Origin of the sequence: Faecalibacterium faecis (assembly GCF_040096475.1) — a bacterium.
GTDB lineage: Bacteria > Bacillota > Clostridia > Oscillospirales > Ruminococcaceae > Faecalibacterium > Faecalibacterium taiwanense.
The window spans coordinates 1-111,619 of sequence record NZ_JBBMEP010000009.1 but is presented as its reverse complement, the minus strand read 5'-3'; the positions used below and the strand labels follow the sequence as shown (position 1 = coordinate 111,619).

General features: G+C 57.8%; 113 protein-coding genes, 3 tRNA genes, 2 other RNA genes, 1 pseudogene and 1 riboswitch. Of the genes and pseudogenes, 63 read left to right on the top strand and 56 right to left on the bottom strand.

From position 1 onward, the window contains the following. Together WMO17_RS06550 and WMO17_RS06545 are read left to right on the top strand one after the other, a co-directional pair. Positions 1-246 (top strand): annotated as a pseudogene (locus tag WMO17_RS06550) (plasmid recombination protein); the annotation flags it as partial. A 17-nt stretch (positions 247-263) separates the two neighbouring features. Continuing rightward, positions 264-440, top strand: coding sequence for a hypothetical protein (locus WMO17_RS06545; protein WP_223387700.1), 177 nt, complete (start codon positions 264-266; stop codon positions 438-440). 98 nt (positions 441-538) lie between these two features. Here WMO17_RS06545 and WMO17_RS06540 read toward each other — a convergent pair whose 3' ends face one another. The 5 genes from WMO17_RS06540 to WMO17_RS06520 all read right to left on the bottom strand — a co-directional run bounded on the left by WMO17_RS06540 (position 539) and on the right by WMO17_RS06520 (position 3,488). After that, positions 539-790, bottom strand: coding sequence for a DUF6061 family protein (locus WMO17_RS06540; protein ID WP_156069843.1), 252 nt, complete (start codon positions 788-790; stop codon positions 539-541). A 313-nt stretch (positions 791-1,103) separates the two neighbouring features. Beyond that, positions 1,104-2,177 (bottom strand): site-specific integrase, encoded by a 1,074-nt coding sequence (locus WMO17_RS06535; RefSeq protein ID WP_349137718.1) that lies wholly within the window; start codon positions 2,175-2,177, stop codon positions 1,104-1,106. Beyond that, positions 2,174-2,404: a type II toxin-antitoxin system MqsA family antitoxin gene (locus WMO17_RS06530; RefSeq protein ID WP_154259704.1), complete on the bottom strand. Its 231-nt coding sequence runs from the start codon at positions 2,402-2,404 to the stop codon at positions 2,174-2,176. Before WMO17_RS06530 ends, WMO17_RS06535 begins: the two co-directional genes overlap by 4 nt. Positions 2,405-2,407: 3 nt before the next feature. Next, positions 2,408-2,731, bottom strand: a complete 324-nt coding sequence (locus WMO17_RS06525) for a DUF4258 domain-containing protein (protein WP_156069998.1) — start codon at positions 2,729-2,731, stop codon at positions 2,408-2,410. A 91-nt stretch (positions 2,732-2,822) separates the two neighbouring features. Then, entirely contained in the window at positions 2,823-3,488 is a 666-nt protein-coding gene (locus tag WMO17_RS06520) for a helix-turn-helix domain-containing protein (RefSeq protein ID WP_349137717.1), read from the bottom strand. Between the two features lie 181 nt (positions 3,489-3,669). Here WMO17_RS06520 and WMO17_RS06515 point away from each other — a divergent pair, with 181 nt between their 5' ends. The 13 genes from WMO17_RS06515 to WMO17_RS06455 all read left to right on the top strand — a co-directional run bounded on the left by WMO17_RS06515 (position 3,670) and on the right by WMO17_RS06455 (position 10,928). Further along, positions 3,670-3,867 carry a helix-turn-helix domain-containing protein gene (locus WMO17_RS06515; protein ID WP_349137716.1) on the top strand — a complete coding sequence of 66 codons (198 nt, stop codon included), beginning with the start codon at positions 3,670-3,672 and terminating at the stop codon, positions 3,865-3,867. Further along, on the top strand, positions 3,868-4,101 hold the full coding sequence (locus WMO17_RS06510; RefSeq protein WP_349137715.1) for a DUF739 family protein: 234 nt from the start codon (positions 3,868-3,870) through the stop codon (positions 4,099-4,101). Continuing rightward, entirely contained in the window at positions 4,098-4,904 is an 807-nt protein-coding gene (locus WMO17_RS06505) for a phage replication initiator YdaU family protein (RefSeq protein WP_349137714.1), read from the top strand. The genes WMO17_RS06510 and WMO17_RS06505 overlap by 4 nt, the downstream gene beginning before the upstream one ends. Before the next feature lie 6 nt (positions 4,905-4,910). Further along, positions 4,911-5,519 (top strand): hypothetical protein, encoded by a 609-nt coding sequence (locus WMO17_RS06500; RefSeq protein ID WP_349137713.1) that lies wholly within the window; start codon positions 4,911-4,913, stop codon positions 5,517-5,519. A gap of 12 nt (positions 5,520-5,531) precedes the next feature. Further along, the gene (locus WMO17_RS06495; protein WP_349137712.1) at positions 5,532-5,657 is read left to right on the top strand and encodes a hypothetical protein; all 126 of its coding nucleotides are present in this window, start codon (positions 5,532-5,534) and stop codon (positions 5,655-5,657) included. Positions 5,658-5,728: 71 nt separating this feature from the next. After that, positions 5,729-6,457, top strand: a complete 729-nt coding sequence (locus tag WMO17_RS06490) for a hypothetical protein (RefSeq protein WP_349137711.1) — start codon at positions 5,729-5,731, stop codon at positions 6,455-6,457. A gap of 240 nt (positions 6,458-6,697) precedes the next feature. After that, entirely contained in the window at positions 6,698-6,958 is a 261-nt protein-coding gene (locus tag WMO17_RS06485; RefSeq protein WP_349137710.1) for a hypothetical protein, read from the top strand. Between the two features lie 202 nt (positions 6,959-7,160). After that, complete coding sequence (locus WMO17_RS06480) at positions 7,161-7,436, top strand: hypothetical protein (protein ID WP_349137709.1); 276 nt, start codon at positions 7,161-7,163, stop codon at positions 7,434-7,436. Positions 7,437-7,705: 269 nt separating this feature from the next. Next, entirely contained in the window at positions 7,706-8,176 is a 471-nt protein-coding gene (locus tag WMO17_RS06475) for a capsid assembly scaffolding protein Gp46 family protein (protein WP_349137708.1), read from the top strand. A gap of 14 nt (positions 8,177-8,190) precedes the next feature. Beyond that, positions 8,191-9,030 carry a phage major capsid protein gene (locus WMO17_RS06470; protein WP_349137707.1) on the top strand — a complete coding sequence of 280 codons (840 nt, stop codon included), beginning with the start codon at positions 8,191-8,193 and terminating at the stop codon, positions 9,028-9,030. A 63-nt stretch (positions 9,031-9,093) separates the two neighbouring features. Next, positions 9,094-9,306, top strand: coding sequence for a hypothetical protein (locus WMO17_RS06465; protein WP_349137706.1), 213 nt, complete (start codon positions 9,094-9,096; stop codon positions 9,304-9,306). Continuing rightward, the gene (locus tag WMO17_RS06460) at positions 9,296-10,666 is read left to right on the top strand and encodes a PBSX family phage terminase large subunit (RefSeq protein ID WP_349137705.1); all 1,371 of its coding nucleotides are present in this window, start codon (positions 9,296-9,298) and stop codon (positions 10,664-10,666) included. Before WMO17_RS06465 ends, WMO17_RS06460 begins: the two co-directional genes overlap by 11 nt. A gap of 4 nt (positions 10,667-10,670) precedes the next feature. Continuing rightward, complete coding sequence (locus WMO17_RS06455; RefSeq protein WP_349137704.1) at positions 10,671-10,928, top strand: CpXC domain-containing protein; 258 nt, start codon at positions 10,671-10,673, stop codon at positions 10,926-10,928. 88 nt (positions 10,929-11,016) lie between these two features. On the opposite strand, the gene ssrA is transcribed toward WMO17_RS06455, so the two are convergent. The 8 genes from ssrA to WMO17_RS06415 all read right to left on the bottom strand — a co-directional run bounded on the left by ssrA (position 11,017) and on the right by WMO17_RS06415 (position 16,546). Next, positions 11,017-11,367: a transfer-messenger RNA gene (gene ssrA, locus WMO17_RS06450) on the bottom strand. 70 nt (positions 11,368-11,437) lie between these two features. Continuing rightward, on the bottom strand, positions 11,438-11,920 hold the full coding sequence (gene smpB / locus WMO17_RS06445) for an SsrA-binding protein SmpB (RefSeq protein ID WP_005941729.1): 483 nt from the start codon (positions 11,918-11,920) through the stop codon (positions 11,438-11,440). Between the two features lie 102 nt (positions 11,921-12,022). After that, positions 12,023-12,622, bottom strand: a complete 600-nt coding sequence (gene recR, locus WMO17_RS06440) for a recombination mediator RecR (RefSeq protein WP_005941730.1) — start codon at positions 12,620-12,622, stop codon at positions 12,023-12,025. Positions 12,623-12,641: 19 nt separating this feature from the next. After that, positions 12,642-12,980 (bottom strand): YbaB/EbfC family nucleoid-associated protein, encoded by a 339-nt coding sequence (locus WMO17_RS06435; RefSeq protein WP_097774953.1) that lies wholly within the window; start codon positions 12,978-12,980, stop codon positions 12,642-12,644. Positions 12,981-13,011: 31 nt separating this feature from the next. Next, entirely contained in the window at positions 13,012-14,877 is a 1,866-nt protein-coding gene (gene dnaX / locus WMO17_RS06430; RefSeq protein WP_120079213.1) for a DNA polymerase III subunit gamma/tau, read from the bottom strand. Between the two features lie 77 nt (positions 14,878-14,954). After that, an RNA gene (gene ffs, locus WMO17_RS06425) (signal recognition particle sRNA small type) lies at positions 14,955-15,053 on the bottom strand. Positions 15,054-15,326: 273 nt separating this feature from the next. Next, positions 15,327-16,079, bottom strand: coding sequence for a ZIP family metal transporter (locus tag WMO17_RS06420; RefSeq protein WP_165852537.1), 753 nt, complete (start codon positions 16,077-16,079; stop codon positions 15,327-15,329). Positions 16,080-16,171: 92 nt separating this feature from the next. After that, positions 16,172-16,546 carry an HIRAN domain-containing protein gene (locus tag WMO17_RS06415; RefSeq protein ID WP_349137703.1) on the bottom strand — a complete coding sequence of 125 codons (375 nt, stop codon included), beginning with the start codon at positions 16,544-16,546 and terminating at the stop codon, positions 16,172-16,174. A 558-nt stretch (positions 16,547-17,104) separates the two neighbouring features. Here WMO17_RS06415 and WMO17_RS06410 point away from each other — a divergent pair. Beyond that, a complete protein-coding gene (locus tag WMO17_RS06410; RefSeq protein ID WP_044953661.1) occupies positions 17,105-17,380 on the top strand; it encodes a hypothetical protein in 276 nt (91 codons plus the stop codon). A 180-nt stretch (positions 17,381-17,560) separates the two neighbouring features. Here the strand turns inward: WMO17_RS06410 and WMO17_RS06405 are convergent, their stop codons facing one another. Together WMO17_RS06405 and WMO17_RS06400 are read right to left on the bottom strand one after the other, a co-directional pair. Further along, positions 17,561-18,133: a chromate transporter gene (locus tag WMO17_RS06405; protein ID WP_349137702.1), complete on the bottom strand. Its 573-nt coding sequence runs from the start codon at positions 18,131-18,133 to the stop codon at positions 17,561-17,563. After that, positions 18,130-18,702 carry a chromate transporter gene (locus WMO17_RS06400; protein WP_097777853.1) on the bottom strand — a complete coding sequence of 191 codons (573 nt, stop codon included), beginning with the start codon at positions 18,700-18,702 and terminating at the stop codon, positions 18,130-18,132. The genes WMO17_RS06405 and WMO17_RS06400 overlap by 4 nt, the downstream gene beginning before the upstream one ends. A 108-nt stretch (positions 18,703-18,810) precedes the next feature. On the opposite strand from WMO17_RS06400, the gene WMO17_RS06395 reads away from it, so the two are divergent. Together WMO17_RS06395 and WMO17_RS06390 are read left to right on the top strand one after the other, a co-directional pair. Further along, positions 18,811-19,611 carry an aspartate dehydrogenase domain-containing protein gene (locus WMO17_RS06395; RefSeq protein ID WP_349137701.1) on the top strand — a complete coding sequence of 267 codons (801 nt, stop codon included), beginning with the start codon at positions 18,811-18,813 and terminating at the stop codon, positions 19,609-19,611. Positions 19,612-19,626: 15 nt separating this feature from the next. Beyond that, positions 19,627-20,523 (top strand): NAD(P)-dependent oxidoreductase, encoded by an 897-nt coding sequence (locus tag WMO17_RS06390; protein ID WP_349137700.1) that lies wholly within the window; start codon positions 19,627-19,629, stop codon positions 20,521-20,523. 40 nt (positions 20,524-20,563) lie between these two features. On the opposite strand, the gene WMO17_RS06385 is transcribed toward WMO17_RS06390, so the two are convergent. Then, complete coding sequence (locus WMO17_RS06385; RefSeq protein ID WP_097774947.1) at positions 20,564-21,100, bottom strand: LOG family protein; 537 nt, start codon at positions 21,098-21,100, stop codon at positions 20,564-20,566. Positions 21,101-21,195: 95 nt separating this feature from the next. Next, positions 21,196-21,303: riboswitch (TPP riboswitch) on the top strand. Between the two features lie 56 nt (positions 21,304-21,359). Here WMO17_RS06385 and thiD point away from each other — a divergent pair. Further along, positions 21,360-22,160 carry a bifunctional hydroxymethylpyrimidine kinase/phosphomethylpyrimidine kinase gene (gene thiD, locus WMO17_RS06380; RefSeq protein WP_154259667.1) on the top strand — a complete coding sequence of 267 codons (801 nt, stop codon included), beginning with the start codon at positions 21,360-21,362 and terminating at the stop codon, positions 22,158-22,160. After that, the gene (locus WMO17_RS06375; RefSeq protein WP_349137699.1) at positions 22,153-22,830 is read left to right on the top strand and encodes a thiaminase II/PqqC family protein; all 678 of its coding nucleotides are present in this window, start codon (positions 22,153-22,155) and stop codon (positions 22,828-22,830) included. The genes thiD and WMO17_RS06375 overlap by 8 nt, the downstream gene beginning before the upstream one ends. 591 nt (positions 22,831-23,421) lie before the next feature. Here the strand turns inward: WMO17_RS06375 and WMO17_RS06370 are convergent. After that, entirely contained in the window at positions 23,422-24,054 is a 633-nt protein-coding gene (locus tag WMO17_RS06370) for a rhomboid family intramembrane serine protease (RefSeq protein ID WP_005941761.1), read from the bottom strand. Further along, a complete protein-coding gene (locus tag WMO17_RS06365; protein ID WP_044953662.1) occupies positions 24,051-24,539 on the bottom strand; it encodes a CYTH domain-containing protein in 489 nt (162 codons plus the stop codon). Before WMO17_RS06365 ends, WMO17_RS06370 begins: the two co-directional genes overlap by 4 nt. 196 nt (positions 24,540-24,735) lie before the next feature. Between WMO17_RS06365 and WMO17_RS06360 the strand changes: the two genes are divergently transcribed. The 5 genes from WMO17_RS06360 to pyrG all read left to right on the top strand — a co-directional run bounded on the left by WMO17_RS06360 (position 24,736) and on the right by pyrG (position 32,499). Further along, the gene (locus WMO17_RS06360) at positions 24,736-25,962 is read left to right on the top strand and encodes a class I SAM-dependent rRNA methyltransferase (protein WP_294647471.1); all 1,227 of its coding nucleotides are present in this window, start codon (positions 24,736-24,738) and stop codon (positions 25,960-25,962) included. A gap of 578 nt (positions 25,963-26,540) precedes the next feature. Then, on the top strand, positions 26,541-28,628 hold the full coding sequence (locus WMO17_RS06355) for a glutamine synthetase III family protein (protein ID WP_097774943.1): 2,088 nt from the start codon (positions 26,541-26,543) through the stop codon (positions 28,626-28,628). Between the two features lie 149 nt (positions 28,629-28,777). Beyond that, positions 28,778-30,097 (top strand): glutamine synthetase family protein, encoded by a 1,320-nt coding sequence (locus WMO17_RS06350; protein WP_349137698.1) that lies wholly within the window; start codon positions 28,778-28,780, stop codon positions 30,095-30,097. Positions 30,098-30,138: 41 nt separating this feature from the next. Then, entirely contained in the window at positions 30,139-30,717 is a 579-nt protein-coding gene (locus WMO17_RS06345) for an ANTAR domain-containing response regulator (protein WP_005937320.1), read from the top strand. A 138-nt stretch (positions 30,718-30,855) separates the two neighbouring features. Beyond that, positions 30,856-32,499 carry a CTP synthase gene (gene pyrG, locus WMO17_RS06340; protein ID WP_005937315.1) on the top strand — a complete coding sequence of 548 codons (1,644 nt, stop codon included), beginning with the start codon at positions 30,856-30,858 and terminating at the stop codon, positions 32,497-32,499. 228 nt (positions 32,500-32,727) lie between these two features. On the opposite strand, the gene WMO17_RS06335 is transcribed toward pyrG, so the two are convergent. The 14 genes from WMO17_RS06335 to WMO17_RS06270 all read right to left on the bottom strand — a co-directional run bounded on the left by WMO17_RS06335 (position 32,728) and on the right by WMO17_RS06270 (position 53,077). Continuing rightward, the gene (locus tag WMO17_RS06335) at positions 32,728-33,972 is read right to left on the bottom strand and encodes a glycerate kinase type-2 family protein (RefSeq protein ID WP_291014764.1); all 1,245 of its coding nucleotides are present in this window, start codon (positions 33,970-33,972) and stop codon (positions 32,728-32,730) included. A gap of 104 nt (positions 33,973-34,076) precedes the next feature. Then, positions 34,077-36,197: a ribonuclease R gene (rnr, locus tag WMO17_RS06330; RefSeq protein WP_120079192.1), complete on the bottom strand. Its 2,121-nt coding sequence runs from the start codon at positions 36,195-36,197 to the stop codon at positions 34,077-34,079. A gap of 166 nt (positions 36,198-36,363) precedes the next feature. Continuing rightward, positions 36,364-36,615, bottom strand: a complete 252-nt coding sequence (secG, locus tag WMO17_RS06325) for a preprotein translocase subunit SecG (RefSeq protein WP_005937305.1) — start codon at positions 36,613-36,615, stop codon at positions 36,364-36,366. A gap of 102 nt (positions 36,616-36,717) precedes the next feature. Beyond that, entirely contained in the window at positions 36,718-38,313 is a 1,596-nt protein-coding gene (locus WMO17_RS06320; RefSeq protein ID WP_349137697.1) for a peptidoglycan D,D-transpeptidase FtsI family protein, read from the bottom strand. 129 nt (positions 38,314-38,442) lie between these two features. Beyond that, positions 38,443-38,676: a tyrosine-type recombinase/integrase gene (locus WMO17_RS06315; protein WP_349137696.1), complete on the bottom strand. Its 234-nt coding sequence runs from the start codon at positions 38,674-38,676 to the stop codon at positions 38,443-38,445. 75 nt (positions 38,677-38,751) lie between these two features. Then, on the bottom strand, positions 38,752-40,908 hold the full coding sequence (locus tag WMO17_RS06310; RefSeq protein WP_349137695.1) for a hypothetical protein: 2,157 nt from the start codon (positions 40,906-40,908) through the stop codon (positions 38,752-38,754). A 91-nt stretch (positions 40,909-40,999) separates the two neighbouring features. Then, positions 41,000-43,519, bottom strand: coding sequence for a winged helix-turn-helix domain-containing protein (locus tag WMO17_RS06305; RefSeq protein WP_349137694.1), 2,520 nt, complete (start codon positions 43,517-43,519; stop codon positions 41,000-41,002). 162 nt (positions 43,520-43,681) lie between these two features. Beyond that, positions 43,682-45,316, bottom strand: coding sequence for a chaperonin GroEL (gene groL / locus WMO17_RS06300; RefSeq protein ID WP_154258854.1), 1,635 nt, complete (start codon positions 45,314-45,316; stop codon positions 43,682-43,684). Between the two features lie 52 nt (positions 45,317-45,368). Continuing rightward, positions 45,369-45,656, bottom strand: coding sequence for a co-chaperone GroES (locus WMO17_RS06295; protein ID WP_005937287.1), 288 nt, complete (start codon positions 45,654-45,656; stop codon positions 45,369-45,371). 252 nt (positions 45,657-45,908) lie between these two features. Beyond that, complete coding sequence (locus tag WMO17_RS06290; protein ID WP_154255447.1) at positions 45,909-46,904, bottom strand: diacylglycerol/lipid kinase family protein; 996 nt, start codon at positions 46,902-46,904, stop codon at positions 45,909-45,911. 187 nt (positions 46,905-47,091) lie between these two features. Next, the gene (locus tag WMO17_RS06285) at positions 47,092-49,392 is read right to left on the bottom strand and encodes an ATP-dependent Clp protease ATP-binding subunit (RefSeq protein ID WP_349137693.1); all 2,301 of its coding nucleotides are present in this window, start codon (positions 49,390-49,392) and stop codon (positions 47,092-47,094) included. A gap of 140 nt (positions 49,393-49,532) precedes the next feature. Next, positions 49,533-49,796 (bottom strand): TIGR03905 family TSCPD domain-containing protein, encoded by a 264-nt coding sequence (locus WMO17_RS06280; protein WP_005937268.1) that lies wholly within the window; start codon positions 49,794-49,796, stop codon positions 49,533-49,535. 91 nt (positions 49,797-49,887) lie between these two features. Continuing rightward, positions 49,888-50,745 carry a PHP domain-containing protein gene (locus tag WMO17_RS06275; protein WP_349137692.1) on the bottom strand — a complete coding sequence of 286 codons (858 nt, stop codon included), beginning with the start codon at positions 50,743-50,745 and terminating at the stop codon, positions 49,888-49,890. A gap of 64 nt (positions 50,746-50,809) precedes the next feature. Beyond that, the gene (locus WMO17_RS06270) at positions 50,810-53,077 is read right to left on the bottom strand and encodes a hydratase (protein WP_412289996.1); all 2,268 of its coding nucleotides are present in this window, start codon (positions 53,075-53,077) and stop codon (positions 50,810-50,812) included. Between the two features lie 283 nt (positions 53,078-53,360). Here WMO17_RS06270 and WMO17_RS06265 point away from each other — a divergent pair. Next, positions 53,361-53,444 (top strand) — tRNA-Leu (locus tag WMO17_RS06265). Positions 53,445-53,494: 50 nt separating this feature from the next. On the opposite strand, the gene WMO17_RS06260 is transcribed toward WMO17_RS06265, so the two are convergent. From WMO17_RS06260 to WMO17_RS06175, 18 genes are all read right to left on the bottom strand, one after another. Then, positions 53,495-55,012: a nicotinate phosphoribosyltransferase gene (locus tag WMO17_RS06260; RefSeq protein ID WP_097781858.1), complete on the bottom strand. Its 1,518-nt coding sequence runs from the start codon at positions 55,010-55,012 to the stop codon at positions 53,495-53,497. 224 nt (positions 55,013-55,236) lie between these two features. After that, positions 55,237-56,751, bottom strand: coding sequence for an IMP dehydrogenase (locus tag WMO17_RS06255; protein ID WP_154258848.1), 1,515 nt, complete (start codon positions 56,749-56,751; stop codon positions 55,237-55,239). 1,013 nt (positions 56,752-57,764) lie between these two features. Next, entirely contained in the window at positions 57,765-58,502 is a 738-nt protein-coding gene (locus WMO17_RS06250) for an acyl-[acyl-carrier-protein] thioesterase (protein ID WP_349137691.1), read from the bottom strand. Positions 58,503-58,565: 63 nt separating this feature from the next. Further along, positions 58,566-59,798, bottom strand: coding sequence for an ABC transporter substrate-binding protein (locus WMO17_RS06245; RefSeq protein ID WP_349137690.1), 1,233 nt, complete (start codon positions 59,796-59,798; stop codon positions 58,566-58,568). Next, a complete protein-coding gene (locus tag WMO17_RS06240) occupies positions 59,798-60,643 on the bottom strand; it encodes an ABC transporter permease (protein WP_005937234.1) in 846 nt (281 codons plus the stop codon). The genes WMO17_RS06245 and WMO17_RS06240 overlap by 1 nt, the downstream gene beginning before the upstream one ends. Next, positions 60,643-61,458 (bottom strand): ABC transporter permease, encoded by an 816-nt coding sequence (locus tag WMO17_RS06235; protein ID WP_154255474.1) that lies wholly within the window; start codon positions 61,456-61,458, stop codon positions 60,643-60,645. Before WMO17_RS06235 ends, WMO17_RS06240 begins: the two co-directional genes overlap by 1 nt. Positions 61,459-61,467: 9 nt before the next feature. Then, on the bottom strand, positions 61,468-62,514 hold the full coding sequence (gene potA / locus WMO17_RS06230; RefSeq protein WP_349137689.1) for a spermidine/putrescine ABC transporter ATP-binding protein: 1,047 nt from the start codon (positions 62,512-62,514) through the stop codon (positions 61,468-61,470). A 279-nt stretch (positions 62,515-62,793) separates the two neighbouring features. Beyond that, the gene (locus WMO17_RS06225) at positions 62,794-63,777 is read right to left on the bottom strand and encodes a DUF4340 domain-containing protein (RefSeq protein WP_349137688.1); all 984 of its coding nucleotides are present in this window, start codon (positions 63,775-63,777) and stop codon (positions 62,794-62,796) included. Between the two features lie 12 nt (positions 63,778-63,789). After that, positions 63,790-65,220 carry a DUF7088 domain-containing protein gene (locus tag WMO17_RS06220; RefSeq protein ID WP_349137687.1) on the bottom strand — a complete coding sequence of 477 codons (1,431 nt, stop codon included), beginning with the start codon at positions 65,218-65,220 and terminating at the stop codon, positions 63,790-63,792. Positions 65,221-65,235: 15 nt separating this feature from the next. Beyond that, positions 65,236-66,108 carry an ABC transporter permease gene (locus WMO17_RS06215; protein ID WP_207698208.1) on the bottom strand — a complete coding sequence of 291 codons (873 nt, stop codon included), beginning with the start codon at positions 66,106-66,108 and terminating at the stop codon, positions 65,236-65,238. Further along, on the bottom strand, positions 66,105-67,079 hold the full coding sequence (locus WMO17_RS06210; RefSeq protein WP_207698209.1) for an ATP-binding cassette domain-containing protein: 975 nt from the start codon (positions 67,077-67,079) through the stop codon (positions 66,105-66,107). The genes WMO17_RS06215 and WMO17_RS06210 overlap by 4 nt, the downstream gene beginning before the upstream one ends. 190 nt (positions 67,080-67,269) lie before the next feature. Further along, complete coding sequence (gene rpmE / locus WMO17_RS06205; RefSeq protein WP_005926533.1) at positions 67,270-67,470, bottom strand: 50S ribosomal protein L31; 201 nt, start codon at positions 67,468-67,470, stop codon at positions 67,270-67,272. A gap of 233 nt (positions 67,471-67,703) precedes the next feature. Then, a complete protein-coding gene (locus WMO17_RS06200) occupies positions 67,704-69,044 on the bottom strand; it encodes a TRAP transporter large permease (protein ID WP_005937207.1) in 1,341 nt (446 codons plus the stop codon). Between the two features lies 1 nt (position 69,045). Beyond that, complete coding sequence (locus WMO17_RS06195; protein WP_005937205.1) at positions 69,046-69,567, bottom strand: TRAP transporter small permease; 522 nt, start codon at positions 69,565-69,567, stop codon at positions 69,046-69,048. Between the two features lie 99 nt (positions 69,568-69,666). After that, entirely contained in the window at positions 69,667-70,755 is a 1,089-nt protein-coding gene (locus WMO17_RS06190) for a TRAP transporter substrate-binding protein (protein WP_349137686.1), read from the bottom strand. 347 nt (positions 70,756-71,102) lie between these two features. Continuing rightward, positions 71,103-72,113: a TRAP transporter substrate-binding protein gene (locus WMO17_RS06185; protein ID WP_347563409.1), complete on the bottom strand. Its 1,011-nt coding sequence runs from the start codon at positions 72,111-72,113 to the stop codon at positions 71,103-71,105. Then, entirely contained in the window at positions 72,110-72,919 is an 810-nt protein-coding gene (locus WMO17_RS06180; RefSeq protein WP_005937194.1) for a response regulator transcription factor, read from the bottom strand. Before WMO17_RS06180 ends, WMO17_RS06185 begins: the two co-directional genes overlap by 4 nt. Continuing rightward, positions 72,916-74,439 carry a sensor histidine kinase gene (locus tag WMO17_RS06175; protein ID WP_349137685.1) on the bottom strand — a complete coding sequence of 508 codons (1,524 nt, stop codon included), beginning with the start codon at positions 74,437-74,439 and terminating at the stop codon, positions 72,916-72,918. Before WMO17_RS06175 ends, WMO17_RS06180 begins: the two co-directional genes overlap by 4 nt. Before the next feature lie 137 nt (positions 74,440-74,576). On the opposite strand from WMO17_RS06175, the gene WMO17_RS06170 reads away from it, so the two are divergent. Further along, entirely contained in the window at positions 74,577-75,110 is a 534-nt protein-coding gene (locus WMO17_RS06170; protein ID WP_294647860.1) for a YcxB family protein, read from the top strand. A 138-nt stretch (positions 75,111-75,248) separates the two neighbouring features. Here the strand turns inward: WMO17_RS06170 and WMO17_RS06165 are convergent, their stop codons facing one another. The 3 genes from WMO17_RS06165 to WMO17_RS06155 all read right to left on the bottom strand — a co-directional run bounded on the left by WMO17_RS06165 (position 75,249) and on the right by WMO17_RS06155 (position 79,611). Then, positions 75,249-76,835, bottom strand: a complete 1,587-nt coding sequence (locus WMO17_RS06165) for a mannitol dehydrogenase family protein (protein WP_005937186.1) — start codon at positions 76,833-76,835, stop codon at positions 75,249-75,251. 5 nt (positions 76,836-76,840) lie between these two features. Beyond that, positions 76,841-77,941 (bottom strand): mannonate dehydratase, encoded by a 1,101-nt coding sequence (gene uxuA, locus WMO17_RS06160; RefSeq protein ID WP_005937183.1) that lies wholly within the window; start codon positions 77,939-77,941, stop codon positions 76,841-76,843. A 215-nt stretch (positions 77,942-78,156) separates the two neighbouring features. Next, positions 78,157-79,611, bottom strand: a complete 1,455-nt coding sequence (locus tag WMO17_RS06155; RefSeq protein ID WP_349137684.1) for a lipopolysaccharide biosynthesis protein — start codon at positions 79,609-79,611, stop codon at positions 78,157-78,159. A gap of 310 nt (positions 79,612-79,921) precedes the next feature. On the opposite strand from WMO17_RS06155, the gene WMO17_RS06150 reads away from it, so the two are divergent. Further along, positions 79,922-80,005: transfer RNA gene (locus WMO17_RS06150), tRNA-Leu, on the top strand. A gap of 536 nt (positions 80,006-80,541) precedes the next feature. Here the strand turns inward: WMO17_RS06150 and WMO17_RS06145 are convergent. The 3 genes from WMO17_RS06145 to WMO17_RS06135 form a co-directional block, all read right to left on the bottom strand. Next, positions 80,542-81,678 (bottom strand): site-specific integrase, encoded by a 1,137-nt coding sequence (locus tag WMO17_RS06145; protein ID WP_349137683.1) that lies wholly within the window; start codon positions 81,676-81,678, stop codon positions 80,542-80,544. 177 nt (positions 81,679-81,855) lie between these two features. Next, positions 81,856-82,764 carry a hypothetical protein gene (locus WMO17_RS06140; protein ID WP_349137682.1) on the bottom strand — a complete coding sequence of 303 codons (909 nt, stop codon included), beginning with the start codon at positions 82,762-82,764 and terminating at the stop codon, positions 81,856-81,858. A 19-nt stretch (positions 82,765-82,783) separates the two neighbouring features. Further along, the gene (locus WMO17_RS06135) at positions 82,784-83,407 is read right to left on the bottom strand and encodes a LexA family protein (RefSeq protein ID WP_349137680.1); all 624 of its coding nucleotides are present in this window, start codon (positions 83,405-83,407) and stop codon (positions 82,784-82,786) included. A gap of 144 nt (positions 83,408-83,551) precedes the next feature. Here WMO17_RS06135 and WMO17_RS06130 point away from each other — a divergent pair, with 144 nt between their 5' ends. The 35 genes from WMO17_RS06130 to WMO17_RS05960 form a co-directional block, all read left to right on the top strand. Beyond that, positions 83,552-83,752: a helix-turn-helix transcriptional regulator gene (locus WMO17_RS06130; protein ID WP_349137679.1), complete on the top strand. Its 201-nt coding sequence runs from the start codon at positions 83,552-83,554 to the stop codon at positions 83,750-83,752. Between the two features lie 127 nt (positions 83,753-83,879). Further along, positions 83,880-84,143, top strand: coding sequence for a DUF739 family protein (locus WMO17_RS06125; protein WP_291011711.1), 264 nt, complete (start codon positions 83,880-83,882; stop codon positions 84,141-84,143). Further along, positions 84,140-84,397 carry a hypothetical protein gene (locus WMO17_RS06120; protein ID WP_349137678.1) on the top strand — a complete coding sequence of 86 codons (258 nt, stop codon included), beginning with the start codon at positions 84,140-84,142 and terminating at the stop codon, positions 84,395-84,397. Before WMO17_RS06125 ends, WMO17_RS06120 begins: the two co-directional genes overlap by 4 nt. After that, a complete protein-coding gene (locus WMO17_RS06115) occupies positions 84,394-84,609 on the top strand; it encodes a hypothetical protein (protein ID WP_291011706.1) in 216 nt (71 codons plus the stop codon). Before WMO17_RS06120 ends, WMO17_RS06115 begins: the two co-directional genes overlap by 4 nt. Then, positions 84,606-84,869: a hypothetical protein gene (locus tag WMO17_RS06110; protein WP_291011703.1), complete on the top strand. Its 264-nt coding sequence runs from the start codon at positions 84,606-84,608 to the stop codon at positions 84,867-84,869. Before WMO17_RS06115 ends, WMO17_RS06110 begins: the two co-directional genes overlap by 4 nt. Before the next feature lie 8 nt (positions 84,870-84,877). After that, on the top strand, positions 84,878-85,300 hold the full coding sequence (locus WMO17_RS06105; protein ID WP_349137677.1) for a hypothetical protein: 423 nt from the start codon (positions 84,878-84,880) through the stop codon (positions 85,298-85,300). 54 nt (positions 85,301-85,354) lie between these two features. Then, positions 85,355-85,651: a DUF3846 domain-containing protein gene (locus WMO17_RS06100; RefSeq protein ID WP_349137676.1), complete on the top strand. Its 297-nt coding sequence runs from the start codon at positions 85,355-85,357 to the stop codon at positions 85,649-85,651. Further along, positions 85,648-87,069: a hypothetical protein gene (locus tag WMO17_RS06095; RefSeq protein ID WP_349137675.1), complete on the top strand. Its 1,422-nt coding sequence runs from the start codon at positions 85,648-85,650 to the stop codon at positions 87,067-87,069. The genes WMO17_RS06100 and WMO17_RS06095 overlap by 4 nt, the downstream gene beginning before the upstream one ends. Beyond that, positions 87,060-88,388, top strand: a complete 1,329-nt coding sequence (locus tag WMO17_RS06090; RefSeq protein ID WP_349137674.1) for an AAA family ATPase — start codon at positions 87,060-87,062, stop codon at positions 88,386-88,388. Before WMO17_RS06095 ends, WMO17_RS06090 begins: the two co-directional genes overlap by 10 nt. Further along, the gene (locus WMO17_RS06085; RefSeq protein WP_349137673.1) at positions 88,389-89,474 is read left to right on the top strand and encodes an ATP-binding protein; all 1,086 of its coding nucleotides are present in this window, start codon (positions 88,389-88,391) and stop codon (positions 89,472-89,474) included. Between the two features lie 74 nt (positions 89,475-89,548). Then, complete coding sequence (locus WMO17_RS06080; protein WP_349137672.1) at positions 89,549-90,037, top strand: DUF669 domain-containing protein; 489 nt, start codon at positions 89,549-89,551, stop codon at positions 90,035-90,037. Then, positions 90,037-91,662, top strand: coding sequence for a DEAD/DEAH box helicase (locus WMO17_RS06075; RefSeq protein ID WP_349137671.1), 1,626 nt, complete (start codon positions 90,037-90,039; stop codon positions 91,660-91,662). The genes WMO17_RS06080 and WMO17_RS06075 overlap by 1 nt, the downstream gene beginning before the upstream one ends. 5 nt (positions 91,663-91,667) lie before the next feature. Beyond that, positions 91,668-93,902, top strand: a complete 2,235-nt coding sequence (locus WMO17_RS06070) for an AAA family ATPase (RefSeq protein WP_349137670.1) — start codon at positions 91,668-91,670, stop codon at positions 93,900-93,902. A 272-nt stretch (positions 93,903-94,174) separates the two neighbouring features. Then, positions 94,175-94,585, top strand: coding sequence for a RusA family crossover junction endodeoxyribonuclease (locus WMO17_RS06065; RefSeq protein ID WP_349137669.1), 411 nt, complete (start codon positions 94,175-94,177; stop codon positions 94,583-94,585). Next, positions 94,585-95,004 carry a hypothetical protein gene (locus WMO17_RS06060; protein WP_337678810.1) on the top strand — a complete coding sequence of 140 codons (420 nt, stop codon included), beginning with the start codon at positions 94,585-94,587 and terminating at the stop codon, positions 95,002-95,004. Before WMO17_RS06065 ends, WMO17_RS06060 begins: the two co-directional genes overlap by 1 nt. A gap of 234 nt (positions 95,005-95,238) precedes the next feature. Continuing rightward, entirely contained in the window at positions 95,239-95,625 is a 387-nt protein-coding gene (locus WMO17_RS06055) for a hypothetical protein (RefSeq protein ID WP_349137668.1), read from the top strand. Continuing rightward, positions 95,612-96,868 (top strand): phage terminase large subunit, encoded by a 1,257-nt coding sequence (locus WMO17_RS06050; protein WP_349137667.1) that lies wholly within the window; start codon positions 95,612-95,614, stop codon positions 96,866-96,868. The genes WMO17_RS06055 and WMO17_RS06050 overlap by 14 nt, the downstream gene beginning before the upstream one ends. Then, positions 96,865-98,370, top strand: a complete 1,506-nt coding sequence (locus tag WMO17_RS06045; RefSeq protein WP_349137666.1) for a phage portal protein — start codon at positions 96,865-96,867, stop codon at positions 98,368-98,370. The genes WMO17_RS06050 and WMO17_RS06045 overlap by 4 nt, the downstream gene beginning before the upstream one ends. Then, positions 98,370-100,118 (top strand): phage minor capsid protein, encoded by a 1,749-nt coding sequence (locus tag WMO17_RS06040; protein ID WP_349137665.1) that lies wholly within the window; start codon positions 98,370-98,372, stop codon positions 100,116-100,118. The genes WMO17_RS06045 and WMO17_RS06040 overlap by 1 nt, the downstream gene beginning before the upstream one ends. A 31-nt stretch (positions 100,119-100,149) precedes the next feature. Next, positions 100,150-100,311, top strand: coding sequence for a hypothetical protein (locus WMO17_RS06035; protein WP_165852862.1), 162 nt, complete (start codon positions 100,150-100,152; stop codon positions 100,309-100,311). 64 nt (positions 100,312-100,375) lie between these two features. Next, positions 100,376-100,756, top strand: a complete 381-nt coding sequence (locus WMO17_RS06030) for a beta-sandwich lipoprotein (protein ID WP_349137664.1) — start codon at positions 100,376-100,378, stop codon at positions 100,754-100,756. Between the two features lie 70 nt (positions 100,757-100,826). After that, positions 100,827-100,903: transfer RNA gene (locus WMO17_RS06025), tRNA-Trp, on the top strand. A 92-nt stretch (positions 100,904-100,995) separates the two neighbouring features. After that, complete coding sequence (locus tag WMO17_RS06020; protein WP_349137663.1) at positions 100,996-101,544, top strand: phage scaffolding protein; 549 nt, start codon at positions 100,996-100,998, stop codon at positions 101,542-101,544. 18 nt (positions 101,545-101,562) lie between these two features. Next, positions 101,563-102,423, top strand: a complete 861-nt coding sequence (locus WMO17_RS06015; protein WP_294647796.1) for a phage major capsid protein — start codon at positions 101,563-101,565, stop codon at positions 102,421-102,423. 4 nt (positions 102,424-102,427) lie between these two features. Continuing rightward, positions 102,428-102,802, top strand: coding sequence for a head-tail connector protein (locus tag WMO17_RS06010; protein WP_349137662.1), 375 nt, complete (start codon positions 102,428-102,430; stop codon positions 102,800-102,802). Continuing rightward, positions 102,802-103,203 (top strand): DUF6751 family protein, encoded by a 402-nt coding sequence (locus tag WMO17_RS06005; protein WP_349137661.1) that lies wholly within the window; start codon positions 102,802-102,804, stop codon positions 103,201-103,203. Before WMO17_RS06010 ends, WMO17_RS06005 begins: the two co-directional genes overlap by 1 nt. A gap of 4 nt (positions 103,204-103,207) precedes the next feature. Then, positions 103,208-103,594 (top strand): minor capsid protein, encoded by a 387-nt coding sequence (locus tag WMO17_RS06000; RefSeq protein WP_349137660.1) that lies wholly within the window; start codon positions 103,208-103,210, stop codon positions 103,592-103,594. Then, positions 103,591-104,049, top strand: a complete 459-nt coding sequence (locus WMO17_RS05995; protein ID WP_349137659.1) for a hypothetical protein — start codon at positions 103,591-103,593, stop codon at positions 104,047-104,049. Before WMO17_RS06000 ends, WMO17_RS05995 begins: the two co-directional genes overlap by 4 nt. Positions 104,050-104,062: 13 nt before the next feature. Then, on the top strand, positions 104,063-104,599 hold the full coding sequence (locus tag WMO17_RS05990) for a phage tail tube protein (protein WP_349137658.1): 537 nt from the start codon (positions 104,063-104,065) through the stop codon (positions 104,597-104,599). A gap of 110 nt (positions 104,600-104,709) precedes the next feature. Next, entirely contained in the window at positions 104,710-105,192 is a 483-nt protein-coding gene (locus WMO17_RS05985) for a DUF6673 family protein (protein ID WP_349137657.1), read from the top strand. Continuing rightward, the gene (locus WMO17_RS05980; protein WP_349137656.1) at positions 105,185-105,784 is read left to right on the top strand and encodes a Gp15 family bacteriophage protein; all 600 of its coding nucleotides are present in this window, start codon (positions 105,185-105,187) and stop codon (positions 105,782-105,784) included. Before WMO17_RS05985 ends, WMO17_RS05980 begins: the two co-directional genes overlap by 8 nt. Positions 105,785-105,962: 178 nt before the next feature. Then, positions 105,963-108,899: a tape measure protein gene (locus WMO17_RS05975; protein WP_349137655.1), complete on the top strand. Its 2,937-nt coding sequence runs from the start codon at positions 105,963-105,965 to the stop codon at positions 108,897-108,899. A gap of 12 nt (positions 108,900-108,911) precedes the next feature. Then, a complete protein-coding gene (locus tag WMO17_RS05970) occupies positions 108,912-109,775 on the top strand; it encodes a phage distal tail protein (RefSeq protein ID WP_349137654.1) in 864 nt (287 codons plus the stop codon). Positions 109,776-109,786: 11 nt separating this feature from the next. After that, positions 109,787-110,779 (top strand): siphovirus ReqiPepy6 Gp37-like family protein, encoded by a 993-nt coding sequence (locus tag WMO17_RS05965; RefSeq protein ID WP_349137653.1) that lies wholly within the window; start codon positions 109,787-109,789, stop codon positions 110,777-110,779. 9 nt (positions 110,780-110,788) lie between these two features. Then, positions 110,789-111,619: phage baseplate protein (locus WMO17_RS05960; RefSeq protein ID WP_349137652.1), on the top strand; the 831-nt coding region annotated here is incomplete at its 3' end.

The following is a 111,619-nucleotide window of genomic DNA, read 5'->3' as shown; positions in this document are numbered from 1 at the left end:
GGCTATATGATGGACGTGGAGAACCGCCGCTTGAAAGAAGAACTTTCCACCGCCAAGAAGGAGGCCGTTCGTTGGAGCAACAAGTACCACGACCTTTGGTATGATGTGAAGCCTTATCTGGATGCTCTCCACCGTGCGCCTGAACTGGTGCGCGGCTTTCTGGAAAAGATTCTTGCCCCCAAGCAGGAGCTCACCATGAATGTGCAGCAGCGAAACCGCAGGCGCGGGCAGGATATGGAACTTTGATTTTCGGAGGATACCATTTGAATAAAAAGAAGAAGTCAAACAAATCCGGCTACCCGGATGAAGCAATCAAGACCCTTGCACGTTGCTTTTATCCCTCCATGGTTGAGTTTTTCAACAGCGAGGAAGGCCAGCGTGAATATGAGGAATGGCTGAAAGAGCAGGAAGCTCTACAAGCCTTGCCTGTTGCAGCATAAAAACAGCAGGACGCTCCCAGTAAAGGGAACGCCCTGCCTTATATAGATGTATCTCACCGAGGTGTGTCCAGTTGGGCACACCTCTTATTTTTTTGCCCTCAATCTTCTAGCCCATGGCTCCCGGCTGCATTTTTCAAATATTCCTCCGGGTCACCGTTCAGAATCAAATCCGCATAGCCAAGCGGGTCATTATAGACGAGATAGTCTAACTCCGACCTCTGCGCCATGGTCACGTCCAGTGCATCCTCAACCCCGGTGCAGTCAATGGAAATTTTTCTCCCATCTTGGAGAGTCAACTCCACACACCCGGTATCCATATTGAACAAACAGGCTCTTGCATCGTACTTCATAATCGCATCCTCCAAATTTTGTTAGTGGCTTACGGTCTATGACAAGGTATCGGAGTTTTGCGCCGTCCACGGGAGCCTTCATTGTTATACCCGAAGAAAACGAAAAATCCGAACCCTTCTCCAATCGGAAACAGGTTCGGATTTTTCTTGTTTGGTGGAGGCGATGGGAGTCGAACCAATTCCCGCCGTTCTATCGTGAAAAAATCGCAATTTTCAGTCTGAAAATGTGGCGTTGCTATGGGCTTAAATTCTGCACATAGAACCGCACCCAGTTCCCTAAAATCTGAAAGTGTGGTAAAAACTGTGGTATTTTTCAGCCGTGCAACAGCTTCATAAATACCGCATTGACGGCCTGCGCGGTCTGCACATCCTCACCCGTCAGAGCGTGGCTGTACTGGCCGAATGTGTCCATGTCCTGGCTGTGGCCTACAAGCGCCTTGACCTCCCCGGCGGGAAGCGTCTTGATTGCGGAGACAAAGCTGTGCCGCAATTCGTACAGACTGACCGGCTGCAGATCGTTGGCAGCGCAGAACACTTTCCAGCGCTTATAAAACCGGCGCTCTGTTTCCAGACAGAACACGCTTTCACAATGGCCGGTGATAGCCCTCTGAGCTTCTAGGACAGCTTTTGCAACGTCCGGCAGGACGAATGACCGGCAAGCATTTTCGTTCTTTCCGCGCGTCTCCTGCCCTTTTACGTTGATGGCACGGGAGATGTTGACGGTGCTGCCTTTGATATCTGCCCAGCGCAGGCCCAGCAGTTCCCCGGGCCGCAAGCCGGTAAGCACCGCAAATCTGTATGCGTTGATATAATCATCGTGCACGCGCTTGTTGCGATACAATGTCGTGTCGATGCTGAACAGCTTTATTAAATCATCTGGCTGCAAGACCTTCTTGCCCTTCAGGCGTGCGCTGGCTGGTATTTGCACATCCTCCGGCAGATAGGTGGAGAGCTTTGCTTTGCGGCAGAATTTGCAAAAGGCCCGGAGATCACCGGCAATGGACTGCAGCGTTTTCCGGCTCTTGCCAGCGGCAGCGGCCTTGTTTACGATGGCTTGCAAATCGGCATCCGTCAGGGCATTGACCCGCTTTTTGCCGATGATCGGCAGCACCCAGGTACGCCACCGGCTTTCGATCGGTTCATAATTGCTTGCGCTGGTGGTCTGCTTTAAGCCCTCGAGCCAGAGTTTATACACGTCCTCAACGCGGCCTACTTTCGCGCCTATGCCGTCCTCAAGCCACGCATCAGCCTTGCGGTTCGCTTCCCGCTGGCCTGTGCGGCCTGGGGTGCTGCTGTAAAAATACCGGCGCTGGCCGTCTTTCTGCACCGCCACCCGCCACCGGCTGTAAGCTTCCTGCCAAACGGCGCTGTTCGTTCGCCTGCTCATGCTGCACAATCCGGGAAGTTGACCACGGTAATTTCAGCAACAGCCTTTTCGACCGTCTGCAAAATGCGCTCTATCTTCTCCACTGTATCGGCAGACAGCACGACTTCACCGCACTGTTCGCACTCCATGCAGGGAACATTTTTGATAACCACAACGCAGTTCTTCAGCTGCACCGTGTGAATGGTCGTGCTGGGCTTCATTTCGCCCTTGCAGAAAAAGCAAGTCATAATTTATTCCCCTTTCTTCTTTCGTTCAGTATACGTTGCGTTCCAGTGGTCGAGATCTGGCCAGTAGGCTGTGAGGATCCACAATGCACCCTCATGGATACCGCACACAACGTGCAGCCAGCGGCCTGCCAGATTGACCCCCAGCACCAAACAGGACGGACAGCGGTAATCATCCGGACGGTATTCGATGATCTTCCCGCTCTGGATGGCCTGCCGAATGTCTGCCAGCAGGATACCGCGCTCATAAAGCCGGGCCTGTGAATGGGCTGTTAGAAAGATTTGCCCGCCCTGAGCCAGTGTGCGCAGGTTCTCTATGGTCAATTCCATTGGTTCACCTTCTTTCTATGTCAATGATTGCCCGTCAGTGGGTGTCGTGAAACGCGACACCCCCCGCCTGCTGTGCTCTGCGCAGTGGGCTTTATTTTTTATCGGGAGCATATACGAGCGCTTCCAAATCTTCAACCAGCTTCAGCGTGTGAGCATCATTTTCTTCGTAGCACTTTGATAGGATTGCTTCAAATACGGGCAGCGGCTTTTCTCCGTAACGGTTCCACAGATCATCTATTGCAATCTGCACGGCGGCTTTCTTTTGGACATCGGATTGCAGCGAGTTGAACAAGTTCCGGGCTTTACTTTTGGCGCTTCCCTCATGGGTGGAGTCAATATATATCGCACCTTTGCTATATTCATCATCTGTACGCTGTGGGATAAAGGCAAAAAGAATCTCAGGAGCAACAGAATAACGCCGCGACATATCTAGAATGACACGCTCTCGCTCTTGATTATAAGTCGGAACGTCCCACGGCTTCCCGTTGTCCCTTGCAAGTGTTTCAGCTGCCCAAAGTTCGCTTTTAGCTTCCCTTTTGGCTGTTTCTATCTGTTCGTCAATCGGATAAAAGAACGCTTCCGGTACATTTAACGCCTTTGCAATTTTCTGTACAGTTTCAAATTTCGGGTTTAATTTTCCGAGTTCATAACGGCGTATCGTTGGTTCGGCAATTCCAGCCCTTTCTCCGAGTTCCTTTTGCGTCAAGCCTCGCGCTTTTCGGAGTTCTCTAATTTTTGCGCCGATGGTTTGCTCCATCCCCAATGCCCCCCCTTTTTATATAGTGTACCACGATTCGGTTTGAACAGCAATAAAAATTTCTGCAATCATCTTGACAGTAACTTTTAGCTCTGCTATAATACAGACAGAAACAAAAGTTTCTCAGCAACTTAGAACCTAGTCCGAACAGTAAGCGATAGTACGAAAGGAGTCTTTTACAATGCGATTGAATCGTGTGAAAGTGATTGCCCGTATGGCGCAGCTTGATTTGCGTATTGCTGATGTGTGCGAGCGCGGAACCATTTCTCGCTCTATCGTCAATAAAGCACGCAGCGGCGGCTCCATGAATCCGTTGAACGCGAAGCGGCTCGCTGCCGCACTGGGCGTGCCGCTGGACGAATTAAAAGAGGTGGACTAAATGTATCAACCATTTCACAAGTTGCGTGTGCGCTTTGCTGAATGCGAGATGCGGCAGGGCGATGTTGCACAGGCCGCAGGCATGGCAAAAAGCACCATGACCGCCCGGATGAAGGGCTATCAACCGTGGACAAGTGCAGAGATCACCCGCGTGGCCGCTGTCTTGAACATTCCCCGGGAGCAGATCGGAGAGTTTTTCTTTGAACCGTCTCCCAAGAGCAAGAAGGGCGCATGATGGCAAATAAAAGAATGTTTTCGGTGGACGTGGTGGAAACCGACGCTTTTCTTGACCTACCGTCCAAAACGCAGGCGCTCTACTTTCATTTGGGTATGCGTGCCGATGATGACGGGTTTGTTTCAAGCCCCCGCACCATCGTGCGCACCATCGGATGCACTACTGGTGATTTGAAGCAGTTGGAAGCCGCTGGTTATGTGATTTCGTTCAGTTCTGGTGTGCTTGTTGTGACTGACTGGAAGGTAAACAACACGCTCAAGAGTGACCGTTACCGCAAGACTATGTTTCAAAACGAGCTTGCACTGCTGAAAGAATCAGCATCAAAGCGTTACATCCTTTCTGGCAATGGAACCATTTCGGAACCAATCAGGAACCAAAACGGAAACCAGCAGGAACCGCAGTATAGTACAGTGAAGGATAGTGTAGAGAAGTGTAGGTTAGAACAGGAGAGCAACGCCGCTGCCGCGGCTGGTGAGCCTGATACTCCCCCTGTGGATATTTTCACATCTTTTGCCGATGGTGACGGTGAACTGCTGCAAGCTCTTCAGGATTACGACCGAATGCGCAAGGAAAAGCGCAAGAGCCTAACAGATACCATGCGCCGCAGCCTGTGCCAGCAGCTGGATGAAGAATTTCACCGCTGTGAATGGGTGCAGATCATCAAGCAGGCCACGCGGCAGGGATGGTTAAAGTTTTATCCGCTGGACAAGGACAAGCCCGCCAGCACCGTGCCAGAGTTTGAGAGCGCTGGCGACCAGATCAGCCGAATAATCGAAAACCTCAAGCGAAAGAATGGAGCGTGATACAAAATGACCCTTGAAAAGGTAAAAGAACTGATGCAGACCCGCATGGACTACTTCGAGCAGCACCTTTCTGATGAAACCATAACCGCTCAGCTGAAAGCCTACACGGCCAATCTGGGCACTGTGCCGGATGATATTGCCGAAGCAGCTTTCTATGCTGCACTGGGTAATTGCCGCTATCCGAAACAGTTCCTTGCTGACTGGCAGGAAGCTGTGCGGGACATCCAGCTTGACGCGCTGCCGTCCCCGGAACAGATGTGGGTAAGCACTCTGGCAGCGGCCAAACGGATTGACAGCGAGCTAGAGTGCGCCCGGAACGGTGGAAATCTGGACGAAGAAAACAGCCGGGAAAAGTGCCTTGCGCGGGCATGGGATGTATTTAACGCTCTGCCGGAAGCTGTGCGCAAGCTCTACGGCAATCCGTCCGCAATGCGCAGCTTGCTTGCATCCCGTGATACCAGCGTGAGCGAGATGAACCGCATCTATCGCCCGGCATTCATGCAGGCAATTAAAAAAGCCCCGGCAAAAGCCCTGCAGACCCCAAAGACAGCGCCCCAGCTGACGCAGGGCACCCAGCCTGCTGCTCAGATCAGCGACAGCAGCAAGAGCGCGTGAGGGGGTGATTTTGTGAACGACACACAGGTAAACCGTGACCGCTATGTTGAGGCAATCACCAAGTTGCTGGAAAAGGCAAACCTGCGCAAACTGCGCCTGATCTGGATCTATGTGGAGCGCATGACCCGCACCAACTAAGCCGACCCGCTCAAAAAAGAGCGCGTTGATATTTTGATCGTGCCCAGTACGGGCACAGGAAGGATTTTACCATGAACGAAATGAAGCATTTTTTCAACACCACCAGCGTTGACACCATCGGCGAGTGCCTGAACGGCGAGAAGCTGCTGAATGCATCCCGCAATGAGAAGGGCAACACCCTGTTGACCTTTGAAAGTGCCTACGAGGGCTACTCCGACCTGCTGACCATTACCCCGGACGGCTCTGTGATCGGCACGTTCATCTGTGACGAAGAACAGCAGCCCCAGACCGTCAACGATACCCAGTGCGCTGCCAATGAGATCGTTAAGATGGACGATCTTATCCGCTATGAGAACAGTGCAGAGTTTCACCGTGCATACGCCGACTTCTTGGACGCAGCGGAACTGCTGGCAGTTGATGGGCAGGCGGTGGTTACTCTGGCAGAGCTGGCACGGAAGTGTGCAGACGCGGCGCAGCTGAATGCCTATCGTTTGGCTACGCGTTACCCTGTGATGGTGCGTGCAGCACTGGGACTGCCCGACATCAACTATACGCCTGGCTTTAACCCGGACGTTGATCTTGACACCGATTCTATTTCTTCGATGCTGCCCAACTACTTCGGCCTGCTGAAGCCGCTGCATGAAGAAGATGGGTGCGACCCTAGCGAGGGCGTTGTTCTGCTGTTCCATGACAAGTCTAACGCCAAAGAACCCAGCGCAGAGCTGAAGATTGTTCCGATGGTGAACGCTGAAGGCGTGCCGGTTCTGTCTGTCAGGGTGAGCGACCTGCCCCAGCAGTAAGCCCAAGACCGCCGACAAACAGAAAGCCGCCTTTCCCTGCGCCAACAGGGACGGGCGGCAAATGGCGGGACAACGCATTGCAGTAATGTTTCCCGCCCTCATTTTAGCAGAAAGAAGAGGGATTTTCAATGTTTGGTTACACCGCTTATCAATTTTCTTGTGTCGCCCCTGTGGCGCTGATGTTCTTCGTGGGTGCCGCTGTGATGTGGTTCAGCGGCATCCGGTAAGGGGGTGTGCAACATGACGAGAGAAGAATCTTTAGAAGCCCTGTGCGTGGCTTTTGAGAAGCTGGACGAGGACGAACAGCGAGGGATGATCCGGCTTATTGAGCAGATGAAGCGTGCCCATACTTTTGGTCTGGACGTTCGTTTTGACGAGCACACTTTCACTTTCTTTATCGCAGATGCAGCGACCAACACCGTTGTTGCCCCGCCGCCGATGAATATTCCTACTGTGGAAGCATGGCTGGACGACTACGAGAAAGAAGCAGCCGAAGAATGACATTGCAAGGTGATATTCTTGCAGTTGCGTCCGTTTTATGGTACAATATGAGCGTAGTACAGACGCTCTTTCAGACCATTACAACGCGTAAAATTTAACGGTGGTGCGTTGAGTACATAGCGCCACCCCCACCCCTGAGAGCGTATGACGGCCCAGCAGGCCGCTGTGCGCTCTTTTTATTTGCCGGAGGTCATTCTATACCATGACGAAAACGAAGCTCAAGAAGTGCCCTGTATGCGGCGCTGTGATGTGGCATTTTGCCAATGAAAGCCGCTGCCTTGAATGTGCAGTATGGAAAGCCCAGGACGAAAAGGAACGGGCCCGCGTCCGTACTCTGGCATGGGCTGCATACCATGCGGAACACGGCGAACGGCTGTCACTGGGCGAAGCTGCTGTGATGGCTGATGCTATGGGCATGAGCTACGGCGCATACAGTTTACAGTTGTCTCAGCAGAAACGCAATGTAGCAATAAATTGACATTGAATAGCATTATATTTGCATTTTACAACAGAATGTGGTATACTGACCATAGCAGGCGGATTATAGCGCCGTCCGGCTCCTGACTGCTCTTTGCTGCACGGTCTGGCTGTGGGTGTGCCATGACCCACGATCAGAGCGCCCAGCATTGCAGGAGCGGACATACCCCTTGCACCGGACTTTTCCTTTCCCCGGTGCACCATGCGCGGCATAAGGTTTGCCACCTGCTGCTTTTTACGTCTACTCATACGGAAAATGAGGTGCTATCAATGGAAAATCCCAACCCTACCCCCAGCGCCGCCCAGCAGCCCGAAAATAACGGCTCTGAGCGGATGTTTTCACAATCCGAAGTAAACACCATCGTTGCAGACCGGCTTGCCCGTGAGCGCTCCAAGAGTGCCGAGCGCGTGGGCGACCTTGACGCACGAGAAAAAGATCTGAAAGCCCGCGAGGAAGCGTTGGAAGCCAAAAGCCAGCGTTTCAGCCAGTGGGAAGCCCGGGAAGCCTGCAAGCAGTATCTGACTGATAACCATATCAGCGCGGCACTGCTGGATAAGCTGGACACCAGCGACCCGGAAGCGTTCAAGACCGCTGTAAAGGCGGTGCAGAGCGTCACCGGCAATGGGTACAGCGTCACTAAGACGACCACCGGCGCAAAGGTGGACACCCCGCCGATGTGGCTTTCTCAGGGCAAAGATAAAGACGCTGAGTTGAAGCGGGCTTTCGGTCTGAACAACTGAAAGAGGATCTATAAATGGCTATTGAGTTAGCAACCCAGTTCCAGGCATATACAGACGAACAGTTTTACTCCGAAAGCAAAACCAGCCTTGTGACGAACAAGGATTTCAGCTTTGACGGCGCAAAGACCATCAAGCTGTATAAGATGCAGTCCACCGAGATGGAGGACTTCAACCGCAACGGCCCCATTCTCGAGGGGAATAAGTCTCAGTATGGCACGATCAGCACCCTGCAGGCCACCACCGAGACATTCACGATCAACAAAGATCGTTCGTTCACTTTCGAGGTGGACAAGATGGACACGGACGAAACCAAGATGCAGGTTGCCGCCGCCAGCGCTCTGGCACGCCAGCAGCGTGAGAAGGTGTTCCCGGAGATTGACTCCTATGTTTACAGCGTGATGGCAGCAAATGCAGGCATTAAGCCGGAAGCCGCAGCCCTGACCGCTGAAAACATCTATACGCAGATCATCACGGCAAATGCCCAGATGGATGATGCAGAGGTGCCCGCATCTGATCGCGTGCTCATTCTGACCCCGACCACCTACACGCTCCTGAAGCAGTCCAAGGCCACCTTTGACAATCAGGACATTGGTGCAGAACTGCGCAAGAAGGGCGTTATTGCCCAGCTGGACGGCCTGAATGTGGTCAAGATCGCGTCTAACCGCCTGCCCGCGAAGTTTGGCTTCATGATCGCGCATCCCGTGGCTACCGTGGCCCCGGTCAAACTGGCAGAGTACAAGATTCACCTTGACCCGCCTTTCCTGTCCGGCAGTCTGGTGGAGGGCCGTATTTACTACGACGCGTTTGTTCTGGAAAACAAAGCAAAGGGCATCTATTATCAGGCAATCGCCTGATATGGCATCATCTGGGCGCACGGGGCTGACCTGTGCGCCCTTTTTGTATCGAGGTGAGTATATTTGAAGATCAAACTTTCAACTCCCGCAGAGGTACGCCGCACGCTGTCCAAGATCGCAAATATGCTGCTGAATAACGAGATCGACCCGCAGCGGGCAACAGCTATCACAAATTGCTGCAACAGCGTTCTAAACTGCATCCGCATTGACGAACAGCAGAAGAAGCTGGCAGAGCTGGAAAAGCTGCTGGACGAGGTGGAAGCGAATGGAGCTTGACCGACTGGAAAAGCGCATCCGGGCACTACAGGCCCGGAAAGCGGCCAGAGCTGCCACGTTTAAGCGCGTGCAGGGCATCGACCCCACCGAGCACGAAGCGGCTGTATATCACGCCCTGCATGAGGATATAGCAGCCGATGCACACACCTACTACAATTTGCCCGGTGGGCGTGGCTCCTGCAAATCCTCTTTTGTGTCGTTGGAGATCGTGGACGGCATTCAGAAAGACCCCACCGGCACCGGCTCTGCTGTGGTGTTCAGGCGGTGGGGCAGCACCTTGCGGGAATCCGTGTTTGCACAAATCCAGTGGGCTATTGACGCGCTGGGCGTGTCTGACCTGTGGAGCTGCACCGTGTCACCCATGCGCTGCACCTACATTCCCACCGGCGCACAGATCATCTTCCGAGGGCTGGACGATAACAGCAAAATCAAGTCCATCAAGCCTGCAAAGGGCTTTTTCCGATGGGTGTGGTTTGAGGAATTTTCAGAGCTGCCCGGTGAAAATTTCGTCCGCAGCGTAATGCAGTCTGTAGGCCGTGGCGGGAAGCCTGTGGTGTTCCGCAGCTTCAACCCGCCTGTGTCCCTGAATAACTGGGCAAATAAGTTCATCCAGCAGCCCAACGAGGAAGCATTGACCCTGCACACGGATTACACCCAGGTGCCCCCGGAATGGCTGGGAGAGGTGTTTCTGAACGAAGCCCAGCGCATCCAGAGCCTAAACCCGAAAGTGTACGATCATGAGTATCTGGGCATTCCCACCGGCAGCGGCGGCGAGATATTCACCACGCTGGAAGTGCGCGAGATCGCGGACGAAGAGCTTGAAATGCAGTGTTACCGCTATGTCGGTGTTGATTTCGGCTTTGCGTCTGACCCTGCTGCCGTTGTGGTGCTGTACTACGACCGCAGCACCGAAACTATCTATTTTGCAGATGAAATTTACAAGCGCGGCCTGTCAAATGAAGCCCTTGCCGCCGAGATCAGGGCGCACGGCCTTGACCATGTGGGCGAAACCAGAAAGAACCCCATCACAGGCGCAGAAACAGCCCCGGAACAGGTTATTTATTGCGACTGCGCCGAACCCAAGAGCATCATGGACTTGCGTACATACGGCTTGCAGGCGCGGCCCTGTACCAAGCACCCCGGCTGTGTGAACTACCGCATCAAGTGGTTACAAAAACGGACGCTTGTGGTTGACCCCCGGCGCACGCCGAACATCTACCGCGAGTTTTCACAATATGAATACGACACGGATAAAGACGGGAACTTCCTGCCCAGTGTGCCAGATCGGGACAATCATACTTGTGACGCAACCGCATATAGCCTTGACCGTCTTATCTTCAACAAGAACGAAGGAGCGTAAAACCATGCTGGAAATGCACCTGACCTGCCCCCATTGCAAAAAGACCTTTGTTGTTTATCCGCTTGTGGCAGCCGTGGAGCTTGACGGCTTTGTTGACTGCTGCCCCCGCTGTCATACATCCGTTGGCTATCACTGGCTTGAAGAAATCCAACCGGCCTTTTTGCAGCTGGCAGATATTGACCAGCGCATGAATAGCGATAAGGAAGGGCAGCCGCTGCCGCCTGAAAAACAGGGCTGGAAGATCGAGATCAGACAGGGATAAAAACACACTAAAATCCGAAAATGTGGTAAATAGTGTGGTATAAACAAAGAAAAGCACCTAGATTTTAACGAATCTAGGTGCTTTTTGCTGGTGGAGGCGATGGGAGTCGAACCCATGTCCGAAAAGAGTTCAGTGTAGGTATCTCCGGGTGCAGGCGATCTACAACATTCCCGCCGCGCCACGCCGATCGTCAGGCTAGCGCATTGGTAGCTTCATGAGTTCCTGCCGGTCCGCAAAGCTTAAGTCCGTTCAGGTGCTGTGTCTAAAGGACGCCCCGGCCCCACACGACACAAGAGTGGGCGGAACGCGCAGCACTCAGGCTGCGAGCAACTGAGAATTGTTATTGTCAGTTAATTTTTTTGGAGGAGTTATAGAGCAGTTCCCCCACTGCTACCCGCTGCCCAGACCTCACTCTCCCCGTCGAAACCTTTACGCCCCCTTATAAAGCACACCTTGCGGTGTGCAGAAAGCTTTGAAAAAGTTCCGCTTCAGGAAGCGGTCTGAAAAAATCAATAGTATTTGCCGTTGGACTTCATGGCACGGTCAATGGAACGCTTTGCATCGCGCTGGGCGGCATCGGCACGCTTATCGTAGAGCTTTTTGCCTTTGCAAAGGCCCACTTCCATTTTCACGCGGCCATGTTTGAAATAGAGCGAAAGCGGCACAAGGGTATATCCCTGCAGCTTGCACTGCTGATGCAGCCGCCGGATCTCACTTTTGTGTGCCAGCAGGCGCCGGACGCGCATCGGATCCTGATTGAACATGTTTCCGTGGTCGTAGGGACTGATATGCATTCCCTTTACCAGCAGTTCGCCATCCTCAATATCGACCCAGCTGTCTTTCAGGTTGACCCCTCCGGCACGCAGGCTCTTGACCTCCGTACCTTTCAGTTCAACGCCGGTTTCCAGCGCTTCCAGAACGAAGTATTCATGGCGCGCTTCACGGTTTGTGGCAATGGTTTTTGTTGCCGGACGCTCCTTAGTGGGTGCCATTCCGCGCGCCTCCTTTCTCCATTGTGGTTTGTTGTATCAGTATACCATTTTTTTATGGTTTTGCAAGGGCTGTTTTTGAAGAAATTGTAAATTTTTCCCAATTCACAGCTCACCACGGCCAGAAAGTGCACGGTACAAAGTGGTTTCGTCAGTGTATTCCAGGCTTGCGCCCACCGGCAGGCCATAGGCCAGACGTGTGGTCTTGATGCCCAGAGGCTTGATAAGCTTTGCCAGATACATGGCGGTGGCTTCACCCTCCACCGTGGGGTTCATGGCCATGATGACCTCTTTCACCTTGCCGTCGCCCAGGCGGGCCAGAAGTTCCTTGACGCACAGCTGTTCGGCAGTAATGCCGTCCATCGGGCTGAGCAGGCCGTGCAGTACATGGTACAAGCCGTGATACTCCCTTGTGCGTTCAAACGCCTGCACATCGCGGGGCGTTTCCACCACGCAGATCACAGAAGGGTCGCGTTTTGCACTGGCACAGATGGGGCAGATATCCGCTTCTGTATAATTCTGGCAGATACGGCAGCGATGGAGCTTGGTGTGGGCACCCTGAATGGCTCCCGCCAGTGCGGCGGCATCTTCGTCCGACATGCTCAGCACCTGATACGCCATGCGGGTAGCGCCCTTGCGTCCGATCCCCGGAAACTTGCTGAATTCTTCGATCAGCTTTTCCAGCGGGGCAGCAGTATAGCCCATGTTCTTCCCTCCTGCCGGATCAGAGACCGGGGATGTTCATGCCGCCGGTCAGCTTGCCCATTTCAGCTTCGGCAGTTTCGTCCACCTGCTTGACGGTTGCGTTGATGGCAGCAGCCACCATATCTTCCAGCATTTCAACATCATCCGGGTCCACAGCCTCGGGCTTGATGGTGATGGACAGCACTTCGTGCTTGCCGTTCATCTTAACAGTGACCATCTCACCGGCAGCGCTGCCGGTGTACTCGGCAGCTTCCAGCTCGGCCTGTTTGGCTTTCATATCTTCCTGCATCTTCTGTGCCTGACGCATGAGGGCGTTCATATCGGGGCGGCCAAAGCCTGCGGGCATTCTTGCTTTCATAATCGTTTCTCCTTATTGATGCAATGTATTTTTATGATCTCGTTTTCCTTGCGGAATCCTCAATGGACACATCCAACCCCAGCTTTTCCAGTGCACGAAGCGACTGCTCTGCGTTGGAGACCGTTTTGCCAGCGCTCTTTGGTTCATAGGGACCAATGGGCACCGCCGTACCGGACACATCCTTGATCAGCTTTTTGATCAGGCGCTGGCTGTCCTTGTTGGCGCGGATAAAATCGCGGAAGGTCTTGCCGCCGTCGATCAGCACGCGGGTGCCATCAAAGTAAGCCTTGGACTTGCGCAGATAGGTGTAGAGCATGGGATCTTTTTCCTGCAGCTGCTGTACCACCTGCGGCCAGTACGGATACAGCGCAGTCCCTTCCTGCCCGGCATCCTGCGGCTTTTCCGGCACAGGCTTTGCAGCGGGCGTGGGTGCAGGTTTGGGCGGTTCTGGCTGCGGAACAGGTTCCAACTCTGCCGGCATGGGTGCAGCTGGCTGTGCGGCCTGCGCGGCAGGCTCGTCCCAAGGTAGCATTCCGGCCTGCTGCACGGGCGGTTCCTCCGGCAGCGGCGGCAGCTCTTCGGTCTGGACGGGTGAAGTCTGCTCTACAGATATTTCCGACGGCACGGAAGGTTCTGCCTTTACAGGTTTCGGTTCCGCTGCAGGCTGCACCACAGGAACGGACGGTATTGGCGGCTGGGTAGTCGGAGCGCTTGCAAAGGGCTGCACAGCAGTTGCCGAGGCAAACGGCTGCGGCGCTGCGGGTTGAGCTGCAGCACGGACAGGCGCGGCCTGCACAGGAACTGCCTGCGGCTGCTGGGGCGGTTCGGATAAGCCAAATAGTGCAAGTTCCAGCTCGATCCGCTGGTCGCTGCCGCGGGTCATATGTTCCAGCGCACTGCCCAGCGCACGGATGGCACGAATGGCCTCCCGCTGGCCAAGCTGCGGGCCTTTTTCCAGATACAAAGCCTCCTCCTCCGGCGAAACGCCGGACAGAAGGCTCTGCCCGCCCGGCAATGCTGCCAGCATCAAAGCACGATAATGCGCGATCAATTCCTCTGTCAGACGCTTGACATCCACAGACTGCTGGCGAAGCTGTGCCAGCTGGGCCAGTGCTGTGGCACCGTCCTGCGCTTCCAGTGCGTCCGAAATGCGGAACAGATAACTGCGGTCGGTCACACCTGCCATGCGGCGCACCACATCGGCATCGATTTTCGCCGTAACGCCTGCGCAGGTATCCAGAATGGACAACGCATCGCGCAGTGCACCGTCGGCCAGACGGGCGATCAGTTCCGCACCGTCCGGCGAAAGCTCCAGCTTTTCCTCACCTGCAATGTATTCCACCCGGCGGGCGATATCCTCCGGCCCGATGCGGGTAAAATCGTACCGCTGGCAGCGGGAAAGAATGGTGGCGGGCACCTTCTGGATCTCAGTGGTTGCCAGAATAAAGATGACGTGGGCAGGCGGTTCTTCCAGCGTTTTGAGCAGCGCATTGAATGCTGCTGTGGACAGCATGTGCACCTCATCGATGATGTATACCTTATATTTACAGGCGCTGGGAGTGTAAGCTGTTTCGTCGCGCAGGTCGCGGATATCGTCCACACCGTTGTTGGACGCCGCATCCATCTCCACCACGTCCAGAATGCTGCCGTTATCGATGCCCTTGCAGATCTCACACTCGCCGCAGGGGTCTCCATTGACCGGATGCAGGCAGTTGACTGCCTTTGCAAAGATCTTGGCGCAGGTGGTTTTGCCGGTGCCGCGCACGCCGGTAAACAGGTAGGCATGGCCCACACGGTTTGCCGTGATCTGGTTTTTCAGCGCAGTAACAATGGCCCGCTGGCCTACCACATCCTCAAAACGCTGCGGTCTCCATTTGCGGTACAAGGCACGGTACATGGTTCTCTCCCCTTTCCTGCAAAATAAAAAGGACAGCGCTGACGGGGTTTTGTCCCCGCCTTGCGTAACTCGGCATACGGATGCAGGCTTACTGAAACGCACGAACGCACTGCTTAAGGCTGCTTGGTTCCCCACCTGACCTGGTTCACAGCGAATCCATCGTACAGGACCCGCATCCGTATGCCGAACCACGCAGCAGGCGCTGTCCGACACATCCTTCTGAATGCCAGAATATTGTACCATAAACGCAGGCAGATTGCAAGGGGTGGGAGGTATCATTTCACGGCCCACGCATGAAACGACCAAATAGGATAGCCCAAAGTCAGAAAATGTGATGTTCTCTAAAATCCAAAAAGCGCAGTACATTCTCTGCGCTTTCGCGTTTTGTACTGCGCTTTGCTTTTATCCTGTTATTTTAACGGCATTGATTTTGCAACAGCCTTTTTTTCTTACAATGCCACATCCAGTGCCATCATCAGCGCAAATCCCAGCACGATGCTTACAACACCGGCAGGCTCGTCGCCCTCCACGGCCTGCGGGATCATCTCCTGTGCGGTCACGCACACCATGCAGCCCGCCGCTGCGCTGAGCAGCCACGGCAGCGCAGTACTGACCCATTCGGCCAGGGCAAAGGCAAGCAATGCCCCCAACGGCTCTACCAGCCCGGAAGCCGCTCCCGCAAAAAACGCCTGACTGCGGGTGCGGCCGTTATGGGCCAGCGGCAGGCTGACTGCTGCACCTTCCGGGATATTCTGCAGGCCGATGCCAAGGCTCAGCGCCAGTGCACCGCTGATGGCATCCGGCTCTCCGGTCAATGCCAGTGCAGCGGCAAGGCCCGCCACCATACCCTCGGGCAGGTTGTGCAATGTTACTGCCAGCACCATACGTCCGCCGTGCCCGGCCCCGCCTGCCAGCAGCTGCCCGGCAAACTGTTCCACCTGCAAAAGGCCCACTGCGCCCAGCACAAGCCCCACTGCCGATGGGATCCATGCCGGAAGCGGCAAAGTCTGTCCGCGCTGGATAGCAGGCAGCAGCAGGCTCCACACACTGGCCGCCAGCATGATGCCCGCTGCCATGCCGCACAGGATGCGCTGCGTGCAGGGCCGCGACTGCCGCCGCAGCAAAAACACGCCTGCTGCCCCCAGTGTAGTGCACGCCGCCGGGAACAGCAGCACCCACGCAGTGAAAACAATCTGGTTCACGATACATTCCCCCTTTGCCCGGTGTATGTGCGCCGAAGCAAAAAGGTGCAGAAAAGCCCGTCACACAAAATACAGTGTGATGGGCTTTTCTGTCAGAATGCGATGGCATCTTCTTTGCTGCCAAAGGGCAGACCCGTAGCCGGATCGACCGGCGGCAGGCCAGCCTGCCCCATATCCGCCGCCTTTACGCTGCATACCACCGCATTGGCAAGCACATACTTCACCTTTGCGGTGGCAGCAGCGCCGATCTTATCATAGATGCGGCCTGCGCTGTAACAGTCGCCCAGCACGGTGTGAGTGCTGTTGGCCACATAGCCCACCTTGCCCAGACCCGGCAGTTCTGCGCGGATGGCTTCGCGGTCAAAGTCATTCTCCGGCTCCTTGACCAGCTTTACCTTCTGGCCCACTGCAAACGGCTGAGTGCCGAAGCGGTAGTTGAGTCCGGTCAATGTAACATAGTACTTCATCTTTATTTCCTCCAAAACACATGTTTTATTTTCAGGGGACCCGTTCATCCCCTGCTTTGTCTGTATTATCCGCTTTTTATGTCCAATAAAAACCACTTTCAAATAACACTTGTCATTTTTTGATATTTTTGTTCAGGTTCGCTGCACAAAGTTTACCCTCTTTTCTTTCTCCGCAGGTCAACTGTCAGGTGACAAATGGCTCTTTTCCGTTTCCGGAGCCGCATCATCCTCACTTTTGCATTTCTTTATTTCTCTTTAGGGAACATGCATTCCCGTCTTGATTCAAGTGAACAAACAATGAAAGAAATTACAAAGTGATTACAACGCGGTAAAAAATTCTTTCCTGAGTCTCCCTGTGCTTCGATCAGTTTAACAAAAACTCTTTGACTTTTAGCGATAAATTATAACAAAATCGTAGATTATCATTGAAACCTCACTTCTTAGCCAAAAAAGCTCTTGATTTTTTCGCAAAAAAGACTAGAATATCCACTTGCAGAAAGGCACTTCCTGTAGGGCCTTCTGCAAAATACATTTGCGTATGGCAAGGAGATTTTAGATATGAAACTCAAGAATGTTTGTGTTGCTGTTGTTGCTCTGGCTCTGGCTGTTGGCATGACCGCTTGCGGCGGTTCTGCTTCCTCCACTGCTGCATCCTCTTCCGAGGCTGCTTCTACCAGCACTTCTGTTGCTGCTGAGGCCGAGGAGAGCGCTTCTTCCGCTGTTGCAGAGGAGAACGGTTCTTCTTCTGAGGCTGCTTCCAGCGAGGCCGCTTCTTCTGAGGCCGCTTCTTCTGAGGCTGCTTCCAGCGAAGCTGCTTCTTCCGTTGCAGCTTGATCGCATAGCGCCTAAATTCCAATAAAAGCTGAAGCCGGGCACAGGGAGCCATGAGTTTTCCTGTGCCCGGCTTTTTGTAGCAAAATGCGCCGGAAAGGTTTATTGGGAACCTCCCGGCGCATTTTTCAGAAGCTGTCATCAGAAGCAGGATGTCCCTCAGGCAGCGTGCAATGCTTATTCTTATATTCCCCAGAACAGGATCCCCAGTCCTGCAGAGAGCAGGATCATCCCAATGGGCGATGGTGCTTTGCCCTTTTTCCGGCGGCAAAGGGCATGCAGCCCCCACAGCAGCAGGAACACCACAATGGAACGGAGATCCGGTGCAATGCCTGCCTTGTCCGCTGCAAACCCGGCCAGCGTAGAAAGCGCCATGTTGACTGCAGTTGCCAGGATCATCGCCACCACACAGGGACGAACGCCGCCAAGAACTGCGTTGATTCCCGCATACTTCATCAGGTTCTGCAGCACCGATGCAATGAGCAGAATGATCACAAAAGACGGCAGCACCACCCCCAGCGTCGCACACAGCGCACCCCAGAAGCCGCCCTGTGAAGCGCCGATGAAGGTAGCCATATTGATGGCCAGCGGGCCGGGTGTGGACTCCGACACGGCAATGAAGCTGAGAAATTCGCCTTCCGTCAGCCAGCCGTGTCCTAAGACCGTTTCCCGCACCAGCGAGATCATGCCGTAGCCGCCGCCAAAGGACAGCGCACCGATCATGAGGAAATTCCAGAAAAGTTCTACATAGATCACGGCTTCTTCTCCCCCTTCCGCAGCTGCTGTACTGCATACACCAGCAGCCCGGCCGCACCGCTGAACAGGATGTAAAAAATGGAAGAGAAGGACACTGCTGCAATGGAACAGCCCACCATCGCTGCCGCAACCGTGGTCAGGATGACAATATTGAAGACGCTGTGTTCCAGCTGCTTCAGCATTTTCAGTCCGGCGGAAAGGATCAGATAGATCACACACACCTGAATGCCGTGGAACGCACTTGCCACCACCGAAAGGCGGAGGAACTGGTCAAAGAACAGCGAGATCAGATAAATGACCGCGAAGGACGGAAGACATACCGCCACCGTGGACGCTGCCGCACCTGCCGCACCCTCGATTTTGTAGCCGATATAGGTGGCACTGTTCACCGCCACCGGGCCGGGCGTAGACTCCGCAATTGCCACCATGTCCAGAAATTCTTCTTTTGTCACCCACTTTTTCTCTTCCACAAATTCATTCTGCAGCAAAGCCACCATGGCATAACCGCCGCCAAACGTGAACGCTCCAATTTTGAAAAACGTCCAGAAAAGCTCCTTTGTTTTCGACATAGCCTTCTCCTTTCTTGCGCCTTATTATATCATTTTTTGTTTTGATATGATATACTTTAATGGAATATGCTGCTTTCTTTGGAAAAAGCAGAAAAAGGAGTTTAGGATATGAAAACAAAATTTGGCATTGTAGGCTGCGGCTTTCTGGGCGGCATTGTGGCCAGCGCATGGAAGAACGGTCTGCTGCCGGACTATGAGCTGGTGGGCGTGACCAGCCGCACCCGTGCTTCGGCAGAAAAACTTGCCGCCGAGGTAGGCTGTCCCGTCTGCGATGATGTGGATGCTCTGCTGACACTGCAGCCGGAATACATTGTGGAGACCGCTTCGGTGGAGGCTGTGCGCGCCATGGCTGTGCCTGTACTGAAAAAAGGCGTGAATCTGGTCATTATTTCCATTGGTGCCTTTGCGGACCTTGATTTTTACGAGCAGGTCAAGGCCGCTGCCGTGGAGGGCGGTGCCAAGGTGCATCTGGCAAGCGGTGCCATTGGCGGCTTTGATGTGCTGCAGACCGTCACCCTGATGGCCGAGGCGCAGAAGCTGGCCGAGACGGCAGGCATTGAGACCCACACCGGAGCCAAGGGCTTCCGCAACACGCCGGTATGGGCCGACCATCTGCTGACCGATACCGAAAAGACCACCGTGTTCACCGGCAATGCCAAGCAGGCCATTGCCACCTTCCCCCGCCGCGTGAATGTGGCTGTTGCCACCTCGCTGGCCACCACCGGCCCGGAGATCACCGGCGTGACCATGCACTCGGTACCCGGCTGGGCGGGCGACGACCACTGCATCACCGCCGAGATCGAGGGCGTGAAGGCCGTGGTGGATATCTGCTCTTCCACCAGCGCCATTGCCGGTTGGAGCGTAGTTGCCCTGCTGCGCAACCTTTCCTCCCCCGTATGCTTCTATTAAAGGAGGGCTTTGCAGATGTTCAACAAACTGGTGGCCATTGAGCCGGTAAGCCTGATCCCTTCCGCCGAGGAAGCGCTGCATCAGTACGCAAAAGAAGTGGTGCTGTACCGCGATATCCCGGCCAGCGATGACCAGATCGTGCAGCGCATCGGAGATGCCGATGCTGTACTTCTGAGCTACACCTCCCGCATGGGCAAAAATGTGATCGAGCGCTGCCCGAATATCCGTTACATCGGCATGTGCTGCAGCCTGTATTCTGAGGAAAGCGCTAATGTGGATATCGCCTACGCCCGCACCCGCGGCATCAAAGTGCTGGGCATCCGGGACTACGGCGACCGCGGCGTTGTGGAGTACGTCCTGCATGAGCTCACCGGCATCCTGCACGGTTTTGGGATGCCCATGCTGCGGGACGAGCCGGTGGAGATCACCGGGCTGAAGGCAGGCATCATCGGGCTGGGTGTGTCCGGCAAAATGATCGCCGACGCGCTGCAGTTCATGGGCGCCGACATTGCCTATTACAGCCGCACCCGCAAGCCGGATGCCGAAGCTGTGGGCATGGCCTATAAGCCGCTGGCACAGCTGCTGACCGAGAGCGAGGTGGTGTTCACCTGCCTGAACAAAAATGTCCTTCTGCTGGGCAAGGACGAATTTGCACAGCTGGGCGCAGGCAAGGTACTGTTCAACACCTCCATCGGCCCGGGCTTTGACTCTGCTGCTCTGGAACAGTGGCTTGCTCTGCCGGGCACCCACTTCTTCTGTGACACCCGTGCCGCTGCCGGCCCGGTGGGTGAAGGCTTCTTTGCCCGTGAGAATGTGCATTGCGCGAATGTTTCTGCCGGACGCACCAAGCAGGCTTTTGTGCTGCTGAGCCAGAAGGTGCTGGCAAATATCCGCACTGCACTGGGAGAATGATATAAAAAGGAAACGCTTCCCGGCCGGGAAGCGTTTCCTTTTAGGCTTTATTCAAAATTGTTGTGATCTCTTCCAGATTCGCCGCAAATCGGATGCCCTGCTGGCGCTGCGGCGTGGAAAGGCCTTTCTCGATCATTTTGGCAAGCAGTGCTTTCAGGCTGTCGTAGTAGCCGTTCAGATCATACAGGATGCAGGGCGCGTCCAACTGGCCCAGCGAGACCTTGGACATTACCTCTGCGATCTCTTCCAGCGTGCCGGTACCGCCGGGGAATGCGATGAAGGCATCGCCCAGCTCGATCATCTTCGTCTTGCGCTCGGTCATGTCCTTGGTGACGATCAGCTCGGTCAGGCCATCGTGCTGCAGCTCCTGCTGCACAAAGAACTGCGGTTCCACACCGGTCACCGTGCCGCCTGCGTCCAGCGCGCTCTGGGCAAGCTGACCCATCAGGCCGCTGCGGGAGCCGCCGTACACAAGGCGGTGCCCGTTTGCACCGATCCAGCTGCCCAGTTCCCGGACAGCTTCCGCCAGCGCAGGATCATTGCCCGCATTTGCTCCAAGATAGACCGTGATGTTCATGGTATTTCCCCCTTTGTTTTTTCCATTTTACCACGCAGCGGGCCGATTGAAAAGGGCCATCCCCTTGCAAATGCAGCGGCACTGTGGTATTCTTGAACGCAGAAAAAGGGAGCCTGCAAAAGCAGGCTGAGAGTGGGCTGTTTGCCCAGACCTGTGACCTGATTTGGACAATGCCAACGTAGGGAGATACTGCTGCTTCAAAGTGCGGAGATGCCTCCTTGCGGGCATTTCCGCATTTTTTGCAAAGGAAGTTGTAACCATGAAAACTGCATTGACGATTGCCGGCAGCGATTCCAGCGGCGGTGCTGGCATCCAGGCCGATATCAAAACCATGACTGCAAACGGCGTGTACGCCATGAGCGCCATTACCGCACTGACTGCCCAGAACACCACAGGTGTGACCGGCATTTTTGAAGCCACGCCCGAATTTCTGGCACAGGAGATCGACGCCATTTTTACCGACATCTACCCGGATGCCGTCAAGATCGGCATGGTATCCTCGGCAGAGCTGATCAGTGTGATCGCCGAAAAGCTGCACACCTACGGCGCAAAGCATATCGTGGTGGACCCGGTGATGGTTGCCACCTCCGGCTCCAAGCTGCTGCGGGACGATGCCGTGCAGGCACTGACCGAAAAGCTGCTGCCCATGGCAGAGGTGGTCACCCCCAACATTCCGGAGACTGAGATCCTTTCCGGCATGAAGATCACCGATGCGGCCGGAATGGAGGCCGCTGCAAAGCTGATCAGCGAGAAATACCACTGTGCCGTGCTGTGCAAGGGTGGCCACCAGATCAACGATGCCGACGACCTTCTGTGGCGGGACGGCTGCGGCAAATGGTTCCGCGGCAAGCGCATTGCAAACCCCAATACCCACGGCACCGGCTGCACCCTATCCAGCGCCATTGCGTCCAATCTGGCAAAGGGCTATGATCTGGATGCATCTGTGGAGCGCGCAAAGGCCTACATTTCCGGCTGTCTTTCTGCCATGCTGGATCTGGGCCATGGCTCCGGCCCCATGAACCACATGTTTGCACTGAAGGGAGAGTTTGTGGGTGAGTGAGCAGACCTTTGTGCAGCAGCTGGTGCAGGAAAGTCTGCCTGTGTGGGAGAAATGTCTGCACTCAGAATTTCTGACCCACCTTGCGGATGGCACACTGGATGAAGCCTGCTTCAAGGGCTACATCGTGGAGGACAGTCTTTACCTGCGGGAATATGCCAAGGTGTTTGCCTGGGGCATGACCAAGGCAAAGGATATGCAGACCATCCGCACCTACTATTCCCTGCTTTCCTTCGTGAATGAGAGCGAGGATGCAGCCCGCCTGCACTATCTCAAGCACTTTGGACTGACCGATGAAGGCATCCAGAGCCTGCCGCTGCGGCCGGAGAACCGTGCCTATGTGGACTCTATGATCGAAGCCGCCAAAAACGGCGAGGGCGCAGCCGAGTGCATGATGGCCTGCCTGCCCTGTATGCTGAGCTATGGCTGGATCTTCCAGAAACTGCTGGAAGAAAAACCTTCCGTGCAGGATACCCTTTATGGTGCACTGGTGGTGGACTATGCTGACAAGGGCTATGAGGCGGCCTGCCGCGACTGGGCCGCGTTTGCAGAAAAAGTCTGCGAAGGCCTGAGCGACGAGCGCCTTGCCCGCTGCCGCGAGATTTTCCATGCCTGTTCGGCGCACGAGCTGAACTTCTGGGCCATGGCAGCTTCCCCGCGCAGTGACCTGTAATTTTTCCTAAAATATAAAATGCACCCGGCCTGTGGGCAGAACCGCAGCAACCGGGTGCATTTGTTTTGTTCAGGGTTTCGTGGCCGCAGCCGCAGGCATGAGCCTTAGTGCCGGAAACAAGGGAGCCCTAAAACAAAAACTTCCCCGGCTCTTCTGCCGAGGGAGTGGAAAAGAAAAACGCCCCTAACAGAAGAACTCTCTTCTGTCAAGGACGAATAAAATTTGGCCTTTTATCCGCGGTGCCACCATGACTTCATGGACATGACCCCATGCACTTGGCGGGATGCCAACACATCCCCGGCAACTGACGTATGCCCTACGTTGCAGAATACTGTGCGGCGAAAGTTCTCCGCAGTTCCCTGCACCCTCAGCGGTCCATTTCGGGAAAATATAACGCAAAGTCACACTTTCCTTGACGAACTGTTTCCGGTCTGCTTCTCAGCTGCGCAGGCTCTCTGTACAGGCATGGTTCGCCGTTATCTCCGCTTCAACGGTTTAGTGTATTGAATTTGGCTATATTAAACCACGGATTTTTCGTTTGTCAATACCTGTTTGCAAATTTTTCAAAATCAGCCTATGTCCACAGTGGGTTCAGCGCTTCCGGCGGCTGTTCGTGCTGGAAAACTTCACCGCTTTTGCCGGCCTGCGGCGGCTGTGCAGCGCACTGTAGTAGCCAAAGGCAGTGCCGCATAAGCCGCCCACAATGTGCATGAAGTTTGCTACATTGTCGTGCACAAAAATGATATCGTACACCTGCTGACCAAAGTACAGCGCTGCAACCAGCAGCATGGTGACCGGGATGCCGCCGGAGAAGCCCGCCAGCGACGAAAGCATGATAAGCATGAACACGATGCCGGACGCGCCCAGCAGCCCCGAACGTGGGAACAGCACGCATTGCAGCACGCCGGTGACCAGAGCGGTGAACACCATGCCGCACAAAAGCGGCTTGCTGCCGTACTTTTCTTCCATTGGCGGGCCAACAACGAGCAGCAGCAGCATGTTATTCAGAAAGTGGTCCCAGCTGGCATGGCCCAGCACATGGCCGAACAGCCGGATGTAGAACAGCGGGTCCTTCAGCGAGGAGCGGTAGACACAGAACAGATGCATCGTCGTCCACCCGTCCGTCCACTGGTCGAGGAACAGCACCAGAAGTGACAGCAGGAAAAATGTGAGGATCACCGGGGAGTTGTACTGCAGTTCCAGTTTGAGTTTTACTTTTTTCATCCTCTTGTCTCCACCCAGTATTCGCCCATGCTCTGGCCGGGCTGGTTCGTCACTTCATCCTTGAGGTAATCGCCAAGGCCGCAGCTTTCCGGCTGCCATGCAAGGGCTGCTTCCACCGTGGGGTACTCCACCTCGGCGTACCAGAACTCGGTGGGCTGGCCTTCGTCCACATGGTTCACTTCCAGCACAGAACCGTCCGGCAGGGTGTAGCTGCGGCGCAGCTTCGGGATGAGAGGTTTAGCGATAATCTTGTATTCCAGATCATCAAACAGTTCTTTGTCGATGCTGCGCTCGATCTCCTCACGGGCAAGGCCGCCCCCGGATTTGAAGCAGAGGATGTAGTCCGTTCTGCCGCCGGTGAGGGCTTCTTCCCGGATGCGCACAGTGGGCCGCACGCTGATATAGCCCTGCCGCATGGCAAATTCCTCCCTGAGGGGCAGCCCCTCCGGCCAGCCCTTCACCATCCATTTGCGTTCGATCTCCATAATGCATCCCTCTTTCATGCGGTTTTTTGGCATTTCTTATTTATAATAACATGATTTTGTGCTATTATAAAGGGTAGATTTTTACTCCTTCAGTCTGCTTCGCAGCCAGCTCCCTCAGTGAGGGAGCCTACCCGCACGGTAAGCGTGTCGAGCGAACGCGGGACGAAGGGAGTTCGTCCATGATAAGGAGAACCATATGAAAGAACGCGCTTACCCTGTGTATACCGTCAACAAACACGCCGAGGGCCTGCTGGTGGGCGGGCACCCCTGGGTGTATGAGAACGACATCCTCCATTCCCCGGAAAATGAGCCGGAAAACGGCACGCTGGCCGATGTGGTCAGCACCAAGGGTTCCTACCTTGGCACCGGCTTTGTCTCGCTCAAGAGCAAGATCCGCGTGCGGCTGATCTCCCGTAATGCCAACGACACCTTTGATGCTGCGTTCTGGCGCCGCCGGGTGGAATATGCATGGAACTACCGCAAAACCGTGCTGGAGCCCGCCGACCTTTCCGCCTGCCGCGTCATTTTTGGCGAAGCCGACCAGTTCCCCGGCCTGACCGTGGACCGGTTCAGCAACATCCTCGTCACGCAGACCCTGAGCGTGGGCATGGAAAAGCTCAAGCCCGTCCTCTTCCCCATTCTGGCAGAAGTCCTGCGCGCCGACGGCCAGACCATCGACGGCATCTACGAGCGCAACGATGAGGCTCTGCGTGCCAAGGAAGGTCTTGAGCAGAACAAAGGCTGGTTTGAGCTGCCCGGTGAGACTCATCCGGCAAGCACCCAGACCGAGATCTGCGAGAACGGAGTTTACTATCATGTGGATTTCGAGAACGGCCAGAAGACCGGCTTCTTCCTTGATCAGAAGTACAACCGCCGGGCGGTGGCACGCCTTGCTGCAGGTCACACCGTGCTGGACTGCTTTACCCACACCGGCAGCTTTGCACTGAACGCCGCTGCGGGCGGCGCTGCCCGTGTGACCGCCGCCGACATCAGCGCCGAGGCCATTGCCATGGCGCAGCGCAATGCCCAGCGCAACGGTCTGACCAATATGGACTTTTTGTGCGAGGACACCTTTGAACTGCTGCCCCGCTTGGAAAGAGAGGGACACCCCTACGATTTTATCATTCTGGACCCGCCGGCCTTTACCAAGGCGCGCCGCACTGTGGAGAACGCCATGCGCGGTTACAAGGAGATCAACTACCGTGCCATGAAGCTGCTGCCTCGCGGCGGCTATCTGGCAACTGCCAGCTGCTCCCACTTTGCCACCGAGGAGCTGTTCATCAAGATGCTGCGCGCCGCTGCAAAGGATGCTCACCGCCAGCTGCGGCAGATCGAGGTGAAACAGCAGGCACCGGATCATCCGATCCTGTGGGGTGTGCCGGAGACGAATTATCTGAAGTTCTTTTTGTTCCAGGTGATCTGACCATTTAGAATGCCCTCCGCTTCGCTCTGGGCATATTTAAAGGAAATATTATTTTTATATTGGCGTTTGTCGCGGCCTGCGGGCCGCTCCAAACGCATTTTCACAAAAGGGGTCGTAGCGAGTAGTAGCATCTGCGGCTGTCACGCAACGGATAAGCCCAGATTTTGCAAATGCAATTGTCCGTAACGACTCCTCCCGTGAAAAAACAGTTCCGGCTGGCCCGCAGGCCTGCCGGAACTGCAAATTTAAAAATATTATTTCCGCTGATATTGCCAGAGCGCAAGCGGAGGCAATTTCAAATCGTTCTGTTCCGGTTTAAAGGTTCAAAAGTCATACCAAGCTCAGTTGTGCCAAAATTCGCAAAGAGCGTTTGTACAGAATCGTCAGATTTGTCAATTGCCTTTTTGCCCGGCAGAGGCTATAATCAAACCATAGACAGCAACGGCGCTGTGGGTCACCTCCTGACTCGCAGCGCCGTTTTTGTTAAGATGCTTTCGTACTTCTGGGTGCGGCATTGCGGCAGACCAGAATGCAGACGAAAGGGTAAGAAAAATAAGATCAAGTAAGGAGTAGGATTTATGGCAGCGAATGTTATGGAAATCTACGGCAGCAAGGTCTTTAACGAACATGTGATGAAGGAGCGCCTGCCGAGCGCAACTTATAAGAGCCTGAAGAACACCCTGCACAAGGGTGCTCCGCTGGACATTGAGGTGGCAAACGTTGTGGCCAGCGTGATGAAGCGCTGGGCCATGGAGCTGGGTGCCACCCACTACACCCACTGGTTCCAGCCGCTGACCGGCATCACCAGTGAGAAGCACGATGGCTTTGTTTCCCCTGTGGGCGACGGCACCGCCATCATGGAGTTCTCCGGCAAGGAGCTGGTGCGCGGCGAGCCCGATGCATCTTCCTTCCCCTCCGGCGGTCTGCGCGCCACCTGCGAGGCCCGCGGCTACACTGCATGGGACCCCACCAGCTACGCATTCGTGAAGGATGACGTGCTGTGCATCCCCACCGCATTCGTCAGCTACACCGGCGAGGCTCTGGATAAGAAGACCCCCCTGCTGCGTTCCATGAACGCACTGTCCAATCAGGCGGTCCGTATCCTGAAGCTGTTCGGCAAGGATGTGGATTACGTCTCCACCACCGTCGGCCCCGAGCAGGAGTACTTCCTCATTAAGAAGGAAGATTACGAGGCCCGTCAGGATCTGATCCTCACCGGCCGCACCCTGTTCGGTGCCCCCTCTGCCAAGGGTCAGGAGCTGGAAGAGCACTACTTCGGTGTCATTCGTCCCGAGGTCTCCGAGTTTATGAAGGAGTTGGACGAAGAGCTGTGGAAGCTGGGCATTCCCGCCAAGACCAAGCACAACGAAGTTGCTCCCTGCCAGCATGAGCTGGCTCCCATCTTCGACACCACCAACGTTGCCATCGACCACAACCTGCTGACGATGGAGATGATGAAGAAGATCGCTCCCAAGTACGGTCTGGTCTGCCTGCAGCATGAGAAGCCTTTTGAGGGCGTGAACGGCAGCGGCAAGCATAACAACTGGTCCATGTCCACCACCCACGAGAACCTGCTCGACCCGGGCGACACCCCCATGGAGAACCTGCAGTTCCTGGTGTTCCTGGCTGCTGTCATCAAGGCTGTTGACGAGTACGCCGATCTGCTGCGCACCTCCGTTGCCACTCCCGGCAACGATCACCGTCTGGGTGCCAACGAGGCACCTCCGGCTATCATTTCCATCTTCGTGGGCGAAGAGCTGGAAGCTGTCATCGATGCTATCGCATCCGATTCCCCCTATGCCGGCCCCGTCAAGATGAAGATGGATCTGGGCGTTGATGTCCTGCCCAAGTTCAGCAAGGATACCACCGACCGCAACCGTACCTCTCCCTTTGCCTTCACCGGCAACAAGTTTGAGTTCCGTATGCCCGGTTCCGCTGAGAACCTGAGTGATGCCAACACCATCCTGAACACCGCCGTTGCAAAGGAACTGAAGGGCTACGCCGACGAGCTGGAGAGCGCTGAGGACTTTACCAGCGCCGTGATTGCTCTGGTCAAGCGCACCATCCGCGACCACCGCCGCGTCATCTTCAACGGCAACGGCTACACTGCCGAGTGGGAAGAGGAAGCCGCAAAGCGCGGTCTGCCCAACAAGAAGAACACCCCCGCTGCTCTGCCTGCCCTGATCGAGCCCAAGAACATTGCCCTGATGGAAGAGTTCGGCGTGCTGACCAAGGTAGAGATGGAGAGCCGCTACGAGGTGGAAATGGAGCACTACTCCAAGATCATCAACATCGAGGCTCTGACCATGCTGGAAATGGCCCGCAAGCAGCTGCTGCCTGCCGTCAACTCCTACATGAGCGAGCTTGCCAATACCGCAGCATCCAAACTGGCTGTGAGCGAGAACATCAGCGTGCGCAGTGAGACCAAGACCCTGACCAAGCTCTCTGCTGATGCCGATGCTATGAGCGACGCTGTCGATACCCTGCAGGATGCAGTGGATGCTTCCAAGGCATTGCCCACCGAGGCAGAAAAGGCCGTTGCTTTCCACGACAACGTGCTGCCTGCAATGGATGCTCTGCGTGCCGCTGCGGACGACGCCGAGACCATCTGCGGTGAGGATTATTGGCCTCTGCCCAGCTACAGCAAGATGCTCTACTACGTCTGATCTTTCATCAGCGTAACAGCAGAATAGCATCCGTAGGCTGCGGAATTTAAAATTGCCATTCTCCTTTTCCTATTTCTTACACCAGCCTAAAGACCTGCTCCCATTCTGAGGGCAGGCCTTTAGGCGTTTTATTTGAAAGGGAAACCATCATGAGCTATTCGACCCAACAGGACATCCTTGATTTTGTGGAAGACAACAACGTCAAATTTGTGCGCTTTGCCTTCTGCGATATCTTTGGCACTCAGAAGAACATTGCCGTGCTGGCAAACGATCTGCCCAAAGCTCTGGAAGACGGTGTCTGCTTCGACGGCAGTTCCATTGCCGGCTTCATGAAGGTGGAGGAAAGCGACCTTGTGCTGCGGCCGGATCTTTCCACCGTGACCATTCTCCCCTGGCGGCCTACCGAGGGCCGGGTGATGCAGTTCTTCTGTGATGTGGAAAAGCCGGACGGCCAGCCCTTTGGCGGCAACTGCCGCGGCTTTCTGCGCAGCGTGAACCGAAAATTCAAAAAGCTGGGCATCACCTGCAATGTGGGCGCAGAGTGTGAGTTCTACCTGTTCGAGAATGATGACCGGGGCCGCCCCACCCGTATCCCCATCGACTTTGGCGGCTACTTTGACGTGGCCCCGCTGGACGCAGGCGAGAACCTCCGCCGGGACATCTGCCTGACCATGGAGCAGATGGGCATGAGCCCTCAGCACAGCCATCACGAAAGCGGCAACGGCCAGAACGAGATCGACTGCCACCACGCAGGCCCCCTCAAGACCGCCGACAACGTGATGATGTTCAAGCAGATCGTGCGCGCCATTGCCACCCGCAGCGGCATCCATGCAAGCTTCCTGCCCAAGCCCCTGCCGGATCAGGCAGGCAGCGGCCTGCACATCAACCTGTCCCTTTACATGGATGGCCGCAACCTGTTTGAGGGCGACATTGCCCCGGACAGCATTGCAGGCAGCTTTATGGCCGGCGTGCTGGCCCACAGCCGGGAGCTGACCGTGTTCACCAACCCTCTGCCCAACAGCTATCAGCGCTTTGGCTGCGATGAAGCGCCCCGCTATGTGAGCTGGAGCCGCCAGAACCGCAGCCAGCTGGTGCGCATCCCGCAGGTAAAGGGCGACAACTGCCGCATGGAGCTGCGCAGCCCGGACCCTGCCTGCAACCCCTATCTGGCCATTGGTCTGGTTCTGGCTGCCGGATTGGACGGCATCGAGAACCGCATGGTGCTCTCTGCCCCTGTGAACAAGAATCTGTTCGACCCCTCTATGGCTGAGGGCCTCAACCTTGAGACTCTGCCCGCCAGTCTGGAAGAGGCCGTGCAGGCTGCGGAGGAGAGCGAATTTTTGCGCAGAGTGCTGCCCGAGCAGCTTGCCAGCCGCTACTTTACGGAAGAACTGAAGCGCTGCGAAGCACTGAAACACGCATCCGACCCTGTTGAGTACGAGCGTACCCATTACTTCAACGCCATCTGACCCCTGCAAAAGAGAGTGTGTAGGAGAAAGGAGCGAAGGAAATGGGACGTGCACTGATCGTAAGTGCCGGTGCAAGCTCCAACGAGTATATCGCTGCACGGCTGACCGAAATGGGCTACAGCCGCCCGGTGATCATTCCCAGCGGGGCCGAAGCCCGGCGGCGCATGACGGAATCGGATTTTGAGCTGATCGTGGTCAACTCTCCCCTGCCCGATGAATTCGGGCATGAGGTGTGCATCAATGCTGTGGAAAAAACAGATGCCGGTGTCGTGTTTCTGGTCAAGGCCGCACAGGCTGAGCAGCTTTTGGGGCCTTTGAGCGAGCAGGGGGTATTGCTGCTGTCAAAGCCCTTCAGCACCGCCTTTTTTGTGCAGGCCATGCACATGGCGGCGGCAGGCAACCACCGCCTGCTGCGTGCCCGGCAGGAGAACGCCCGCTTACAGGAAAAGATCGCACAGGTGCGGCTGGTCAGCCGGGCAAAATGCTGCCTTGTGGAGCACGAGCACATGACCGAAGCCGAGGCACACCGCTACATAGAAAAACAAGCCATGGATACCCGTCGTGACCGCACAGAAATTGCACAGGAAGTCCTTGAAAATTATGAGGACATGGGTGTATAATATTGGATTGGGAAAAGTATCCTTGCTTTCACCGGCTCATTTTGGGAAAGGCTGAGAGCAAGACCGTTCACCTGAAAGAATTCACAAAGGTTTATAAGGGAAAGAATTCAGAAAAACAAAAATAGAGGAGGAAATTCTATGGCAGAGAAACAAACCAAATTCATCTTTGTCACCGGCGGTGTCGTCTCCGGCCTTGGCAAGGGCATCACAGCCGCATCGCTGGGCCGTCTGCTCAAGTGCCGCGGTCTGAAGGTGGCCAGCCAGAAGCTGGACCCCTATGTGAATGTGGATCCCGGCACCATGAGCCCGCTGCAGCACGGTGAGGTGTTCGTGACCGACGATGGCACTGAGACCGATCTGGATCTGGGCCACTATGAGCGCTTTATCGACGAGAATCTGAACAAATACTCCAACCTGACCACCGGCAAGGTGTACTGGAACGTACTGAACAAGGAACGTCAGGGTGCATATCTGGGCCAGACCGTGCAGATCATTCCCCACATCACCAACGAGATCAAGAGCTACATCTACAATCTGGCCTCTTCCACCGAGGCTGACGTGGTCATTACCGAGATCGGCGGCACGACCGGTGATATTGAAAGCCAGCCCTTCCTCGAGGCCATCCGTCAGGTGGGTCTGGAGCAGGGCCGCGACAACTGCTGCTACATCCATGTGGTGCTGGTGCCTTACATTTCCGGCTCGGACGAGTACAAATCCAAGCCTGCACAGCACTCTGTGAAAGAGCTGCAGGGCATGGGCGTGAACCCGGACATCATCATCCTGCGCGCAGACGGCAGTGTGGGCGGCGACATCCGCCGCAAGATCAGCACTTTCTGCAATGTGAAGCCGGAGTGCGTGATCGAGAACCTGACCATGCCCAGCCTGTACCAGTGCCCGCTGATGCTGCACACCGGTGGTCTGGACGAGGTCGTGGTGAAGAAACTCAAGCTGGACGTTCCTCCTGCCGACCTGACCGAGTGGAAGCAGGTGGTCAGCCGCATTGCCACCCGCAGCAAGACCTGCAGCATTGCACTGGTGGGCAAATACGTCAAGCTGCACGACGCTTACCTCTCCGTGATGGAGAGCCTGTACCACGCCGGCTTTGAGAACGACAGTCAGGTGGAGATCCGCTGGGTGGAGAGCGAGGACCTGACCGACCAGGCCGCCTGCAAGGAAGCCTTTGCAGATGTGGACGGCATCATCGTACCCGGCGGCTTTGGCGACCGCGGCATTGAGGGCATGATCCAGGCTGCACAGTATGCCCGCGAGAACCATGTTCCCTACTTTGGCATCTGCCTTGGCATGCAGATCATGGTGATGGAGTTTGCCCGGGGCGTTTTGGGCTACAAGGATGCAAATTCCAGCGAATTCACCCCGGATGGCAAGCATAATGTGATCGCCCTGATGGCCGACCAGCAGGGCAACATTCCCAAGGGCGGCACCATGCGTCTGGGTAAATACCCCTGCAAGGTGATGCCCGGCACCAAGATGGCCGAGTGCTATGGCGAGGCCGAGATCTGGGAGCGCCACCGCCACCGCTACGAGTTCAACAACGAGTTCCGTCAGGAGATGCAGGACGCCGGTCTTGTCATTTCCGGCACCAGCCCCGACGGTCGTCTGGTAGAGACTGTAGAGCTGCCCGGCCGTGACTTCCATTTGGGCGCACAGTTCCACCCGGAGTTCAAGAGCCGTCCGAACCGTGCTCACCCGCTGTTCAAGGCATTCATTGCTGCGGCACTCAAGTTCCGCGCCAGCGAGCAGCGCAGCCTGCTGCACATGTAAACCATAAAAATAAGGTGCTGTCTGTGCGGACAGCACCTTATTTTTTACCCATATAATCCCTGATCCTGCAAGGCATTATTCATAGTGTTCATTTTCCAGATCACACACCACAAACCGGTCCACGATGCGGGCCATCCCGTGGAACATCTGTTCCGTAAGTTCCTTGCGGCGCTGCAGCTCCATCCGTTCCGCTTCCGCTTTTTGCAGAGAACTCCCGGTGGCTTTGTTCTATCCTTGATTTCCGATCAGCACCACGGCCACATCGTTGACATTCGTGCCGGTCGCGCCGGTGATGATGAGCCCATCCACCGCCTTGAGGGCATGGTAGGCATCGTTGTTCTGCAGCACATCGTACACGTTCAGCTGGTTCTGCGCCAGTGCCGCGGCCGTGCTGCCGTCCACATAGCCGCCCGCAGCATCGGTTGGGCCGTCGGTGCCATCGCTGCCCACCGAAAAGACCGCTGCATCCAGCCCGGCGATCATTGGTGCTGCAGCAAGGGCCAGCTCCTGATTGCGCCCGCCCAGACCTGTTCCGGTCAGGTGGACGACCGTCTCACCGCCTGCAAGAAAGGCCAGCTTTTTGCCCTGCCCCGCGTGGGTGCGGGCTATGGAACCAAGGAAGCTGCCAGCCTCCCGCGCTTCACAGCAGAGCCTGTCGGTCAAGATCACCGGCTCATAGCCCAGCTCCCGGCAGGCGTTGGCTGCTGCGCTGCACAGCTCCCGCACGCTGCCGGTGATCTGCGTGGCAACACGGTCCAGCACCTTTGGAGTCTCCTGTGCCAGCAAAGCCTTGGCCTGTGCCGAAAGCTGCAGGTGATATTTTTCCGCAATGGCAAGGGCCTGTGCACAGGTGGAGGTATCCGGCACCGCCGGGCCGCTGGCGATCATATCCAGCGGGTCGCCCAGAATATCGCTGAGCACGATGCTGAACACCTGTGCGGGCGCACAGCTTTGTGCAAACCGCCCGCCCTTGACCCCGGACAGGCGCTTGCGAATGGTGTTCATCTCCACGATATCGGCACCGCTGGCAAGCAGCTGGCCCGTGATCTGCTGCAGCTCTGCGCCGGGGATCAGCGGCTTCTCAAACAGTGCACTGCCGCCGCCGGACAGCAGAAACAGCACCGTATCCTCTGCCGTTAAGCCCTGCACCAGTTCCAGCGCTTTCCGGGTGGCGGCAAAGCCATTCTCATCCGGCACGGGATGCCCGGCTTCGCAGCAGTCCACGCCGGGGATCGTGCCCTTCACGTGGCCGTATTTGGTCACGACCACACCGCCATCCACCCGGCCAAGAAATTTCACCGCCGCATGGGCCATCTGCCATGCTGCCTTACCGGCAGCCACCAGCAGCACCCTGCCGCCCTGCGGCCGGAAATTTTTCAGCGCGCGGCGCACCGCTTCGTCCGGCAGAACAGCGTTCAGGCTGGCACGGATGATGGCATCTGCATCTCTGCGCAGTGTTTCGTTTTTCAGCATGTCGTTCTCCCCTTTTCCATCGCTTCTTGTCCGCGGACAAAAAACACCTGTACAGTCTCTTCCCATGCAGGAAAACGCCGTACAGGTGTTCTGATCTTTTTTGCTTACTTTGTGCTTGCCGGAGCAACCTCAAAGTCGATCTTGCCCAGGTTCACATCCGCACGCACAATGGTGATCATCATGGTGTCGCCCAGGCTCCAGTTCTTGCCGGAGACGGGGTCGGACAGGCGGATGCCCTCGGTGAGCATGGTGCCGGAGGGGGTCAGGCTGGAAGCAGGCACAAAGCCCTCCACGCCGTTGTCCAGCTCAATGAACAGGCCGCGCTGGGTCACGCCGGAAATGCGGCCCTCGTAGCACTCGCCCAGATGGCGGCGGGCATACTCGGCCTTGTAGCAGTCCTCAGCCTTGCGCTCGATCTGCATTGCAATGATCTCGCGCTCACTGGACTGCTTGCTTGCCTTCTCGGCAAAGTCGCTGTAGCGCAGCACCATGGTATCCTTATCCATACCCTTGAGCTGGGCGGTCATGATGCGATGGATGGCCAGATCCGGATAGCGGCGGATGGGGCTGGTGAAGTGAGCGTAGTCCTTCAGCACCAGACCGTAGTGGCCCTTGGGTTTTTCCTCATACACAGCCTTGGACATGCAGCGCAGCATACCGGTATTGATGATCTGCTCATACGGGCCGCCGCGCACACCTTCCAGAATGGCGCTCAGCTCCTTGGGGGTGGGCACATCCTTGGCAAAGTGATCGTTGATGCCGCAGGCCTGCAGCAGAGTGTGCAGACGCTCCAGCTTTTCAGCATTGGGTTCCTCGTGCACACGGTACACGAAGGGGATCTGCTTCACGCGGGCAAAGTGGGCAGCGCACTGGTTGGCCAGCAGCATAAACTCTTCGATCATAGCTTCGCTCTCGCCGGAGGTGCGCTTTTTCACGTCGATGCAGTGGCCGTCCTCGTCGAGGATCAGCTTCACCTCGCCGCTCTCGATATCCATGCAGCCGCGCTCCTTGCGCAGGCGGGCACGGTGGCCGTACAGCTCCTTCATGGCGGGCAGCTGGCTGAGCACTTCATGGTACTTGCCCTTCAGCTCGTCGTCAGCACTGCCGGCCAGCAAGGCGTTGATCTCGGAGTAAACGCCCTTGACGCGGCTGCGGATGACCGACTTGACAAAGCGGTAATCGATCAGGTTGCCATCCTTATCCAGATGCATCAGGCAGGAGAAGGCCAGACGCAGCACGCCCTCATTCAGGCTGCAGATGCCGTTGGAAAGCTGCTTGGGCAGCATGGGCACCACCTGATCGGCATAGTAGACGCTGGTTGCGCGGTTAAACGCTTCGTTGTCCAGTTCGCTGCCGGGCTTGACATAGTTGGAAACATCTGCAATGTGGACACCCAGCTCAAAACCGCCCTCCGGGGTCTTGGTCAGGCTGATGGCATCATCGATGTCCTTGGTCTCAGCACTGTCAATGGTGAAGATGGGCAGGGCACGCAGATCCATGCGGCCCTCGGTGTCCTTTTCAGAGACCTCAGCGTTCTCCAGCTTCTTGGCTTCCTCACGAACCTTATCCGGGAAGCGGCTGCGGATATCCTGCGCATAGAGCAGGGCCTTTGCGCAGCGCTTTGCTTCGTCCGAGCTGCCAAACCGCATGGCAACGCCCACGCGGTGATCTTCCTGCCGATTGCCGCGCTGCAGGATCTCCACGGCCACCTTGTCGCCGTCCTTTGCACCGCCCTCGCAGTCACGCATCAACTGCATGGAGATGGCCGGGCAGTCATCCGGCACGAACTTCAGGCGGCCCTCAATGCGGCGGGCAGTGCCCACCAGATCGTTCTTTTCTTCCAGAATGGCCAGGATCTCGCCTTCATCGCTGCCCTCCACACGGGGGTGCTCAAACTTTTCCACAAGCACCATGTCGCCGGGCATGGCACCGCGGGTAAAACGGCCCGGGATAAAGATATCGCTGGTGCCGTCCTCCAGCATGACAAAGGCAAAATTCTTGCCCAGTTTTACCACCTTGCACAGCAGAGCCTTGTCTGCACGGCCGGAGCGCACCGTAAAGAACACGCCCTGACGCTGGCAGATGACCGCCTCGTGCACCAGCTGATCCACAGCCTCCATCACCTTGCGGTCCGAGCCGCGGTCCCCGCCGAATTTGGATTTGAGGTCTTTGACGGTGCACGGCTGATTCTGGATCGCGTGCTCAATTTTATCGCGCATTGCCATAATATTTTTTCTCCTTGCTCTTCCATGGCCGCAGCCTCCAACGTGCCGCAGCGCTGCCAATCGTGGGCCAGCTGCCCCACCCTGCCCAGCGGTCAGACTGCCGCCGACATCCTATCATAACACAGAAAAACAGCCCCGTCCTTTACACGGGGCTGCACGAACCTTGTCAACCTGCCAGACGGCCTGCAAACAGACATGCCAGAATGGCAACCACAAAGAAAACAATGCCTGCAATGCGGGTGGTCTTGGCCAGCATCTGATCAGCCGGGGTCAAACGGGCATTGTTTGCGCCGCCCATACTGCCGTTGATGGCACCGGAAAGGCCCTGACCGTGGGTGTGCTGCATGAGAGTGAGGAAAACGATGACGAGCGAAGCGATCAGCAAGATCACACCGCCAACAATTTCGATAACAGACATGGATTGAAACGCTCCTTTATTTTAATTCAACAAAAACTACGCAGAAATACAAATATATAGTAGCATAACAAGCGCAAAAAAGCAAGCAGAAACCGTGCATTTTTATGCCAGAAGGTCCAGCATTGCGCACAGCCGGGCAAAGATGGCGGCGCTGGAATGTTCCGTGCTCACCTGCCCGTCCTGCAGCACCACAATGGTGTAGCGCGGCTGCTGCGCCGGGTAAAACCCTGCGAACCACAAGTTTTTGCGTTCCGTGCCATCCGGTGTGAACTGCCCGGTCTGCGCGGTACCGGTCTTGCCGCCAGCCCCTTCTTCCAGCCAGGCAGCATCCTGTGCGGTGCCCTCTTCCACCACCTGCTGCAGCATTTTACGCAGGAGCGCTGCATTTTCCGTACTCATCACCCGCCTTGACTGCGGATGTGCAAGCGTTTCCAGCGGCGTACCGTCAGTTTCATCCACCGAGCCACACACGAAGAAAGGCGTGCGGTACACCCCGCCGGAAGCAATGGTGTTCATCATGGCGGCGATCTGTACCGGTGATGCCAGCAGACCGCCCTGCCCAAAGCTGAAATTTGCCAGCTGGCCGCTTTGGGCAAGCTCCCCGGCAGACGGCAGCTTTCCGGCATCGGCGTGCAGCGCACCTGCCACCGGCACCTCCTGCCCGAAGCCAAGCTGCCGGGACATCTGCAAAAGCGTCTCTGCCCCCAGCTGCTGCCCCAGCCGGATAAAATAGCCGTTGCAGCTTTTTTCCAGAGCCGCAGTCAGGTCCACCGTTCCGTGCGGAACACCGCCTGCGCAGCGGAAGATCTGTCCATCCACCACCACCGCACCGGTGCATTCGTACTCCGGCAGGATGCCCTGCTCCAGCGCTGCCGCAGCCAGCACCGGCTTGAACACTGAACCCACAGCATAGCTTTCCAGTGCGCGGTTCAGGAACGGACTGTCCGGTGCATCCAGACTTGCGGCAAGGTCATCCGGGTCATAGCCCGGTACGCTGACGCTGGCGCGAACCGCAGCAGTGGCCGTGTCCAGAACCAGAATGCAGCCGCTGGTCATGGTGTCTGCGGCCACCGCTTCGGCGGCACGCTGCACCGGGCGGGAGATCGTCAGCTGCACGCCCACCGCACTGCTGTCCTGCCGGGTGAGCTGCGGTGTTTTCCCGGCCCGCAGTCGTCCTTGTGCTGTGACCGCGCACACCAGCGTGTCATGCTCCTTTGTCCCGGCCAGCTGGCTGTCCAGCGCCTTTTCCAGCCCGGCAGTGCCGCGGCCTTCTGCATCCAGATAGCCGATCAGATGCTGGCACAGCGGAACTTCTGCGCAGCGCCGTGCCGTTGCAAAGCAGCGTATGCCGCGCCCGGAAAGGTCGCGGTCCACTTCCAGCAGAAACGGTGCGGAGCGGTTGCGGTTCCGGTACAAAAGTGCCTGCCCGGCACTGTCCGTAAATGCATACAGGCGTGTGTAGTTGTTTTCGCCCGGGAAGCAGAGGGCAAGATACCGCGTTTCCAGCCCGGTGAGAAGCAGGCCGCTGTGATCGTAAAAGCTGCCCCGCCGGGCAGGCAGCGAGAGCCGGACCGTGCTCTGCGCTTCGGCCCGGGCAGCATAGGTATGGTTCTCTGCCAGAAAATACAGGCGGCACAAAACTACCGCAAACCCCAGCAGAACAGCTGCATACAACGCCAATACCCGTTTGCCGGACATCTGCTCACCCCTTTTTGATAGAGTGGGCTGCATCTGTGGTTTCTATACAAAAAGAGACGGAGTCTCCGAAGAGATCCCGTCTCCATAAGGTACTTATTGAGTAAGCAATTCCGCTTCATACGTCGAAAATCACAGGTTGCCGGCGATCTGTTCAAAGGCTCTTTCAACCGATTCAAAGCTGCTGTGCGTGTAGACATCCAGCGTCACACTGGCATTGGAGTTCCTCATCAGGTATTGCAGGCTTTTTACATCCAGCCCGGCCTGCTGGACATTGGTGCAGAAGGTGTGTCGCAGCACATGAGATGTAATGCGCGGAACAGGTTTGCCGTACGCCTTCTCAAACTTTCCCTGCACGCCACGCATAAACAAACAGCGGCCCCGCAGACCTTTTTCAAAGTCTGCGGGGCCTTGTGCTGTGGGGCTATTTTACCTGCACGGTCATGGTTCGGTCACTGCCCGGTAGCCGCGGATGACGCGCCACTTGGCAACGCCCTTGTCCGGCTTAAAGCTGCCGTCGGCGCGGGCTTTCAGGTAGCCCTGCTCGATGGCCCACTGGGCGGCTTGGGCCAGCTCCGGGTCGGCTACGTCCGCAAAGGCGGGCAGAGTGGCCGGGGCCGGGCGGCCTGCGGTGTTCCAGAGGAGCATTGCCAGCTCGGCGCGGGTATGGGGCACGGCCACTCCTGCAGGCAGGAGCTGGTCAAGGATGAGCTCCGTGCCCACCTGATAGGCCACGACGCCCGCCACGCCCACGACTGCGACGCCCGCCAGAAGGGTGCCGAAGCCGTCTCCGCCGTCTGGGCTGCCCTCGCCGCTCTCGGCGGTGCGCCAATGGCCATAGAAGGTCACGTCCCGGTCGAGGTTGCCCACATGGTTCGCGCCCGGGCCCATGTAGTAGGGGCTATCCTCCAAGCGGGTGCCGTCTTCGAGGAACCAGCCCTCAAAGAGGCGGGCTTCCTCCTCGCTGCCGGTGATTGCACCGGGGAACTGCATTCCTCCATTCACCGGTTCGTCCCCCGGATGGACGACCCAGTAGACCTTAAAGTCCGTGGGGGCCTGCTCCGGCTGGGCGATCTTCGCCTTCTTGCTCTCGTTCATTTTGCCTTCCACCAGATCAAGGCCGTCCCTCAGGGTCAGCTCGTCCAGTTCGAGGGCATAATACTCCTGTTCCTCCGATGCATCCGTTTCTGCCGTGATGACGGTGCCTGCGCCGGAAGCCTTCAACTCGTCTGCCACGATGGCCGAGCCGCCGACTTTCACGTTCAGCGTGCTGTTTGCCACGGTGAGCTTGCCGCACCGAATGCCATATTGGAAGAAGTTGCCCTCCGCGTTCGTGCCTGCAATGGTCACAGTGCTGTTTTGGATGGTGATGTCCTCGTCAGAGCGGCCTGCCCGGATCGCGTCATCACCAACATCCTCATTGATATTGCCCGTAAGGGTGAGGGTTGCGTTATCCAGCGTCAGCGGGCCTTCCGTAAGGATTCCATCGGCGTTGGAAAGGGTGGCTGTGCCGGTAATGGTCAGCTCTTCCGCCAATTGGGAATCGATGCAGCAGTAACCGCCCGCGGCCCCATCCAGCGTGAGATCGGCATCGTTCAGGGTCAGCGTGTTGGTCGTCGGGTCAAACTTCACAGACCCGCCATCCTCCAGCACGTCGTTCTGGTTGCTCTTTGTGACCTGCGTGCCTGCTACCAAAAGGGCGTAGGTTTCGCTTTCCTGCTGGTCCGGGTCCACATCCGTCAGTTCCAGATAGTCTTGGTTCTGTCCTATGGCAGCCGTAAAGTTCTCATAATTTTCCTTCACGTTGATTTCCGTATACGCTCCATTCTCGTCGGTGCGATACCAGAACCTGCTTACGTTTCCGATGCTCAGTCTCCCCTGGACGATGTTATTGCCGTCGCCGTTTTCCGCCACAATCATAAGCAGATGGCCGCCGTTGTATGTCAGAAGACAATCCTTCCCGATGTACCGATCCGCATGGATCTCCAGCTCGCTGCCCGGGTTCACGGTAGTGGAATTGGCGATGCCGTAGGTTGCTCCCTGGAACTGTGCTCCTGTGATGTTCACGGTGCCATCGATCTGGACGTTTCCTCCGCCGATGCCCGTATGAAAATCTTTCAGCGTGATTTCGGTCCCGGCTGTAATCGTTGTTCCTGTGTCTCCGCCCAAAATTCCTATCGGCTTAGTAACCGAATATTTCCCCAGATCGGCATAGGTGAGATCGTATTCTCCCCCGGCGATCTCTTTTGCTTTCTCAATGCCGTTGCCTTTCGTCCTGCCCGTCACCTTGCCATTTGCCACCAGCCTCAGATTTTTTTCGCCAAGGGCTTCGACCAGCGAGATCGTCCCCGTATCCGCAGGCCCAACTGTGGTCAGCGTCACGTCTCCGTCAAAGGTCAAAACGCCCTGGTTATAGGATACCTCACCCTGAATGCAGTTCACATTCACACTATTGACCCGGCCGACATGATCCGGATACACAAACACCTTTGTCACCCTGCAAGCTACACCGTCCGCCAGTGCCAGCGGGGCCGCAAGGTTCAGCGCGAGGGCTGCGGAAAGCACCCCGGCGAGGAATTTCTTCCATCTTCGCTTCATTGCAAAAGCCTCCTTTTTTCTACCAATTTTATTGCAGGAAAAAAGCTCCACGGTTCACTTTTAGGATACCGTGGAGCTTTGGTTTTTGCTATTAACCCGGGGTTAGTTTTTGGTTAATTCCGGGGGCGTTTTTCTGGTACCACTCGGCCAAGCGGGCGCGGCGGGTGCGGGGGTCGCCGCCCATATCCAGCTTTGCGTACAGCTGGTTGATGTACTGCTTCACCGTGCCCTCGGAGAGGTAGAGGGCGGCGGCGATCTCCTTGTTGGTGCACCGCCCGGCCACCAGACGGGCCAGCTCCCGGTCGCGGTCGGTCAGGGGCAGCTCCGGCGCGGGGGCGGGCAGGCCCAGCCGGGCGGCAAAGGCCCGGCCTGCGGGCAGGATGCGGGCCACGAAGGGCCCCAGACGCGGCTCGCAGGCGGCCCAGTCCTCCCCTTCCAGCAGGGGGGCCAGAGCGGGATACTGCTCCACAAAGAGCACCCAGAAATCGTCCTGCACAGCGTCCAGCAAAGCCGCTGCCAGCGCGGCCCGGGCCTCGGCCCGCTGGCCAAAGCGCAGCTGCGCCGCCGCCAGCTGGATGCGGGCCTGCAGGCCCACCAGACCGTAGTGCATGGCCTCGCACCGGCGCAGCAGGCCCTCGCTGTGGGCGATCACCTTCACGTACTCCCCCTGCGCCAGCCAGACCTGCTGCTCGATGAGGGACATCATGGGGCGGCAGGGCCCAAAGAAACTCACCTCGCCCAGCTTGTGCTCCCGGAACAGCTCCGGGGCCTGCTCCGGCCTGCCCTGCAAAGCGTAGAAATAAGCGGCGATGCTCTCCAGCAGATGCACCTGCACCCCGTCGTGCTTTTGCAGCAGGGCGGCGCGCTTGGCGGCAAAATCGTACCCCTCTTTTCCCTTGCCGCACAGGGCCAGCCGCAGGGCCAAAAAGTCGCAGCAGAGGGTCATGTTTTCCTGCCCGGCGGCGTCGGCCCGGGCCCGCTCCAGCAGCACAGCGGCTTTCTCCCACGCCCCCTGCAGGTAGGCGGCCTCCGCGTCCATCAAAAGCTCGGCCCCCCGGCCGTGGCCGTTGGTGATTTTATAGTAATGGGGCATACACTCGTACATTTCGGCCAGTTCTTTGCCCAGCTCTCCGGGGGCGCGGTAGTACATCATCAGCACCGAGGGGGAGCCGAAGGTCCAGCTGCCGCTGTTGCGCAGGGTGACGGCGGGGCGGCTCATCTGGCGGCTGGCGCTGCGGTGGAGGCAGCTCATCTGGGTGATGTCGTTGTAGAACAAGAAGCTCTGGATGAGGTCGCACTCCCCCAGCAGGTTGCCCCGCTCGGCGGCGGGCCACTCGGGGTGTTGGGCCACGGCGGCTTCCAGCAGGGCTTTCAGCTCCATCATTTTGGGGATCTGCTGCCAGGTGAACATCCGGCGCATCAGCACCAGAATGGCCAGCGGGTGGCGCTGCAGCGCTTCCACCGGGCAGCGGTCCAGCCGCTGCAGCAGCTCGGCGGGGCTGAGGGAGGCAAGCAGATCCCCTGCGTCCGCCTCGATGACGGCAAGGGCTGCGTCGCGGTCGCCGCAGTGCTCAAAGGCCTGCAAAGCGTGGAGGTACTGGGCTTTTTGGGCATACCAGCGGCCATACCGCTGCCAGACCTCCGTTTGCCGGGCGGCGGGCAGCTGGGCAAAGAGCCGCTCGGCGCACTCTTTCATCATGTGGTGGAAGCGGAAGCTCACCCCGTCCGGCAGGCGGGTGACAAAGGCGTTTTGCTGGGTGAGAGCCCGCAGCACCTCCTCCGCGTCGGGCAGGGCGGTGACAGCCCGGGCCATCTCCACCGTGAACTCATCGGCCAGCCCCATCACAGCGAGGAAGCCCCGGGTCTTCTCGGGCAGGGACTCCAGCATGGCGGCGGTGAACATGGCGTAGATGTCCGGCCCCGGCTGCAGCAGGCTCCCCCGCTCGGCCAGGGCATGGAGGTTCAGGTAGACGGCGGAGAACCACCCCTCGCAGGAGCGCAGCAGGCTCTCGGCCTGGGCGGCGGTGATCTCCACGCCGCAGCGGTGGGTGTAGGCCAGCAGCTCCTCCCGGTTCAGGCGAAGGCCGTCGGCCTCGATGCGGTGGAGCCGCCGCCCCAGCCGCACCACCTGCTCCCCGGGCAGAAAGCGGTTGCGGCTGGCCACGATAAGGTGGACGTTCTCGGGCAGGCGGTAGGCCAGCCGACACAAAAACTGCGCCACCCGCTCGTCCCCCAGCAGGTGGAAATCGTCCAGAAAAAGATAGTAGGGCGTTTTGCCGCCCAGCGCGGCACACAGGTCCTCTAGCAGCAAAGCCGCGCCGCTGGCGTCAGCGGGGCAGTCGTAGCCCTCCAGCACCGTCAGCCCGGCGGCGGCAAAGGCCTTCTGCACGCTTTTCCAGAAGATGGAGCGGTTATCCGAGTAGATGCTGGCTTGCAGCACCACGGCCCCCGCCTTGGCCTGCTCTGCCAAGAACCAGCGCACCGCCGTCGTTTTACCGTAGCCCATGGGGGCCACCACCGCCGTGAGCGCACAGGACGCTATGGGCCGCAGCGTCTCCCGCATTCGGTCCGAGATGTAGATGATGTTCAGGTTCTGCCTGTTTCTGGCCATGCGCGTTCCCCTTTTCCTTATGCTAAGGCTATTGTAGCACATTTGCGGCGAAGAGAAAAGTGCGGCAGGGGTGCAAAAAAGCAGGCAGAGCCTTCGCCTTTGCGAAAAGTTCTGCCTGCGTTCTTTTTATAAATTGGGATTCTTGGGAGCGGCGGTTTTGGCTTAGTACATGCCGCCCATGTCACCGCCTGCAGCAGCGGGTGCAGCAGGGGGTTCCGGCAGATCAGCGACCAGGCTTTCGGTGGTCAGCACCATCTCAGCGACGGAGGCTGCGTTCTCCAGAGCGGAACGGGTGACCTTGGTGGGGTCAACGATGCCAGCAGCGATCATATCGTCCACAAAGACCTCGTTCTGAGCATCAAAGCCGTAGTTGGGCTTGTTGGCAGAGATGATCTTGTCGATGATGACACTGCCTTCCAGACCGGCATTCTTAGCGATCTGGCGCAGAGGAGCTTCCAGAGCCTTCAGAACGATCTTGGCACCGGTGCGCTCGTCGCCTTCCAGCGTGTCGCACAGCTCGCGCACAGCGGGGATCGCATTGATAGGAGCAGTGCCGCCGCCGGCAACAACGCCTTCCTGAACAGCAGCCTTGGTTGCGTTCAGAGCATCCTCGATGCGCAGCTTCTTGTCCTTCATCTCAACTTCGGTAGCAGCGCCGACCTTGATGACGGCCACGCCGCCAGCCAGCTTTGCCAGACGCTCCTGCAGCTTTTCACGGTCGAAATCGCTGGTAGCGGCCTCGATCTGGCTGCGGATCTGAGCGATGCGGGCTGCGATGGCATCCTTATCGCCTGCGCCGCCAACGATGGTGGTGTTCTCCTTGGAGACCTTCACCTGACGGGCATGGCCCAGCATCTGGACGGTAGCATCCTTCAGCTCATAGCCCAGATCGGAGGAGATCACGGTGCCGCCGGTCAGGGTTGCGATATCCTGCAGCATTTCCTTGCGGCGGTCGCCAAAGCCGGGAGCCTTGACAGCGCAGACGTTCAGGGTGCCGCGCAGGCGGTTGACGATCAGAGTGGACAGAGCCTCGCCCTCGATATCCTCAGCCACGATCAGCAGCTTCATACCATTCTGCATGACCTGCTCCAGCAGGGGAACCAGATCCTGAATCACGCTGATCTTCTTATCGGTGATCAGGATAGCGGCGTTGTCCAAATCAGCCACCATCTTGTCAGTATCGGTGACCATATACGGGGTGAGGTAGCCGCGGTCGAACTGCATGCCTTCCACGATCTCGTTGTAGGTCTCAGCGGTAGTCTTATTCTCCTCAATGGTGATAACGCCATCGGAGGTGACCTTCTCCATAGCCTCGGCGATCAGACGGCCGATCTCGGGGTCGCCTGCAGAAATAGTGCCGACGCGGGCGATATCGTTGCTGTCCTTCACCTTCTGGCTGTGAGCCTTGATGGTCTCAACAGCCTTGGCAACAGCCTTGCTCATGCCGCGGCGGATATCCATGGGGTTTGCACCGGCGGTGACATTCTTCATGCCCTCGGTGACCATGGCCTGTGCCAGAACGGTTGCGGTGGTGGTGCCATCGCCTGCTGCGTCGTTGGTCTTGGTAGCGACTTCACGCACCAGCTGTGCGCCCATGTTCTCGAACTCGTCCTTCAGCTCGATCTCCTTTGCAATGGTCACGCCATCGTTGGTGATGACCGGTGCACCGAACTTTTTGCCCAGCACCACATTGCGGCCCTTGGGGCCCAGGGTGATCTTAACGGTGTTTGCCAGGGTATCGATACCGGCACACAGTGCCTTGCGGGCATCCTCGCCCTGCTTGATCTGCTTAGCCATAATCAAATCGCTCCTTTAAAGCTCAATTTTCAAATATCAGAGGGGAAACTGCTCAGTCCTCAACGACTGCCAGGATATCGCCCTGACGGACGATGGTGCACTCTTCGCCGTCCACCTTGACCTCGGTACCGGAGTACTTGCTGGTGAGGACCTTGTCGCCGACCTTCACAGTCATCTTGACTTCCTTGCCGTCCACAACGCCGCCGGGGCCGACAGCGATGACCTCAGCCACCTGGGGCTTTTCCTTAGCACTGCCGGTCAGGATCAGACCGCCCTTGGTGGTCTCCTCAACCTCAACAGCCTTAATGACAACACGGTCTGCAAGAGGAATGATCTTCATAGTTCTTGCCCTCCTATAGTAAAAATATAATTTAAAACTTTGCTGTGTCCAAAGGGCCTCGTGTCGGCTCTTCAGCTCTTTAGCACTCCATTTCTCTGAGTGCTAAGTGTATTGTACTCATCTTGACCCAAAAAATCAAGACCTTTTTTGCTTCTTTTTGTTAAGAATTTATGACAGATGAAAAAATCAGCCGTACAGCGAAAAAGAGACAGCTTTCTCTTGGGCAAAAAAGCTGTCTCTTCTTCTGGTTTTTCATGTTCGGTCTGCACTCTGTGCCGTCCTCTGCGCTGCAAAGCGCTCAAAAGCAGGCTTTGGCAGAAGGATGCGCCCTGCCAGCGGCTGTACCTGTACAGTGATCTGCTCCTTGGGTGCGCATTCGCCGTCTGCCGTGGCAACGATTGGCCCGCGGCCATCCGCAGCGCGCAGGCTCACCTGCTTTGCGCGGCGGTAAATGAAATACGGCTCTGCAGCCCTGACGAGCTGACCGTTCTGGAAGTGCTTGCCGCTCTTATACATTCCCAGCAGCTTTGCAATGGTCACGCGGCTCACCTTGCGGATGATATATACATCCAGCCAGCCATCGTCGGGCTGTGCTTCCGGCGCTGCACAGAAGCCGCCGCCATAGGTGCGGCCATTGCAGATGGCACACATCAGGCAGTCCACATCCAGCGTTTCACCATCGATGGTGTACTCCACCCTGCGGCCGATGTGTCCGCACAGCTGTTCCACAATGGAAAGCACATAGGCCATCTCGCCGCCGCACAGCGGGATGCGCCGGAACTTCGGGATGCCGTAGGCAACCTGCGCATCCAGACCGGCAGCGCAGATGGTGGCCGAAAGGCCAAGGCTGGTCTGCATCAGATCGATGCTCACCGACCCACCGGCCAGCTGGGCATCCAGATCCAGAAACTCTTCCTTTGTACCAAAGGTGCGCAGAAAATCGTTGCCGCTGCCAAAGGGCAGACAGCCCACGGCTGCATTTGCATAGCCATAGATCCCGGTGAGCGCTTCGTTGAAGGTACCGTCGCCGCCGGCAGTGAAGACCCGCAGTTCTTCCCCGCTCTGCCGGGCCTGCTGCGCAGCGGCATTGGCCAGCTCCCGGGCATGACCGGCGTGATTTGTGACCTGAATGGTATATTCTTCCGGCGCAAGCCCTGCACGCGCGGCGGCAGCATTGATCTGCTGCGGCAGCGTACGGGTGCAATCGGCCTTACCGGCAGTTGGGTTCAAAAGAAATAATGTGCGCATGGACTTCCTCCTGCAATTCTGTTGCTTCTATGATAACAGAAAACCAAAAGGATGCAAGAGCCAATCTCACAATGTCCCTGCCCCGTACGCACAAAAAAGGAGCGGATGGCTCCGCTCCCCCCTGCAGACAAAAAAATACCGCCCCGGGTCTTGTAACTCAGGGCGGTCCTTTTGAACTTCAGATGTTTTACAGTGTTGCGGTTTCGTCCTCCCGCAGGACGATAGCACCATCCGCCGAGCAGTCCGCTGTCCAGTGCTGGCCCACGCAGGCCGTGCCGGATGCGATCTGATCCGCAAGTGCCTGCTCCACTGCCCTGTCCACTGCGCGGCGCAGTTCTCTGGCCCCGTAGGCAGAGCGGGCCTTTGCTGCCAGCGCCTGCCCTACCCGCGGTGTGTGATGCAGCTGGTAGCCGCTGCGGGCGGCACGCTGCTCCAGCTGGCACAGCATTTTTTCGGCAATGGCGCACAGGCTGTCGTCGGCCAGCGGACGGAATACGATCATCTCGTCCAGACGGCCTGCCAGCTCCGGCCGGAACCACTTTTTTGCCTCCTCAATGGCCTGCGCAGACTGCTTTTCAAACACGGCTTCGCTGCCCGCTGCAAAGCCCAGCGGCGTGCTCTGACCCGCCAAAAAACGTGCGCCGAGGTTTGAGGTGAGCAGTACGATGGTGTTGCGGAAATCCGCCTTGCGGCCCATGGCATCGGTCAGCTGGCCATCTTCCAGTATCTGCAAAAGGATGTTCTGAATGTCCGGGTGTGCCTTTTCGATCTCGTCAAACAGCACCACACTGTAAGGGCGGCGGCGCACTGCTTCGGTCAGCTGTCCGCCCTCGTCATGGCCCAGATAGCCCGGCGGCGCACCCAGCAGCCGGGCAGCGGTGTGCTGCTCCTGATACTCCGACATATCAAATTTGAGCAGGGCCTTTTCGCTGCCGAACCAGCTGACCGCCAGCGCCCGGGCAAGAGCCGTTTTGCCCACTCCCGTGGGGCCAAGAAACAACATGGCACCCATGGGCCGGCCCGGCTCGCCAAGACCGGTGCGGCTGCGCCGGATGGCACCTGCCACCGCAGCCACAGCCCGGCTCTGGCCCACGATCTCGGCGTTGAGACGTTCTTCCAGCTTGTCCAGTCGTTCCCGCTCCTGCTCACCTACCCGCTCCACTGGCACACCGCTGGCCTGCGCCACCACATGGGCGATATCGTCCGGCATCAGCGTGGGCTTTGACTGCTTTGCCTGCTCGGCCCGGATGCGTGCCGCCGCACAGGCTTCGTCCACAAGGTCGATGGCCTTATCCGGCAGAAAGCGCCCCGGCAGATACCGCACCGAAAGCTCCACCGCAGCCTGCAGCGCTTCCGGCGGAAGGCAGACATTGTGGTAGTGCTCATAGCGCGGCGCAAGCCCGTTGAGGATATCCAGCGCCTGCGCAGGCGTAGGCTCCTCTACCTGCACCTTGCCGAAACGGCGTTCCAGTGCGGCATCCTTCTGGATGTGGGTGCGGAACTCTTCGGTAGTGGTAGCGCCGATAATTTGTATCTCACCCCGGGCCAGCACCGGTTTTAAGATGCTGGCAGCATCGATGGCACCCTCCGCTGCACCGGCACCCACGATGGTGTGGAACTCGTCTACGAACAGGATGGAGCTGCCGTCCCGCACCAGCTCTTCCAGCAGGTTCTTGAACCGCTCCTCAAAGTCACCGCGGTATTTGGTGCCCGCCACAAGGCTGGCCATATCCAGTGCCAGCAGACGGCGGCCCTTGAGCGCACGGGGCACACGATCCGTGGCAATGCGCTGGGCCAGTCCTTCGGCAAGGGCGGTCTTGCCCACGCCCGGCTCCCCCACAAGACAGGGGTTGTTCTTCTGACGGCGGCATAAGATCTCCACCATGCGGTCCAGCTCTGCTTCCCGGCAGAACACCGGGTCCAGTTCCCGTTCCGCAGCACGGCGGGTCAGATCCCGGCAGTACTTATCACTGGCGCGGCTGCCGCGCGGCGCACTGACCGTGGTCCGCATCTGATACGGCAGTACGAACTGCCCGGACAGCTGGCGGCACTCCCGCACGGCATCTGTGAGCTGCACGCCCATGGATGCCAGCAGGATGCCTGCTGTGCAGCCGTCATCCTCCAGCATGGCGCAGAGCAGATGTTCCGGCTCGGCCCGGTTCAGGTGCGCGTTCTGTGCCCCGATGATGGCGTAATCCATGGTGCGCTTGAGGTCCGGCGCAAGAGCGTAGCGATCCAGATGCAAAGCCGGTGCGCGGCGGCTCTCGGCCAGCTGACGGCGCACCTCTGGTTCCCGGATCTGCTTGCCCTCCAGAAACCGTGCTGCCGCCCCGTGATCCTGCTGCAGGATCGCCAGCAGCAGGTGGCCGGTATCGGCTTTTTCGCAGCCAAGGTTCCCGGCAAGCTCCACCGCACTGCGCAGCAGCTGATCCGACTCGTGCGAAAAGCCCTTGTACCCGCCAAAGCCAAGTTTTTCCCAAATACTCATTTGCCCGCTCCTTGCTGATGAAATTCGTTTTCACAAGAAGTATAGCCCCGAAGCACAGAAAAAAAACATCTCTTTCTGTCGGGATGGGAAAACAAAAAGGAGATACCCGCAGGCATCTCCCCCTTCGCTGTTTGATTTTTTCAGTCCATTTCGGCCAGAGCCTTTTTCAGGTTCTTGGCGATCTGATCCGGGCAGCTGGTATTGCGGAAACCGCAGAGCGTGCCCTCCATGCGGTCGATCACATCTTCGGCCTTCATGCCCTTGACCAGACGGCAGATGCCCTTCAGGTTGCCGTTGCAGCCGCCAATGACCTCCATGGACGCAATGGTGTGGTCATCGTTCAGCACAAAGTTGGTCTGCTTGGAACAGGTGCCGCTGTTCGGAAAGCTGAATTCCTTGCTCATAGTTCAAAATCCTCTCTTTTTGACAGAAATCCCGACGAAGATCGTCTGCTTCTATTATAGAGCAGCGTGCCGGAATGTCAATGTGACCGGGTCACACATCAATACCGCGGCGCTTGTGGGCCAGCTCCAGAATGCGGGCCACCTGATCGTCTGCCGTGGTACAGGTACCCACCGGGTGCGGCACCTTATGGTTTGCACCGTGGAAGTCCGTACCGCCGGTATGAATCAGCCCATACTGCTCACACAGAGCAGCACACTCGGCCCTGTCCTCCGGGCTGTTGCGGGGGTGCTCCACCTCAATGCCGTCGATGACGCCCTCTTTGGCAAGCTGACGCACCAGCGGCATGCTCTTGTAAACGGTCGGGTGTGCAAATACCAGCACCGCACCGGCAGCTTTCGCCGTGGCGATCACTTCCTGCACCGAGGGATATTTTACCTGATGCAGCACCACGCCGCGCGGCTCCCAGCCAAAGAGATAACTGTACAGCTTGCCGTACACAGCATCGCACAGCCCCAGCTGGTGCAGCGCTTCCATAATGCCGCTTTTGAACAGCACACCGCTGTCCTTTGCGTATTCCAGCGCCTGTTCCGTGCGGAACTGCGGGTACAGCGCTTCGATCTCCTTTGCGCTTTGCAGGCCGCACTCGTTGCGGCGCTGTCGCAGAATGTCGCAGTGCTCCTTCAGTTCCCGGCTTTCCGGATCCGGGAAGTAGCACAGCAGGTGCACGCGATGCTTATGCTCATGGTCATAGCCGGTCAGCTCAGTGGCCGGAAGCAGGCGCACGCCGTCCTGCACAGGGTGCTCATAGCAGTAGTTTACGCTGAGCAGGGTGTCGTGGTCAGAAATGGCCATGGTGTCCAGCCCCGCACGCGCCGCCATGAGCGGCAGGCGGTGGATGGGCACAGAGCCATCGGAACAGGTGGAATGGTTGTGAAGATCGCCGGGCATGGAAAATGAACCTCCCAAAAAAGCCAGAGAAAGGCTTCCCCCAAAGAGGAAGCCTTCTATCATATCAGTGCTTATAGAAATTGATCAGGCAGCCGTCGGCCAGGATCTTGCGCTCGTCGGCGGTCAGCGGAGCCATGTACAGGCTGAACTCTTTTGCGGTGTCGCCCAGCACATAGGCCTTGATGTTCTGCAGGTCGCCCTTGAGGGCCTCGCGGACGTTGGGGATGAACACATAATCGCCCAGACCGAAGGGCGTTGCGCCCACCAGCTGCAGCGGCAGCATGCCCCAGTTGATGAGGTTGGAGCGGTAGCGCTTGGTGGCGTACTCGGTAACGATGTTGGCACCGGCCCCCAGCACACGCTGGCAGCTGGCCGCCTGCTCACGGGCAGAACCATCGCCGGGCTTGACGGCAAAGATGGTGGATGCGATCTGCACATCGTTCCAAGTCAGGTTTTCGCAACCGGGCACCTTGTGCAGCTGGGCCAGCACCTCGGCGCTGCCCTCGCCTGCACGGCGGGCCTTTTCTTCGGCCTGCACGGCCTTGGCACGGCCCACATACTCCGGGTCCTTGCGGCTGAGGGTGAACTCGGCCAAGCCCAGAGGATTGGAACGGTAAGACGAAGTCTCACCGGAGGGGATCAGCTCATCGGTGGTGGTGACAGGGTCGGTGATGTAAGATGCCACCTTCAGCAGCAGGTTATCGCCCAGCGGTGCAATTTCGGGCCAGTCCTTGATGTTGGGGCCAAGCTTGAGCAGGGCATCGTAATCGCCCTTGCCAAAGCCCTGATACACGCGGGTATCGTAGCTGGAAGGATCGTACTGATACTCCGGCACGGTGGGATCATAGTCGATATCGGTAGCCGGGGTCAGAATGCCGCCGTTGGCCGTGGTGGCCGCAATGCTGCGGGCATCCATCAGTGCCACACCGGAAAGCTGGCCGTTGCCGGGCTTGGAGCCTTCGCGGCTGGGGAAGTTGCGGGTGGTATGGCGGATAGACAGCGCGCCGTTGGCGGGCACGTCGCCTGCGCCGAAGCAGGGGCCGCAGAACGCAGTGCGGACGGTGGCACCGCTGGCCATCAGGTCGTGGATGACTCCGGTGCGCACCAGTTCCATCATGATGGGCTGGCTGCCGGGATACACGCTCAGGGCGTAGTCACCGCAGCCGCCGGTGTGGCCCTTGAGGATGGAGGCAGCTTCATAAATGCTGTCGTACAGACCGCCTGCGCAGCCTGCGATTACGCCCTGATCCACACGCAGTTTACCGTTCTCGATCTTGCTGCACAGGTCAAGGCTGACATCCTTACGGCCGATCAGCTTCTGCACATCCTGCTCGCAGGCATGGAGAATATCCTCAAGGTTTGCGTTCAGCTCTTCAATGGTAAATGCATTGGAGGGATGCATGGGCAGTGCGATCATGGGGCGGATGGCAGAAAGGTCTACCTCTACCACACCGTCGTAATAAGCAAGGTCGGCCGGAGCCAGCTTCTTATAGTCGGCGGCACGGCCATGCACCGCAAGGAATTTCTGCGTCGTTTCGTCGGTTTCCCAGATGGAGGACAGGCAGGTGGTCTCGGTGGTCATGGCATCGATGGCGTTGCGGGTATCCTGACGCAGAGACGCAACGCCGGGGCCGACAAACTCCATCACCTTGTTTTTGACATAGCCGCTCTTGAACAGCTTGCCCACCAGCGCAATGGCCACATCGTGCGGGCCGCAGCCTGCAGGCAGAGAGCCGGTGAGATAAATTGCAACAACACCCGGACGGGCCACATCGTAGGTGCGGCCCAGCAGCTGCTTTGCCAGCTCGCCGCCGCCCTCACCAATGGCCATGGTGCCCAGAGCACCGTAGCGGGTGTGGGAGTCCGAGCCAAGGATCATCTTGCCGCAGCCCGCAAACTTTTCGCGCATGTACTGGTGGATGACCGCCAGATGCGGGGGCACAAAAATGCCGCCGTATTTTTTTGCGGCGGACAGGCCGAAGCGGTGGTCGTCCTCATTGATGGTGCCGCCCACGGCGCAAAGGCTGTTGTGGCAGTTGGTGAGCACATACGGAATGGGGAATTTCTCCAGACCGGACGCACGGGCCGTCTGGATGATGCCCACAAAGGTGATGTCATGGCTGGCCATGGCATCGAACTTGATCTTCAGGTTTTCGGCATCGCCGCTGGTGTTGTGGGCCTGCAGAATGCTGTAGGCCATGGTGCCGGTCTTTGCGTTCTCGATGGCTGCGGCGTCAAAGCCCTTTGCTGCCAGTGCGGCGCTTGCTTCGCCGTCTGCAGGCACCCATTCACCGCGGGCATAGTATGCGCCGCCGGTGCTGCACTTGATCATATCCAACATCTCGATTCGCCTCTCTTTTTGTATTTCCCGCCCGCCCTATCTTGCGGGCACTGCCCCAGCAGAGCGGTACGCTGCCCGCTCTGCCCTCTTCTGCCGCGCTGCCAAAGCACGCGGCTACGGCCCGGAAAACCGTATCTGAAGGTTATTATACCATGAAACTACGGAAAGAAAAAGCACTTTTTACAAATGAATCGTGAATGGAGGATGAAGAGACGGGCTCCGTGCTTTTTCTTGACAAAGAAGCCATTCTATTGTATTATTATTAGCGTTGTATGCCGCTGTGGTGAAATTGGCAGACACGAGGGACTTAAAATCCCTTTCTGGAGACAGAGTACGGGTTCGACCCCCGTCGGCGGCATAAAAAGACCCCCCAAGCTTACGCTTGAGGGGCTTTTTATTTTGCTTATTTTACACCTTGCCGCCGTGCAGCTCTGCATACATCTTGGAACGGCACTCGGCCACAGCCGGGGTCATGTTCACATAGTGCTTATGCGGGCACTCCAGACGCAGTTCGCTCTCCCAGGTCTCCTCGGTGAGCTGCTTTGCAATGTAGGCCTTCTTCTCTGCGATCGAAGGCAGCTCAATGGCCAACTGACCATTCAGCACATGCGGCACCAGCAGCTTTTTGACCTTGGTGGGGGTAATGGTGACGGTGCGCTCGATGGCATCGGAGTCCAGATTGACCATCGTGACGGGCTTGCCCGCCTCGATGACTTCATCATCCATGGCGATCAGGTCACACTGGGCCTGACCATTTTCATCGTAGAGGCGCCACGGCATCTTCTTGCCCGGAATGATGGCCTTGCTGGCGGAATCCGAGCACTTCATCTTGGGAGTGTAGCTGCCATCCGGCTGCTTGACCGCCACCAGCTTGTACACACCGCCGAACACGGGGTCGGAAGCAGAGGTAATCAGGTTTTCGCCCACGCCGTAGGAGTCAAAATGAGCGTGCTCATACAGCTCCATGTTGGCGATCTTCTTTTCGTCCAGACCATTGGAAGCCACCAGCTTGATGTAAGGCTTACCGGCCGCATCCAGTGCCTTGCGCAGGCGCTTGGAGCCGCGGGCCAGGTCGCCGGAGTCGATACGGGCGCTCTTGACGCGGCGGTTCGGGTCGTTGGGGTATTTTTCGATGAGGTAATCGTCCAGTTTAATGAGGTTGGGCAGACCGCTCTCCATGATATTATAGGTGTCCAGCAGCAGACTGACCGAATCCGGGTAGGTATCGGCAAAGGCCTTGAAGGCATCAAACTCCGTGGGGAAGAACTCGATGAAGCTGTGCGCTACGGTGCCCACAGCCTTGACCTCCGCGCCGAACTTCATCTCGGCCAAACAGTTGGCAGTGCCCACGCAGCCGCCCAGAACAGCAGCATATGCACCATCGTTGCCAGCGCTTTCGCCCTGCGCACGGCGGGTGCCGAATTCCATCACGCTGCGGGGCGTGTGGGTGTTCAGGCCGGTGACGCGGGTAGCCTTGGTGGCGATCAGACTGTGGAAGTTCATGGTCTGCAGCAGGTAGGTCTCGATCAGAATTGCGCCCACGAGGTCGCACTCGATGCGCACCATCTGCACATGCGGGTATGCCACCGTGCCCTCGGGCAGAGCGTACATGTCGCCCTTCCACTGATAGGTGCGCAGATACTCGCAGAATTCCTCACTCATGCCCTTGGTGCGCAGCCACCAGATATCCTGTGCATTGAAATGATAATTCAGCAGAAAACGGGTCAGCTTGCGCTGGCCGGCGCTGATGGAGTAACCCTGATTATCCGGGTTCTTGCGGAAGAACATATCAAACACCAGCGTGGTGTCCTTGAATCCGTGCAGGAACAGGCAGTTTGCCATTGTAAATTCATAAAAATCCACGACCATTGCGGGGTTGTCGTAGTCCTCATCTGGAATATAAGGCACAACCTTGATTTCGTCCATGAATAGTATCCTCTCTTCTTTACACCCGGCAAAGGCTCCTTGCTGTCCCCTGCCGTTCTGACCTGTGGGAAGGTTTGCGCGCCTGCCTGTCTTGACAGTGCGTTTCTATCATGATATCACCAAACGCAGAGCGGTGCAAGCATTTTTGGAAAATCCCGGTCAATTTCCGGTAAGAAAAAGCCGCCCATACACAAACAGCACGGGCGGCTTTCAGAACAAACGTGTTAACCGTTGATGATATTGGGGGTAGCATTCTTCAGCACAACGTCGTGGCTGCCGCCCTCAACGATGGAGGTAGAGGAAACCACGGTCAGCTTTGCTTTTTGCTGCAGCTCCGGGATGGACAGAGCGCCGCAGTTGCACATGGTGCTCTTGACCTTGTACAGAGTGGTCTGCACACCGTCAGCCAGAGGGCCGGCATAGGGCACGTAGCTGTCCACGCCTTCCTCAAAGCTCAACTTGCTGGAACCGCCCAGATCGTAGCGCTGCCAGTTGCGGGCACGGTTGGAGCCTTCGCCCCAGTACTCCTTCATATACTGGCCGTTGATGCGCACCTTATTCGTGGGGCTTTCGTCAAAGCGGGCAAAGTAGCGGCCCAGCATCACAAAATCCGCACCCATGGCCAGTGCCAGCGTGATGTGGTAATCGTGGACGATGCCGCCGTCGGAGCAGATGGGCACGTAGATGCCGGTCTCCTTATAGTACTCATCGCGGGCCTTTGCCACCTCGATGACAGCGGTAGCCTGACCACGGCCAATGCCCTTGGTCTCGCGGGTGATGCAGATAGAACCGCCGCCAATGCCGATCTTCACGAAGTCTGCACCAGCCTCGGCCAGGAAGCGGAAGCCCTCGGCATCCACAACGTTGCCTGCGCCCACCTTGACGGTATCGCCGTAGTGCTCACGGATCCAGCCGATAGTGCGGCTCTGCCACTCGGAGTAACCCTCGGAAGAGTCGATGCACAGCACATCCACACCGGCATCCACCAGTGCGGGCACGCGCTCAGCGTAATCGCGGGTGTTGATGCCTGCGCCCACCACATAGCTCTTGTTCTTATCCAGCAGTTCGTTGGCGTTCTTCTTGTGGGAGTCGTAGTCCTTGCGGAACACCATATACTTCAGGTTGCCCTCGGCATCCACCAGAGGCAGGGTGTTGATCTTGTTATCCCAGATGATGTTGTTGCAGTCGTGCAGGGAGGTGTTCTCCGGTGCAGTGACCAGCTTTTCAAGCGGGGTCATGAAGGTGGTGACAGGGGCATCATCCGGGGTGTGGTTGATGCGGTAGTCACGAGATGCAACAATGCCCAGCAGCTTGCCGCTCGGAGTGCCATCGGCAGTGATGGCAATGGTGGAGTGGCCGGTGCGTGCCTTCAGCTCCAGCACATCGTGCAGGGTGGCAGTGGGGGCCAGATTGGAATCGGACACGACATAACCAGCCTTGAAGCTCTTGACGCGGCGCACCATGGCAGCCTCGTTCTCAATGCTCTGAGAGCCGTAGATGAAGGACACGCCGCCCTGACGGGCCAGTGCAATGGCCAGCTTATCGCCAGAGACCGCCTGCATGATAGCGCTGATCATGGGAATATTCATCTGCAGGGGGCATTCCTCCTCGCCCTTGCGGTACTTGACCAGCGGGGTCTTGAGGCTGACAGCCGTGGGGATATTCTCTGCAGAGGAATAGCCGGGGATCAGCAGATATTCACCGAAAGTGCGGGAAGGTTCTTTATAGAAATAAGCCATGTTCAAACTCCTTTTCTCTTAACGCATCAACATCAATCGGATTCATGTTTGCAACCTATAAATTGATTGTATATACTGTACCACAAAGCCAGCCGGAATACAAACCCCCGCCGCGCCAAACTTTGTAAATGTCCTTTGCAGAAAAACAGGCAAATTGCCCACCAAAATGGCGTAAGGTCATACTTTCCCGCATGAGAAGCCGGTTTTTGCGTGATTTATGGATGCAAAAAAGCTCGTCCAGAACGGACGAGCTTTTTTGCACACGAAGCGGGATACCGCCTGTGCGGCACATGGATCACGACTGTGAAGGAGAACAGCCGGAGGAGGAGAACCTGTGCCCGATATCCCCAAAAAACAAGAAGAAAAAGATTTCACACTCAGCAGGGCTTGTGCCCTTGCTGTAACCATATTGTAACTCTTTTGAAACCATTTTGCAATAGGGTTTTGTAATTTTTCTGTAATTTCTTTTGTTAACTTTTTGTGGACACATATAAAACCCCTGCCAGAAAATTTCCGGCAAGGGCTTTGCAGATCATTCTTTATTTTCTTAATAGCACTTTTTGCAAGCAGTGAAGCCTTCCGCTTTTGCTTTCGATAATGTAACCTTTTCCGGGTCTTTCATATTGCTGCAGGTAGACTTGCTGTGATATTTTTTGCCGCTGTGCGTTGGGACCCAGACCATCTGCTCCGTCTTTTTGCCGGCAGAAATGGTCTGAACGGCTGCAGCGGACGGCTTGCAGGCCGCAGTCTATACACTGGCGGCAGATGCCGCCGGGCACAGCAGACTGAAGCACAGTACCAGAACGGCCGCAAGGACTCGGAGATGTTTTTTCATTTGTTTTATCCTCCTTTGGACAATCAGAAGATCCTTCTAATAAAAGAGTACTCCCTGTTCCTCAGAGGATGCAATTCTCAAAATGCGCCGTTTTTTCTGCACGGGTGACGCTTTTTTTGCATTGCTCGCTTATTTTCAGCTAAAAGCGGCGCAGCGGTTCTCGTGAGAAATCAACGATTTACACGTTTGTCTTTCCCACCTCCAGATAGCACTCAAAGCTGGTCTGGCCGTTGTGCTTTCCGACCACATACCAGCCATCCGCCGAAGGGGCATAAAACACCTCTGCCGTTTCTCCCATCGGGATCTCGCGGTGGTAGTTGATAGAAGCAAAGGTCACGGGGCCTTTGCGCATCACTTCCAGCGGCAGCGCATCGCAGACAAGGTCCAGATAGAATGCGTTGTTCAAATGGCCGTTCAGATCGCACTGGGAATAATGCGCCGTCCACTCCCCTGCGCTGGTCAGACCATCCTTGCACTTGTGCAGCTGCAAAGGCAGCTCGCCCTCCACCGTATCGTTCCAGAAATTCTCCACCGTCCAGCCCGGCTCCCGCAGGATACGGCCCTCGGCAAGGCTTGCCACGATCCAGCGGCAGTCCACCATAGCCACCTCTTTGCCCTCGGCATCGGTCAGGGTGGTGATGCGTTTGACCGAACCGTGTTTGCTGACCTGCGCCCGGGAGGTAAGGGTCAACGTTTCGGCACGCTGCGGCACGCGGTCAAATTTCAGGGCCTGCTTGCCCACCAGAAAGGTCACACCGCGTTCTTTGAAGAACTGGTCATCCATACCAAAGGCGCGGGCGTGGTCTGTCGAAATCTGCTCCACATAGCGCAGCAGGGCGCTGGGTTTGAGCAGGCTGCGGAAGTCGGCATCTGCGTTCATGACTGTCATGGTCTCGGTGTAAAAGAACTGTTCCATGGTTTTTCCTTTCTATAAAAAGAGACCACTGCACGTTGTTCTGTGCAGCAGCCTCCTTTGCGTTTAATACTGATTGCGGTTGCGCCTGCGGACCTTGCGCCAGATGTTGAAGCAGGCCAGCGCTACCATGGCTGCCAGCAGCGCAAGGAACAGCAGACTGCTGCCACCCTCGTCGTAGCTCTTCATTTCGCTCCACTTCACGTCCAGCTCGCTGTTCACATCGTCGCTCAGGGCAGTGAACACCTTTTCCTTGGCGGCTTTCTCTTCGGACGGATAAGCGATCTCGCTCTCCTTCAGATCCTCGTCCAGCACCTCCCACACATCCTGCATGGGGGTGGTGTAGCCGATGTACTCGGCGTTTGCCTTGCCGATGTCCGTCTCACACATGAAGTTGATGAACATTTCCGCAGCTTCCTGATGTTCACTGGCAGCAGGAATGGTCATGCAGTCCACGGAAAGCACGCTGCCTTCCTCCGGGAACACCCATGCAAGGTCGGGATTATCGTCGATCATGGTGATGGCATCGCCAGAGTAGTACACACCGACGGCTGCCTCGCCGCCGATCATCTTATCAAAGATCTCGTCCATGACGTAGGCCTGCACCAGCGGTTTCTGAGCCTTCAGCTCTTCCACCACCTCATCCACCTCTTCGGTGGACTGCGGGTTGATATCGTGGCCGCTCTTAAAAGCAGCAATGGCGTAGGCATCGCGGCTGTTGTTGAACATCAGGATATTGCCTGCGTACTGCTCGTCCCACAGGTCGGCCCAGCTGGTGGGCGCTTTGTCCACCATGGTGGTGTTATAAATGATGCCGGTGGTGCAGAGCATGTAGGGCACGGTGTAGGCATTCTGCGGATCGTAATCCGGATCCACGTATTCCTGATCGATCTTTTTGAAGTTCGGGATATTGTCGTAGTTCAGAGGCTTGAGCATCCCCTCGGCGATCATTTTTGCCACCATGTAATCCGACGGAATGACCACATCGTAGTTGGCTGCGCCGGACTTGAGCTTTGCGTACATGGACTCGTTGGAGTCGAAGGTGGTGTAGTTCACCTTGATGCCGGTAAGCTTTTCAAAGGCCGCCACCACGTCCACGCTGTCGTCCGAGCCGTTGGAGATGTACTCGCCCCAGTTATAGACATTGATGGCCACGTTCTGGCCCTTGAAGCGGGTCCAGTCGTAATCGTCCGACACCGAGACATCCTCGGTGACTTCGATGGTGCCGGCGGCAAAGGCGGGCATTGCACAGCAGACCGTCATTGCCAGCGCCAGCAGCAACACAGCAAAACGTTTCATCACACGCCCTCCCCTCTCAGCGCCTTCTGGTCGCGGCGGTAGCTGCGGCTCTCCATTGCGTTGGAGATCAGAATGATGCACAGAATGACCACGAACATGATGGTGGACAGCGCATAGATCTCCGGGCTGACCTTTTTACGGGTCATGGAGTAGATGGCGATGGGCAGCGTTTCCACCGTGCCGCAGTTGAAATAGGAGATCATGAAGTCGTCGATGGAATAGGTCAGGCAGATGAGGAATGCCGACAGGATGGCCGGGCTGATCTCCGGCAGGATGACCTTGAAGAAGGCCTGCTTGGGGTCGCAGCCAAGGTCGAGTGCTGCCTCATACAGCTTGATATCCAATTGCTTGAGCTTGGGCGTGACGTTGAAGATGACATACGGCACATTGAACGCGATATGCGCAATGAGCAGCGTCGGGAAGCCCATGATGGTATCCGGCAGCCAGGAGACACCCCCGGCAAAGCGCTGGTAGGCCACAAACAGCAGCATGAGCGAGATGCCGGTGATGATCTCCGGGTTGACCACCGGGATATAGGTGATGTTGGTGACGACAAGGCGGCTCCCGCGGCCCATGGACGCAATGCCCAGACTTGCCGCTGTACCCAGCACAGTAGCAATGACCGCAGAGATCAGAGCCACTTCCAGCGAGACCAGCAGCGCATGCAGGATGGAGGAGTTATGCAACAGGCTGGAGTACCACTTGAGGGTAAAGCCGGTGAAGAGCGAATAGCCCTTGGACTGGTTGAAGCTGAATACGATCATGTATGCAATGGGCAGGTACATGAAGCAGAAAAACAGCACGATATAGACGCGCTGCATCAGGCGCAGATGTTTCGTTTTCATCAGGACACGCCCTCCATTTCATCTTCATCAAAGCTGGAGGTGAAGCTCATGCACAGCAGCACAATGATCATCAGCACAAGGCTCATGGCAGAACCCACGTTCAGGTTGTAGCTGTTGCCAAGGAACTGCATCTCGATCAGATCGCCAATGAGCAGGTTGGAGCCGCCGCCCAGCATACGGCTGATAACAAAGGTGGACACCGCCGGGACGAACACCATGGTGATGCCGGTGCTGATGCCGGGCACGCTCATGGGAATGAGCACCCGGAGAAGGGTCTTGGTGGTGGAAGCGCCCAGATCCTGCGCAGCTTCCACCAGGCTCTGGTCGATCTTGGTCATGCTGGTGTACAGCGGCAGGATCATATAGGGCACATAGTTATACACCATGCCCAGCACCACCGCACCGGAGGTGTTGAGTATATTGAAGGGGCCAAGGCCGAACACGCCCAGAACAGCGTTCACCGGGCCGTTGATGCTGAGCAGGCCCATCCATGCGTAGGTGCGCAGCAGGAAGTTCATCCACATGGGCAGCATGACCAGCATGAGCATGATGTGCTGCTTGTTCACCCGCAGGCGGGAAAGAAAATAGCCCACCGGGAACGCAATGACCAGACAAATGACCGTGGCAATGAGGGCCAGCAGCAGGCTGCGGGCAAACACCGAGCCGTAGCCGCTGATGGAGGTGAGGTTATCCAGCGTGAAAGCTCCGTTTGCATCCGTAAATGCATAGTACACCACGATGATCAAAGGCACCACTGTGAACAGCGTCATCCATACAAAGTACGGATAGGCCAGCTTTTTATCGTAAATCTTCATCATTGCGGCTCACCCCTCTGAACGCGCCATAATGTGGATCTCGTTGGGGCCGATGCGCATACCAATGGTCTCACCGGGGGTGCAGGCGCGGGTGGAATGGATCAGCCATTCGCGGCCCTCGCACTCCACATGCATCTCAAAGTGGACACCCTTGAAGATGACATCGTTCACAACGCCGACAAGCTGGCCTTCCACAGGAGAGACCACCTCGATATCCTCGGGACGCACCACTACCTGCACGCTCTGCTCGCGGGCAAAGCCGCGATCCACACAGGGGAAGTCCACGCCGGAGAAGGACACCAGAAAATCCCGGTGCATCACGCCGTCCACGATGTTGGAATCGCCAATGAAGTCTGCAACAAAGGCATTCTTCGGCTCATTGTAAATATCCTCCGGCGTGCCGATCTGCTGCACCTTGCCGCTGTTCATGACCACGACGGTATCGGACATGGTAAGGGCTTCCTCCTGATCGTGGGTAACATAAATAAAGGTAATGTTCATTTCGCGCTGCAGGCGCTTCAGCTCCAGCTGCATCTCCTTGCGCAGCTTGAGGTCCAGTGCGCCAAGGGGTTCGTCCAGCAGAAGGATCTCCGGCTCGTTCACCAGACTGCGGGCGATGGCCACGCGCTGCTGCTGGCCGCCGGACATCTGGCTGATGCTGCGGCGCTCGAAGCCTTTCAGGCCAACAACTTCCAGCATGTTGCGCACCTTGCGGCGGATGGTCTCTTCGTCCATCTTTTTGAGCCGCAGACCGAAGGCCACGTTCTCGAACACGTTCAGGTGCGGGAACAGTGCGTATTTCTGAAAAACGGTGTTCACCGGGCGCTTATAGGGCGGCACGCCGGTAATGTCCTCACCTTTCAGCAGCACTTTGCCGGAATTGGGTTCCAGAAAACCTGCAATCAGACGCAGGGTGGTGGTTTTGCCGCAGCCGGAAGGACCCAGCAGCGTTACGAACTCTTTGTCATGGATGTCGAGGTTCAGCCCATCCAGAATGCGCTGACCGTCAAATTCCACTACGATATCCCGCAGTGAAACGATCACCGAGTTGTCCATTTTTTACTTTATCCTCCTTGTAACTCAGATACGAAAAAAGACAGGGCCATGCCCCATCCCTCGTACCAGGGCGACCCAGCCCCGCACAACATCCATGACGACCGGAGAACCTGCAAAAGCAGGCTCTTATATTGCGCAGTTATTCTGCCCTGTCTCGTCTATCTTAATCAATCTTTGCTGAAATGTCAATCACTCTGCCAATGTTTGCCGAAGCTTTACACGCCGCAACAAAAAAACATGCGCCGCAGCGGGCTTTCCGCATACGGCGCACAAAGGTTTTTATTCCGCTTTTAAGGCAGCGGCCGTTATCAGAAGGGCCTGCACAGTGTCAAGGTCAACCGCATAGACGGAACTGTCCCCCTCCACCATCATCCAGCAGCCGTCTGCATTTTCGGCGTAGTGGAGGGTCACGGTCCCATCGGCAGAGGCAGCCCGCACCGTTGCAAGCGGTGCATCAAAGCCATAGGCCGAAGGGTCGGCATCCGCGATTTGTGCGGTCACATAGCCTGCCAGAGCAGAGAGGATGCTCTGCAACTTGCTGTCGTCCAGATCGGCAGAGGGTTCATCGGCCAGCCGCCACACGGTCTGATAGGTGGTGGAATCGGCCGCACTTTCCGAGGAATCGCTCTCCGCTTCCGCAGGCTCAGAGACTGCATTCAGTGCAAGGGTGCCGCTGCCCGTCGTAATGGAAACACTTTCCAGCGCGGAGGCTGTCAGTCCCGCCGGGTTGAACGCGCCAAAAAGGTCTGCTTTGGTCAGCTCAAAGCAGGCCGCCTTGTTGCCAGAAACGGTGTACACGGCATCGTCCCCTGCCTTCTGCACGTACAGATCTCCTGTGACCGGATTCTCGGTGCCAAAGGCAAAGGTATTCGTCTCGCCTGCCGCCGTCACCGTGACCGTAACAGCCGGATCGGCAAGGCCGTAGTCCTCGCCGGGCTGAGCCGTGAGCTGACGTTTGGCGTTCAGGGATGCCAGCGCTGTGACCATGGTATTGCAGGCAGATGCATCCAGATGATAGTCCGGGTCATCCGCCAGCGTCCAGCTTCCGGAATCGTAATTTAGGGTAAGCGTTTCGCCGCCATAGGCATACCGGATGCTGGTCACATCGCCCGCCGCAAAGGAAGAAAGCAGGATGCTGCCCTCTGCGGCGGCGCTGGAAGCAGCCTCTTCTGCGGCATTGCTGCGGCTGACAAACCACAGCAGCCCGCCCAGCACAAGCACCAGCACCAGAAGCACCGCAAGGGTGCGCTGTTTTGTTTTCATGGCAGTGCCCCCTTACCTGCGGCGGCGCAGCAGCACCTCCACAGCACCTGCAATGAGCACTGCTGCGGGCAGCACGAATACGAACACCATGCCCAGCGTCATGGATGCGGAAGCCGGGACCGTGATGGGTGCAGCTTCCAGTGCTTTGGTGTCGATGAGCAGGCTCTGCCCTACCAGCGAAGCGGCACAGCCCTGCAGGAAGGTCAGGTTGCCCGGGATGGACTGGTACACCTGCTCGTTGTCCATGTTGGGGCAGCCGATCCAGATCACCTCGGCACCGGTTGATTCATTGCGCGCCCATACGGCCAGCGAGAACGGGCCGTCGGTATCGCCGGCTTCCTTTGCGGAAGAAGAGCTGGCATCAAAGTCCTGCTTGCTGTAGGCATCCTCGGTGGTATGCAGCAGCGGTTCCGCCGTCACATCGTCTGTCTCGGTAATGGTGATGCCCTGTGCCACCGAGAGCATCACATGGGTGCTCTGATTCACGCCGTCCAGCGCGGTGCTTTCGTCGGCGGCCGCGTAGTCCGGGAACAGCGAGTACGGGTAGCCGTACAGCGCGTGGCCCGCATCGCCCTCCACCACAAGGCCCGGCTCACGCGCAAGGCCGAACTGTGCCATCACTGCATCCAGATCGGGCGTTTCGGTGTAGCCGCTGGTGGTCAGCAGCACCTTGCCGCCGTTTTCCAGATAGGCCTGCAGCTGCGCGATCTCATCCACAAGGCCGTCAGCTGCAAAATCCGAAGCGGGGTCGCTGATGATGAGCAGATCACAGTCCTCCGGAATGGTGCCGGTGAGCAGATTCAGCGGCTGGGCATTGATATTCTGCGCCTTGAGCGCCTCGGTCAGCGAGGAGGTAAGCGCCTGCTCACCGTGGTTGGTGGTGTAGTAGGCATGACTTTCTGCTGCGGCAGTCAGCTTGTAGATGGCAGAGCTGATCTGCTTTTCGCCGCCAAAGGTCACGTTGGCAGCGCCGGTGGTGTAGTAATCGGAGTAATCGTACTCGTAAAGTTCGGCGGCGTTCAGCACTTCGCTGTTCTCACCGCTGACCACGATCAGACTGCCGGTGGATGCATTCTCTGCGCCGTACTGCGCTGCAAAGGTCGGGTAAAGCGCCGGGTCCTTCTGCTCCCAGTGGAAGTGACCGCTCTCGTCGGCGTAGTGATCCAGCAGCTTGGTGATAATGGCATCCTCGCTGCCGGTCTCACAGAGATAATAAACGGTCACGTCCTGATCCAGGCTCTGCATCAGCTGCCTGGAGCTGTCGCCCAGCGTGTACATTTTGGCGGCAGAGAGGTCGAACTCGGTGTATTTTTTCGGGATGGCCCCCACCAGCAGATTGATCAGCACGGCCAACACGATGGCTGCTGCCAGAATGGCCGTGGAGTACAGCCCATTGCGGAACACCTTGCCGTTTGCGGAGGAAGAAAATTTGAAATTTTTCATGTTGTTCCCCTCCCCTCAGTTCCAGCGGCGCTTTTCCAGCCCCTGCGCCGTGAAGAACAAAAACAGCATGGTCACGGTCAGGTAGTACACCAGCGTCGGGATGGAAAAGCTGTTGTTGACAAACTCTTCAAACGGCGTGAACAGGCACAGCCCGCTGAGCACCGCGCTGAACGCTTCGGTCAGCCAGCTGCTCTGCAGCAGGAACAGTGCCGTCAGCACCACACAGCAGCCCGCAAAGGTCAGGCAGCCCAGCGTAAAGCTGCGGGTACGCAGGCCTGCCACCACACTGAGCACTGCCGCAATGGCGGTGAACAGGGCCAGCGCCACTGCGCTGCCTGCGGTGAACATGCTGCGCAGGCTGGGCATCATGTAGGCCAGCAGCAGTGCGGCAACACCTGCCACCGCAGCAATGATCTGATTCTCGGTCAGGCTGGAAAGAAACACGCCAATGGCAATGGCGGCGCAGCCCATGAGATAATAGCACAGCAGAGCGGCCAAGTTTGCCAGCGTGGCCGTGCCGGTGGCACCCAGTGCGGCCAGTACAAGGATCATGACCGCATCGGCAAGGCACGGCAGTGCAAAGATGACGCACAGGGCAAAGAATTTGCCCAGCACGATCTCCCACACAGACACCGGGCTGGTAAGCAGCAGCTGATCGGTGCGGGTGCGGCGTTCCTCTGCAAAGGAGCGCATGGTGAGCACCGGGATATACAAAAGCAGCACAAACGTGGTGCGGTAAAGCGTGTAATAGCCAAAATCCGTCAGGCCGTAGCCCAGATTCAGGGCAACAAAATAGATGGCCGTTGCCGCCAGCATAAAGGCGGTGAGCACGTAGCCGATCATGCCATGAAAGCTGCTGCGGATTTCGCGTTTTAAAATGGCGGTCATTCCGTTTTCTCCTCCCCTTCATCCGATGGTGTTTCAGACTCGTTTTCGGTCAGTGCAAGGAACACTTCCTCCAGCGTCCTGTTTTCCGCTGCCAGCGCCAGCACCGTGCATCCGGCCTGCGAAAGGGCGCGGGACACCTCGGCGCGGCGGTCAGAAGCATCGGCACTTTCTGCGGTAAAGGTCACCTGTCCGTCGGCCTCGGATTCGATCTCCACCTTGCGGATGCCCGGAATGGAGCCGACTGTTTTCAGCACGGTCTTCCCCCCGCCCAGAGCGGTAGCGCGCAGACGGCTGCCGGGGTTCAGCTTTTCGGCCAGCTGTTCCGGCGCACCCACCGCCACCAAATGCCCCTTGGACAGGATCAGTACCTGACTGCACACCGCCTGCACCTCGCTGAGGATGTGGCTGGACAAAATGACCGTATGGGTCTTGCCCAGTTCCTGAATGAGTCTGCGGATCTCGATGACCTGTGCAGGGTCAAGGCCTACGGTAGGCTCGTCCAGAATGATGAGCTGCGGCGCGCCCAGCAGCGCCTGCGCAATGCCCACGCGCTGGCGGTAGCCCTTGGACAGACTGCGGATGAGCCGGGGCAGCACCTCTTCCAGCCCGGTGCGGCGGGCAGCTTTGCGCACCTGTTCTTTGCGGTCGGCCTTCTTTTTGATGCCTTTCAGCTCTGCAGCAAAATCCAGATATTCCTGCACCGTCATTTCCGGGTAGAGCGGCGGCTGCTCGGGCAGATAGCCCACACAGGCCTTGGCCTGCCGGGCCTGCTCCGGCAGGCTGAAGCCCGCCACCTTCACTTCACCGGAGGTGGGGGCAAGGTAGCCGGTGAGGATATTCATGATCGTGGACTTGCCCGCGCCGTTGGGGCCGAGCAGGCCGAAGATCTGGCCGTCGCCCACCGTAAAGGACAAATCTTCAATGGCAGGGTGCGTGCCATACTTTTTGCTCAGATGCGATACTTCGATCACAGCAAACGCTCCTTTTTCATCTAGTTCAATGCTGGTATATTTTAGACTGAAAATGTGTAAAAATTAAGACAATCCTGTGGCGGGATGCAAAAAGAATTCTTAAGAATGATTAAGGCCGCCCTTTCATATGCCAAAAAGGCAGCAAAAAAAGCACCGTCTCCCAAAGGAAACGGTGCTCAGAAAACCATAATTACTTACGGCCGAAACGCTTGTTGAAGCGCTCAACACGTCCGCCGGTGTCAACCAGCTTCTGCTTGCCAGTGTAGAAAGGATGGCACTTGGAGCAAACTTCGACGTGGATCTCAGGCTTGGTGGAACGAGTCTTGATGACGTTGCCGCATGCGCAGGTGATGGTGCAGTCAACGTAGTTCGGATGGATACCCTGTTTCATTCTTTTCACCTCATTTCTGGTTCTGACTTATTGGGGCCATATTATAAATGTATGTGCCCATCACAACCTTCAATATCGGCTACCCCGTCGAGCGGCCTTGGAAACGATTGCCTTACTATTATAGCACGATTCCGACAGAATGCAAGAGGAAAAATAAAGTTTTTAGCATACAAAAAGTCCCCTGCACTTTCATGCAGAGGACTTTAACGGTTTTACCTTACGCCGTCAGGCCATCAGTGGATGAACACAGGACCCAGCGGGTTGGTGATGGGGCTGACGTAGCCGCCCAGCAGCTTGGGGATCGCCAGGCTGATGTCGGGGATGAAGGTCAGCAGCAGCAGTGCAACGAACATGCACAGGTAGAACGGCAGGGTCGCCTTGACGACCTTTTCCATCGGGCGCTTTGCAACGGCAGAGCCGATGAACAGCACAGCGCCGACAGGAGGAGTCAGCAGGCCAATGCCGCAGTTCAGAACCACGATGATACCGAACTGGATGGGATCGATGCCGATGGAGGTTGCGATGGGCAGCAGGATGGGAGTAGCGATCAGGATGATGGGAGCCATATCCATGATGCAGCCCAGAACCAAGATGATCAGGTCGATCAGCAGAGCGATGATGTAGGGGTTATCGGTGACGCTGGTGATGGCATTTGCAGCCAGATCCGGCACATGCAGCATGGTCAGGCAGTTGCCGAAGACTGCAGAGGTGGCGATCAGGATCAGCACGATGGACAGAGTGTTCACGCACTCATCCAGTGCATGCCAGACACCCTTCCAGTCCAGACCCTTGTAGACGAACACCGACACGAACAGAGAGTAGATAACTGCAATAGCTGCAGACTCGGTAGCGGTGAACACACCGCCAACAACGCCGAACACAACGATAATAACAGCGGCCAGTGCCCAGATGGAAGTGCCCAGCTGCTTAACGAAGCCCTTGATGCTGAACGGAGAGCCCTTGGGGTAATTCTCCTTGACCGAGATGATGTAGGAACCGATCATCAGGACGATGGCCAGCAGAGCACCGGGCAGATAACCTGCCAGGAACAGGCTGCCGACCGAGATGCCGCCGGCAGTGGTGGCATAAATGACCATGTTGTGGCTCGGAGGAACCAGCAGACCCTCGCAGGAGGAGGTGATGGTAACAGCAGTGGAGAAGTCGGCATCGTAGCCCTGATCGACCATCATGGGGATCATGATGGAGCCGATGGAAGCGGTATCTGCAGATGCAGAACCGGAAATACCGCCGAAGAAGTAGGAAGCAACGATGTTGACCATTGCCATGCCGCCGCGCATCCAGCCCACGCAGGCATCAGCCAGAGCGATCAGCTTTTCAGAAATGCCGCCGGAGCCCATGAGTACGCCCATGGTGATGAAGAACGGCACGGCCATCAGGCTGAAGGAAGAGATGCCCTTGACCATCAGACGGCAGACATCGGTCAGTGCCTGACCCTGCACCATCATGCACAGCACGCTGGAAAGACCAACGGCGTATGCAATGGGGAAACGCAGGAAGATCATTACAAAGAAGCTGACAAGAAGGACAATGATTGCCAGTGTCTGAACTGTCATATTACACTTCCTCCTTTACAAAAATGCTCTTGATGTGGTTGTACAGTGCCTCGATCTCGAAGATGATCATGGCAACACCGGCCAGCGGCACCGGGAAGTACATCCAGAAGCGGCTCAGCCAGGGCATGGACACGTAGAAGCCGCGGCCGCCCAGAGTGGTGGCATAGTTCCAGCCGACCACCATCATGATGACACCCAGAATGCACACGGCAAGATCGGCCAGAATATCCAGCACCTTGACGGCGATTTTGGGCAGATACACGTCAAACGCAGTCATGCGGATATGGGCACCGCGGCGGATGGCCAGAGCAGCACTCAGCACGGCCATGTAGCTCATACAGGTCAGCACAACCTCTTCCGACCATGCCGGGTCCGGGATGAACGAGACGTAACGACCGATGACCGACATGGTAGTGATGAGGATATCTGCGATCAGCAGCAGCTTGCAGATAAACAGGACCACTTTGTAGGTGATGTCGTACACCGGCTTGATCTTATCCAAAGTGGTAAAGATTTTCGGCATATGAATTCCTCCATATAAAAAGCCCGGCAGGTCTGCGGGCGTATCCCGTAGTCCCCCGCCGGGCTATATACTATCTCAGAACAGGAAAGGCTTTTTCAATTATGCCTTCATGTCCAGCAGCTGCTGATACAGCTCAGCCTGATCGGAGGTGTTCTCGCTGATGACCTTCTGGCAAGCTTCCTGCCAAGGTGCCTTATCGGGAACATCCACGACATTGCAGCCGGAGCTCTTCAGCTCATCCAGAACCTTGTTCTCAGCGGTCTCGGACAGCTCTGCGTTGAAGGCCTGCGTATCAGCACCGGCCTCCATGATGGCAGCCTGCTGGTTCTCGGTCAGCTTGCCCCATGCATTATCGGTGATAACAGCCTGAACAGCGCCCAGAGTGTGGCCGTCCAGGATCAGGTTGTTGGCAACCTCGGGGAATGCATTGGACTTGTAGTTTGCGATGGGCTGCTCAGCACCATCCACAACGCCGGTCTGCAGTGCGCTGTACAGCTCACCGAAGGAAACGACGGTGGGGTTAGCGCCCAGACTCTCGACCATGCCGTTCATAACGGGGTCGTTGGACACGCGCAGCTTCAGGCCCTTGAAATCATCAATGCCGGAAACAGGGTTGACCGTGAAGAAGTGACGGAAGCCCTCTTCGCCGTAGAAGACACCACGAACGGGCAGACCCAGCTCCTGAGGCTCGTTCAGGAACTCAGGTGCCAGATCGCTGTTGGCGAAGTTCCAGAAGTGTGCGCGGTTCTCGAAGGTGAAGGGGATGGACAGCAGCTTGGACTTGTTGCAGCCATAGCTGGTCAGTGCGAAAGCGGAGATACGGCTCATATCGATGGAGGTAGAACCGCCCAGGATTGCGTCCAGAACGTCGTTCTCAGAACCCAGAACGCCGGAAGCCTGCACATCGATGACGACGGAGCCGCCGGTCAGCTCCTCGACCTTCTCCTTGAAGTGGGTAGCGGTCTGGCCAACGATGGTATCCAGCGGGTTGACCTCGGCGTAGACCAGAGTCACCTTGGGATCGTTTGCAGCAGCAGTAGCATCACCAGCAGCAGAAGCTGCGGTGGAAGAAGCTGCGGTAGAGGTGGAAGCAGCAGAATTGCTGGAGCCACCACATGCGGTCAGAGCCAGAGCAGCGGCAGAAACACCGGCTGCTGCCAGAAAGCTGCGACGAGTGATCTTTTTCATAATAAATCGTCCTCCTTAAATCTCCCGAACGGCCCGGTCTGCACAGGACCCGCATACCGTTCATTTACTGTACACACTTTAGCAAATTTTTTTAAACGAAACAAGGGCTTTCAAAAAATGTCCTGCTTTTTGAAAGAATGTCAGAATTTCTTTTGTGAAAAATGCCAAGTGTTTTACTTTTTGTTTGTGCACCTTCGCCTAACAGATGGATACATTTCTGTATTCCAGATAGAAGCAAAGCGCTGGATGCCCTTCCCTTTGGGGTTCAGAGCACACAGCGCTTTGCCGGTTCTTTTTTCTGTTTTCCTGATTTCTTTGCCCATCTTTTCCGGGCTTTGCTGTGGGGCTTATGCCTGCCGGATGCGGGCGATCAATTCGCCCTGCTGGGCAAACCGATCATACATCGGCTGCACAGCAGCACGGAACCTTGCCTTTTCTTCTTCGTCCAGCTCTGTCACCTCAATGCCTGCTGCACGCAGATCACTTTCCGATTCCGCCTCCTGCTGCGCCCAGAGCCTGCGCTCCACCTTGGCGCTCTCCCGGGCACACAGGCGGATGATCTCCGGGTAGCGCTCGTCCAGTGCGGCCAGCTTTTCCATCACAGCAGGGCTTGCAAGCTGCACCTCCGGCACGCGGGTATGCTCATCCTTTAAAAAGTAAGGTGCCACCTCGTAGTGACCCATGGCTTCGTAGCTGGGCCAGTTGTTCTCTGCGCCATCGATCTCACCGTTGTGCAGGGCGGCATACACCTTGCTGTACACTACCTTTACCGGCTTTGCGCCGAGGTCGGTGATCATTTCGCTCATCATGTCCGATTCCTGCACGCGGATGGTCAGGCCCTGCAGATCTGCAAGGCCTGTCACCTTCTGCCGGGTGTAGATGCTGCGCACACCGGCATCGAACCATGACAGTCCCGTCAGCTCCAGCGACTCCAGCGTGGAGAGGAACTCGTCGCCGATGGTCCCATCCAGCACGCGCCACATCTGGTCGGCATCGGTGTAAAGATACGGCAGCTGCAATACGCTCAGCGCCGGCTCGTACTCTGCCAGCTGGCTGAGGGACACGCGGGAGAAGTCAATGCCGCCAAACTGCATCTGCTGGATCACGCTCTGCTCCGCGCCCAGTTCTCCCCCGCTGTACACCAGCACTTTCACGCGGCCATCGGTGCGCTGGGCCACAAGATCCGCAAAGGCCAGCGCCGCCTGCGTAGTAGGATAATCCTCCGGCTGGTTCTCCGCATAGCGCAGGATCAGTTCCGCCCCCTGCTCGTCCTGCACCGGCTGATGGCCGCAGCCCGCCACCGGCAGTGCCAGCACGGCTGCGCCAAACAGGGCGGTCAGCATCTGGCGGCGGGTCACAGTCGGGCCTCCCGTGCAGCCTTGGCCGCTTCCCTGCGGTACTGGGTGGGGGTCATGCCGGTGCGTTTTTTAAAGGTGCGGGCAAAATAGCTGGAATCCTCGTAGCCCACCATGGAAGCTACCTCTGCTGCCGAACGGAACGGGTCGGTGAGCAGCTCCTTGGCAGCGTTGATACGCAGCTCGGTCAGGCAGTCCAGAAAGTTCATCTTCTGATACTTCTTGAACTGTGCCGAGAGATACGCCGGGCTGATATGCAGGATCTCGCTCACACTGTCCAGCGAGAGGTCGAACATATAGTTATCCTCCATATACTTGCGCACATGGGCCATGACCAGTGCATTGCGGTCGTTCTCCCCTGCTTCGGCGGCATCGCTCTCCGGGTCAGCTTCCGGCTCCGGTTCCACCGGAGCCAGCTCTGCAAGGCGGCGGCCCGCCTCGATCTGACGGATGGCCTTGCGGATGGAAGCTTCCACTTCGTCCGGGTTCACCGGCTTGAGCAGATAATCGCAGGCACCCAGATGCATGGCCTCGTGGGCGTACTGGAACAGACTGTAGGCCGTAACAAAGATCACCTTGCACTCCGGGCGCTGTTCCAGCACGGCGCGGGCTGCATCCAGACCGTTCATACCGGGCATCTCAATGTCCATCAGGATCAGGTCTGCGCCCCACAGCACCGCCGTATCCGCTGCCTTGCGGCCGTTCTCGGCAGTCTCGATGGTCACTTCGTGCTCAAAGCGGCGGGCCACGATGTCCGCCAGCGTTTCCCGTTCCAGTGCTTCATCATCCGCGATCAACAGACGAATCATTCCTCAAACTCCTCCTCATTCTCCACCAATGGCAGATACAGCACCACCGCCGTACCGCGTCCCGGATGGGACCGTATCACAAAGCGGCTGTTCCGATCCAGCAGACGCAGGCGGGCCGCAACATTATAAATGCCGATATGCTCCCAGCGCTCACCGGGCTGGCTGAGCGCCCCGCGCAGCTGTCGTAATTGATCCAGCTGGATGCCCACGCCGTTATCCACCACGCGGATGCACAGCAGTCCCTTCTCCCGCAGAGGGTTCACGCGGATGCGCACCACACCGCCCTCCTCTTTGGGGCAGATGCCGTGCTTGAAGGCATTTTCCACAATGGGCTGTAAAATAAAGGACGGCACCATGGTCTCGGTAAGATCCAGCGAATCGGAAATGCGCCACTCCATACGCACCCGCTCACCAAAGCGGACATGGTAGATGGAGTAATATTCATCCACGATGCGCACCTCACGGGAGAGCGGCACCTGTTCATCGTTGCTCATCAGGCTGTAGCGCAGCAGGTGCGAAAGCGCCATGATGAGCGCCTGCGTACGGTAGGCCGTCTCGGTGCCGGCGGTCTGCTGGATCACATTCAGGGTGTTGAACAGAAAGTGCGGGTCGATCTGGCTGCGCAGCTGCTGTAGCCGGCTGCGCTCCATGCGGTTCTGCAGCTCCAGTGCTTCGGTCTTCTGGCGGTGCAGCTCCCGCTCGATCTCGTTTTTCTCCTGCAGGGTGGTCACCTGCTGGGCCATGGAGTGCTTCATGATGTTGAAGGACTCGGCCAGCCGAGCGATCTCCGGCTGCTTGGGCAGCGGGATGTCCGGGGTGTCGAACTCACTTTTGCCAATGGCGCGGGAGGCTGCGATCATCTGCTGCACCGGCGTGAGCAGACGCATGACCATCAAACCGGTAACGCAGCCCAGCGCCACGCACAGCGCCACCACCACCGTCTGCAGCATGGTGATGCGCTCGTTCAGGGCCGAGATGGTGGTGTAGGTGGTCTGGGAATCCTGAATGGCGGTTTCCAGCAATTGCAGGGTGTACTGGCTCAGGTAATCGCCGCAGGGCACCACCTTTGCATAATACAGCTGGGAAGCTGCGGCATCGTTGCCGCTGAGCAGGTCGTTTTCCAGCTCATCCAGCAGGCCGGTGTAGGTCTGATAGACCGTATCCACTGCGCTGTAGAGCACCCGCTGTTCATCGCTGACGCTTTCCAGACTGTTCAGGCTGGTACCGATGCGCCAGAGCCATGCGTTGCAGGTGGAAGATGCCGACTGCAGCCGGTCAATGATCTCCTCCGGCTCGCTGTTCTCCCAGCGGTAGTTCTCCAGCACGGAAATAGAGCTTTCCACACCGCCCTGAAAGCGGCTGATGGCGTTGAAGCAGCCCATCTGCGCGTCCTGTACTGCCTGCACTGCTCTGGACTGGTAGCCATTGAGCGTGAGCTGCATGGCAAAGGCCGCAAAAAATGCTGCCAGACACAAGCCCATGCGCTGCTTGAGGGTGATCTGCCGCTTGCGGTGCTGCAAAGCCTGCCGCCTCCTTTCGTTTGGTAACGATTTATTGTACCACGCTTTGGGCCGGATTGGCAAGGTTTGCATGTTTTTCTCTTGCCTAAACCGCGCAATTGTGGTACGATGCCTGTAAATACAAAGGAGGCGACTTTATGTCCCAGACCATCTCCGTTTCCACCACCATGGGTGAGCAGGGCTTCCGCGATTTTGCCGTGTTCGATGCATTCCATCACCGCAAAGCATGGCTGCGTCCCGCTGTTTTTGCCGCCATCATGCTGGCTTTTGCCGCCGTCTGCCTTTCGCAGCTGGGCAAGCGCCCGGGTGCCGGGCTGCTGGCTGCTGTGCTTGCCATTGTGGGCATCGGCCTGCCGGTGAGCTACTTTTACTCGTTCTTTCGCAGCGTTTCCCGGCAGATCAAACAGATGCACCTGCCGCGTGCCTTCTACCGTGTGGAGCTGGCCGACACCGGCATTGCTGTGTGGATGTACGGCCAGCAGGACAAGCCCGAACCCACCAGCCGCCACACATGGGACAGCTTTTACTGCGCCTACCGCACGGACAATGCGGTGTACCTCTACGTAGAAAAAGAGAAAGCTTACTTACTGAACGACCGCATGGAAGTGGTGTGGAAGTTTTTGGCCGGCATCCTGCCAAAGGAAAAGCTGCACGACTGCAGAAAAGGGTAAACCCAAAAAATATGCACACGCAAAAAAAGAACTGCTGACATTTCGTTCAGCAGTTCTTTTCTTTTATAAAGACCCACGCTGCGGCAAAGCAAAGCGCAGCGCGGGTGCGAAGATAGCTTATGTTATTGCGTCAGCCGATCAGCGGGCAAGCGTATACTTGTGCAGGGTCTTGCGCACAGCGCCGGGGCCTGCAAACAGCTCCTTGGCCATTGCCTCGATCTTCTCGCCCAGACCAACGGCATACAGATCCACGCCGAACACGTCAACACGGCTGTACAGCTTCTTCAGGCAGCTGAAGTCCTGCTCGCCTTCCTTGACCTCCAGCGGAGCAACGATGGCCTGCAGCTCAGCCAGCAGCGGATCGGTGGAAGGCTCAAAGGCCTGACCATTGTCGTCGATGCCCTTCAGGTAGCGGGCGTAGCCTGCCAGCACCAGCGGGATCAGGATCAGGTTGCTCTTGTCCAGACCGCGTGCCTCGTAGGCCTTGATGGTCTCACCAAAGCGGATGGCCAGCTTCTGGGAGGTATCGGTTGCAATACGCTGGGGAGCATCCGGCATGAAGGGGTTGGGCAGACGGCGGTTGATGACAGCGCCGATGAACTCGTAGGGGTTCAGCACGCCGGGATCGACCACGACGGGCATTGCCTCGATATAGCCGATCTTCTGGATGAAGGCACGCAGGTCTTCATCGGCCATCTCGGCAGAGATGAGGGTGTAACCCAGCATGCAGCCATAGATGGACATTGCAGTGTGCAGCGGGTTCAGGCAGGTGCACACCTTCATCTTCTCGATCTTGTCCACAGTCTCACGGTCGCAGTACAGCACACCGCCCAGCTCCAGCGGAGGACGGCCGTTGGTGTAGTGATCCTCGATGCACAGGTACTGGGTCTCTTCGGCGTTGACGAAGGGAGCGGTGAAGGTGTGCTTCTCGGTGACGATGGTGTAGTTGTCCTCAAAGCCGTCGTCGGCCAGCATCTGCTGGACCTTGGCATCCGGGCGCGGGGTGATCTTGTCGATCATGCTCCACGGGAAGGTGATCTTGGTCTCGTCCTGCACATAGGCCAGGAACTCGGCGGGCACCAGACCCTGCTCCACCCACTTGGCAGCATAGGCGTGGACAGCGTTCTTGACCTTATCGCCGTTGTGGGAGCAGTTATCCATGCTCTGAACGGTCAGGGGCAGCTTGCCGGCCTTGAAGCGCTCGTACAGCAGAGCAGTGACCTTGCCCATGGCCAGCACGGGGGTCAGGCCGCGCTCCAGATCAGCAGGAGCAACGCCGTAGCCCTTCTCAGTGATGGTGAAGGAGATCATCTGCAGGCTGGGGTTCTGGAAGATCTCCACCAGACGTGCCCAGTCCTCGCCGAAGGAGTAGTCAGCCTTCAGGCTCTCGGTAACGGAAGCCACCACCTTCTTCTCGATCTCGCCGGTGGACTTCAGGCAGACCAGCAGGCTCATATTGTCGTAGGGACGATAAGCCTTGTCGATGATCTCGTAGTCAAAGCTCTCGGCCACGATGACACCGCGGTCATACTTGCCGGTGTTCAGCGCATCGTTCAGGATGGCAGCCGGGAATGCACGGAAGATATTGCCTGCGCCGAAGTGCACCCAGGTGGGTTCGGCGTGGGTCTTGGCCTTGACAGCCTCGATATCGAATTTGGGCAGCTCATAACCCTTCTCTGCCCACTCGGCGGACAGATTGCCGTTTTTGATCTCAGACAGCTTCATATTTATCAGCCCTTCTTTTTCTCTTCATCCAGACGATCCAGCAGATCCCAGACACCCAGCATGTACTGAACGCCCAGAGCACGGTCATACTTGCCGTAACCGGGGCGGCAGTTGCCGGGGCCTTCCTCCCACAGCTGACGGCCGTGGTCGGGACGGATGTAGCCCTCAAAGCCGCAGTCATGGTAAGCACGCAGCACCTCGATGATGCCGGTCTCGCCGCAGCAGTCGCGGTGAGCAGCCTCGGAGAAGTCGCCGTTGGGGAAGTGGTGGATGTTGCGGATGTGACCAAAGGCAATGCGGTCGCAGTGCTTGCGCACGATCTCGGCACAGTTGTTGTTGGGGTTTGCGTTCAGGCTGCCGGTGCACAGGGTCAGGCAGTTGTACGGATCATCCACCATGCTCAGGAAGCGGTCGATGCTCTGGGCATCCACCAGCAGACGGGGCAGGCCGAAGATATCCCAAGGGGGATCATCCTGATGGATAGCCATTTTGATGCCGCACTCATGGCAGGTGGGCATCAGTGCTTCCAGGAAGTACTTCAGGTTTTCCCACAGCTTTTCCTTGGTGACAGGGGCGTAAGCCTTGAACAGCTCGTCCAGCTTTGCCATGCGCTCCGGCTCCCAGCCGGGGAAGGTCATGTTATACTTCTCAGTGAAGGACATGATGTACTCAGCCATAGCCTTGTAATCGCCCTTGATCTTATCTTTCTCATAGAACAGTGCAGTGGAGCCGTCGCCCACGGGGTGGAACAGATCGGTACGGGTCCAGTCGAACACCGGCATGAAGTTGTAGCAGATGACCTTGACACCGAACTTGGACAGATTGCGGATGCACTGCTTGTAGTTCTCGATGTACTTGTCGCGGGTGGGCAGGCCGATCTTGATGTCATCGTGGACATTGACCGACTCGACCACGTCCATGTCGAAGCCGTAGGCGTGGATCTGATCAGCTACCTTCTGGATCTCGTCGATCTCCCAGATCTCGCCGGGCATCTTGTCGTGCAACGCCCAGACGATGCTGGTCACGCCGGGGATCTGCTTGATGTCGCTCAGGCTGATGGGATCGTTGCCCTCGCCATACCAGCGCCAACCCATTTTCATAGGCATAGGAAAATCCTCCTGTTTTATATTTTCTGCTTTGCATTTTCCGCGCAGCCGTGTGCCGCGCTCTTGTACTTATATTCTAGTATATCAGTTGTATTTTTTCAATGGTCGCTTTGCCGGTTTTTAATGTTTCTTCTTGTATACTTTAGACAAAAAGAACAAAAATCCGTCGGACATCACCCGCCCGACGGATTTTTACACGATCCAAAATGCCGGTTTCAGCGTTTCAGCTTCTGCCGGATGGACGGAGCCAGCACATCCTTGAAATATTCAAAGGTGTCCAATTCCAGAATGGCAGAGCCTGTCAGATAAATGCCCAGACCAACCACCACCTGAATGATCACCGTCAGCAGATCCGGCAGGTGCAGGAAAATGACCAGATACATGCACAGGCCCGCGCCCGCTGCCAGCAGCAGGGTCGGCAGGATATCACGCATCTGTTCCAGATAGCCATAGCCGATCAGCTTTTTGTTGAGCTGTGCATCCAGGATCTGGGTCACAATATTCGTGATCAGCATACCATATGCAATGGCCTCGACGCTGACACGGAATGTTGCCAGCAGAAGAAGGATGCACACCCCTTCGTTCAAAAGCTGACATTTCAGGTAAAGATCGCTGCGGCCCACCGCCTTGGCTGCATTCAGGTTTGCCGTGATGATCGGCCAGCACACATACCCCAGACAGAACACCCTGAGGAACAGCACACAGGGCAGCCACTTCTCGGTGAGGATCAGGCGCACCAGCGGTTCGGCACAGAACGCAGTGCTCATCATCACCGGCGCAATAATATAGGTACAGGTCTTGATGGAGCGGCGGGTCATGTTCTTGACCTGCGCACGGTCATCCTGCAGTGAGGACATGACCGGGAACAAAACGCTCTCAATGGAAGTATCCACGCTTGACGCGATATTATAAGTCAGGTTATCGCCTTGATTGTAATACGCCAGATCCGCCGAGGTGTACATCTTGCCGATGATCAGGCTGCGCAGGTTGTTGTAGATGACGCTGCTCAGCGACGAGGCCAGCAGCTTCCAGCCATAAGAGAGCAGCCCTTTCAGGTGCTGCCACGAAAACTCCATCTTAGGCCGCCAGGAGGACAGCTTCCACAGCACCAGCGTGTCCACCGTGATATTGGATACCTGCTGCACCACCAGCGCCCAGACTCCAAAGCCCATATAGGCAAGGCCCAGGCCCAGGATCGTAGACACGATCGCGCCCGCAAAGGCGGAATAGAAAAAATACTGGAACTTCATGTTCCGGGTCACATGCGCCTGCTGGATCGTTTTGATGCCGCAGACCGCCACTGTCAGGCTGATGCCGCGAAAGATCGGGGTCATGCTGGGGTCATTGTAGAAAGCAGCCAGATACGGTGCCGCCACGAACATTCCCCCATACAGCACAAAGCTGATCACAATGCTGAAAAAGAACGCCGACGAGTAATCCAGCTCGTCCACTTCCTTCTTCTGCACCAGCGCGGTGCCAATGCCGCAGTCCAGCAGGACATACATGATATTGTTGAACACCGTCACCAGTGCCACCTTGCCGTAATCATCGGGTGTAAGGATGCGCGCCAGAAGGATGGACACCACCGCTGAGATCAGCTGCACACCGCACCGCTCTGCAAAGCGCCAGAAAAAACCGTTTACAATAACATTTTCTTTTTTCTCGTTCATTCCTGCGTCCACTCAAATTCCTTTCAAAAAACCGGTCGGTCTGCACCCTGCGCAGAAATGCATTTCCGCCGTATCCTTATCATCTTCTTCCCTGCTGCCAAAACAACTGAGCAGAGATAGTTAGTTATATAGTATCACACCCATCCATGCATTTCAACCAACATATTCTTAAGGAATGACGGCCCGAAAATTTCATTTAAAAAGAGAAAAAGCGCTTGACTATCTGCCGGGAACGTGGTAATATATTCAAGCAGTCCGCATCACGGTCTTTCACCTCAGAGATTTCAGGGCTGCGAAAACAATACGGTATGCGAGGGTGGCGGAACTGGCAGACGCGCACGTTTGAGGTGCGTGTGGTTTATCCTTGGGGGTTCGAGTCCCCTCCCTCGCACCAAAAACCAGTACACATTGTGTGCTGGTTTTTCTTTTTGTGCGAGGGAGGGGATCTCGAACAAGGCGGCGGCATTTATGCCGCAAGCAAAGCCACAGTGCAACAACGACGACCGCAGCCTGCGGCTGAAACAGGGAGGAGTTGTTGGGGCCGCGTTCTGATTTTTCAAAGCCCTGCCAAGGGGCTGCGGAAAAATCAGCTAACGCAACCCGTTGCTGTTGCTTAGCCTGCGGGTCCCAACCCGTAGGAATGTCTATCAGGGGTGTACCCATTTTGTACCGGTTTCTTTTTGTGCGAGGGAGCAGACCTCGAACAACACTATTTATTATATAAAAGAAAGCGCGATGAATTCTGAGAACTCATCGCGCTTTTTCTCTTATGCGGGTAGTGGGGGTCGAACAACAAAAAATGATTGAGTGACGTCAAAAACATATCTGCAACGCGCCTAAACACTTGCTAAAAATGTAGTGGGGTTGGTTTGTAACCCATGTATTTTGCTACGTTTACAAAAAAGAGTGTTACCAAATGTGTTACCAGAATCACCCTTGAGCCTTCCTGAATGCCGCGGTGGTAGCGGCAGCAAGATCTTCCCTCTGACCGTCAAGCTCGTGCCGATACACTCCGGCAGTGTCCATGTTCTTGCTGTGACCGACCAGCATCTTCAGCTGGCTGTCGGTCAATACGCCTGATTCAATGCTGACGAAAGTGTGTCGCATCTCATACAGCGTGACCTGAGGCTCAATGCCATTGTCACGCTGGTACTTCTTCCAGCGCTTGAATAAAGCCCTCTGGTTCGGGATCTGGAACAAAGGGGTGGTATAGTTCAGCGGGATATCGGAAGCCTTCAGCAAGGCCACCTGCGCTTCGTAGGCCTCATGGGCTTCCTCGCCCATGTCAAATGAGCGAATGGCGTTTTCGTTCTTGCCGGTGGTTTCCTCATCCAACCGGTTGATGCTGCGGCGCAGATTGACCGTGTTCCCTTTGACGTCACCATACCAGAGCCCCACAAGTTCACCGGGGCGTACACCTGTAGCAACTGCAAACCGGTAGGCATAGATATACTCGTCAAAGACCAGCTTGCCATAGTAAAGGCGGGTGTCCACATCAAACAGGACTTTCAAAGCGGTCGGCTGTAAAATCTTTTTCTTCCCCATGCGGGCATTCTTCGGGATAGACAGCTCAGGGAACATCGTACTGTACCTGTTCCGGCGGCACCATTTCAAAAAGCTGATCTCCGTTGAGCGGATCGTCATAATGGTCTTGCGGCTCAAAGGCTTGTCGCTTGACCTACGCTGACGCTCCTTTTTAAGGCATCGCTTTTTGAAAGACATATTGATGGCCTTTTGCAGATCGCCTTCGGTCAGCTCGTCAATGCGGATGTCCCCACAGACAGGCAGAATATAGTAATCTCCGTATTTCTTGCACTGCTCAACATAGGATGTGCCGCAGGTGAGCTTCAGTTCTTCTACCCACTGGGCATAGAGGGCAGCTACCTTCTTCTTGCCGTCCCGGATGCTGTCGTCAAGCCAGGCATCGGCCTTTGCGTTGGCTTCCCGCTGGCCGGTGCGGCCAGGCGTGCTGCTGTAAAACCGTTTGCGGGTGCCGTTCTTCTGCACCGCAATGCACCAACGCTTTTCCTTCTCGACCCAAAACGCTGTGTTTGTCCTCTTTTTCATTGTTTTCACCTCCAAAAGGGTACACTTTGACAAGCCCGCCCAAAAGAGGTATAATCGCAGTGTCGAGTGTGCGATGACCCCGCAAGGGTGAGCCGCTTATCTTAACTCCCTCGGCGTTAGCGCGCTGGGGGAGGTTTTTATTGCTACCCGTCCATGTTCCAGCATGGGCGGGCTTTTTTATTTTTGAGCCAGATCAAACAGATATGCGCTTGCTTCTCCAAGCTCAGACTTCTGGCCGTCTGTCATGTAAGGCAAATACGGTTCAAATGCCTGATGATATTTTTCGGCCCAGCTCTGTTTTGCTTTTGCTGTTTTCAGGCCTTCGATTTTTGCCTGATACTTTTCTTCTGTACGGTGAATGATTTCCTTTACAGCATCATCCCGGAAGCTAAGGCTGCGATACTTTTTCAAATCAGCTGTAGCGCTTACCGGTGCACCGTACTTTTTGCACTTTTCAAGTTCTATCAAGCGTCCAACGCAAAAATCATATCTTGTAAAAAATGTGGCCGGTTCCGTGGTCGTCTGAAGGATTTTGGCGCTTTCCTGAGCCTGCTTCAGAAACTGTGGAGCCAAGACCCTTGCATTCGCACGAGAATCCACAAGGTCAGTCTGCCCCATCCATTCAGGATTAGGAGAGTAGAGTTGCGCAGGCTCATTCACTTCATTTACGTTTTCTTCTGTCATGCAGCTTTGCTTTGCATTGCATTTCGATCTCGGACGAGTAATGGTATTGAACACCATAAAAATCAAAACCATTACAAAGAACGGAATCGTAAAGAAGAAGAACAAGACCAGCAGAAGCATTCCTGTTGTTCCTGTTGTTTCTGTTGCCGCGCCCTTTCCAACTAGAAACATAGTTGGAAGAATTGCCCCCACAACACACGAAGCAATCAATTGTTTGTTCGTAAGGCTGGTTCTTTCCCAGCTGTCAGAGGTTGTATCGAGATTCTGCCGACTTCTTCCCCGTTTTGCTTGACCGAAAGCCACGCGCGAGACAGCGTTAGTCGTTCTGGTCACGCTCCTATCAAAGGACTTCATGGTCTGGGCATACTTTTTGGAATGCCCAACAGATTTTCTACTTGACATGACAGACTCCTCTCCAACATCATATATCCCGGCAGAGCCCCACGGCCTTGCCTTCAATGACAACGGCATTCATATCTTCCCGGCTGAGGATGATGCTGCTGAAAGCCGGATTTTCCGGCCGCAGTTCAATGAAGTTCTCGTGCAGATAGACATGCTTCAAGGTAGCTTCTTCTCCGATCCGCACAGCAGCAATCTCGCCGTTCTCCACCTCCGGCTGGCTGCGAATCGCCACCAGATCACCGTCGTGGATGCGGGGCTCCATGCTGTCGCCCTTGCAGGTCAGCGTAAAGGTGGAGTGCCAGCGGGAAGGCACACAAACCATCTGCTCTACATTTTCTTCCGCCGTGATGGGCGTCCCGCAGGCGATCCGGCCTACCAGCGGCACCCAGTCCATCTCCGGCATAGGCTGGAAGCCCGGGGGAATAGGGCGGGAAGTCGTAGCAGCGGGCGCATCATCCACAATTGCACTTTTGGGGATGCCGAAATAATTTGCCATCTTCTCTACAGCACCCATGCGCGGAATTTTCGTTCCGAGTTCCCATGTGGACACCGCTTTGTCACTGACGCCTGCAATCTTGCCAAGTTCAGCCTGTGACAGGCCGTGCTCCAATCGGATTTTTTTAATATTTTCAGCGATGCTCAATTGAATCACTCCTTATATGTAGAGATTACACCAAAAGTAGAGAATTGTCAACATTTAACCAAAAATTTTCTACTTTAAGTTCTTGACATTCTACTAAAAGTGGAGTATAGTGTTCTCAAGCCAAAAATGAAAGGAGGTGTAAGTTTGGGATTCACCGTTAAACAAGCCCGCCAGTACGCTGGTTTCACGCAGCGTGAAATGGCGGAAAAGCTTGGCATTTCGCGCGATACATACCGCAAAATCGAGCAGTCGCCCGAATGTGCCACTGTCTCCACTGCGAAAAGAATCAGTGAGGTCGTCGGCATCTCGATTGACCAAATTTTTTTCGCCAATAAGTCTACTTAAAGTAGACTACGCAAGTTCATTCAATGGGAGGTGAACCACATGGACAACAACAAAAAGCCCAGCTTCGACGAGATCATGAACGCAGTTATCGGCACCGTGCTGCCCGCCGAAAAGAAGGAGGAATAAAATGTTGAACACATCAACCATTCGCGGCACCTTCCGGCAGATTCCGTACTGGAAGCTGCGGGGCCGGTTCCACAGCTGCGGGTTCCGGGATCAGGAGATTGCAAATGCAATCGGCATCGGAACTGACACAATGAGCAAGCGGATGAACGGGAAGCAGCCTTGGACAAGCACTGAGATCGCAGAAATTTGCAAGACGCTTGATATCCCGCAGGATGAAATCGGGGAGCTGTTCTTCCCTACTGTTGAGGAAGGAGAATCCGCATGAGCAAACAGTACACCCTTGCATCCGAGCGAGCCGACGCACCCACCGGATGCGCATACGTGACACCGATGTTCTGGAACAAGTGGTTCCGCTGGGATGGAAGCCGGGCATCCGGCTGCTACCAGCTGGGCGGGCAGGTTAAGGACGAAAACCACACCGGCCTGCAGGTTTTTGCAGATGGCGAATGGCACCCGGTCATTGGATGGACATTGGACAGCTGCGGCCCCGCAACTGACTATCAGGAGGTAGGAGCATGAAAATCAACCCAAACGCTCAGTTGAAAATCCAGCTGGGATCGGATGGCAACCCCAAAATTTACGCCTGCGGCACACAGATGGAACAAGCGGCTCTTTGCACCGCATTGGTCGCGGGAATCTGTATGGACAGCAAAAACCCAGCAGAGACAATCATCAACATCATGACAACTGCCGCCGATCTTATGGACAGAATGGAGGAAACCCACCAATGAAGATTAAATCCGGCGTTTGGTACTGGCTGGCAATGGCCTGCTTTGTGGTGGGCCTGCTGTACGGCATGGGGCTGGAGGGCAGCTTCCAGACCGGCGGCACCGTTTCGGATGCCGACTTCATCACGGCCATGGTGCTGATCCTGCTGGCGATCTTCTTTATGCGGCTGGGCTTCTACGCCGCCGATCAGGAGAAAAAGCGGAGCAAGAAGGTGCACCAGCAGCCCCGCAACACCGTGAAGAGCGGAAGGAAGGCGGGCTGACACCACCCATGAATAAAGGAAAGCACTTTACCCGCGTTTGTTTGGACTGCGGCAAGGTGATGGAAAATGTTGCTGGCAACCTGCGCTTTTGCGCTTCCTGCCGCAGAGAGCACCACAACCAATATTGCAGGGATTACAGGGCGCGTAATGAAAACGCTGCCAGCGTCATGTGGTACACCGTCTGGGACGCAAAGACCGGCGATCTACTGGCATCCGGCACGTCTGAGATGTGTGCCCGGCGGCTGGGCTACAAGAGCGCGAACAGCTTTGCGTCTGCCGTCAGCCATGGGCTCAGCGGCAGCCATCGAACTTACAAGTACACATTTGCGCGGGAACGTATCGACCGCAGCGAGGTGGACAGCCTGCCGCCGGTACGCACTATACGAAAAAAGCCCGCCGGTGCGCCAACACCGACGAGCTGCAAGGGATGATGAGTTTGAACGACTTCATCACCCCGATGATATCACAAAATCGGAGGTTTTACAATGAAAGGAATTTTGATTGAACCGGGCAAAGAGCCGGTAGTCACCACCCTGCCGGACACGCTGCAGGGCATCGAAGCACTGCTGCGGTGCCCCTGTGAGCAGAAAGTCCTGCCACGCACCCCGGCAGTGCTGGTGTACGGCATCATGGGCAGAGACCTGAACCGTATCTATCGCGGCCAGCATATCTACGGACCCATCCTCTGCTATGGCTGGAAGGGCAACAACATCCAGCCCATGAGCAAGGATGTGCAGGCCGAGATGCTGGACCGCCTCAAGGACACGGAGGTGCGGGTATGATCATCAGCCAGAACAGCAACGGTGTTTACTACGCCTATACCCGTGGGCGCTTCTGGCGCTGGGACGAATCCGCACGGGTCTGGAAGGAAAGCCATCTGCTGACCCAGAAGTTCGGCAAAGCCAAGGCCGCTGAAAAACATCTGACCCCGGAAGCGTTTCTGACCAGCGACGAGTTCATCCCCATGGACGACTACGAGCTCCCGGAGCAGATGCTGACGGCCCTCAGGGAGGCCAAGCCCTGCAAGAACGCCCCCATTGAACCGGTGGAAGAACACCCTACCCCATCCACGCAGTGTTCGGATGCTGCCACTGCTGCGGAAAGCCAAACTGCGGCATCCCCGGCAGCGCCGGAGGGGTCAAGCCCTACGACGGAACTGGCGACTGCTGCCGACGCACCCGGTGTTCCGGTCAGTGCAGACGAAAACGCGCCTGTGCCCTCGAGTACCGCTCCCACTTTTGACTTTGGCGCAGACGACCAGACAAACGCCCTGCTTTTGCAGGATGCGCAGACCTTTATCGTTAGCACTACCGCCCGTATCATGGCCGCGAAACACGCCCATGACCTGTGCGCTAACAACAAAAATGGCACATGGGGCAAATGGTGTGCAACCGTCGGCATCAGCCGGGATACCGGTGACCGCCTTGTAAATATTGCCGCACAGTGCGGCAATATCCAGATTGAGGGCAAGTCCATTCTGGACGTGCAGCCCCTGAAACTGCTGTATGCTGCGGCCAAGCCCAGCACCCCGGAGGTGGTCAAGCAAGCCGTTTTTACCGGTGACATCACTACTTACAAAGAGTATCAGGAGCTTATGGCCCAGCTCAAGGCCGAAAAATCCCGTGCGGATGCCGCCGAAGCCCATCTGGAAGCCGCCAACGCCGACATCAACGGGCTGGCCGAACGTGCCCAAAAGGCCGAAACCGAACGGGACAAGGCCCGTGCTGACCAGCTGAGCACCGCCAAGGATTGCAACCGGCTGGGTCTGAAGGCCTCACAGGAAAAAGACCGTGCCGACAAGGCCGAGGCCCGGGCCAAGGATGCTGAGAATCAGCTTTCCGGCTCCCGGCAGGTGGCCGAAGCGGCAAAGCTCCGGGCGGATAAGCTGCAAGAAGAAAATGCGGCCCTGAAAAAGCAGCCCATCGCCGCTGTGGTGGATGAGGAAGAGGTAGACCGGCGGGCAGGCGAAAAAGCTTACGAGATTGCGGCCGGAATGACTGCGGACTATAAGGCACAGCAGGAACAGGATGCCCGCGATGCCTACGACAGCATCATTCTGGCAGGCCGTTCCATTACCAGCATCGTTCAGTCCGCTAAAATGCAGTTCCGCAAACTGCCGAACGACCAGCGTGAGACCGCAATCAACCAGTTCGTTCACACACTCGCATCCGCTCAAGGGGAGGTATCCGCATGTCTGTAAAGATCATGGCCTTAGAGGCCGAAAACGTCAAACGCATCAAGGCCGTTGCACTCACGCCGTCGCCCACCGGGCTCACCATTGTGGGCGGCAACAACAATCAGGGCAAGACCAGCGTGCTGGACGCGCTGGCGTGGGCCCTCGGCGGCGACCGCTTCCGCCCGGACGCAGCCCCGCGGGACGGCGCTGTGGCTCCGGCGCATCTGAAAGTAAAGCTTTCCAACGGCGTGGTGGTGGAGCGCAAGGGCAAGAATGCCAGCCTGACCGTCACCGACCCCACCGGACGCCGCAGCGGCCAGCAGCTTCTCAACGCCTTTGTGGAGCCGCTGGCGCTGGACCTGCCCCGCTTCATGGAAGCCACCGACAAGGAAAAGGCGGACATCCTGCTGCGGATCATCGGCATTGGCACCGAGCTGCACACCCGCGATATGGAGATCAAGGCCCTGTACGACAAGCGCACCTTCACCGGCCAGCTGGCCGCGCAGAAAAAGCACTTTGCCGAGGAGCTGATCTCCTACCCGGAAGCGCCTGACGAGCCTGTGAGCGCGTCCGACCTCATCCGCCAGCAGCAGGATATTCTGGCCCGGAACGGCGAAAACCAGCGCCTGCGGGCACAGTATGCAGAGCTTGAGCGTCAGGAACAGCAGTGCGTGGATGAGCTGAAACGCACCCGCGAACGCATTGCTGAGTTGGAGCAGCTGTATCAGGAGCTTGACGCCAAGCACACCAAGCTGTTCAACCAGCGGGAAACGGCAAGAAAGACCGTTGCCCAGCTTCAGGACGAATCCACCGCCGAGCTGGAAGCATCCATTCGGGACATCGAGGAGACCAACCGCAAGGTCCGCGCCAATCTGGAAAAATCCCGCGCCGAGGATGAAGCCGCCCAGTATGCCGACGAGTACAGCCGCCTGACCGAAGCCATCAGCCAGAAGCGTGCCGACCGCATGGCCCTGCTGAACGGCGCAGACCTTCCCTTGCCGGGCCTTGGCGTGGAGGACGGTGCCCTTACTTATAAAGGAAAGCACTGGCGGGATATGTCCGGCAGCGACCAGCTGCGGGTGGCTGCCGCCATCGTCCGCCGCCTGAACCCGGACTGCGGCTTTGTGCTGCTGGACAAGCTGGAACAGATGGACATGAGCACCTTGCAGGAATTCTCCGCATGGCTGGAAGTTGAGGGCCTGCAAGCCATCGCCACCCGCGTTTCCACCGGCAGCGAGTGCCAGATCATCATTGAGGACGGCATGGTGAAAGACGCCGACACCGCCCTGCCGCCCATCACCGAAAAGCCCCAGCAGAAAAGCTGGACGAAAGGAGCGTTTTAAATGAGCAAGTATGCAGTCACATCCGGCATCCAGACCTCTCCGGTCAAGACCGTGCTGTACGGCCCGGAGGGCATCGGCAAAAGCACCTTCGCATCCCATTTTCCGGACCCTGTGTTCATCGACACCGAGGGCGGCACCAAGCGACTGAACGTGGCCCGCCTGCCCCAGCCCACCAGCTGGGCCATGCTGCTGGACGAGGTGGCCGAGGTGCGTAAGGGCAGCGTTCCCTGCGGCACGCTGGTCATTGACACCGCCGACTGGGCCGAGCGCCTGTGCATTCAGGCCGTGTGCGCCAAGGCCAAGGTGAACGGCATTGAGGACTTCGGCTACGGCAAGGGCTACACCTACGCAAAAGAAGAGTTCGGCAAGCTGCTGGATGCGCTGGAAGAGGTGCTGAACACCGGCCACAACGTGGTGGTGCTGGCTCATGCGGCCATCACCAAGTTTGAGCAGCCGGACGCCGTGGGCAACTACGACCGCTGGTCCATGAAAACCTCCAAACAGGTGGCCCCGCTGCTGCGCGAGTGGTGCGATATGCTGCTGTTTGCCAACTACAAGACCGTTGTGGAAAAGGTGGGCGACGGCAAGAACGCCAAGAGCAAGGCCAGCGGCGGCAGGCGTGTACTGTACACCGCGCATCACCCCTGCTGGGATGCAAAAAACCGCTTTGACCTGCCGGAGGAAGTACCCTTTGACTATGCCAGCATTGCCGCCTGCATCCCCGGCGCAATGTCTGCACAGGCACCAAAACCGGAACCGCAGCCGCGTTCCCAGCCGGAAGCCGACATCCTGCCCAGCCCGCAGCAGGAAGCAAAGCCGGTGGCTCAGCCGCAGCCCGCACCGCTGCAGGAAAGCTCTGAGAAAAATGTTCTGCTCAGTCTGGGCGTGCCGGAAAAGCTGGCCGCTCTGATGAGCGCCAACAAGGTCAGCTGTGAAGAGCTGCAGGGCGTTGTGGGCAAACGGGGCTATTTCCCGGAGGATATGCCCATCAAGGACTACCCCGCTGACTTTGTGGAGGGCTGTCTGATCGCCGCATGGCCGCAGGTGTTCCAGATGGTGCTGGATAACCGTGATATCCCGTTTTAACAGGCTCCCTCACGGAGGGAGCTGGCACGTGTAAGCGTGACTGAAGAAGTTTTATAATAAAGGAGTAATTACTTATGAACGAAATGAACACCACCGACCGCGCCCTGAGCTGGGACGACGAATTTACCAACGAGCAGCAGGAGTTCGTGCTCCTGCCCGAGGGCGAGTATGCCTTTGAGGTCACCGGCATGGAGCGTGCCCGCTTTGAGGGCAGCGCCAAGCTGCCGCCCTGCTCCATGGCAAAGCTGACCCTGAAGATCTTCGGCGGGGCCAAGGGCGACACCACCGTCACCCACCGCCTGTACCTGCACACTAAAACGCAGGGCCTGCTGGGCGCTTTCTTCGAGAGCATCGGTCAGTGCAAGCGGGGCGAGACCTTCCGCCCCCGCTGGAACGAGATCGTGGGTGCCAAAGGCATCTGCAAGCTGGGTATCCACGAGTATACCAAGCAGAGCGGTCCTCATGCAGGTGAGACCGGCCAGAGCAATGAGGTGCAGCGCTTCCTGCCGCCGCCGGAACCCAAGGCCGCACCCACTCAGGGCTGGACGCAGGGGGCATTCTGATGGGGCAGGAACTGAGACCCTACCAGCAGCAGGCCCGTGAACGCATCCACGCCGAGTGGGAGAACGGCCACACCCGCACCCTGTTGGTGCTGCCTACCGGCACCGGCAAGACCATTGTGTTTGCATCGGTAGCTGCCGATCAGGTGCGCGCCGGTGACCGGGTGCTCATTCTGGCGCATCGCGGTGAGCTGCTGGAACAGGCAGCGGACAAGCTGCAGCGCTCCACCGGCCTTGTCAGCGCGGTGGAAAAGGCAGATGCCACCTGTCTGAATACATGGTTCCGTGTGGTGGTGGGCAGCGTGCAGACCCTGCAGCGCACCGCCCGGCTGGAACGCTTTCCCCGGGATTACTTTGGCACTATCATCATCGACGAGGCCCACCACGCCATCACCGACGGATACCGCCGCATCCTCGACTACTTCGGCAGCGCCAAGGTGCTGGGCGTGACCGCCACGCCGGATCGCGGCGACATGCGCAATCTGGGCGAGGTGTTCGACAGCCTTGCCTTTGAGTATAAGCTGACCGATGCCATCAAAGAGGGTTATCTGTGCAGGATCATGGCCCAGACCATTCCGCTGAAGCTGGACATTTCTTCTGTCACCATGAGCGGCGGGGACTACGCCGTGGGAGACCTCGGCACTGCGCTTGACCCCTATCTGGAACAGATCGCCGCCGAGATGGCCCAGCGTTGCAAAGGCCGCAAAACGGTGGTGTTCCTGCCCCTCATCACGACCAGCCAGAAGTTCCGCGGCCTGCTGAACTCCCATGGATTCCGTGCCGCCGAGGTCAACGGCCAGAGCACCGACCGCAAGGAAGTGCTGGCGGATTTCGATGCAGGCAAATACAACGTGCTGTGTAACTCCATGCTGCTCACAGAGGGCTGGGACTGCCCGTCTGTGGACTGCGTGGTGGTGCTGCGGCCCACCAAGGTGCGCAGCCTGTACAGCCAGATGGTAGGGCGCGGCACCCGGCTTTCCCCGGGCAAGACCGACCTGCTGCTCCTCGACTTTTTGTGGATGACCGACAAGCACGAGCTGTGCCGCCCGGCTGATCTGGTCTGTGAGGACCGCACCGTGGCCCGGCAGATGACCGAAAATCTGGCCGAGAGCGGCTGCCCGGAGGACATCGAGGAAGCCGCCGTGCAGGCCAGCGAGGACGTGGTGGCCCAGCGGGAAGAAGCACTTGCAAAACAGCTGGAAGAACAGCGCCGCAAAAAGGCCAAGCTGGTGGACCCGCTGCAGTACGAGATGAGCATTCAGGCCGAGGACCTTGCCGGGTATGTGCCGGCCTTTGGCTGGGAAGCAGGCCCGCCCACCGAACAGCAGGCCGCCGCGCTGGAAAAGCTGGGCATCCTGCCGGACGCGGTGGAATCCGCAGGCAAGGCCAGCCTTTTGCTGGACCGGCTGCACAAGCGCCGGGACGAAGGGCTCACCACCCCAAAGCAGATCCGCTGTCTGGAAAAATACGGCTTTCAGCACGTGGGCAGGTGGAGCTTTGAGCAGGCTAAACACATGATCGACCGCATTGCGGCGAGCGGCTGGCGGGGTGTGCCCAAGGGCGTTACTCCCAGCACCTACACGCCGCCCGCAGAACCGGCCTTTCCGGATAGCATCTTTGGATGGTAACGCGAATGGAACATGAAAATGAACTCAAGGAAGCATTGGACTTCGTATCCCCGTCCGCCCTGACCTATGACGAATGGCTCATGGTGGGCATGGCCCTGAAGGATGCTGGTCTGCCCGTTACCCTCTGGGAACAGTGGAGCACCCGCGATGCGGGCCGCTATCATAAGGGCGAGTGTGTCAAGAAATGGGAAAGCTTTCACGGCGGCGGGGCCAGCCCCGTCACCGCAAGCAGCATTTTTCAGCTGGCCTACTCCCACGGATGGAGCGGCCCCGCAGGCCACGCTCTGGACTGGAACGATGATATTTCTGCCGGCACCGGCGCACAAACCGAGGGTCGTCTGGTAGACCCACGCTGGGTGGAAGCCCACGAGCTGGCCCTGCCTGAAGAGTGGCACCCCGCCGACCAGCTAAAGCGCTACCTGCAAGCCCTGTTTGAGCCGGACGAATATGTGGCCTATGTGACCGAAAGTTTTATGGCCGCCGACCGCCGCCGCCCTGCAAAAGGCAGCTGGACCCGCACCGCAGGGCAGCTCATCACCGAGCTGGATGCCTGCGGCGGTGACCTCGGCAAGGTGGTGGGCGACTGTGATCCTGAAGTAGGTGCATGGATCTGCTTCAACCCTGTGGACGGCACCGGACGCAAGGATGCCAATATTACTGCCTATCGCTATGCCCTCGTAGAGTGCGACAACATGGAGCTGGGCAAGCAGCAGGCCATCATCAAGCAGCTGGAACTGCCCTGTGCCGCGCTGGTCTACTCTGGCGGCAAGAGCGTCCACGCCATCGTGAAGGTGGATGCCCCGGACTACGCCGAGTACCGCAGGCGTGTGGATTATCTCTATTCCGCCTGCCAGAAAAACGGCCTGACCATCGACCAGCAGAACCGCAATCCTTCCCGCCTTTCCCGGATGCCCGGCATCCTGCGCGGTGACAAACGGCAGGTGCTGCTGGAAACGAACATCGGGAAATCCTGCTGGGATGAGTGGCGGGACTGGCTGGAAGCGGAAACCGACGAGCTGCCCGAGACCGAGAGTCTGGCCGACGACTGGGAGAGCCTGCCCCCGCTGGCCGATGCCCTCATCACCGGGGTGCTGCGCAAGGGCCACAAGATGCTGCTGGCAGGCCCCAGCAAGGCGGGCAAGAGCTTTGCCCTCATCGAACTGTGCATCGCCATCGCCGAAGGCAGGCCGTGGCTGGGCCGGTTCTCCTGCGCACAGGGCAAGGTACTGTACATCAATCTGGAGCTGGACCGGGCCTCCTGCCTGCACCGCTTCAAGGACGTGTACACCGCCCTCGGCCTGCCCCCGCAGAACCTGCGAAACATCGACATCTGGAATCTGCGCGGCGCGTCCGTGCCCATGGACAAGCTGGCCCCAAAGCTCATCCGCCGGGCCCAGGAAAAAGGCTACACCGCCGTGATCCTCGACCCCATTTATAAGGTCATCACCGGCGATGAGAACTCTGCCGACCAGATGGCAAAGTTCTGCAACCAGTTCGACCTTGTGTGCCGCGCGCTGGACTGCGCTGTGATCTACTGCCATCACCACAGCAAAGGTGCCCAAGGCGGCAAGCGCAGCATGGACCGCGCATCCGGCTCCGGCGTGTTCGCCCGCGACCCGGATGCCATGCTGGACATGACCGAGCTGGTGCCCACCGATGCCATCCGGGAACAGCTGCATAACAAAGCCGCCTGCCGCGTGATCAAGGCCATGCTGGACAAACGCGGACATGCGGATGCCTACGACTTGGATGATACCCTCAGCCGCCACCGGATGCTGACCATCGCAAAGGAAAAACTGGGCCTTGCAGATCTGCGGGCCATCGATGCTGAGGTCGCGGCTGCTGAGAAAAAGGCCGACGGCATGACCGCATGGCGCATCGAGGGCACCCTGCGCGAGTTTGCCCGCTTCGACCCGGTGAACCTCTGGTTCGACTACCCCGTGCACAAGCAGGACAGCGGCCTTCTGGAAGACCTGCAGCCGGACAACGATTTCAAAACGCTGGGCAGCCGCGGTGCATCCAAGCGCTGGGGCGATAAAGGCAAGGTGACCAAGGACAAAAAGGCCGAACTGGACACCGCCTTTGAAGCCTGCATGATGGATGGCGAAGTTACCGTCTATGCGCTGGCTGAATACATGGACCTGAAGCCCCGCACCATCAAGACGCGGCTGAAAGATGACGGACGTTTCTGGATCGATGGCGAGAAAGTGGGACGCAAGGAGCCCGGCAGCGCAGGTTAAACAAACCGTAATAAGTCAGATTACAATTTGTTGTAAAAATGCAGAAATAGCCGCTATTTTGCACGACACGAAAAACTGCAATTTTGCAGTTATAGCCGCTATGACTGCAGATTTTGCAGTGCAAAATAGCCTATATATAATAGCTAAAACTGCAACTGCAATTGTGATGGGGTCTCCCGAAGGATGGGGCGACCACAGCCCCCATCCATTCGGGGAACCCTCCCCATCACGTTGGCGCTAAAACCTGAAAAAAGAAAAACGAGGTGAACCCCATGTACATGCAATTCTTTCTCCCCATGCAGCCGCCCACCACCACACACAACGCAAAGCAGCTGCACGCCTACATGAAGGGCGGGCAGCCGCACGCGGTGCTCCACGACAGCCCGGAACTGAAACAGACCCGTGCCAAGCTCCACGCCCATCTGGCACCCCACGCGCCGGAAAAGCCCATCCCCGCAGGCCGTCCGGTGCGTCTGCTGGTCAAGTGGTGCTTTCCCGCCGAGGGCCACAAAAGCGGCAGCTGGCGCACCGCAAAGCCGGACACCGACAATCTGGAAAAGGCCCTCAAGGACGAAATGACCCGCCTGCACTTCTGGGCCGATGACGCGCAGGTGTGCAGCGAGATCGTAGAAAAATTCTGGTCGGACCCCTGCGGCGTGTTCGTCCGGGTGGAGGAACTGTAATGACCTACGAAGAGAAAAAGGCATGGCTCTGGCGGTTCCGGACGGCCAAGCGGTTTGAGCTGCTCAAACTTGACGAGCTGGCCACGCTGCAGACCGATGCCACCCACACCACCCAGCGCTTTTCCCCCGTGCCGGGCGGCAACGGCGACGGACAGGCTCTGCCCCGCAGTGTGGAACGCATCGACGAGGCCCGCCGGGCCGCTGAGGCACAGTCTGCCGTGTGCGACGCCATCCGGGCCGAGATCATGGAGGTGTTCCGCCAGCTGGACGATGAGGTGGATTTCATGATCCTGTTCCGGCGGTACATCCTGCTGGAGGACTGGCCGGACATCGCGATCCACATCCGCATTTCCCGCAGTCAGATGTTCCAGCGCCACAGCGCGGCCATCAAAAGACTGGAGATCAAAAGTCCGGACTGAACCGGAGCGAACCGGACTTGATAATACTGTCAACCCCTGCTAAAATTTAAAATGCCGAAGCCCGCAGGAAAGACTTACTCCCTTCATCCCTGCGGGCTTTGTGCTGCCCGGCTGACGCAGAGGATCACCTTTACCGACCAACAGCCTGAATGTACCAGCCGGGTTTCTTTGTTATATCCTGCCGTTCGGATCTTCCGGGCGGTTTTTTGATTTTACGGCAAGAGAGGTGGTGACGTGGCCAACGAAGAAAATCTCATCCCGTTCAATGAACGAACGGAGAGCGAACAGAGACAGATCGCCCAGAAGGGCGGCATTGCTTCCGGTGCGGCCCGCCGCCGCAAGCGCAGCATGAAAGAAGCGGCGGACTACTATCTTAGCCTGCCGGAGACCGACCGCCGCCGGGTGAATGCCCTGCTGCGGGATGAGGTGGACAATGAGGACATCGACAATCAGATGTCGGTGGTCATGGGCATTACTGAAGCCGCCAAGCGCGGTGATGCCCGTGCCGCCGGGGTGCTGCTGAAGATGCTGGGCGAGGAGACCGTGCAGGAGGACCCGGCGGCGGATGCACTGGAAGCTGCCCGCAAGCTGCTGGGAGGTGTGGACAGTGCCATTGACTGAGTTTCAGCAGGAGTTCCTTCGCAATTGCTCCCACCGCTGGAACATCAAGACTGGGGCCACCCGCTCCGGCAAGACCTATCTGGACTGCGCTGTTACCATCCCCAAGCGCATCTGCGCGGCCCGGGACGAGGGCCTTTGCGTCATGCTGGGCAACACCCTCGGCACGCTGGAGCGCAACGTGCTGGAGCCCATGCGGGCCCTCTGGGGTCCGGAGCTTGTGGGCGTGGTGCGCACCTCGGCGTCCGGCAACATCGTGCAGCTGTTCGGCCGCAAGGTGTACGTGCTGGGTGCCGACAACAAAAAGCACATTGCCCGCATTCAGGGTGCAGCCTTCGAGTACGCCTATGGGGACGAGATCACCACATGGGACGAAGGTGTATTTCAGATGCTGAAAAGCCGTCTGTCCTGTCCGCACAGCCATTTTGACGGCACCTGCAACCCGGATAACCCACAGCACTGGTTCAAGCAGTTTCTGGACAGCGACGCGGACATCTACTGTCAGGCCTACACCATCGACGACAACCCCACTCTGCCGCCGGAGTTCGTGGCTCATCTGAAAAAGGAGTACGCGGGCACGGTCTACTATAACCGCTTCATCCTCGGCCAGTGGGCTGCAGCGGGCGGCATCATCTACCGGCCCTTTGCGGACAGCATTGCCGCCGGGGATGGGCGTTTCCTCTGGCCTGCGGACAAGCCCTGCCGCCCGTGGCGCATCCACATCGGGGTGGACTTCGGCGGCAACGGCTCCCGGCACGCATTCGTGGCCACCGGCATCCTGTCCTACTACGCGGGGGTCGTGGGGCTTGCATCCGCCCGCATCGACCCGAAGGATCAGGACGCTGACTACCTCGCCGCGCAGCTCATCGATTTCTGCACCGCCGTGTTCGCGCGGTACGGCGAGATCCACTATATTTTCTGCGACAGCGCCGAACAGACGCTGATCAACCACATCCGCACCCGGCTGCGTGCCTGCCCGCTTTCCTGGCTGGCCGACCGGGTGCAGAACAGTGCCAAGATCCAGATCATCGACCGCATCCGCCTGACATCCATTCTCATGGGTGGCGGGCGCTTTTGGTATCTGCCGGAAGCTGCCACCTTGCGGGATGCCCTTGCCGCCGCCCTGTGGAGCCAGAAGCACCCCGGCGTGGATGAACGTCTGGACGACGGCACAACCGACATTGATACATTGGATGCCTTCGAGTACACCATTGAACGCGATTACAGGAGACTGACTGCAAGATGAACGTTGCCGATTTTATCGATTACCTGAACAAAACAAAGCATCTTCACCTCGATGCGGACTACTACGGCAACATCGAAGTCTGGCGGCAGTGGTGGAAGGGCGACGTGCCCGACATCCACGACCAGAAAGAGGATGCCCCGGACGGCAGCGTCATTTCGCGGCGTCTAGCTTCCCTGCGGATGCCGAAGCACGTCTGCGAGGACTGGGCAAACCTGCTGCTCAACGACAAGACCACTCTCCAGATCGGCGATGCATCCACCTCTGCCTATCTGCTGGGCAGCGATGAACAGCAGACCGGCGGCCTTTTGCGGCAGCTGCATTTCTGGGAGAACGCAAACCGGCTTGTTGAGCAGGCCTACTGGTCGGGCACCGGCGCTTTTGTGATGAGCGTGGAGAACCTGACGGTGGATGCCTCCGGCAACGCTCTGCCTTCGCCGCAGGGGAGCATCCGGCTGGACTACGACCCAGCCTGCTGCATCCTGCCCATCAGCGTGGAGCGCGGCGTTGTGACCGAAGCGGCCTTTGTGTCCGAGTGCATGATGGGCGGCAAGCCTGCCGTCTACCTGCAGACCCACACGGTCAGGAACGGCAGCCGCACGATCACCAACGAATGGTTTGAGGTGACGGACGACATCTCCGGCACACCGAAGTTCTCCAAGCTCACCGAGGACAAGACCCTGCCGGGCACGGTGAAAAGCATCACGGTCACCGGCGCACCGGCATGGTTCAGCCTGTTCAGCCCGGCTGCTGTCAAGAACCTTGACGGCGGCATGGGGCTGGGCATGAGCATCTTTTCCGAAGCGCTGGACGCCGCGCAGATGGTGGACTACGCCTTCGACAACTACCGGCAGGATATCCGCCTCGGCGGCAAGAAGATCTTCTATGACCGCTCCCTGTGCCGCAAGTGGGTGGACAAGGAAGGCACCGAGCACGCCGTGCCGCCGGATGCCGTCCACCGCCAGATCTTCTACGAACTGCCTGCGCCGGAGGGCAGCATCGACCAGCCTGCTGCATGGCGGGAGTACAACCCCGACCTGCGCACCGCTTCCAACCATCAGGCGGTGCAGGACGCGCTGGACATGATGAGCTTCAAGTGCAAACTGGGCTGCCACCGCTATAAGTTCGATCAGGGCACCGTGACCACCGCCACCGAGTACACCGGCAGCCGTCAGGATCTGGTGCAGAACGCCAACAAGAACCAGATCCCCATCGAGACGGCACTGATCGGCATTCTGCGGGCCATCCTGTGGGCCGCAAAGAACCTGCTGGGCGCACCGGTGGACCCGGAGACCAGCATTTCCGTCAACTGGGACGACAGTTACATCGTCAGCGAGGCCGAGCGCACCAGCCAGCTGCGGGAGGACGCTCTGGCAGGCCTCGTGCCCCGCTGCCGGTACCTCTCCGCCCGGTACAGCCTGAGCGAGGAGGAAGCCCACCAGTGGACAGAAGAAGCCAAGGCAGACAGCCAGTCCGAAGAGCAGATCACCTTCGGGGGTGCCTGATGCTGCCGCCGTCTTACCTCGACCAGATGCCGGATGCCTTTGTGCAGCTCTGGCAGCAGGTCGAAGAGCAGATCCTGCAGGACGTTGCCCGGCGCATCGGCAAGATGGACAAAGTGACCCCCACCGCCAACTGGCAGCTGTGGCGCTACCAGCAGACCGAAGCGGTGCGCAACGACGTGGTGAAGCTGCTGGCGAAGTACACCGGCAAGAGCGAAACGGCCATCCGCAAGCTGCTTTTGCAGGCCGCCACCGAAGCCATGGAGCGGGAGGATGCGATCTATTACCACTACGACATGGAGCCGCCCCCTTTTGAAGAGAACGCCGCCCTGAACAACCTGCTGGATGCCGGCGCGCGGCAGACCTGCGGCACATGGCAGAACCTGACCGCCACCACGGCAAACACCGTCACAGGGGCCTTTGAGCGCACACTGGACGCTGCATGGCTCAAGGTGAGCACCGGTGCCTTCGACTACAAAACCGCCGTCAAGCAGGCCGTGGACAGCCTTGCAGACGACATGCCCATGGTCACCTATCCCAGCGGCCACACCGACAGCATCGAGGTGGCCGCCCGCCGTGCCGTGCTCACCGGTGTAAACCAGACGACTGGCAAGCTGCAGGTGGCCCGCATGGACGAAATGGGCTGCGAATTTGTGGAGACGACCGCCCACGGCGGTGCCCGTCCTTCTCATGCAGAGTGGCAGGGCAGGCGCTTTCACCGGGGCGGCGCGGTGGACTACAAGGGCAGGCACTACCCGGATTTTGAAGCCGCCACCGGCTACGGCACCGGCGCAGGCCTTTGCGGCTGGAACTGCCGCCACACCTTTTCCGCGGTGTTCCCGGAACTGGGCGACCCGCCCCAATGGACACAGGAGCAGCTGCGGGAGCTGAACGCCCGGAACATCGAGTGGAACGGCAAAAAGTACACCGCCTACGAGATATCCCAGATGCAGCGTGCCAGGGAGCGGAACGTCCGCCGCTGGAAAAAGCGGTATCTGGCCGAGGATGCTGCCGGGCTGGACACCACTGACAGCGCTGTGCGCCTGAGAGCAGCCCGCCAGAGCCTTGCAGAGTTTGCACAGGCCACGGGTGGCCGTGTGGACAGCGCCCGTGTCAGCGTGCCCAAGTTCGGCAGGAGCGAAGCCAGCAGGGCAAGCGCACAGGTGCGGAAGGCATCCTCTACATACAGCAGCTTGAACACAAAGGCGAAACCTGTTACAATGCAGTCAATCGCAAATATTAAGTCGTTCAGCTGTGACACACTGGATGCCGCCGGGCAGCAACAGCTGAAAAACGCCCACAAACGCCTTCTCATGGTCGCTTCAAAGCAGCCGGAAAATGTTGAAGTGGGCAGGGTGTTCGACATCAAGATGAAGCCGCTGACGAAGGATATCATCGGCTTGCCGGATGGTCATTCTGTTCAGCTACCAAACCCGGATGTACCCTATATTGCGATTCATACCCATCCTGCGTGCGGTAGCTTTTCAAATGGTGATCTGCGGCAATTTACGCGAAACGCAAATTTGAAGCTGCTTACTGCTCTTGGGCATGATGGGCATATTTACGCAATCGAAAAGACTTCGACTTTTCAAGAAAGCTCCGCGAAACAGGCCATTTGGCAAATGGATTGCGCAATTGATGAATTGCTCAAGTCCACGCTGACGGATGAACAGGTTCTTGAAAAGGCAGAAGGGGTTATTTCGGACTGCATAAAGGAGTTGCAGAAAAATGGTGCCAAATTCTACGAATAAACCTTCTTACACAGAACAGGAAGTCAGGGAAATGCAGCAGGTTCTTCTGGAAACTCCTGTAGATCCGGCATATGATGATATTTGCAACTCATTTTACGATGGGTGGGACAGAACTGTACACCGTCAGATGTATGCTCGTGACTGCTACAGTATTTTGAAAGAACTTGGCAAGCTCCCGCCCGGCATCGAATAACCTTAACCACCATCCACCCGGACGGTGGTTTTCTTTTGCCCATTTTTACAGAAAGGAACGAACCATGAAAAAGATTCTTCTCGCCCTTGCGCTGGCCGCATCCATTCTGCTGTGTGGCTGTTCCAGCGAAGCCGAAAAGGCCAACTACAACATCTCCAAGCAGGCAGATTACTTCGAGAGTGAGCGCAAGATCACCGTCTACAACGCCCGCACCGATAAGGTCATTATGGAAGCCGAAGGCTACATGTCCATCTCCAACAACTCAAACAATGAGCTGGTCTGCACGGTGAAAGTCGGCCCGGATTCCTACCGCAAGAACTACATCTACCTGAACGACTACACCATGTATGTGGTAGAGGACATCACCGGCGCCCATACCGACCCCTACCACTACAAGCTCTATTTCCACACTGACATCCTGCCCAGTGTGGAGGTGAAGCCGTAAAAGTCATTCACGGAAATCCCCCATTTTAACCACTATGTGCCCAGAAAAAGGCTTCATAGTGGCTTTTCATGCCGTTTTAGCTCATGTCGGAAGAGCGCCGGTCTCCAAAACCGGAAGCGGCAGGTTCGAGTCCTGCAAACGGTGCCATGCGGCGGGCGGCGCGTACCCCGCCCACGACCGAATACTGACAGAGAACAGTGTAAAAAACTGAGGTCTCACACACGAAAGGAGTTTCCACCATGAAGCGTGAAGACGTGAAGAACAAGATCCCCGGCATCACCGATGAACAGCTGAACTGGATCATGCAGGAGAACGGCGCAGACATCAACCGGGAGAAGTCTGCCGCCACGGCCCTGCAGACCCAGCTGGACAACGCAAACGCCCAGCTCAAGACCGCACAGGACGGCCTGAAAGCCTTTGACGGCGTGGACGTGGCAGGCCTGCAGGAGCAGGTCACCAAGCTGAAGGCCGACATGAAGGCGCAGGCCGAGGGCTTTGCCTTCGATAACGCCCTGAATGCCGCCATCATGAGCAAGAAGGGCCGCAGCGTCAAGGCAGTGCGGGCTTTGCTGGATCTGGATGCCCTGAAAGGCTCTGCCGACCGCAGTACCGACATTGCAAAGGCACTGGACGATGCTGCCAAGGCGAATCCGTGGGCCTTTGGTGAGGACGGTGCAGCCGGTGTGGCCGTGGTCTCCACCGGAGCCGAGCACGGTGCCCCGCCCGCCAACGAGAGCGATGGTGTGGAAGCCGCTTTCAAATCCCTGAACCCTGAACTGAACCTGTAACAACGAAAGGAGATTTCTATGGCACATGCAAGTCAGGAGCGTTACTCCGCTCTGGTGGATGCAAAGCTGCGTGCGACTCTGGTCACCCGCGACAATACCATCTTCAACAACCGCTACGAGGGCAGCCCCAAGGCCGGTAAGGTCAAGATCCCTGTCCGCGACACTGAGGTTGCCGTCAAGGCCTACGACAAGGCAAACGGCGTGGATGCCGATGCCGGCACCACCACCTATCTGGATCTGGATATCGACAACGACGAGGCCGTGAACGAGATCATCGACGGCTTCGACGCTGCATCCGTGCCCGACGGCATCACCGCCGAGCGTCTGGACAGCGCAGGCTACTCCATGGCTCTGTCCATCGACAAGAAGTCCATCGAGGCGCTGCAGGGCGCAGCGGGTGCCAACATCAGCGCCACCAAGACCGCCTGCACCGCTTCCACCGCCTACAAGGAAGCTCTGGCCGCAAAGCGCACCCTGAGCCGCAACGGCGTGCCGCAGGCCGGCCGCTGGATGATCGTCAGCCCCGAGTATCTGGAGCTTCTCATGCAGGACGACCGCTTCATCAAGCAGGGCGATCTGTCCCAGCAGCTGGTGCAGACCGGCGCAGTGGGTCAGATCGCGGGCTTTGCGGTGTACGAGTCCAACAACATGGATTTCGAGAACACCACCCGCGTGGCCAGCAAGAAAACCACCACCGAGTTCATCTGCGGCCACCCCAACTGGTGCCACCGCGTCATGGAGTGGCAGACCACGGTGCACCTGCAGGATCTGGGCGGCTCCGGCAAGTACATCGGCGCATCCGCTGTGCAGGGGCGCAAGGTGTACGGCATCAAGGTGTCCAAGCCCAAGACCCTGTACATCAAGCGCATCGAGGCGTAAGGCCATGCTCTACTGCACCTATGACCAGTATGCGGCTGCAGGCGGTACAGTGCCGGAAACGGCCTTCGGGGTGCTGTGCAGCCGTGCTTCCCGCATGATCGATGCCGCCACCTTTGGCCGGGCGGAGAGCCACGCCGCCGGGTGCGAGGCCTGCCGGGAAGCGCTGGCGGATGCCTGCGGGCAGATCGTCGGCCTGCTGGCCGCTGCATCTGCGGCGGGCGCTGTGCCTGGTGCTGCCAGCGTCTCCAACGACGGCTACAGCGTCACCTTTGGCAGCAATGCCAGTGTGACCGCCGCAGCCCGGCAGGAAGCCTATGAGATCATCCGTACCGCGCTGGGCAATGACCCGCATGACTTACTGTACAGGGGGATTCTGTGATGCAGACAGCTGTTACTGTTGTAAACCTCATCCACGACACTGCCACCGAGACGGACAGGCCGATGTGCTGGGTGTTCCCGGGGTGCAGCTGGCGAGAATGCCGCTCCACCTCCGGCTCCGGTACTGCCAAGGACCCGGAGCGCACCACCCACATCCGCATCCCGGCCAGCGTGTGCACCATGGGCTATCTGCCATTCGCTCAGTGGACGGCTCTGCCTGCGGCGGAAAAGGCCAAGCACTGGACCCTGAAACGCGGCTGGAAGCTGGTGCAGGGCGCGGTGTCTGCCTTGACCGCCGAAGAGTATGCCAAACTCGAAAAAACGCACCTGTGCTGCACGGCGGCGGCTGTCTCCGATAACCGGGAGCCGCTGCTGCCCCACTGGCACGTGGAAGGGAGCTGATCGTATGAGCGCACCGGTTTTTGATTTCAAGATCACATTCCGTCCCGGCTTTCAGGCCGACATGGACGCGCGGTTCGCAAGGCTGCAGTTTGCCTTTTCACAGAAAGTGGTCGATGTTGTGGACAAATATGTGCCGCTGGAAACCGGCACACTGAAAGGCAGCGTGAATCAGGCATCCGACTTTAAGGAAGGTCTGCTGGTGTACAATACGCCCTATGCCCGCAGGCAGTATTATCTGCATGAACGGGGCACCGACCTGCACGGCGCGAAGGGCGAAACGGAACGTCACCGCGGTTCCTACTGGGGACAAAACGCCATTGCCGACCACAAGGACGAGCTGGAAAAGTTCGCCCATGATGCCGCAAAGCAGTTTCTGGGAGGGAACAAATGAGCGAAACCGTAAAGCCCACCATTGCCGCCCTGCGGGCATGGCTCAAGACCTGCCCGCTGATCGCCGACGAGCAGGAAGCCACCGGTGCAGCATTCCGCATTGCCGGACTGGAAGAAGAATCCACCGCCTTTTCCATCGAGGACAGCCCCGGTGATCCCATCATCACCGAGTATTTCTCCGGCTGGGACATGGCGAAGAATTACCTCTTCCTCAGCCGCCGGGAGTACAGCGAGGTGGATGCCGTTAACATCCAGAACAGCGGCTTTTTCGAGCAGCTCACCGAGTGGGTCATGCAGCAGGATGCCCGCCATAACCTGCCCGACCTCTCGGCCTGCGGCGGGAATAAAACCCCCACCGGCATTGCCGTGACGAACAGCGGCTACATCGTCACAAACAGCGCGGGCAACTGTAAGATGCAGCTGCAAATGCGCCTGACCTACTACATGCCCAAATGAAAGGAGTTTTGATATGACTGTATCTGAAGCCATTACCAAGTCCGGCATCACGCCCAGCGCGTCGTATACCGGCATTGAGACGGCGAACGATTTTGTGCTGGCGTTCCAGATCGAGAGCACCCAGACCAAGGAAAGCCAGTGGATCGTCTGCGCCGACCATGTGAAGGAGCATTCCGGCTCCCTGAACGCCACCACCGAGGATGCTCAGTACATCCGTACCGGCAACGTCACCGAAAAGACCGGCACCCAGCGCACCCTTACCGTCAACGGCGACCGCTGCGTGGGCGATGATTTTCAGGATTTTGTGCTGAGCCACAAGATTGTGTACGGTACCGGCAGCGATATCATCGTGCCGTACATCTATTTCAGCCTGCGCACCGGCAAGGGCGAACAGGGCCGCGCTGCCATCATCGTCACCAGCGACGTAGGCGGTGCAGCCGGTTCCAAGGCCACCTTTGCCTGCGACGTGAAGGCCATCGGCACGCCGGACGAGTTTGACTACAACCCCGCCACCCAGTCCGCTGAGCCTGCCAAGGCCGTCAAGGGCTGATTTTTTTTTAACACAGTCCCCGCTCCGCACCGGAACGGGGATCTTTTATGCCGTGATTAGTTTTCTCCGGGGCAGAACCGGGGCACGGCTCAACTGAAAGGAGCCAGAACATGGTTATTTGTGGACAGGAATTTGAATTTTCCCTGATGAACGCCAACGACCTTGACCGCTTTGAGGACGCCAACGAGCGGATGCAGCGCCGGAGCGCCGAGGAGTCGGAGCAGTTCCAGCGCGGCGGCGTCCGTCTGGGCGACCATGCACGTGCACAGGCACGCATTGCCATGGACTGCATCGACGAGATCCTCGGTGCAGGCGCGTCCGACCGTCTGGGGCTTAACGAAAACTACATGGCACCCATCTATGACGTGATCGAGGAGCTGGGCAATGCCTTCGCCGCCGAGAAACAGCGCTATGCCGCAAAGCCTGCCCAGCCCATGAACCGGGAGCAGCGCCGGGCACAGGCCAAAAAGAACAGGCACAAGCCGCCCGTGAGCTATCCCGCACCGCCTGCCGCTCAGATGGTGGAACGGGTAGACAAGGCTGCCCGGCGCAAGCAGTTGCTGGCTGAACTGGCAGCGCTGGAAAATGGCTGATCTGCTGACGGCACATCTGCCGGATAGCTGGCAAGGCAGGCGAATCGACCCGGATTTCCGGCACATGGTGCGGCTCTCCAACGCCTACGCCCACGGCAGGCTGGACGGCGAACACCCGGAAGAAGCCCTTGCGATCATGGAGCGGTTCTATCATAAGCCTGTGCCGCCGGAACAGCTCCCCGATGCCTACGGCTGCATGGTGGATTTTTACCGTGCCGGTGAGCAGGCCGCAGCAGGCACTGCAAGTGAACCTGACAGCGGCCCGGAAAAGCCGCCCGCTTTCGACTACCAGTGCGATGCCGGTTACATCGTGGCGGCATTCCAGCAGGCCTACGGCATCGACCTGACCCGCGAAAAGGTGCACTGGTTCCGGTTCCGGGCACTGTTCGCGGCCCTGCCGGAGGAGACCCTCATGGCTAAGATCATGGGCTGGCGCACCATGGACTTGTCCGAGTACGAGGGCAGTATGCGTGCCCACTATGCCGACCTGCAGGAGCGCTTTGCCCTGCCCGCTGAGCTGAGAGGGGGTGCCGCCCGTGTCGTTTCGGTCGAAGAGCACGATGCCGCGTTCCTCGCACGGTTCCGACATTAGCCGCGCCCCGGTGCCCTGCCCATACTGCGGGCGGGCGCTGCCGGTGTGGGCAGAAAATGCCGCATCCGCCCATGGCCTGTGGGTAAAATGCAAAAATCCCGCCTGTAAGCGGGAGGTAGAGATCAAGTTATAACAGCCTGTGCCCTTGTGCCCGCGCTCCGAATGAGAGGTGGACACAGTGGCAGATTTCAGCATCACCGGCGAAGTAAGGCTGAACAGCGACCCGGCAGAAAAAAGCACCAGCAAGTGGACGGTAGCCGCCGGGCAGATGATCGCGGACTTTGCAAAACAGGCATCGTCCAAGCTGGCCGAGGTGGTCAAGAGCGGCGTGGACTACAACGCCACCATGGAAAGCTACCTGACCAACTTCAAAGTCATGCTGGGCAACGAGGAGGCCGCCGCCACAAAGCTTTCTGAGATCCGCAAAATGGCGGCGGCAACGCCTTTCAGCCTGTCCGACCTGACCGAGGGCACCCAGACGTTGCTGCAGTTCGGCATTGCGGCAGACGACACCACCGGCGTGCTGCAGCGGCTGGGTGATATCTCGCTGGGCAACGCCGAGAAACTGCAGACCCTGACCCGCGCCTACGGCAAGATGTCCAGCGCCCAGAAGGTCACGCTGGAAAACGTCAACATGATGATCGATGCGGGTTTCAACCCGCTGAACCAGATCTGTGATGCCACCGGCGAGAGCATGTCCGACCTGTACAAGCGCATTTCGGACGGCAAGGTCAGCTTCAGCGAGCTGGAAGCAGCTGTGGAAGCCGCCACCAGTCAGGGCGGGCAGTTCTACAACGGTATGCTGGAAGCCAGCCAGACCTTCAGCGGGCGCATGTCCACCCTGAAGGATAATGTCAGCGCCCTGACCGGTGAGCTGACCAGCGGCCTGTTTGCGGCTCTGGGTGATTTGGTGGTCAAGCTGAACGAGGTGGTGGTCTCCTTCCTCGACAGCGACGAGAAGATGGCCCAGCTCAAGGAGACCATCGGTATTGCAACGGCTGTTGTGGCCGCTGCCGGAACAGCGTTTCTGACCTACAAGGGCTATGTAGCCGCCGCTACTGCAATTGAAGTGGTTCACACTGCCGCGACCACGGCCATGACCGCTGCTCACAAAGCCGCCGAAGCCGGGGCGACCGGCCTTGCAGTCGCGCAGGCAGGTTTGAACGCGGTTCTCAAGGCGAACCCCATCGGCCTTGTAGTGGCGGCGCTGGCGGCTCTGGCGGCAGGCCTCGTGACGGCCTACAAGACCAGCGAGACCTTCCGCAATGCCGTCAACTCCGCATTTGCGTCTGTGAAAAAGATCGCACAGAACGCCATCGGCACGGTGGTGGACTGGATCAATGAGCTGGTCGCCAAAATCAGGGGCGCGGCGGCTGCACTGGCAAACCTGAAAAACGGTGTCGGTGCGGCACAGGACGCCTACAATGCCGCCTACAACGGCTACATGGACAACTATAACAAGCGCAAGAACGCGAAACAGTGGGACAGCTCCCACAAAGACCTCGAATGGGACGATGACAACGGATGGGTCCCGAAGGGCACAAGCAGCTCCGGCAACGGCAGCAGCCGTGCCGGGAGCCAGACAGCCGCGAACCCCTACCCGGCCATCACCAGCGGAGCCAAGAAGGCCAGCAAGGCCACGAAGCAGGCCGCCGCAGAAGTCGTCAAGTCCATCTCGGACACCACGACCGAAATCGACGGCAAGATCACCCGCACCACCGAAAACATCACCGAAACGCTCTCCAACGGCAAGACCCAGCAAAAGCAGGTCATCACCGAGACTTCCCGGCAGATGGTGGATGGTGTGCTGAAGGATGTCAAGACCATCACAGAGGTGGCTGCGGACGGCACCAAGACCGTCAAGCAGACCATGGAGACCGTCCGCGAGACCGCCAAGACGGTCACTTCCACCTTCGAGACGCTGGCAGACGGGGTCAAGACCACCACCCAGACCGTCACCGAGACCCTGACCGACGGCACCGAGACCCAGAAGCAGGTCATCACCGAGGTCTACGACGACATCGTGGACGGTGCCCTCGTGACCATCGAGCGGGTCAAGACCATCGCGGCCGACGGCACCGTGCAGGTGTCTGAGCAGATCAAAAAGTCCAGCGCGGACACCTTTGACGGCCTGTGGAAGGAGATCCAGACCGAAGCAGATACCGGCGTGCTGGGCACCTTCGATGATCTGTACACCGCCGTCAAGAACCAGGACTGGCTGAGCATCGGCAAGTGGGTCGCAAGCACCATCTACAGCGGCCTGACCGCCGACCAGAAAAAGCAGGTCAATGATTTTGCCCTTGGCATCGTGACTAAGCTCAACAAAGCGCTGGGCGGTGCCCGCGATCAGCTGGTGCAGGGTGCCATTGATCTGGGCGGGCAGATCGTGAACGGCCTGACCAGCGGCTTCTCTGAGGTCTGGCAGCAGGCGCAGGGCCTCGGCTCCACCCTGATAGAGATCTTCGGCGGGCTGAAAACACCGCTGAGCAATGCGGCCCTTGCCATCAGTCAGGGCATGAAAGGCGGCCTGATCTCTGCATTCCCGGAGATCCTCGCTTCGCTGGGCGGCCTGATCGGGTCTATCGGCGGCGCGTTCGTAGCAATGCTGGATGCCATCGCTGCGGCGCTGTTCCCTACTGGCTTTGGCACTCCGCAGGCTCTGCTGATGATCGCAGCGGGCGTAGCCCTTGCTGCCGTCATCGCGGGCATCGTTGCCTCGATCGGCGGCTCTTTCAGTAAGAAAGGCTCGTCCGGGCGCGGCAGCTCTTCCGGCGGGTCCTCCGGCTCCGGCAGCATGGGCAGCGTGGATATCACCACCGGCACCGGCAGTCTGGAAGATGCCATCAACGCCAACACCAAGGCGCTGGAAAAGACCAACTCTGCCCTTGCCGATATGATCCGGCAGGCGGGGGCGCTGGTGCTTTCCGACAACATGCGTCTGGGCAGCACCGTGGCTGCATCCGGCACCGCACAGGTGGTGTCTGCTGCCAACAGCTACCACCGGGAGGGCGATACCAACATCACTCAGAACATTTACAGCAAGGCCCAGACGGCGGCAGACCTCCAGCGGGAAGCCCGCTGGGAAGCCGACAAGGCCAAGGCCCGCAAACGATGAAAGGAGGACACTGTGCTATTTAAGGACCATCTCAAAATCGTGACTGATGCCGGTGCCGTCCTGCATCTGGGCTGGGACTACGATGCCCCTTACGTTCTCGACCCGCTGAACGGCATCGACGTGGACTTGAAAACCGCGCAGGGTGTCAATCAGGTAGGCGACACTGTGGAGGGGCAGAGCGTCTCCGGCGTGTCCCGCACCCTCGATGTGGTGTTCTGGGGCGCGTATGCGCTGGACAATGCCCGGGCGTTCAGAAAAAAGCTGCCCTACTTCACCAAGGGCACCCTGTACTTTGGCGACCACTACTTCACCCGGTTCGTGCTGCAGAAAACGCCCTACTTTTCCAGCTACACGCCGCAGCCGCGCTGTTCGCTCATGCTCTACAGCGAAAAGCCCTTCTGGTACGACCTCAACGCCGTCAGCAGCGTGCTGGGCGGGTATGAGAAAGCGTTCCGGTTCCCCGTCTGCTATGACCGCCACATCTACGGCATCAAGCGGGACGGCACGGCGGCAGTGCTGCGCAACGAGGGCAGCCTTCCGGTGCCCTTCACGGCCACCCTGCGGTGCGACATGCCGGTGACACACCCCAAGGTGGTGGATCTGCAGACCGGGGCCTTCATCGGCTTTGACCTGACCCTGCAGCCGGACGAGACGCTGGAAATCTACCGCAGCACATCCGACCGGCTGGCCTGCACCCTGACCCGGGCAGGCGTGACCGAGAACATCTTTGCAAAGCTGGACGAGGACAGCACCCTCACCGAGCTGCAGCCCGGCGATAACGTGCTGAGTATGCAGGCCGAGAACGGCTCCGGCTACCTGCAGGCATCCGTCAGCTTTTACCCGATGGAGGCGGGCATCCTGCCCGAACCGCTATGAGAATAGACGTTTTGGACGCAGACACCCTTGCCCGCGTGGGCTGGGTGGACGTGTGGGTGTCCCTCTACTGGGACAGCCCCTATTACTCCGAGGGCAGTTTTACCCTTGAGGTGCGCCCCACCACCGAGAACCTGCAGCTTTTGCAGGAGGGCCGCTGGCTGGTGCGCAGCGACGAGAACCCCCGCATCCCCATGCGCATCTGCTCCCGCGCCAACCAGAACGAGGACGCAAACCTTGTGGTGTCCGGCTACCCGGCAACGTGGCTGCTGACCAAGCGGGTGTCTGCGGTGAGCGTCAAGAACCAGAACGCGGAAGCGGCCATGCGCAGCCTTGTGAGCGCCGCAAAGCCATGGCCCCGCCTTGCGCTGGGCACCGAGTACGGCTTTGACACCACCTTTGAAAAGCAGACCTCCGGCGGCAGTATTTTCGACTACTGCAAGACCATCGGGCAGGCGTGCGATCTGGGGTTCCGCATCGTGCTGGACGGCAAGGGCAGCAAGAAAAAGCTGCTCTTCGAGTGTTTCCGGCCCACCTTCGACCCGAACCACAGATACAGCCCCCGGTGGGGCAATCTGCTGAATGCCGGGTGGAGCTTTTCTGATACCGATTACGCCAACGTGGGCCTCGTGCAGGGCGCTGGCGAAGGCGACGAGCGGGCCACCGTCTGGGTGGGGGATGTAAACGCCACCGGCTCCGACCGGCGGGAAATGTACATCGATGCCCGGGACGTGCAGCCGGAGGACGGCGAGACCAGCTCCAGCCAGAGCTACCTGGAAAAGCTGGCCGACCGGGGCGGCGAAAAACTGCTGGGCCAGCTGCGCACCGGCAGCATCGAGTTCGACGTGGACGATGATACCCTGCAGGTGGGCGACGTGTTGAGCGCCAGCCTGCCGCAGCTGGGCTACACCGCCATGGTGCGGGTAGCCGACATCATCACCCAGAGCGAGGACAGCGGCACCACCCGCACCATCCGGCTGGGCACGCCCACCTGGCACAAGACTTAGGAGGACTTTATGGCTGATATCATTACTTACCCCGAAAACGGCATTACCTACGATGCCGACGACGCTTCGGGCTACCTCGCCACCCGCCTGAGCGGCGTGTACAGCGCCGAGGAGGATTTCTCCGTCACGGCACAGGGCGGCCTGAGCGTGCAGGTGAGCGCCGGTCAGGCATGGGTGCGCCCGGCGCGGTTCAAGGGCCGCAGCATCATCATGGAGCAGCCCACCACCGTGGTGCTCACCGAAGCGGACCCTGTACGCAGCCGCATTGACCGCATCGTGCTGCGCTACGATGCCGCCGCCAAAAAGACCAGCCTGCAGGTGCTGGAAGGTGTCCCGAATTCTGCCGGGCCTGCTGCCCCGGCCATCACCCGCACCGAGCTGATCTACGACCTCTGCCTTGCCGAGATCAAGCGCCCTGCAGGCTCCACCGCCGTTACCGCCGCCGACATCTACGACACGCGCGCAGATGAGACCGTCTGCGGCGTGATGCGGGATGGTGTGCATGGCATCCCCACCGGCACGCTGGTGCAGCAGTGGAAGGCCGTGATCGAATCCATGAGGGGTGGCAGCTTTTACACCCGTGCCGAGGTGGATGCGCTGTTGAAAAGCTTGAAAAGCGTGGATCCTTTTCCCGTGGGCAGCATCTACCAGAGCACCGCACGTACAAGCCCTGCCGCACTGTTCGGCGGTACATGGCAGGAGATTGCGCAGAACCGGGTACTGATGGGTGCTGGCAGCGGCCACGCAGCGGGCACCACCGTGGAGGCCGGACTGCCGAACATCACAGGCTCTTTTGTCGCGGATGTAAAAAAGGGTGAACATAAGGTATCCGGCGCATTC

Bases quoted from the DNA above. Each gene is read 5' to 3' on its own strand.
- WMO17_RS06540 (WP_156069843.1), bottom strand. From the start codon at position 790: ATGAAGTACGATGCAAGAGCCTGTTTGTTCAATATGGATACCGGGTGT.
- WMO17_RS06535 (WP_349137718.1), bottom strand. From the start codon at position 2,177: ATGAGCAGGCGAACGAACAGCGCCGTTTGGCAGGAAGCTTACAGCCGG.
- WMO17_RS06530 (WP_154259704.1), bottom strand. From the start codon at position 2,404: ATGACTTGCTTTTTCTGCAAGGGCGAAATGAAGCCCAGCACGACCATT.
- WMO17_RS06525 (WP_156069998.1), bottom strand. From the start codon at position 2,731: ATGGAATTGACCATAGAGAACCTGCGCACACTGGCTCAGGGCGGGCAA.
- WMO17_RS06520 (WP_349137717.1), bottom strand. From the start codon at position 3,488: ATGGAGCAAACCATCGGCGCAAAAATTAGAGAACTCCGAAAAGCGCGA.
- WMO17_RS06515 (WP_349137716.1), top strand. From the start codon at position 3,670: ATGCGATTGAATCGTGTGAAAGTGATTGCCCGTATGGCGCAGCTTGAT.
- WMO17_RS06510 (WP_349137715.1), top strand. From the start codon at position 3,868: ATGTATCAACCATTTCACAAGTTGCGTGTGCGCTTTGCTGAATGCGAG.
- WMO17_RS06505 (WP_349137714.1), top strand. From the start codon at position 4,098: ATGATGGCAAATAAAAGAATGTTTTCGGTGGACGTGGTGGAAACCGAC.
- WMO17_RS06500 (WP_349137713.1), top strand. From the start codon at position 4,911: ATGACCCTTGAAAAGGTAAAAGAACTGATGCAGACCCGCATGGACTAC.
- WMO17_RS06490 (WP_349137711.1), top strand. From the start codon at position 5,729: ATGAACGAAATGAAGCATTTTTTCAACACCACCAGCGTTGACACCATC.
- WMO17_RS06485 (WP_349137710.1), top strand. From the start codon at position 6,698: ATGACGAGAGAAGAATCTTTAGAAGCCCTGTGCGTGGCTTTTGAGAAG.
- WMO17_RS06480 (WP_349137709.1), top strand. From the start codon at position 7,161: ATGACGAAAACGAAGCTCAAGAAGTGCCCTGTATGCGGCGCTGTGATG.
- WMO17_RS06475 (WP_349137708.1), top strand. From the start codon at position 7,706: ATGGAAAATCCCAACCCTACCCCCAGCGCCGCCCAGCAGCCCGAAAAT.
- WMO17_RS06470 (WP_349137707.1), top strand. From the start codon at position 8,191: ATGGCTATTGAGTTAGCAACCCAGTTCCAGGCATATACAGACGAACAG.
- WMO17_RS06460 (WP_349137705.1), top strand. From the start codon at position 9,296: ATGGAGCTTGACCGACTGGAAAAGCGCATCCGGGCACTACAGGCCCGG.
- WMO17_RS06455 (WP_349137704.1), top strand. From the start codon at position 10,671: ATGCTGGAAATGCACCTGACCTGCCCCCATTGCAAAAAGACCTTTGTT.
- smpB (WP_005941729.1), bottom strand. From the start codon at position 11,920: ATGGCACCCACTAAGGAGCGTCCGGCAACAAAAACCATTGCCACAAAC.
- recR (WP_005941730.1), bottom strand. From the start codon at position 12,622: ATGGGCTATACTGCTGCCCCGCTGGAAAAGCTGATCGAAGAATTCAGC.
- WMO17_RS06435 (WP_097774953.1), bottom strand. From the start codon at position 12,980: ATGAAAGCAAGAATGCCCGCAGGCTTTGGCCGCCCCGATATGAACGCC.
- dnaX (WP_120079213.1), bottom strand. From the start codon at position 14,877: ATGTACCGTGCCTTGTACCGCAAATGGAGACCGCAGCGTTTTGAGGAT.
- WMO17_RS06415 (WP_349137703.1), bottom strand. From the start codon at position 16,546: ATGAAGTACTATGTTACATTGACCGGACTCAACTACCGCTTCGGCACT.
- WMO17_RS06410 (WP_044953661.1), top strand. From the start codon at position 17,105: ATGAAACTCAAGAATGTTTGTGTTGCTGTTGTTGCTCTGGCTCTGGCT.
- WMO17_RS06400 (WP_097777853.1), bottom strand. From the start codon at position 18,702: ATGTCGAAAACAAAGGAGCTTTTCTGGACGTTTTTCAAAATTGGAGCG.
- WMO17_RS06395 (WP_349137701.1), top strand. From the start codon at position 18,811: ATGAAAACAAAATTTGGCATTGTAGGCTGCGGCTTTCTGGGCGGCATT.
- WMO17_RS06390 (WP_349137700.1), top strand. From the start codon at position 19,627: ATGTTCAACAAACTGGTGGCCATTGAGCCGGTAAGCCTGATCCCTTCC.
- WMO17_RS06385 (WP_097774947.1), bottom strand. From the start codon at position 21,100: ATGAACATCACGGTCTATCTTGGAGCAAATGCGGGCAATGATCCTGCG.
- thiD (WP_154259667.1), top strand. From the start codon at position 21,360: ATGAAAACTGCATTGACGATTGCCGGCAGCGATTCCAGCGGCGGTGCT.
- WMO17_RS06370 (WP_005941761.1), bottom strand. From the start codon at position 24,054: ATGAAAAAAGTAAAACTCAAACTGGAACTGCAGTACAACTCCCCGGTG.
- WMO17_RS06365 (WP_044953662.1), bottom strand. From the start codon at position 24,539: ATGGAGATCGAACGCAAATGGATGGTGAAGGGCTGGCCGGAGGGGCTG.
- WMO17_RS06360 (WP_294647471.1), top strand. From the start codon at position 24,736: ATGAAAGAACGCGCTTACCCTGTGTATACCGTCAACAAACACGCCGAG.
- WMO17_RS06355 (WP_097774943.1), top strand. From the start codon at position 26,541: ATGGCAGCGAATGTTATGGAAATCTACGGCAGCAAGGTCTTTAACGAA.
- WMO17_RS06350 (WP_349137698.1), top strand. From the start codon at position 28,778: ATGAGCTATTCGACCCAACAGGACATCCTTGATTTTGTGGAAGACAAC.
- WMO17_RS06345 (WP_005937320.1), top strand. From the start codon at position 30,139: ATGGGACGTGCACTGATCGTAAGTGCCGGTGCAAGCTCCAACGAGTAT.
- pyrG (WP_005937315.1), top strand. From the start codon at position 30,856: ATGGCAGAGAAACAAACCAAATTCATCTTTGTCACCGGCGGTGTCGTC.
- WMO17_RS06335 (WP_291014764.1), bottom strand. From the start codon at position 33,972: ATGCTGAAAAACGAAACACTGCGCAGAGATGCAGATGCCATCATCCGT.
- rnr (WP_120079192.1), bottom strand. From the start codon at position 36,197: ATGGCAATGCGCGATAAAATTGAGCACGCGATCCAGAATCAGCCGTGC.
- secG (WP_005937305.1), bottom strand. From the start codon at position 36,615: ATGTCTGTTATCGAAATTGTTGGCGGTGTGATCTTGCTGATCGCTTCG.
- WMO17_RS06320 (WP_349137697.1), bottom strand. From the start codon at position 38,313: ATGTCCGGCAAACGGGTATTGGCGTTGTATGCAGCTGTTCTGCTGGGG.
- WMO17_RS06315 (WP_349137696.1), bottom strand. From the start codon at position 38,676: ATGCGTGGCGTGCAGGGAAAGTTTGAGAAGGCGTACGGCAAACCTGTT.
- WMO17_RS06310 (WP_349137695.1), bottom strand. From the start codon at position 40,908: ATGAAGCGAAGATGGAAGAAATTCCTCGCCGGGGTGCTTTCCGCAGCC.
- WMO17_RS06305 (WP_349137694.1), bottom strand. From the start codon at position 43,519: ATGGCCAGAAACAGGCAGAACCTGAACATCATCTACATCTCGGACCGA.
- groL (WP_154258854.1), bottom strand. From the start codon at position 45,316: ATGGCTAAGCAGATCAAGCAGGGCGAGGATGCCCGCAAGGCACTGTGT.
- WMO17_RS06295 (WP_005937287.1), bottom strand. From the start codon at position 45,656: ATGAAGATCATTCCTCTTGCAGACCGTGTTGTCATTAAGGCTGTTGAG.
- WMO17_RS06290 (WP_154255447.1), bottom strand. From the start codon at position 46,904: ATGCGCACATTATTTCTTTTGAACCCAACTGCCGGTAAGGCCGATTGC.
- WMO17_RS06285 (WP_349137693.1), bottom strand. From the start codon at position 49,392: ATGAGTATTTGGGAAAAACTTGGCTTTGGCGGGTACAAGGGCTTTTCG.
- WMO17_RS06280 (WP_005937268.1), bottom strand. From the start codon at position 49,796: ATGAGCAAGGAATTCAGCTTTCCGAACAGCGGCACCTGTTCCAAGCAG.
- WMO17_RS06275 (WP_349137692.1), bottom strand. From the start codon at position 50,745: ATGCCCGGCGATCTTCACAACCATTCCACCTGTTCCGATGGCTCTGTG.
- WMO17_RS06270 (WP_412289996.1), bottom strand. From the start codon at position 53,077: ATGATCAAGTGCAGCACCGGCGGCGCATACTATGCCCGCGGTGAATGG.
- WMO17_RS06260 (WP_097781858.1), bottom strand. From the start codon at position 55,012: ATGGACGAAATCAAGGTTGTGCCTTATATTCCAGATGAGGACTACGAC.
- WMO17_RS06255 (WP_154258848.1), bottom strand. From the start codon at position 56,751: ATGGCTTATTTCTATAAAGAACCTTCCCGCACTTTCGGTGAATATCTG.
- WMO17_RS06250 (WP_349137691.1), bottom strand. From the start codon at position 58,502: ATGGAACAGTTCTTTTACACCGAGACCATGACAGTCATGAACGCAGAT.
- WMO17_RS06245 (WP_349137690.1), bottom strand. From the start codon at position 59,798: ATGAAACGTTTTGCTGTGTTGCTGCTGGCGCTGGCAATGACGGTCTGC.
- WMO17_RS06240 (WP_005937234.1), bottom strand. From the start codon at position 60,643: ATGAAAACGAAACATCTGCGCCTGATGCAGCGCGTCTATATCGTGCTG.
- WMO17_RS06235 (WP_154255474.1), bottom strand. From the start codon at position 61,458: ATGAAGATTTACGATAAAAAGCTGGCCTATCCGTACTTTGTATGGATG.
- potA (WP_349137689.1), bottom strand. From the start codon at position 62,514: ATGGACAACTCGGTGATCGTTTCACTGCGGGATATCGTAGTGGAATTT.
- WMO17_RS06225 (WP_349137688.1), bottom strand. From the start codon at position 63,777: ATGAAAACAAAACAGCGCACCCTTGCGGTGCTTCTGGTGCTGGTGCTT.
- WMO17_RS06220 (WP_349137687.1), bottom strand. From the start codon at position 65,220: ATGAAAAATTTCAAATTTTCTTCCTCCGCAAACGGCAAGGTGTTCCGC.
- WMO17_RS06215 (WP_207698208.1), bottom strand. From the start codon at position 66,108: ATGACCGCCATTTTAAAACGCGAAATCCGCAGCAGCTTTCATGGCATG.
- rpmE (WP_005926533.1), bottom strand. From the start codon at position 67,470: ATGAAACAGGGTATCCATCCGAACTACGTTGACTGCACCATCACCTGC.
- WMO17_RS06200 (WP_005937207.1), bottom strand. From the start codon at position 69,044: ATGACAGTTCAGACACTGGCAATCATTGTCCTTCTTGTCAGCTTCTTT.
- WMO17_RS06195 (WP_005937205.1), bottom strand. From the start codon at position 69,567: ATGCCGAAAATCTTTACCACTTTGGATAAGATCAAGCCGGTGTACGAC.
- WMO17_RS06190 (WP_349137686.1), bottom strand. From the start codon at position 70,755: ATGAAAAAGATCACTCGTCGCAGCTTTCTGGCAGCAGCCGGTGTTTCT.
- WMO17_RS06180 (WP_005937194.1), bottom strand. From the start codon at position 72,919: ATGATTCGTCTGTTGATCGCGGATGATGAAGCACTGGAACGGGAAACG.
- WMO17_RS06170 (WP_294647860.1), top strand. From the start codon at position 74,577: ATGTCCCAGACCATCTCCGTTTCCACCACCATGGGTGAGCAGGGCTTC.
- WMO17_RS06165 (WP_005937186.1), bottom strand. From the start codon at position 76,835: ATGAAGCTGTCTGAGATCAAAAACGGCAATCTGTCCGCCGAGTGGGCA.
- uxuA (WP_005937183.1), bottom strand. From the start codon at position 77,941: ATGCCTATGAAAATGGGTTGGCGCTGGTATGGCGAGGGCAACGATCCC.
- WMO17_RS06155 (WP_349137684.1), bottom strand. From the start codon at position 79,611: ATGAACGAGAAAAAAGAAAATGTTATTGTAAACGGTTTTTTCTGGCGC.
- WMO17_RS06145 (WP_349137683.1), bottom strand. From the start codon at position 81,678: ATGAAAAAGAGGACAAACACAGCGTTTTGGGTCGAGAAGGAAAAGCGT.
- WMO17_RS06140 (WP_349137682.1), bottom strand. From the start codon at position 82,764: ATGTCAAGTAGAAAATCTGTTGGGCATTCCAAAAAGTATGCCCAGACC.
- WMO17_RS06125 (WP_291011711.1), top strand. From the start codon at position 83,880: ATGTTGAACACATCAACCATTCGCGGCACCTTCCGGCAGATTCCGTAC.
- WMO17_RS06120 (WP_349137678.1), top strand. From the start codon at position 84,140: ATGAGCAAACAGTACACCCTTGCATCCGAGCGAGCCGACGCACCCACC.
- WMO17_RS06115 (WP_291011706.1), top strand. From the start codon at position 84,394: ATGAAAATCAACCCAAACGCTCAGTTGAAAATCCAGCTGGGATCGGAT.
- WMO17_RS06110 (WP_291011703.1), top strand. From the start codon at position 84,606: ATGAAGATTAAATCCGGCGTTTGGTACTGGCTGGCAATGGCCTGCTTT.
- WMO17_RS06105 (WP_349137677.1), top strand. From the start codon at position 84,878: ATGAATAAAGGAAAGCACTTTACCCGCGTTTGTTTGGACTGCGGCAAG.
- WMO17_RS06100 (WP_349137676.1), top strand. From the start codon at position 85,355: ATGAAAGGAATTTTGATTGAACCGGGCAAAGAGCCGGTAGTCACCACC.
- WMO17_RS06095 (WP_349137675.1), top strand. From the start codon at position 85,648: ATGATCATCAGCCAGAACAGCAACGGTGTTTACTACGCCTATACCCGT.
- WMO17_RS06090 (WP_349137674.1), top strand. From the start codon at position 87,060: ATGTCTGTAAAGATCATGGCCTTAGAGGCCGAAAACGTCAAACGCATC.
- WMO17_RS06085 (WP_349137673.1), top strand. From the start codon at position 88,389: ATGAGCAAGTATGCAGTCACATCCGGCATCCAGACCTCTCCGGTCAAG.
- WMO17_RS06080 (WP_349137672.1), top strand. From the start codon at position 89,549: ATGAACGAAATGAACACCACCGACCGCGCCCTGAGCTGGGACGACGAA.
- WMO17_RS06075 (WP_349137671.1), top strand. From the start codon at position 90,037: ATGGGGCAGGAACTGAGACCCTACCAGCAGCAGGCCCGTGAACGCATC.
- WMO17_RS06070 (WP_349137670.1), top strand. From the start codon at position 91,668: ATGGAACATGAAAATGAACTCAAGGAAGCATTGGACTTCGTATCCCCG.
- WMO17_RS06065 (WP_349137669.1), top strand. From the start codon at position 94,175: ATGTACATGCAATTCTTTCTCCCCATGCAGCCGCCCACCACCACACAC.
- WMO17_RS06060 (WP_337678810.1), top strand. From the start codon at position 94,585: ATGACCTACGAAGAGAAAAAGGCATGGCTCTGGCGGTTCCGGACGGCC.
- WMO17_RS06045 (WP_349137666.1), top strand. From the start codon at position 96,865: ATGAACGTTGCCGATTTTATCGATTACCTGAACAAAACAAAGCATCTT.
- WMO17_RS06040 (WP_349137665.1), top strand. From the start codon at position 98,370: ATGCTGCCGCCGTCTTACCTCGACCAGATGCCGGATGCCTTTGTGCAG.
- WMO17_RS06035 (WP_165852862.1), top strand. From the start codon at position 100,150: ATGCAGCAGGTTCTTCTGGAAACTCCTGTAGATCCGGCATATGATGAT.
- WMO17_RS06030 (WP_349137664.1), top strand. From the start codon at position 100,376: ATGAAAAAGATTCTTCTCGCCCTTGCGCTGGCCGCATCCATTCTGCTG.
- WMO17_RS06020 (WP_349137663.1), top strand. From the start codon at position 100,996: ATGAAGCGTGAAGACGTGAAGAACAAGATCCCCGGCATCACCGATGAA.
- WMO17_RS06015 (WP_294647796.1), top strand. From the start codon at position 101,563: ATGGCACATGCAAGTCAGGAGCGTTACTCCGCTCTGGTGGATGCAAAG.
- WMO17_RS06010 (WP_349137662.1), top strand. From the start codon at position 102,428: ATGCTCTACTGCACCTATGACCAGTATGCGGCTGCAGGCGGTACAGTG.
- WMO17_RS06005 (WP_349137661.1), top strand. From the start codon at position 102,802: ATGCAGACAGCTGTTACTGTTGTAAACCTCATCCACGACACTGCCACC.
- WMO17_RS06000 (WP_349137660.1), top strand. From the start codon at position 103,208: ATGAGCGCACCGGTTTTTGATTTCAAGATCACATTCCGTCCCGGCTTT.
- WMO17_RS05995 (WP_349137659.1), top strand. From the start codon at position 103,591: ATGAGCGAAACCGTAAAGCCCACCATTGCCGCCCTGCGGGCATGGCTC.
- WMO17_RS05990 (WP_349137658.1), top strand. From the start codon at position 104,063: ATGACTGTATCTGAAGCCATTACCAAGTCCGGCATCACGCCCAGCGCG.
- WMO17_RS05985 (WP_349137657.1), top strand. From the start codon at position 104,710: ATGGTTATTTGTGGACAGGAATTTGAATTTTCCCTGATGAACGCCAAC.
- WMO17_RS05980 (WP_349137656.1), top strand. From the start codon at position 105,185: ATGGCTGATCTGCTGACGGCACATCTGCCGGATAGCTGGCAAGGCAGG.